Raw genomic sequence first — 112,194 nt, 5'->3', positions numbered from 1 at the left:
ACACCGGCAAGCTGCGGATGATCAAGGCGTGGATGGCGGCGGAGGCGATCGACCGGACGCAGGCGCATATCCGCGCCTATTCCGACCATGTGTCGGACGCGCCGATGCTGGAGTTCGCCGACATCGCCATTGCCGCAAACCCGCACAAGCCGCTGGCGAAGCTGGCGGCTGCGCGCGGCTGGACGCGGGTGGACTGGCCCTAGCCGATCGCTCTCAGGGCTTGCGCGAAGTCCGCGATCAGGTCGTCGGCATCCTCGCAGCCGATCGAAATGCGCACCATATTGTCGTTGATGTCGAGCGCTCGCCTGCGTTCGGGCGCGACGGACAGGTGCGTCATCGCCGCAGGGTGGCTCGCCAACGTTTCCGTGCCGCCCAGACTGACCGCGAGCTTGGCGATCTTGAGCGCATCGAGAAAGGCGAAGGCCTCCGCCTCACCGCCGTTCAGATAGAGCGAGAAGGTCGATCCCGCGCCGGTGCAGTGGCGTTCGAATATGTCGCGCTGCCGTTCGGTCTGCGGGAAGCCGAGATAGACGATCCGTTCGACTTGCGGCTGGTCTCGCAACCAGGCGCAAACCTTGGCCGCATTCTCGCCGGCCCGGCTCATGCGCAATTCCAGCGTTTCCAGCGAGCGCAACAACATCCAGGCGCTGTGCGGATCGAGGATCGTGCCGATCGTGTTGCGCATCAGGCGGATGCTGTTGATGAGCGCATTGGACCCGAGCACGCCGCCCGCCACCAGATCGCTATGGCCGCCCGCATATTTGGTAAGGCTGTAGATGACGAGGTCCGCGCCATGGGCGAGCGGGCGCAGCCATAACGGCCCCAGAAACGTATTGTCGATCGCGATCGGCGGCATATGGGCGTCACCCGCGAACAGGGCGTCGCGCCGTGCCGCAACGGCTTCGATGTCGACCAGTATATTGGTCGGATTGGCGGGGCTTTCGAGATAGAGCAGCGCGACCCGGCCCATGCCGCGCGCCCGCTCCATCACCGCGCCGATCTCCTCCTCGCTCGCGCCGGCGGGGAAATCGAGCCATTGAACGCCGAAACGACCGAGGATATGCGCGATCAGCGATTCAGTCGCGGCATAGAGCGGCGCGCTATGGACGATGACGTCGCCCGGCTGGACGAGCGCCAGCAGGGTGGTGGCGATCGCCGACATGCCGCTCGAAAACAGCAGCGCGTCCTCGGCCTCCTCCCACACCGATAGGCGGTCCTCCGCGATTTCCTGATTGGGCCCGTTGAAGCGCGAATAGATGAGTCCCTCCGCACCGCCGGGGCGCAGGCCGGTCACGCCCTCGAAATGCCGCTTGCCCGCCGCCGCACTTTCGAAAGCGAAGGTGGAGGTCAGGAAAATCGGCGGCTTGAGCGATCCTTCGGACAGCGAGGGATCATAGCCATGGCCCATCATCAGCGTCGCGGGTTTGAGCTTGCGGCCGTCAATTTCCATGATCGGCGGCTTGGGACGGCGGCGGTTACGGGTCGGCTCGGCGCCGGTCAGGTCCGCTTCGGTTTCGCCGGTCATGACAATCTCCCTGCCTGAAGCCTGTGTAGGATGCGGTGTAAACGCGCTGGCTGAAAGATGGCACCATGGTCCTTGAACGTTAGGATGCCTACATGATTTCCATGGACGCGAATCTTCCCGCCAGTCTGGAGCAATGGTTCAATGCGCGCGGCTGGCGACCCCGCCGGCACCAGATCGACATGCTGGCGGCGGCGCAACGTGGCGACCATGCGCTGCTGGTCGCGCCGACCGGGGCGGGCAAGACGCTCGCCGGGTTTCTGCCGACGCTGACCGATCTGATCGATGCCCTGACCGAAGGGCTGCACACCCTTTACGTCTCGCCGCTCAAGGCGCTGGCGGTCGATGTGCAGCGCAACCTGCTGACGCCGATCGCGGACATGGGCCTCGACATCCGGGTCGAGACGCGCACCGGTGACACACCGTCCGATCGTAAGGCGAGGCAGCGCGCGCGGCCGCCGCAGATATTGCTGACGACGCCCGAATCCCTGTCGCTGCTGCTGAGCTACCCCGACAGTTTTCTGCTGTTCGAAAGCCTGCGGACCATCATCGTCGATGAGGTGCATGCTTTCGCCACCCAGAAGCGCGGCGACCTGCTCAGCCTGTCGATGGCGCGGTTGCAGGCGATCAATCCGGCGCTGCGGCGGGTGGCGCTGTCCGCCACGGTGGCAGATGTCGACGCCTATCGCGCCTGGCTCGCGCCCGATGGCGATATCGACATGGTGACCCCGGTGCTGGGCGAGGAAGGGGCCGAACCGAATGTCGCGATCCTGATCCCGCAGGGGCGCATCCCCTGGTCGGGTCATTCGGGCAAATATGCCGCGCCCCAAGTCATGGAAGAAATCGAGCGGCGCGGCACGACGCTGGTGTTCTGCAACACGCGCGGCCTTGCCGAACTCATCTTTCAGGAACTCTGGTCGGCCAATGATGCGAACCTGCCGATTGCGATCCACCATGGCAGCCTGTCCACCGAAGCCCGGCGCAAGGTAGAGAACGCGATGGCGCAGGGGCGGTTGCGCGCTCTGGTTGCGACCGCGTCACTCGACCTCGGCGTCGACTGGGGCAATGTCGATTGCGTGATCCAGATGGGCGCGCCCAAGGGATCGTCACGGCTGCTCCAGCGGATCGGCCGTGCCAATCACCGGCTCGATCAGGCGAGCGAGGCGATCATCATCCCCGGCAACCGCTTCGAATATCTCGAAGCGCGCGCGGCACTTGACGCAGTCGAGGCGGGAGAACGCGACAGCGACGATTTTCGGGCGGGCAGCCTCGACGTGCTCGCGCAGCATGTCATGGCGCTCGCCTGCGCCGCGCCGTTTCGCGAGGAAGAGCTGCTCGCCGAAATCCGGTCCGCGACACCCTATAGCGCGCTCACCGACGAAGCGTTCGCCAATGTGCTGGGGTTTATCGAGGGCGGCGGCTACGCGCTGCGCGCCTATGACCGGTTCAAGCGGCTGGCGCGCGATGCGGACGGCACCTGGCGGGTCAGCCATCCGCGCTTCATCCAGCAGCACCGGATGAACGCCGGCATCATCGTCGATCAACCGGTGCTGGCGGTGCGCTTCGCCAATGGCCGCAAACTCGGCACGGTGGAGGAGGGGTTTGCGGCCCAGCTTGCGCCGGGCGACTGTTTCTTTTTTTCAGGGATGGCACTGGAAGTCGTGCGGATGGACGCCGCCGATCTGTTCGTTCGCGGCACGGCGAAACAGGCGCGCATGCCGAGCTGGGGCGGCACGCGAATGGCGATGTCCACGCGGCTGGCGGATCGCGTACGGCATTTTCTGGCCGAACCGGAGGAATGGCCGCGCTTTCCGCAGGATGTGCGCGAATGGCTGGAGATGCAGAAGCTGCGCTCGGCATTGCCCGAGCCGGGGCAATTGCTGATCGAAACCTTCCCGCATGAAGGGCGGCATTATCTCGTCTGTTACAGTTTCGAAGGATGGAATGCGCATCAGTCGCTGGGCATGCTGCTCACCCGGCGGATGGAGGCGCAGGGGCTGATGCCGATGGGCTTCGTGTCCAACGATTACGCGCTGGCGGTCTATGGCCTCAAGCCGATCACCGATCCGCAGAGCCTGTTTTCCGCCGACATTCTCGATCATGAATTCATCGAATGGGTGGAGCAGTCGAGCCTGCTCAAACGCGCCTTTCGCGACGTCGCGGTCATCAGCGGCCTGATCGAGCGGCAGCATCCCGGCACGCGCAAGACCGGGCGACAGGTGACCTTTTCGACCGACCTCATCTACGATGTGCTGCGCAAATATCAGCCGGACCATCTGCTGCTGAAAGCCGCCTGGGCCGACGCGCGGGCGCGGATGACTGATGTCGGGCGGCTGGGCGACCTTATCGACCGGGCGGCGGAGACGATGCTGCATGTCACGCTGGACCGGGTCAGCCCGCTTGCCGTGCCGGTGCTCATTCTGATCGGCCGCGAACAAGTGGCGCAGAACGCGGCAGAGGACGCCTTGCTGATCGAGGCGGAAGCGCTGGTGGCGGAGGCGATGCGGGCCGGTTAGCCGGCTGCATCGCGCAGCCCCGTGCAATTCGCTGGACGGAATTGGTATGTATGATTATCATATTCCTGCTATGCAAAATCCAGCAGTGGTCGGAGCAAAGATTCGCGCGTCGAAAGAGGTTGCCTATGGGGCGTTCGACCTGCCGGACCTGGCTTCCGCGCTGGACATGGACAATTTTCCGATCTCACACGCGGTCATGCAGAGCCGGGACGCCATCGAAGGCAAACGCGCCTTCCTCGAACGACGCGCGCCATGCTGGACCGGAACATAAGGGAGGCAGCGCCTGTGGCAGAGAATATCGAGATCGTACGAGACTTCATCGCGCTGTGGGGCACGCGCGATCTCGAAGCGATCCTGGCGGCGTTGGCACCCGATTGCGTCTATCACAACATGCCCTGGGAGCCGCTGGTCGGCCATGACGCGATCCGGCAGGGGCTGGCAATATTTATCGGCGACGCGGCCGAGATCGACTGGCGGGTTTATCATAGCGCGCAGGGCGTGGACGGCGCGGTCATGACCGAGAGGCTGGACCGTTTCCTCATCAAGGGGAAATGGCTGGAATTTCCCGTCATGGGGATATTCGAACTGCGTGACGGACTGATCACCCACTGGCGGGACTATTTCGATTCGGCGCAGGTTCAGGCGGCGATGGCGACGGTCGCCTGATCGGCGCTTGAGGATGAAGCAGAAGGAGGATTGCGGAACATCATAAATCAATATAGTACGCTTACGGATCAAATGGTAGCGGACTAATGGAGTCGATTGGATGGTGACGGGCGTGGGGATTATCGGTGTCGCGCCGGGCCGCAGTTGGGCGGCGATCGCGCATATTCCGGCCCTTCGTGCGCTTCCCGCTTATGAGATCGTCGCGCTCAGCACGACGCGGCAGGAAAGCGCGTCCGCCGCCGCCGCGCAATTCGGCGTTCCCAAAGCCTATGACAATCATCAGGCGCTGGTGAATGACCCCGCCGTCGATCTGGTCGTCGTCACGGTCAAGGTGCCCCATCATTTCGAACTGGTCACAGCGGCGCTGAACGCGGGCAAGCATGTCTATTGCGAATGGCCGCTCGGCAACTCGCTGGCGCAGGCCGAACAGATGGCGGCGCTGGCGAAGGAAAAGGGCGTGATCGGCGCGGTCGGCATGCAGGCGAGCGCCGCGCCCGCCTTCAATTATGTGCGCGATCTGATCGCCGAGGGTTATGTGGGCGAGGTCCTGTCCACCACGCTGGTCGGGTCGGGCATGAACTGGGGCGCGGTCATCGACCAGCCCAACGCCTATACCGCCGACATCGCCAATGGCGCGACCCTGCTGACCATCCCGTTTGGCCACACCATCGATGCGGTGACGATGTGCCTGGGCGAATTTACGAGCGTGAGCGCCCTGCTGGCCAACCGCCGCACCAGTTTCACCCTGATCCCCGACGGCGTCGAAAAGCCGATGACCGCGCATGACCAGCTGGCGGTGACCGGCCTGCTGGAAGGCGGCGCGGTCGCGGCGATCCATTATCGCGGCGGCGAGTCGCGCGGCACCAATTTCCGCTGGGAGATCAACGGGACCGATGGCGATCTCATCGCCACCGCCGATGGCGGGCATGGCCAGATCTACCCCCTGACGCTGGCAGGCGCTCGCGGGACAGAACAGGCGCTGGCGCCTCTGCCGGTTCCCGACCGCTATCGCTGGGCGCCGGAAGTATCGCCCCCCGCCGAAAATGTTGCGCAGGCCTATGCCTGGCTGGCCGACGACCTGCGCGACGGCACCCATAAATGCCGCACGTTCGACGATGCGGTTCGCCGCCACAGGCTGATCGACGCGATCGAGCGATCGGCCGCAACCGGCCAGCGCATCGCGCTCTGACCAGAGCCCAACCCCATTCCCAAGACGCAATGAAGGAAGACATGCATGAGTTTACTGAAAGGCAGGGTGGCCATCGTCACCGGCGGCGGGCGCGGCGTTGGCCGCACCTATGCGCTCAAGCTTGCCGAATATGGCGCGAAGGTTGTCGTGAATGATCTGGGCGGTGATTCCGCCGGTGGCGGCACCGACCTGACGCCTGCGCAGGAAGTGGTGAACGAGATCCGGTCCGGTGGCGGCGAAGCCATCGTCAATGGCGGCGATGTGTCCGACTGGAACAGCGCCAGCGACATGGTGCAACAGGCGATCGATACGTTCGGCGGGCTGGATATCCTCATCAACAATGCGGGCATCCTGCGCGACCGCATGCTGGTCAACATGACCGAGGATGAGTGGGACGTGGTCATCAAGGTCCACCTGAAGGGCACATTCGCGCCGACCCATCATGCCGCGAACTTCTGGCGCATGGAGAGCAAGGCCGGACGCCAGCCCGATGCGCGCGTCATCAACACGACATCGCATTCGGCGCTCTACGCCAATATCGGCCAGGCCAATTATGCCGCCGCCAAGGGTGGCATCGCCAGCTTCAGCCAGGTGGCCGCGCGCGAGCTTCAGCGCATCGGCGTGACCGTGAACGCGATCGCGCCTCGCGCCGAAACCCGCATGACCGCGGGCCTGCGCGAATGGACACCCGAACAGCTCGAACGCCGCGACCCCGAATGGATCGCGGGCTTCGTCGCCTGGCTCGCCAGCCCCGAAGCGAAGGACGTCAGCGGCCGCGTGTTCGAAGTCTGGGGCTATGGCATCACCGTCGCCGAAAGCTGGCAGCATGGCCCAAGCTGTGAAGCGTCGAAGGACCCGACCGAACTGGGCGAGCGCGTCAGAAAAATCCTGAAGTTCGCCCGCAGCAACGCCGGTATCAATCCGGGCGAATGGCTCGACCCCTGACAAGATGTTCACGTGCGACGGCGTTACATCATTTTAACGCCGTTCGTGCCTGAGTAGCGGCCGAGCTTGTCGAAGTTGCGCACCGAAATATCTCGCATTGCGCTTGATGACCGACATGCAATTTCGACTTCGCCCAACGGCCACGCAATAGCCCTTTCATCTTGCTCCAGCCCCGCAGGAAGCGCCCGCCATGTCCGTCGATGCCCTGTTCCAGCCCATCTCCATCGGTTCGCTCGATGCGCCGAACCGCATCGTCATGGCGCCGCTGACCCGCGCGCGGGCGACGGCCGACAATGTGCCGACAGCGATGCAGGCGACCTATTATGCGCAGCGTGCCGATGCGGGCCTGATTATATCGGAAGCCATGGCGGTCGATCCGGGCGGCATGGGCTGGTATCGCGCGCCGGGCATCTGGTCGGACGCGATGGTGCGCGGGTGGCAGGGCGTTACCGACGCCGTGCATGGCGCGGGCGGGCGCATCTATGCGCAATTATGGCATATGGGCCGGCTGGTCCTGCCCGATTATCTGGGCGGGAATCAGCCGATCGGCCCCTCTGCGATCGCCGGGGAAGGCGAAACCATGGCCCCGCCGCCAGACGATTATGACGGCGGCTTCCTGCCGATGAAACCCTATGTCGTGCCCCGCGAAATGACGCAGGGAGATATCGACGCGGTCGTCGCCGCCTATGGCAAAGGTGCGGCCAATGCGCAGGCCGCCGGTTTCGACGGCGCGGAAATCCACGGCGCGAACGGCTATATCATCGACCAGTTCCTGCAATCGAAGACCAACCGCCGGCAGGATGGTTATGGCGGCGGCATCGACAATCGCATCCGCCTGCTGCGGGAAATCATCGAGGCGGTCACCGCGCACATCGACCCTGCCCGCATCGGTCTGCGCCTCAGCCCGACCAGCGAGCGCAAAGGCATGGGCGATGCCGATCCCGCCGCGCTGACGCAGGCGGTCGGCCGGCTGGCGCAGGACCACGGCCTCGCCTATATCCACCTCATCGAACCGATCGCGTCGGGTTTCATGGAAAGGCCCGATTATCCGGTGATGGACAAGCTCCGCGAGGTGTTCGGCGGCGTCATCATCCAGAATGGCAGTTTCGACGCAGAAAGCGGCGCGGCCACTATCGCGGATGGCAAGGCGGACGCGATTTCCTTCGGTCGCCCCTATATCGCCAATCCCGATCTGGTGTCGCGATTCCGCAATGGGTGGGATCTGGCCGCACCCGATTTCGACTATGCCTATGTCGGGGAGCATAAGGGCTATACCGATTATCCCGTCTATGGCGGGATATGAGACTTCGACAAGCTCGGTCTCACCCTAGCACGAACGGGTTCAGTTGATCCCAAGTCACCAGACTTTAGCGGAAATCCCGCATAAACCCGGTCGTCCAGCGCCACGCGCGCGCCTCGACCAGCCTTCCTTCGCGCGTGGGATGCACGACTTCCGCGCGGAGAGGCGCGCCATCAGCGGCCTGTAACAGGCGACCCGCGCGACACTGTCGCGACACTGTTCATGTTCGGCGGAGAATATCCCCCGACCGCCATCGTTTCGCAGACCGGCTTCAGCCATTGCGCGCCTCGTGTATGGCGAGCGTCTTTTGCGCCTGCTTGAGATGGGGGATGTCGAGCATCTTGCCGTCGAGGCCCAATGTGCCCGAATCCGGGTTGGCCGCGAACAGATCCACCACGCGCCGGGCGAAGGCGACTTCGTCATCGGAAGGCGAGAAGCTTTCGTTGATGATGTCCACCTGCGCCGGGTGGATCGCGACGCGGCCCGAAAAGCCCTCGGCGCGCGCCGCCTTGCACGATGCGCGCAGGCCCTCGGGATCGCGGAAGTCGACGAACAGCGTATCGACCGCTTCACCGCCGGCGGCATGCGCGCCGAGCAGGCAGAGCGAGCGCACCATCTTGTAGGTGTGCGTCCATTGCCCGGATGCATCGGTATTGCCGCTCGCGCCGATCGCGCTGCTCAGATCTTCCGCGCCCCAGGTCAGGCCGTAGAGGCGATCGAGGCCAGCACCGGCATAATCGCCCAGGCGAAAGGGCGAGACGGCGGTTTCGGTCGCCACGGGAAGGATCTTGATCGACCCAGGCTCGATGCCAGATGCGGTTTCCAGCGCGTCCAGATAGTGGCTGACCTGCGCCACATCCTGCGGTCCGTTCACCTTGGGCAGCATGATGCCATCGGGCGCGGCGGGCACGATGGCGGCCAGATCCTCCAGCGTCCAGGGCGTATCGAGCGGATTGACCCGCACCCAAAGCTGCGACTTGCGTGCGCTACGCGGGCGATCCTTGATGAAGGCCGGCACCATCTGCCGCGCGACCGGCTTGCGCGCGGGCGCGACCGCATCCTCCAGGTCGAAGATGAACGCGTCGGCATCGACGCCGTCCACCTTGCCCAGCTTCTTTTCGCTGTCGCCCGGAATGAACAGGAAGGAGCGCAGGGGCAAGCTCATGCTGCCGGCCTTTTGAGCTGAAGACCCGAGCGCTTGCACGACGCCACAAGCTCATCCTTCTGATTATAGGCCGTGTGCCGGAAGGTGACGATGCCCGCTTCCGGCCGCGATTTCGATTCACGCAGTTCGATCACTTCCGTCACGACATGGATCGTGTCGCCCGCGAACAGCGGATTGGGGAAGCGCACCTCGTCCCACCCCAGATTGGCGACGGCCGTGCCGAGCGTCGTGTCGCCCACCGAAATGCCGACCATCAACCCCAGGGTGAAGGCCGAATTCATGAGCGGGCGGCCAAAGGGCGTGCCCTTCATATATTCCGCGTCGAGATGAAGCTGCGCCGGATTATGCGTCAGCGTCGACATCAGCAGATTGTCGGTTTCCGTAAGCGTACGGCGGATCGGGTGGTTGAACACCTGCCCGACCTCAAGGTCGTCAAACCACAGTCCAGCCATTATGCAAGCCCCAGGATAGAGATAGCCGCGACCCCCTGATAGGGTACGCCGCCAAGATTGTGCGTCAGACCAATGGATGGGCTGGACAGCTGACGCGCCCCGGCACGGCCCAGCAACTGGCTGTAGACTTCATAAGCCATGCGCAGGCCGGACGCGCCGATGGGATGGCCGAAACATTTAAGCCCGCCGTCGATCTGGCAGGGCATCGCGCCATCGCGGTCGTACCGCCCGTCAAGCACGTCGAACACGGCGCGGCCATCTTCGGAAAAGCCCAGATCCTCCATCGTCACCAGTTCGGTGATCGAAAAACAGTCATGGACTTCGGACAGGTTCACCTGCGTCCTGGGATCGGTGATGCCCGCTTCCTTATACGCCCGCGCCGCCGCGTTGCGCGTGGTCGCGACATAGCTGCCGTCCCAATCGTTCATCTGCGTCTCGCGCCCGGAGCTGGTGGATAGCTGCAACGCCTTGACGGTGACGAGATCGGTCTTGCCCAGCGCGCGGGCGATTTCCGGCGTTGCCACGATGGCGCAGGCAGACCCGTCGGATACGCCCGAACAATCGAACAGGCCCAGCGGATCGGAGATCATCGGCGCATTCATGATCGTTTCCATCGAAACGGCCTTCTGGAAATGCGCCTTGGGGCTGTGGACGCCATTCTGGTGGCTCTTCCACGACACATGGCTGATCGCGCGCTTCAGATCCTCTTTGGTCGTGCCATATTTGGCGCGATAATAGGGCGCTAGCTGCGCGAAGCCGGCAGGCGCGGAGCCCATCGGCATCCACATATCGTTGAACGTGCCCTTGAATGGCGGCGGCAGCCCGCCAAAGCCCGTATCCTTGAGCTTTTCCGAACCGATCGCGAGCGCGATATCGACCGCGCCCGACGCGACGGCATAGACCGCGCTGCGCAACGCCTCGGTGCCGGTCGCGCACATATTTTCGACGCGGCTGACCGGAATGCCCTCAAGGCGCAGCGCCATCGCCGCCGGAATGGAGGAGTTGCCGACATTGATGCTGTCGCCCCAGCAGCCAAACCATGCCGCCTCGATCCGTTCGCGCTCGATGCCGGCGTCGGCCAGCGCCTCTTCGAACGATTCCTTCATCAATTCGGGCGAGCCGGCGTCCCACCGCTCCCCGAATTTGGAACAGCCCATGCCGATGATGGCGACCTTGTCCTTGATGCCCGATGCCATGGTACAGACTCCTCAAGCCGGGCTAAGCGGCGTTGCTTTCCAGAAATAACGATTATAGCCGCGCTGCCGGTCTTTCTCCTTGATGCGGTAGACCATGCGCAGCTTCGCGCCGGTATCGACACCGTCCTTGCCGATATCGACCATCTCCATCAGCACGCGCGCACCCGAATCGAACCGGACGAAGCCGACCCAGAGCGGCGGCGCGGGATAATAGGACAGCCAGTCGGCGGTGGAGGTCAGCACCTGCGCCTGCTCGTCGCGCAATGGCAGATCCTCGAACGCCTCGCTCGATGCCTGGCAATTCACGCAATATTGGAGCTGCGGGAACTGTACGGTGCCGCACCGCCCGCACTTGCCGGCATTGAAGCCTTCGAGCTGAGCGGCGGAGCGATATTGTTCGGTGAGCGCGGTCTTGGCGCTCTTTTCCGATCGCATGCCCCATTCGGCGTCGAATCTGTTGTAGAAGGACAGCATGCGCAGATAATTATTGGTCGGCACGGCGTCGGCGATCGACCCGGCGACACCGCGCGCCGGTCGGGCCGAGGCGATCGCGTCGGTCACCTGCAGGACGAGCACGTCCGCACCCTGACCAAAGCCGATGAGCAGGATGCGCTCGCCCGGCTGCGCCTTTTCCAGCGTCGCCGCCAGCATCAACAGCGCATGGGCAGCGCCCGCATAGCCGACCCCGTCCTCCAGCCCGCTGGCGATCGCCCCTGCGAATTTGAGTGTCCTGGCCACCGCATCCGCCGCGCCCTTGAGGTAGGAGGGCATGACGAAATGCGCGATGTCGCCGATGGCGAGCTGCGCATCGGCCAGCGCCGCATTCACGGCGGCGGGCACGATCTTAGCATAGCCCTCGTCACGGACCCAGCGTTCTTCCCAGACATAGTCGCTGGCTGCATCGGCGGACCGGAAGTGATCGACAAACACATTGGAAACGCTGGCCGAACCGACCAGCCGGGCCACAATATCCTCGCTGGACACGACGAACGCCGCTGCGCCCGCGCCAAAGCTCATTTCCTGCGCGCTGACGGGTTTGGCGAATGGGTTGTCGGAGGCGATCACGAGGCTGGCCTCATTGCCCTTGAGCGCCTGAAGCAGGGCCGAGGTGCCGGCGCGCTGCGATCCGGCGGCATCCGACGTCGCGACATCCCCCGCCGCACCGATGGCGCGCGCGACGATGGCCGCATTCTGAAGATCGGCATAGGGCAGGTTGGTCGAGGCGAGGCGCACCGAGCGCACTTTGTCCGCGCGCCCGCCAAGAGCGTCGCGCGCCGCTTCCACCGCCATGGTGATCGCGTCCTCATCCCAGCTCGTGAAGGCGCGGCTTCCCTTTGCCTGACCGCGAAGCGAAGGCGCCATCCACTCATGCGCGGCGGCGATGGCCGATCGGTCCAGTCGCAGCCGGGGAACATAGGCGCCAAAGCGCGAAATACCGAGATCCGTCATGTCCGTCACCTGATGGAGGCTGGAAAACCAGCAATATCGCGAAACTTAACCGTCCTGATCGCGCGGAAGCATGCTGGACCCGCTCGCCGCGCCGGGCGCTTCCACGCCCGATCTAGTGCGCTATAGTATCTTATGCAAGATACTTATCGTGCGTTCACCCGTGGAGGATGGCGTGAGCGCGCAAATGTGCATCGACACTGCCCGACCATAGCCCAGGCTCGCGCCTGTTCCTGAAAATCGATGGCCTCAGACGAAGGATCAGGGCCTTGTCCGCCTCAGGCAATGGCTGGCGCTCCAGTGCCCCAGCGGATCGCGCGGCGCAGCAATTCGCGATAGGCCGGATTGGCCCAGGGTCCGGGATGGGCGGGCAGTTCGTCGATGAAGGGTCGCAGATCATAGGGACCGATACAATGTCCGGGCGCGAGATATAGCGTCTCGCCCAGCCCCCGCCGGTGCAGCAACGCCTGCGGTCGCGGCACATCCTCCAGCCAAGGCCCTTCGACATAGCCGGGCGCTTCGCCGGTGTAGCGGGAGGACAAAAGCACTTCGCAATCGCCCCGGATTTCCAGGATATAGGGTTCGTCGACCACGGCGAAGGGACGAAGCCCGCGCACGATCTCATGGTCCGAAACGCTTTCGATGGCGATTTCCTGCGGCGCGAGATGCGAGACGAAGCGGCAGCCGAGCAGGTCCATATAGTCAGGTTGCCTGTCCGGCGTGTCGGTCAGCCCCGGCAGCGTTATGCCGCCGATCTCGACCTGTGGCCCCTTGAACTCGATATAGGCGGCCGCGCCATGGATCGCGAGCCAGCGGCCGCCCCGGTCGAGAAAGCGGCGCAACGCCGCCAGCCCGTCCGCATCCGGAAAGATGCCGGTCGTGTAGGCGATGACCATATCCGCCTGATCGAGCGCGGCGATGTCGCGCCAGTCATGGGTGCAGGTCGTGCGGATGCGCGGATTTTCGCGCAGCAGCGTCAGCAATTCCAGCCGCACCAGATCGAAATCGTGAAAGCCGCCGCCCACGATCAGCAGCACATGGAGGACGCGGTTCTCCGCCATCGTCAGGTCTCCGCCATGTCTTGGACACAAGCCGTCACCACCACCGGCACGCCGTCGAGGATCGTCGTCGCCGACGGCATGTCGAGGTCGCTTTCATCGATGATCGCATTGGCGTTGACCCCGATCATGGCGGCCTCCTTCATCTCGCCCTCTTCCATCCTACAGGCCCAGCAATCCGTAGCTGTCATGATCCAGCGCGCCCGTCGCCGCGCGCACGGCATTGGCGGTGTTGATCGCCTCGGGCTGCCACACGCCGCTATTGTTGAGCCAGGTCACCACCGGGTAGAAAGCGGCGCAGCGATAGAAGAACCAGGCGTCCTCGAACGACGGCACATCGGCGGCGCCATAGACCTTCAACCGGGTGAGATAGTGCGACAACAGCGCCCGCTCCCATGTCCGCCGGTCGGCGATGTCGAGCGCGCAGAGCATGAAATAGGCAATGCCGACGGGCCAGTGCTCGGGTCGCGCGACCCAGTCGATCAGGCCCGGCTGGCCGGACGCCGTGACATAGAGATTGCCCAGATGCTCGTCGCCATGGATCACCGTCATCGCCGTTTGCGGCAACAGCGCCCACAGGCGGCCCCAGGCGTCCTGCGCCTTGTCCAGATCCTGGAACCGCGCGGGCATGGCCCGGCCACGGGGCAGTTCGACATAGCTTTGCCAATGGTCGGGCGCGAAAAAGGTCGGGAAATAGACGTCGTTCACCAGCCGCCGGTTCTCATGCGCCAGCGACCCCGGCCCCATCGCGCCGCCCTCATCGAACATCGCATGGTTCCACGCGCTGGCATGCATCCGGGCAAAGGCGTCCACGAACGCCATCGCCTGCCCCAGCGACAGCGTATGAAAGGCGTGGAAGAAGGTCGCGCCCAGCGGCGTCAGATCTTCCATGAGGATGGCCGATGCGTCTTGGGTAATGTCGATATGGTGCCATTGCGGCCCGGCGGGCGCGGCAACCAGCGGCGCCACGTCGCGGAACGATCGCAGCTCGTTCGCCATCGCCCAAGCGGAGCCGGTCGACGGATCATTTTCGCCCGGAAAATTGCCCTTGACGCTAAAGCTGCGCGGCTTGCCATCGCCGCCAGCGGCATAGTCGACGGTGATACGAAATTTATTCTGCTTGTAACCGAACACCGGGCCGCGCTCGACCCGCGACACGGTCACGTCCGGCCAGCGGTCATGCAACGCCGCCGTCACCCAGCCGGAATCGACATCGGCATAACGCAGGGGCACGGTCGTCGCGTCGGGCATGTCTCTCTCCTCGTGAGCGTCCTGGCCTTGTCGGCCTCTCTGGCGCAGCCGCTATTTGTATGGCAGCATATGATACGCAAACAAAGGGCTTTGGAAAATGAGAACAGCGATTTTCGTCGCGGCCGGACAACCCCTCGTCATCGAGGATCGCCCGGTGCCCGTCCCCGGCCCCCATCGCGCACTGATCCGCGTGCACCGCTGTGGCATTTGCGGGTCGGACCTGCACATGACCAGCGGCAGCGCCTTTGACGTCGCCTGCGGCACCGCGCTCGGCCATGAATATGCGGGCGAAGTGGTGGAGGTCGGCCCCGGCGTCGAGACGATCGCGGTCGGCGACCGGGTGACGGCGCTGCCCATGGCGGGATGCGGCCAATGCGCCGCCTGCATCGCGGACATGCCGCTCCATTGCGTCGCGCTCGAATCGATGGCGGGCGGCTATGGCGAATATACTTTGATCGACGCGCGGCGCGCGATCCGGCTGCCGCAGGCGCTGACATTCGAGGACGGCGCACTGGTCGAGCCGTTGGCATCGGCGCTGCGCGGTGTGCGACGGCTGCAAGGTCTGGGGCCGCAAATGCGCGTCGCGGTACTGGGCGCGGGGGCGATCGGAGCGTCGGCGGCCTGGTGGGCGCGGCGGCTGAACGCCGGGCCGATCGCGATGATCGCGCGGACGGCGCGCAATCAGGATCTGGCCGCCGCGATGGGCGCGGATGCCTTTCTGACGGTCGGCGACGATCTCCCCGAGCAACTGGACAAGGCGCTGGGCGGCCCGCCCGACGTGGTGATCGAGGCGGCGGGATCGGCCGGGGCGATCCAGCAGTCGATCAACCTCGTCCGCAATGGCGGCACGGTGCTGACGCTCGGCGGCTGCATCCGCCCCGATTCGATCATGCCCGCCATCGCGATGTACAAGGACATCACCCTGCAATTCAGCGTCGCCTATGGCCTCGCCGATTTCATGCAGTGCGTCGCGACGCTCGATTCGGGCGCGGTCGAACCCCGCGCGCTGGTGGGCGAGACGATCCCGCTCGCCGCGCTGCCCGAGACGTTCGAGGCGCTGCGCCAGGGGTCGCATGCCGCCAAGATCATGGTCGACCCCTGGGCAGGCTAGGCCGGTTCCTTACTGCGCCGCCATCATGTCCCGGATCGGCTTTAGAAAACCCGCCATCATCGAATGGCCGACATGGCCGAGCTTCAATTCGTCCAGTCGCCCGGTTTCGAACTTGTTGGTGGTGAGCTGGCTCGCGGTCAGGTTGCGGACATGGCCCCATATCTGGAAGAAGCGCACCCGCTCTTCGGACAGGTCCGGGCCGCCCGCCGCGCGATAGGCCGTCATGAAATCGCCCCAGTCGAGCGATCCGCCCACCGTGTTGCGGACATAGCCGACATCGTCGGCGGGATCGCCGATATGGGCGAACTCCCAGTCGACGACGGCGCTCAGCCGTCCTGCGTCAATGATGAAATTATGAAAGCCGATGTCGCCATGCAGCAGCACGGGGCGACCGGGCGCGTCGGGCACATGATCCAGCAGCCAGCCATAAAGCGCCAGCACGGCGGGCGAAGGCATCACCATTTCCGCCAGATACAGGTCGCGGATCGACGCGATGTAGCGGCGGCTGACCTCCCGCAAGGGCAGGTCCCAAAGCTGCGTCGATATGCCGTTGGTCAGATCGCCCAGTTCGCGCATCGCGGGCAACTGGTGCAACCGGGCGACGCTGCCCGCGAGCAGGTCGGTCAGCGCGCCGTCCACCGCGCCCGACGCGCCATGGACATTGCCGCCCGCTTCGCCCGGCGCGCGCGCCATGATGAGGAAATCGCCGCCCGGCAGCAGCTTATGGTCGGTATCGACCCACACCGCTTCCGGCGCGGGAAAGCCCTTGTCCCAAGCGGCGCGGATCACCGGAAATTCGGCGCTCACCCGGTGACAGTCATTGTCCATCGTCGGCTCGTCGCGATCGCGCCGCATGACGAATGCGCCGGCGAGCGCCTTCCCCTCGACCTCGAACAATGTCGTTTCCTTGCCATAGCCGCCGGGCAACGGGCGAAAAGCGGTGACGCGGATGCTCTCGTCGGCGAAGCGGTCGATCAGATAGCGTTCCAGCCGGGGGGCAGTGACGGAGATGTCCACCGCATCGCCCGTCGGCAGCAGGCCGCCGCACAGTTCCGCGATCCGGGTCAGTTCGGCGTCGGCCGTATCGAACACGATCCGCGTGCGCTCGGCCGCGGGGATGCGGGGGTCGGCGGCGAGTTTCTCGACCAGCAGGGACCAGTCGCGCATCGTGCGCTGCTGGAACGCTTCTGCGGCCTCGCTGTCGGCGGTAGCCTCCGCCAGGGTGGCACGCAGGGTCTCGATCGCCGCGAACAGGTCCGGCGCGACGTCCTCAAGCGCCAGGCGTTTGACCAGCCCCGACAACTGGGCCGCAAGCCGGTCGCGCCATCCCGTAAACAGCCGGTCGGCATAAACGTCCCGCGATTCCAGTATTTTGAGCGATGCCTGAATGGCTTCCTCATCGGAGGCATAGGTAGGCGTTTCGCCGTAAAGGATTGTCGCCGTCCGGTTGAGCGAACGCAGCAGACGGGCGGAAATGGACATTATTCTACTCTCCGATTTTCTTATGCATAAGCGATGTCGAGCGGCCGATCGCCGACGATAGTCGCATCATTTTTCCCCGTCGATCAGGATCACGGCCATGCGGCGTCGCCCGTCTCCCCGCTCTTGCATCAGCGCGCCTTGCGAAACGCGCGGATCGGCAGGTCGCTCAGCGCATGGAAGGCGAAGACGGGATCATAGCGGATCTCTTCCACCGGCACCGCCAGTTCGACCCGTTCCAGATCCTGCGTCCAGCGACGGACCGCAGCGGTCAGTTCGGCGCGCGCCAGGAAGCTGCCGACGCAATGATGGACGCCCATGCCGAACGTGATGTGGCCGCGCTTGTTCTTGCGATCCATGTCGAACGCCATCGGGGCCTCGAACGTGGCTTCATCCTGCCCGGCGGACGCCCACATGACGAACAGGCTCGATCCCCTGGGCAGATCGACGCCATGCATCTGCGTATCTTTCATCACGGTGCGCGGCGTGGTGGCGGCGGGCGCGTGGACGCGCAGCACCTCCTCGACAAAGTCCGGGATGCGCTCCGGGTTCGCCGCAATCACCGCCCATATGTCCGGCCGGGTGGCGAGCACGAACATGGCGGACGACAGCGCGTTGCGGGTCGTCTCATTGCCCGCGATGATAAGGACATGGACCATCGACAGCCGCTCTTCCATCGTCAGCGGCCTGCCATCGATCTCCGCATTGGCGATCGCGCTCGTCAGATTATCCTCCGGCGTGCGTTGCAGCCGCTCGATCATCTGCGCGAAATATTTATAGCCTTTGACGATGGTTTTCGTCGCCTCCAGCGCGCGGGACAAGGGATGCACCGGGTCCACCAGATGGGTGAACTCGTCGGAATAGAATTTGAGGAAGGCCGCATCTTCATAAGGCATGCCCAGGATCAGGCAGATCACCTCCAGCGGCAGCGGCACGGAAAAGGCATCGACGAAATTGACGCGCTCGCCATCGGGCAGCGCCGCCATCAGCCGGTCGATGATCGCACTGATCTCCGGCTCCATTGCGATCACTTTTTTGCGGTTGAGCGCCTGCTCGACAATGCCGCGATAGGCGAGCGATACCGGCGGGTCGGTCGCCTGCAGGGTCTGTACGACCTTGTAGCCAGCCTCCTTGAAGATGTCCGCGATTTCCGGGTCGAACTCGCCCCAGCGCCATACCGACGGCACCGGGTGGCTCGAAAAAGTCCCGGTATCGCGGGCGATCGCCTCAATGTCCTTCTTGCGCGTGGCGATGAACACGGGCGACGGGCCTGGCAGGGGGAGGCGAAAGATCGGCGCTTCCTGACGCATCAGCGCATAGCCTTCCGCCGGCGCGGACAGATGATCCGGCTCGAACGGGTTGAAACTGCTTATATCGTCGGTCCGCATCGCACTCTCCGCATGTCGCGCCATTTAGGCTGCATACATACGATATGCCTAATAACGACATTCGGCAAGCCGTCGCTGTCATCCCGCCTGAAAAGGGGAGCCGGAGCGGATGAAGCGCGCCCTCAGCCGGCGTCAGCCCTTTTTATCGTCGAGATAGAGGTCGAGTTCGGCGAGGAAATGCTGGATGCGCCGTTCCTGTTCCGAATAGACGATGGTGCCAGCGAGGCCGCGCGAATGCATGCCGCGTTGCAGGGTGATCATGTTGGCGATGTCCTGCTCGACGACTTCGCCGCCCTGCGGGTCGTCATGCGTGGTGTGGCGACGCGGCGGCCGAACCTTGCCAGACACGTCGACATGGTCCTCCACCCCCATATAGGCGGGCGGGCGGCGGCCCGGTGCCAGCTTGGCGGACAGCACGAACACGTCGTGATAGCCCTTTTCCGGGTCGGTCGGATGCGGGCGGAAGCGTTGCAGCAATATCCCCTCGGGATGCATGTTGAGCGTCACGTTGGGGAACAGCGACGGATTCCAGTCGTCGGTCAGCTGGTTGTCGGTGAAGCCCGAAAAATCCATGCCATAGACATTGTCGGCCTTGCGCTTGGCCTGCTGGATCGCGCGGCGGACATGGCGGGCGTCGCCCTTGAACCCGACCGCCTTGAGGCCCGCTTCCTGCATGAAGAAGGCGAGGCCCGCATTGATGAACCGCCCGTCGGGCCAGCGCGCGCTGACCTGCGCGACCGGGAACAGGTTGCGGTTATGCCCGTGGCGATAGAAGTCATATTGAATGAAATAATCGTCGACATAGGGTTTGATCTGCGGGTGCGTGGCATGCGCATGGTAATTTTCGTTGAAGACCGAATACATCGTCTTCCAGTTCGCCGGCACCTCGATCGTCAGGTCCTTGACGAGGAACATCTCGTCCATCCGATAGGACCCGAGCATATCGAGCACGTCGGCGAAATATTCCTCGAACGGGATCGGGTCGGCATCCATATTGACGAACACCAGCCCGCCCCAGACCTTTACATGGACCGGAGTCAGATTCAAATTCTGGCACAGCGCCTCTTCGCGAAAGGTTTCGCGATCGGTGACGCGGACATTCTTGCCTCTCAGATCATAGCGCCAGCTATGCATGATGCAGGTAAAGGAAGTCGCGCCATGGCCGAATTCCTCCTGCACCAGCTCGTTCCCGCGATGCTTGCACGCATTATAATAAGCGTGGACTTCATCTTCTTTCGCGCGGGCGACGATGATCGATTGCGGGCCGATATCGAATTTGAACCAGTCGCCGACATGAGCGACGTCGCTGGCGATGCCCGCCACCAGCCAGACCTTGCTCCACATCTTCTCCTCTTCCGCCAGCTTGGCGGCGGGATCGAGGAAGCACCGGGTCGATACGGCGCGATAGCTGGCGATATCGGGATGGAGTTCGTCCAGCCGATAGGGCGACTTGGCTTCGAAATCCGCGGTGACCTCGCCCGGCTCCAGCAGCAGGGATTCAGGGTCCACCATGGGCTGCTTGATCGGCCGGTCGTTGAACCGGATTTCCGCATATCGCGCCGTCGTCGCCATATCGGTGCCTTTCAGAACTGGACGCGCTTGGTGAAGCCGCCGTCGATGACCAGATTGGTCCCGGTGATATAGGAGGCCGCCGGGCTGGCGAGGAACACGACCGCCTTGGCCACTTCCTCGGGCGACCCCATGCGGCCCGCCGGGATTTGCCCGACGATGCCCGCATAGAGATCGGGCGCCAGCGCCTTGGCCCCTTCCCAGTTGCCGCCGGGATAGGTGATCGGCCCCGGCGACACCATGTTGACGCGGATTTTCTTGGCCGCCCATGCCTGGCTCAGCTGCTTGCCATAGGTGATGACCGCCGCCTTGATGGCGTTGAAGGCCTGGGGCACGAGGAAGGTTTCGAACGCCGCCGTGCTCGACATCAGGATGACGGAACCGTCGCCGGACTTTTCCAGATAAGGCTCCAGCGTCTCGGTGCCGTCGACCGCGCCCAGCATATCAAGCTGATAGCTCGCGTCCCAGTCGCCCGATCCTTGCGCGCCCGACGAGCTGATCGAGTGGATGAAGATGTCGCAGCCGCCCAGTTCCCCGGCGAGGCCCGAAAGCATGGACTTATAGCCCTCGCGGTCTTCCCAGACGAACTCGCGGGTGACGATCTTGTCGCCCAGTTCTTCCTTCATATCGTCGAGCGCGTCGCCGTTGCGCGAGAATAGCCCAAGCTGAGCGCCTTCGTCGGCGAACAGCTTCGCCGTGGCCCGGCTGATGCCGCGCGTCGCGCCGCCGATGATGACCTTCTTGCCAGCGAGTTCCAGATCCATTTTACTCTCCTGTTATGATGGTTACGCGCCGGTCGTCAGGCGGCGTGCCAATATACCGCGTCCATGCTCTCGCCCGCGTCGAAGCGCGCCTGAATCGCCTTCATGCTGGCTACGCTGTCGGGGTTGACGAACAGCGACTGGCTGATCGTCTGGTCGTTGGCGATGCCGTCGGTCTGGTTCAGATCCTCGTCCTCGCCCAGCATCTTCTTCATGCCCGCGACCGAATGCGGCGGCAGCGTCGCGATGTGCCGGGCGATGTCGAGCGCCTGCGCCACCGCTTCGCCCTTGCCCACCAGCCGATTGACGCCGCCCAGTTCGTAAAGCCGCTTTGCGGTAAGCGGCAGGCCGGTCAGCACGACCTCCGCCGTCACGGTGCGGCCGATCAGGCGCATCAGGCGCGATGTGCCGCCGATGCCAGTGCCCGCGCCGATAATGACTTCCGGCTGGCTGAAGCGCGCCTGCTCCTCCGCCACGCGCAGGTCGCACGCCCATCCCAGTTCGCAGCCGCCGCCCGACGTGTCGCCGTTGATCGCCGCGATCGTGACCGCCGTCCCGCGATTGAGCGTCTGGAGACTGCGGAACCAGCCCGCCGGATCGCCCGACGCCGCCTGCCCCGACACCAGCTGCACGATATCGTCGAGATAGGCATGTTCGAGCCAGTGGCCCTCGACCGAGGATGCCAGCACGATGGCGCGCGCACCGCCGCCGATCGCTTCGTCCAGCACATCGGCCAGGAACGAGACCGTGGCCGCCGTCACCGTGTGATTGGACGCCCCGCCATCGCCGACCGTGATCAGCGCGACGCCTTCGCGGTCCCATTGCAGCGAAACATTGCCGGCCATCCATCGCTCTCCTTTTTTTACCGAGGACTCGGCGGTCCAGGGGCGTTTGTATATTCGCCCACCCCTAGCAAAAGTCAATGTCGTATGGTAGCACATTATATGCTCGCGCATCTGCGTGGCGGTGTGGCACCAAATTCGGAGAGAGTAGCAGCATGATCCCCGAGCAAACGGAAAAATCGCGCGCAATGGCGGCGCGCGTACAGGCTTTCATGGACGCGCATATCTATCCCAATGAGGCGTTGTACGAGCAGCAGCTCCATGCCGGGCCGGAACAGTTTCGCGTGCCCGAGATCATGGTCGACCTGAAGGCGCGCGCAAAGGCGGAAGGACTGTGGAACCTGTTCCTGCCGCATTCGGACAATGGCGCGGGCCTCACCAATCTCGACTATGCGCCGCTGTCGGAAATCATGGGCCGGGTCCATTTCGCGTCCGAGGTGTTCAACTGTTCCGCCCCCGATACCGGCAATATCGAAGTGCTCGACCGCTACGGGACGGACGCGCAGAAGGAACAATGGCTCGAACCCCTGCTGGCCGGGGATATCCGATCATCCTATTGCATGACCGAACCGGCGGTCGCGTCATCCGATGCCACCAACATCGAAACGCGGATCGAGCGCGACGGCGATGAATATGTAATCAACGGCCGCAAATGGTGGATTACCAACGCCTATCACCCCAACACCCGCATCTTCATCCTGATGGGCAAGACCGACGTCACCGCGCCGCGCCACCTGCAACAGTCGCAGATATTGATTCCCACCGATACGCCGGGGATCACATGGGTGCGCCCGCTGCCCGTGATGGGCTTTTTCGACGAACCAAAGGGGCAGGCGGAACTGTTGTTCGAAAATGTCCGCGTGCCGGTCGCAAACATCATATTGGGGGAAGGGCGCGGGTTCGAGATTTCGCAGGGGCGACTGGGGCCGGGCCGCATCCATCATTGCATGCGGATATTGGGTCAGTGCGAGCGGCTGCTGGAAATGACCTGTCGCCGGCTGCTGTCGCGCGTGGCGTTCGGCAAGACACTGGCCAGCCAGTCGGTCTGGAGGGAACGGATCGCCGAAGCGCGGATCAACATCAACATGGCGCGCCTGCTGACGCAGCGCGCCGCGCATCTGATGGATACGGTCGGCAACAAGGAAGCCCGCAGCGAAATTTCCCAGATCAAGGTCGCCGCCACGCGCATCGGCCGGGCGGTGGCGGAGGTCGCGGTCCAGGCGCATGGCGCGGCGGGGCTGAGCGACGATTTCGGCCTCGGTTATTCTTTCACGCGGATGCAGATGCTGCGCATGGGCGACGGACCGGACGAAGTGCATAACAGCGTGATTTCGCGCATCGAACTGGATAAATATCGTCCCGCCCGTGCGCAAGAAGCTGCCGGATGACCGGGCGGCAGGACCAGAAGAAGCGCCCCCGCTTGCGGCGAGGAAAGCTTTGCCTAAACGTCGCCCCTATATCTCCCCACGGCCTGACGCGGCTGCGGCTGGCGTTCGGCAAGCGGTGATCGGCATACGGGCAGGGACGAGGCATCGCCCCCGCCCGGCCGTTCAGGCGCCCGGTGCGCCGGGGAGGAACGGGGTATAGACGCCCATCGTCATACCGCCATCGACGGCGATTTCCGCGCCGCAGACATAGGATGCATCGTCGCTCGCCAGGAACAGGCTGGTCCGCGCCACTTCTTCCGGCTCGCCGATCCGGGCGATCGGCTGGCCGACATAATATTTGTTCAGCTCCGACGCGTCCTCATTGGTAACATTGCCCATGGCGGTGTTGATGCCGCCGGGGAAGACCGCGTTCACGCGCACGCCTTTGGGTCCGAATTCCATCGCCGCCGTCTTGGTGATGCCGCGCAGCGCCCATTTGCTGGCGGAATAGGCGGTCAGGCCATTCATGCCCCACAGCCCGGAGGACGACACGATATTGACGATCGAACCCTTGCCTTTGGCGATCATGCCCGCGCCCAGCACTTTCATGCCGAGCCACGCGCCGATCAGGTTGATGCGCAGCACGCGTTCGAAATCATCCTTGGTCAGGTCGAGCATCGCTGCGGGATGGACGATCCCGGCATTGTTGACCAATATGTCGACCGACGCGCCCCAACGGTCGGTGATCGCCTTGTCCAGCGCCACCCATTGCTGTTCGTCCGACACGTCCAGCTTCACGAACAGGGCGTTCTCGCCGATGCTTGCGGCCACGGCCTGCCCTTCGCTTTCCAGCATGTCGGCCACCACGATTCGCGCACCTTCGGCTGCGAAAATCCTGGCGGTCGCCTCACCTTGCCCGCGCGCGCCGCCCGTTATCACCGCGATGCGGCCGTCCAGTCTTCCTGCCATGTAATCCTCTCCCTTGACTATCCTTACCGTCGCGCATCTATAATAGGATGGCAGCGGACTGTATATATGCTAACTACATGCCGTACGACAAGCATAGGAGCAGGATATGAGGCTGGCTGGCAAGGTGGCGCTGGTTTTCGGCGCGGCAGGCAAGGACAATATGGCGCAGATCATCGCGCGCCGCCTGACCGCCGAGGGCGCGAAGATAGTCGTGGCAGGACGCCATGAAAAGGCGTTGAGCGATTTTGCCGACGAACTGGGCGGCGCCTATGCGATCGCCGACATCAGCGACAAGGTGCAGGTCGACGCCGCCGCCGACGTCGCGGTCGAACGGTTCGGCAAGCTCGACATCGGCATCAACGCCACCGGCTGGGGCCTGCTCAAGCCAACCGAGGAAACGACCGAAGCCGATCTCGACAAGATGCTGGCGATCCAGTTCAAGGGGCCGTTCTTCTTCATTCAGGCGATGCTGCGTACCATGGGCGCGGGCGGATCGATCATCCAGATTTCGTCGGCGACCGCGACCATCATGCTCGACAATCACGCCGCCTATATGGGCACCAAGGCGGGCATCGATCATGTCATTCGCACCGTCGCCAATGAATATGGCGTTCGCGGCATCCGCGCCAACTCGATCTCGCCGGGCATCACCGAGACGCCAATGGCGGGCGTGACGTTCCAGATTCCCGAACTTGTCGAAGCCTTCCAGCGCGAATATCCGCTCGGGCGGGTGGGTACGAAGGAGGATATCGCCGCCGCCGCCATCTGGCTGGCGTCGGACGAATGTTTCATGACCGGGCAGAATTTGCAGGTGAATGGTGGCCTGACGCTGCGTCGCAACCCAAGCCTCACCGAACTGGGCGATATCGCGGCCAGAGCGACAGCGCATCTGCATGGCTGATCGCTGGAGGGACTTGGCATTTCCATGAATATCTGGTTACGCATGGGCGACGGTCAGCGATACACAATTGGGGGATTTAACAGTGGGCGCACCACGTTCTAAGAGTCGCAAGGATGATCCGCGCCCGGTGGACGACGACGCCTCTTTCCCGCTGTTCAAGGAAAGCCTCGCCTATCAGGCGCAATTGCTGTCCCGGCTGACCCAGAATGATTATATGGCGCGGATCAGCGGCTCGGGCATCGCGCCGGCGCAAGCCTATGTGCTGGGCGAATTGTGGTTCAACGAACCGCTCTCCCAGGTCGATCTGGCCCGCCGGCTCGAGATCGGCAAGGCCACGGTCGGCCAGACGCTGGCGCGGCTTGAGCGGGCGGGCGTCGTCGAACGCCGCCGCACCCAGGCCGATCGGCGCGTGGTCATGGTGCATCTGACCGAAAAGGGCCGGCAACTGCGTCGCCCGCTGGCGGACGCGACCACCGATCAGATCGCCTTGCTGGAAACCCGCCTTGGCAAGAAGCGTGCCGATGAACTGACCGCGCTGTTGACATACGCCAACCAGCAACTGGGGAACGCCTATCCCAGCGCGGTCGATATCGACGAGGATTGAGGGTGCCGACGCGGCTCAGTTGACCGCGAAATAGCGGATCGGGTCGCTGCCGTCGAAATCCTGCGCCGCGGACCGGACGAGATCGTAGACCGCCAGCAATGGCGGCGTCGGCTCATATAATTCGACGAAATGGCCCAGCGACTCGACGCAATCCATCATGGCGAATCCGACGCCCGGCGCGACCTCGGCATACAGGCCGGTGGCATGACCGGCCGCCTCATAGCGCTGCATCGCCGCCTTCATATCGTCGACGATCAGCGCGACATGATGCAGGCCCTGCCCGCCGTCCGGGTACATGTCGCGGAATACCGAGGGTCCCTCATTATTCTGCTGCACGAATTCCACCATCACATCACCCCACTGGCCATAGGCGGACGAATGATCGAGTTCGGCTGGCTGCCCGCGATAGAGGCTCAGCGTCAGCGCAATATGTTCGGCGACGTAAAAGGGGCCTGATCCGAACGTCGCCATATGCTCCCGCGCCGCAGCGACGACATCCGGCACGAAATAGGCGATCTGACGGACGGGCGTGTTTTCAGCGGGCATATCGATCTCTCTCCGGTCGCGCATGACAGTTGCATAGCCTATCATATGCATACATACCTATTGCCGGCGCGGGCCGTCAATGCCCGGTCGCGAATATCGGGAGGATGGACATGAAGGCAGCATTCGCCGGCTGGCATATGGTGGGCATCTGTTTCCTCATCATGAACTGTGCGCTCGGTGTCAATTTCGCCGCCTATGGCGCGATGATGGAAACGATCGAGCGGGATTTCGGCACGAGCCGCGCCGTGGCGTCCATGGGCCTGAGCATGGTGACGCTGACCCTGGGTCTCCTCGCGCCGCTGGTCGGGGGGCTGTTGCGCCGGATATCGGCGAGGACGCTGATCCTGATCGGGCTGGCGCTCAACGCCGGCGGCTATCTGCTGCTTAGCCAGGTGCATGACATCCGGCTATTTCTTGGCATCTACGCGCTGATGATCGGTCCGGGCTTCACGCTCGCCGGGGTCGTTCCCTGCACGGCGATCGTGTCGAACTGGTTCGTGGCCGGGCGCGGCAAGGCGCTCGGCATCATCAACATGCCCCTCGGCAATGCGCTGATGCCGCTGTTCGCCGCCGCGCTGCTGATCCGCTTCGGCCTCACCGGAACGCTGGTCGGCAACGGCCTCATCCTCGCCGCGCTGATTCCGCTCGCCTGGCTGCTGGTCGACGATCCGGCGCGGATCGGGCAGCAGCCCATGGGCGGCAAGGCGCAGGACGGCGCGGAACCGGAAGCCCCGCTATCGGCGGCGCGAATCCTGCGTCAGCCCCGCTTCCTCATCCTCAGCCTCGGGGTCGCGCTGCTCAGCGCGGCCGGCCTCGCCATCATGACCCATATGGTCGCACTCGCCACCGGGCGAGGCGTGCCGCTCACCTCGGCATCGCTGATGCTGGCGATCTTCGGGCTGGCGGGGCTGGTCGGCGCGCCGCTGTTCGGCTGGCTGGCCGACAGGATCGGCGGCGGACCAAGCTTTGCCGTGCTGGCTCTGGCGCAATGCCTGCCCTGGCTCGGCTTGATCGTAGCCGGCGCGCAACTGCCGATATTGCTCGGCCTCGCCTTTACCATCGGCCTGTGCTGCAACGGCATATTGACGCTGTTCGGCGTGACGATGGGCGAATGGCTGGGACAGGCCAATATCGGCCTGGGCATGGGGCTTTGCTATCTGATCCAGCTACCGTTCCTGTTCGCGGCGGCCCCGCTGGCGGGCGCGATGTTCGACCGTTTCGGCAGCTATACGCCCACCATCCTGCTCCACGTCGGCAGCTTCGTGGCGATCGGGCTTGCCTTCCTGCTCTATCGCCCGAAGCGTTCGCCCGGTACGATTACGTCATCTCAACCATCAGCCGCGTGATCTTCAACGAAGCGATGCGCCATTGGCCATCAACGCGGCTATAGCGTTCATGATAATGGCCATGGCCCCGGAACAGGGTGAATGGCCCGCCTGCCGGCGGCCGTAATATGTCATCAAGCGCCCAGATGCCGGTCGCTTCGTCGTCCGACAGGATGTCGATTTCGGGCATATGACCATAATGCGCGCTGGTGATCAGCGCCATGCCGCTGCTCGCATAATCGACGAACGCTGCGCGCCCGCGAATGAGTGGCTTTGCGGCGGCGGGGTCGGGGCGTTCCTCCAGTGCGTCATGAACGTCGAACAGCGCATCTTCAGTGAAAATCTCCGCGAAACCCACCCAGTCCTTTGTATCCATCAACCGGAAATAGCGCGCCTTGAGCCGCTTGATCTCCTCGATAGCCAACAATGTCTCCAATGTGCCGGTCATGGCGCTCCTCCCGCATTGATCTTTGCGCTAGCGTATCATATGGTAGCGTCCTTCTTTGGTAGGAAAAGTTTGGAAGACGCGCAATGACGAAGCAGGATAATATAGGTAGCCTGGCATCGGCGGATGTCCAGATGTGCCCCTTCCCCTTTCTGGACCGCCTGCTGGCCGAAGCGCCGGTGTACAAGGATCCGCTGACGGGCATGTATGTCGTCACCCGCTATGACGATATCGGTCATATATCGGCGCATCCCGAAATCTATTCCAACAAGACGACGGTGGTCGTCGGCCGCCACGACTCGCCCGTCGCGGAAGAGGTCGCCCGCCGTTTTGCCGAGCGCGGTTTCCCCGAGATGCACACGCTCGTCACCAACGACCCGCCGGAGCATACATCCTATCGCGCCCTGGTCGAAAAAGCGTTCACGCCGAGCTACGTCAAGTCGCTCGAACCCTATATCGAGGCGCTGGTCGATGAGCTGATCGACGGCATCCTGCCTGCCGGCGAGGCCAATCTTCTGCCTGAATTCGCCATCAAGGTGCCGATGTATATCATCGCCGACCAGCTTGGCGTCGACCGCGCCGACTATGACAGGTTCAAGCTTTGGTCGGATGTCACGGTGGAGCGCAACAATCCCTTGCTCGATCCCGATCGCGAGCTGGAGATCACCGACCATCTGATCGACATGCAGAATTACCTGCACGCGCGCGCGGTCGATTATCGCGCCAATCCGACCGAAAACCTCCTGAGCCGTCTCGTCCATGCCGAGATCGATGGTGAGAAATTGAGCGATCCCGCACTGATCGCGATCGCACACCAGCTACTGGTCGCCGGTAATGAAACCACCACGACCGGCATCGTCACGGCGCTGTGGTTGCTGCTGACCAAGGCGGAATTGCGCCGCGCGATCGAGGCCGACCCCAGTCGCGTGCCCAGCTTCGTCGAGGAAGTGCTGCGCTCGCACTCGCCGGTGCCGCATATGTGGCGCGTCGCCACGCAGGCCAGCCGGATCGGCGACACCGACATTCCCGAAGGCGCGGTGCTGATGCTCAGCTATCTGGCGGGCAATCGCGACCCTAAGCAATGGGCCTGCCCGCACGAGGTGCAGATCGGGCGGCAAGGGGTGCGCAATCATCTGGCGTTCGGACGCGGCATCCATTTCTGCATCGGCAATCAACTGGGGCGGGGCGAGATGCGCATCGCGATCCGCCGCATCCTGGAACGGCTGCCCGGCCTGCGTCTGTCGCCCGATCATCCCGAGCCGCAATTCATCCCCCATTTCGCGATCCATGCGCTCGATCATCTGAACGTGCTGTTCTAATCATAGCAAAAGACGGTGGTCGCCGAGGAGGGCACATGAATTTCGATCATTACAAGCTGCTGGACTTCACCCGCGACGGTCGCGTGCTGACCATCACCATGAACCGGCCCGAGCTGCTGAACGCGGTCAATCACGAGCTGCACCAGGAAATGGCAAAGGCTTTTTTCGATGCAGCGGACGATATGGACAGCGACATCATCGTCCTGACCGGCGCGGGCCGCGCCTTTTCCGCCGGTGGCGATTTCGAATGGCTGGAAAAGCAGGTCAAGGGTGATCGCGCGCCGTTCGTGCATGAAGCCAAGACCATGCGCCGCATCGTCATGGGCCTGCTCGACTGCCCCAAGCCGATCATCGCCAAGGTCAATGGCGACGCGATGGGCTTTGGCGCGTCGGTGGCGTTGCTATGCGACATCGTGATCGCGGCGGACCACGCCAATTTCGCGGATCCCCATGTGCGGCTGGGGCTGGTAGCGGGCGATGGCGGCGCGATGATCTGGCCGCAACTGATCGGCTTTGCCAAGGCCAAACATTATCTGCTGACCGGCGACGCGATCAATGCGGTCGACGCGGAGCGCATGAACCTGATCAGCTTCGTCGTCCCGGCGGGCGAACTGGACGCCTATGTCGACACATATGCGCAAAAGCTGGCGCGCGGTGCCCAATCGGCGATCCGCTACACCAAATCAGTCACGAACATCGCCCTGCGCCAGCTGTTCAGTTCGGTGTTCGAAGCGGGCGTCGCCTATGAAGGGCTGACCCTCGCCACCGCCGATTTCGGCGAAGCCGTAAACGCCGTCATGGAAAAGCGCCGACCGCAATTTACGGGCGAATGAACGCAGCGGCGCGTTGACTCGCCGGTCCTCCCCCGCCATTATGGTATGTAGACTTATCATAGGGGCGTGAACCTTTGGAGTCGGCTATAAGCCGATGCTGTTTTCGCGAGGGGAAGCGCCCCGATCTTGCGCTCCTCCTCAATCCTTCTCGACCTGGGCCACGTCGCGCACCGCGCCGCGCGCGGCGTTGGTGGTGAGCGCGGCATAGGCGCGCAGGGCGGGGGAGACGGCGCGCTTGCGGCCGAACGGCTTCCACGCCTGCTTGCCGCGCTCGACCATCGCTTCGTGCCGGTGGGCCAGTTCCGCATCGTCCACGTCGAGGCGGATGACGCGATTGGGGATGTCGATGACGATCGCGTCGCCAGTGTTGACCAGCGCGATCAGGCCGCCCTCCGCGGCTTCGGGGGAGACATGGCCGATGGAGAGGCCCGATGTACCGCCGGAAAAACGTCCGTCGGTGATGAGCGCGCAGGCTTTGCCCAGCCCCTTCGACTTCAGATAGCTGGTGGGATAGAGCATTTCCTGCATGCCGGGGCCGCCCTTTGGCCCTTCATAGCGAATGACGACGACGTCGCCTTCCTTCACTTCATTGCCGAGAATGCCCGCGACCGCCGCGTCCTGGCTTTCATAGACGCGCGCGGTGCCGTGGAAGGTGAGGATGCTGTCATCCACGCCCGCCGTCTTGACGATGCAGCCTTCGGGCGCGAGATTACCGAACAGCACGGCCAGCCCGCCATCTTTCGAGAAGGGCGTCTGCGCGCTGCGGATCACGCCGGTCTCGCGATCGAGATCCAGTTCCTTCCAGCGGTTGGACGTGCTGAACGCCACGGTGGTACGCACGCCGCCCGGCGCGGCCTTGAAAAATTCGCGCACGCTTTCGCTATTCGTGCGCCTGATGTCCCAGCGGTCGAGCGCCTCGCCCAGCGTCGCGGAGTGGACCGTGGGCAGGCTGGCGTCGATCAGGCCCGCTTTGTCGAGCTGGCCCAGGATCGCCATGATGCCGCCCGCGCGGTGGACATCCTCCATATGCACATCCTGCTTGGCGGGGGCGACCTTGCACAGGCAGGGGACGCGGCGCGACAGCCGGTCGATATCGGCCATGGTGAAATGCACCTCGCCCTCATAGGCGGCGGCGAGCAGATGGAGCACCGTGTTGGTCGATCCGCCCATGGCGATGTCGAGGCTCATCGCATTTTCGAACGCGGCGAAGCTGGCGATGCTGCGTGGCAGGGCGGTCGCGTCATCCTGCTCATACCAGCGCTTGGCGAGATCGACGATCGTGTGGCCCGCCTCACGGAACAGTTTCTCGCGATCGGCATGGGTGGCGAGCACGGAGCCATTGCCGGGCAGCGAAAGACCGAGTGCTTCGGTGAGGCAATTCATGCTGTTCGCGGTGAACATGCCCGAACAACTGCCGCAGGTCGGGCAGGCGGAGCGTTCGATGACCGCCACTTCCTCGTCGGTATATTTGTCGTCGGCAGCGACCACCATGGCGTCGACCAGATCGAGCGCGACGGTCTGACCCCTGATGTCGGCCTTGCCCGCCTCCATCGGCCCGCCCGACACGAAGATCGCGGGAATGTTGAGGCGCATCGCCGCCATCAGCATGCCCGGCGTGATCTTGTCGCAGTTGGAGATGCACACCAGCGCGTCGGCGCAATGGGCATTGGCCATATATTCGACGCTGTCGGCGATCAGGTCGCGGCTGGGCAGCGAATAGAGCATGCCGCCATGGCCCATGGCGATGCCGTCATCCACGGCGATGGTGTTGAATTCCTTGGCGACGCCGCCCGCCGCTTCGATCTCGCGCGCGACCAGTTGTCCGAGATCCTTCAAATGGACATGGCCGGGCACGAACTGGGTGAAGCTGTTGACGACGGCGATGATCGGCTTGCCGAAATCCGCGTCGGTCATGCCGGTGGCGCGCCACAGGCCACGCGCGCCCGCCATGTTGCGGCCATGGGTGCTGGTGCGGGAGCGATAATGAGGCATGGCGGCGGTCCTTGCAGGCGGATGAGTCTCGGTATCCGTTTAGGCCCTCGTCCAAAGGTTGTGAAATATATTATTGGAACGGTATAAGGTCGTCCGGAGACTTGATGCCATGATCGACCTGCGCCAGCTTCGCCATTTCGTCGCGGTCGCCGATGCGCTGCATTTCGGGCGGGCGGCGGAGCGGCTGGGCATGACGCAGCCACCGCTCAGCCAGTCGATTCAGACGCTCGAACGGCAATTGGGTGCGCCGCTGTTCGAACGGTCGAAGCGCAGCGTGACGCTGACCCTGTTCGGCCGTCAGTGGCTGGACCATGTCCGTCCGGCGGTGGCGGCAGTCATGGCGCTGCCTGCCGTCGCGGAACGATTGCGCACCGGCGCGGCGGGGCGGCTGTCGCTCGCCTTCGTCAGTACCGCAGATTACAGCGTGCTGCCCCGGCTGGTGCAGCGCTACTCCGCCGCCTTTCCCGATGTCGCCCTCGACCTCACCGAAGCGACCAGCGATGTGCAGGTCGAAGCGTTGCTCGACGGACGGATCAGTGCCGCGATTCTGATCGCCGCCCGCGCCGCGCTGCCGCCCGCGCTCGCCTATCGCCCGCTCGTCACCGAGCCGCTGGTGGCGGCGGTGCCGCAGGCGTGGATCGAGGAGGGCAAGCTGCTGCCTGCCGGAAGCATGTTGCCGGACGATGGATGGATGGCGCATCCGCTCATCATCTTCCCGGCGCGCGTCTCGCCCGATTTCCACGAACTGGTCATGGGCTATTATCGCGCCAAGGGCCACCAGCCCCGGATTCAGCAGGAGGCGATCCAGATGCAGACGATCATCAGCCTCGTATCTGCGGGCCTTGGCATGGCGCTGGTCCCGGCGTCGCTGCGCCATCTCGCGCGGACCGGGGTGGCCTATCTGTCGCTGGCGGGCGATGCGCCCATTCTGGAAACGGGACTGGCATGGCGCGCGGCGGATGAAGCGCCGACACTGGCGGCGCTGATCGACATCGCCGGGACGCTCGGCACGGCATGAAACTACGCCCTGCATCAGTGGTGCGGTTCCACTTGAAGTGGGTAGGACAAGGGATGCGAACCGCAGCAAGACAGGCTAGACAGGGCTTGATGGTGCAATGGTGACGGGGCAGGATATGACGAACGGAGAGGCCCCAAGGCCGCTTTCCACCAAGGAGGCGATGATCGTGGCGGGGGAGCGTCGTTTCGCGCTTCATGGCATGGAAGGGACGTCGCTGCGACAGATCGCGATGGATTCCGGCCAGCGCAACGAATCCGCCGCGCATTATCATTTCGGATCCCGCGAAGGACTGATCCGGGCCATATTGCGCTACCGCATATCGGCGATCAATGTGCGGCGCGAACGATTGCTGGATGCAGCGAAGCGCCGTGATGGAGGTGCGATATCGCCGGTGTCGATTGCATCGGTTATGATCCGGCCCATGGCGGACGAAATTTTCGCCGACTGGCGCAACTGTTATTGGGTTCGCTTCATGTCCCAGTTGTTTGCCATCGAGAAATTTCGATATCTTGCGGATGAATTCGAATTGATGTCGCCTGCGCTGGTCGAAACCTATGGCCTGATGAGCACAATACCGGGCGTCGATCCGTCGATACTGGAAGTCCGCCGGATGATTTTAAGTCGCGACGTCATATGGGGCCTGTTCCGGGTGGAGGCGATGTCCTTCCATGAAAGCCGTGAAATATGCGAACTGCACGTCGCCAATCTGGTGGACATGATCGCGGCGGGCATCGCGGCGCCGCCGTCCCAGGATACGCTGGTGCTGGCGCAGACGCTTCTGGGGCATCGCTCTGACCCGGCTGCGAACAGGTCCGCCGACGCAGCCGGATAGGGTGGCGGGTGCCCGTCCGGCGCGTCCGCGCCGATCGCGGATCGGCGCCCGTGATCGTCAGATGACGACAAATCCATGCGAGCCATCGCGTCGCAACTGATCGACCAGCCCATATTCCCAGTCCAGATAGGCCTGCATGGCGGCCGCCGCATTGTCAGTGCCGACATAGGGACGTTTATAGATATCGTCGGGCGGGGTCAGCGCATCGTCGAAACCGGGCGTCAGGGGACGGTCGGTGGCGACCCAGGCGGCGGTGCCTCCTTCGACACTTCGCACCTTTCGGTCGCTAGCGACATCGGCGGCGGCGAAGGCGGCGAGCGCGCCGTCCGGCGAGGTCAGCACGACATTCGCATCGTCGCCCAGCGTCGCCAGCACCGCGTCGAGCCGCGCCCGGATCGCGAAGCGGGCGCCGGGAATATGACCAGCGCGGTGAACGGGTGACGGCGCGAGATCGATCAGCACGATCTGTCCCGCCTCCAGTCCCCGCGCGAGTTCCTCGACCGACAGCCGGTCGGTAGCAGGCAGCGGCGGCAGGGTGGGCGTCCAGCGACCGCTTTCCACGGCGTCGCCGATATCGCCTTCGACCACATAGACGTCCCAGCCCATCTGGGCGAGCCAGGAGGCGCTCATATGCGCGCGAACGCCGCGATCGTCCCACAGCACGATACGCGCGCCGCGCACCGGCGCGACCATGTCAGTTTCCTGCACCAGCTGGCCACCGGGCATGCTGCGGAAGCCCGGAACATGGCCCGCCGCATAGTCTTCGGGCGAACGCACGTCGAAGCGATAGAGGGTGCGGGTCGCATCGATCGCGAGCTGCGCGACCTGCGCGCCGGTCAGCAGCCGCACGCCCGCGCGATAGGAAACGGCGCGCGCCCGCTCCAGCGCCACCTGCTGCGCCTCGTCACCCACATCGGGCGCGCGATCGCTCTTGCCGCGGTCCAGCTCCAGCCCGGCCAGAGTCCAGCCGATGGTGCCGTTACGCAGCGCATAGACGGGGTTGGGCAGTCCGGCATTGATGAGCGACTGAGCGCCGATGATGCTGCGGGTTCGTCCGGCGCAATTGACGACGATGGTGGTCTTGGGATCGGGGGCCAGCGCCTGCGCGCGCAGGACGAGTTCGGCGCCGGGCACGCTGGTGCCGCCGGGGATGCTCATCGCCGCATATTCGTCGTAGCGCCTGGCGTCGAGCACCGCCACGTCCGCCTTGTCGCGTTGCAACGCATCAAGGTCCGGCGCGGGCAGGGCCGGGGTGTGCCGCCGGTCCTCCACCAGTTCGCCGAATGCTTTGGAATAGGAATTGACGTCCTGAAACAGTTCGCCGCCAGCCGCCTCCCACCCCTTCAGACCACCTTCGAGAGCGAATATATTGCTATAGCCGAGCGCCGCCAGCCGACGCGCGGCATCCGCGACCAATCCTTCGCCATCGTCATAGAGGACGATCGTCACATCCTTGCGCGGCAGGCGGTCGAGCGCCTCGATCTCGATCAGCCCCGCCGACATTTGCGATGCGAACAGCGGGTGCGACAGCGCGAACGGCGCTTCCTCGCGCACATCGAGCAGCGCGATCTCCTGCCGGGTCAGCAGATGGAACCGGACATCGGCCGGGGTCATGATTCTCGTCACATCTTCTCTTTCGACAGGTCCCACAGATTGGGAAGCGTTGCACTGGAATAGCCGGATATGAACGGCTTGGCCGTACCGTCTTCGCCATAGGCGGCGCGCGTCACCGCGCCGATATTGGCGCCATAGACGTGAATGCTGATCGATGGCCGGTCCTGATGGTAATTCCAGACGCGGTGAATGTCGCCGATCGCAGGAGACACCATCTCGACCACGCCGGGTTCCAGCCGGGCGGCGGGACCGACCGGCCGGAGCAGGCCCGCCTGATCGCGCTCGTAGCGCTGGCTGACCTCCGACCCGCGCAGCATGCCGATCAGCCCCCAGGTGCCGTGATTGTGGATCGGCGTGGCCTGTCCCGGCCCCCAGACGAAGCTGACCACCGAAAAGCGCTGCCTGCTGTCGCAATGGAGCAGATATTGCTGATAGGTGCGCGGATCGGGCGCCGCGCAATCGGCGGGCAGCCAGTCGTCCTGCGCCACGAGATCGGCCAGCAGGGGATGAGCCGCCGCCAGAAGCGCGCTTTCCTCACCATGCTGCTCGACCGCCTGTGCAAGCGCGCCGACGAAGGCGCGCAAGCGGGCGATGTTGGGAATGTCGGTCATCTCCGCGCCTTAAAACAGCATCACGGCAGCCGCCAGGGATAAGAACAGCGCGACCAGTGATGCGCCGATAATGACGAGCAGGGGTTTCAGGCCCGTGGTCAACAGCGACGCCAGGGGCGAGCTGATCCCGGCGGCCGTGATGGCTGCGGCGATCAGCGCGCTGGCAAGGCCGCTCAGCGCCGACCCGATGGCCGGCGGAATGGCGATGGTCGAATTGACGATGACCAGCAGCAGGAAGCCGACCAGGAACCACGGCACCTTGCCGACCATGCGCCGTTCGCCCGCGCTTTTGGCCACGGCATAGGCGACGATCGCCAGCACGGGCATCAGCAGGGCGACGCGGCTGAGCTTCACGATGGTCGCGGTTTCGCCGGCCCGCTCGGAATAGGAATAGCCCGCGCCGAGCGCCTGCGCGACGTCGTGGATCGACGCCCCCAGAAAGAAGCCGGCCTGCTGATCGTTGAGATGGAGAACATGCGCCAGCATCGGGTAGAGCGACATGCCGATCGCACTGACGGCGGCGATGCCGACCAGCACGATCGACAGGTGCGCCGGATTCTGGCGGCGGGTGTCGAGCACCACCGCCAGCGCCGCTGCCGCTGACGCCCCGCAAATCGCGACCGCCCCGCCCGCAAGCGTCCCGAAGCTGTTGCCAAAGCCCAGCATGCGCGCGAAGACGATGCCCGAAACCAGAGTGGTCGCGGTGATGATCGCCGCGGCGCACAGCGCGGCGGGGCCAAGATCGGCGATCTGCGACGCGGTAATGCGCAGGCCGACCAGCATGATGCCGACCCGCAGAAGCGTATGCGATGCCACGCCCAGCCCCTTGCGCAGCCGCACGTCCTGATTGAGAAAACTGAGCGAAAGGCCGATCAACAGCCCCATCAGCGCGAGCGGCGCACCATAATGGCCAGCCAGGAAGCTGGCGGCCAGCAAAGCCGCGCCTGTGACCGCAAGGCCGGGCCAATAGTCCCGAAGCGAGCGGGATCCGGTGGTTTCCGGCTCATAGAGTTCGCAATAGAGATCCGCCGCCGTCACCATGGTCAGGTCGCCACGGGGCGAGATCGTCGTCGTTTGAACCGGGCGCATCGCCAGCCTATTCCCCCTCTGCCTTGACATGGCTTGTGGACGGGCGGCGAAGGCGGGGCAATCGAGTTTCCTTAAGATCGGATGTTGGAGACACTCAAGCGCTGTCGAGGGCGTCATCCTTCTGCCCGGATCGCATGCCCGATTGCAGGATTGAGCAATACTCATGACCGATCTGACGATTATTCGTTTGAGCTTGGTCCGGCTAATTCTCATCAGCACCATATGTGGGCAATGTGCTGCCCGCTGACCGTGGCCGATAGCGGCGGCTGCGTCAGGCTTGATATTTGAGGGGTCCAGGGAATGTCCTTGAAACTTTACGGCGCGTCGGGAAGCTGCGCGCTGGTCGCGCTCTGGGCGCTGGAGCAGACGGGTGCCGATTATGACCGTTTTTCGCTCAACCTTATGGCTGGCGAACAGCGTCACGAGGCCTATCTCGCCATCAACCCGCATGGCCGGGTTCCCGCCATCACGGCGGACGGTGTCGCCATTACCGAACTGAACGCCATTTTGACTTACCTCGCAGCGCGTTTTCCCGGCTCGGGGATTCTGCCGACGGACGACCCGTTGCTGCTGGGCCGGACGATGGAATTGATGTGCTGGTTCTCATCGTCCGTCCATGCCCATATCGCGCAATGTTTTCGGGGTGAACGCTATACCGACGACGCAGAGGTCAAGGAGAAGCTGAAAGCGCCGGGCAAGGCCCGCGTCGCGGCCGCGCTCGCCGAGCTGGACGAGAGGATCGGGCAGTCGGGCGACTATCTCAATGGCGTATCGTTCAGCGCGGCCGATCTTTTCAACATCGTCCTGTGGCGCTGGGCGCAAAGGCTGGAAATCGACTTTGCGCCATTGGGTCGGTGGACGGCCAAGGTGCAGCGTGATCTGGCCCGTCCCGACGTTGCGCGGGCGCTCGAACTCGAAGCTGCCCCCGCCCCGGTAAGCTGGGCTGCCCCGGTCGCGGCGCATTGATTCCGCGCTCGACCTTGTTCACGCTGCTTTGACTCTATAAAAAGAAAGGCGCCATATACGACTTCGTGAATGATGATCGGTTTCCGAGGAAAGGTCCCGCAGAGGGCCGCCTCGGCGGGCGCGGCGCAAAGGGGCGAGGCCCCGGCGCCCGGAATGGGAGGAATGCGTGCAAGTTAACCTGCCGACCAATTTATTGCGGAGTTTCGTGGCGATCGCGGACACCGGGTCGATCGTGCGCGCCACCGAAAAGATTTTCCTGACCCAGTCGGCGCTCAGCCTTCAGATGAAGCGCCTGTCCGAGATTGTGCAGGTTCCCCTGTTCCGGCGAGAACAGGGCACGCTGGTCCTGACATCGTCGGGAGAGCGATTGCTCGACCTCGCGCGCCGCATCCTGGAACTGAACGACCAGGCGGTCGAGAGCCTCGACAGCGCCGGACTGAACGGTCCCGTCCGCGTCGGCGTCGTGCAGGATTTCGGGGATGAAATCCTCTCCGGCGTGCTGGCCCGCTTCGTTCAGCTCAATCCGGGGGCGGAACTTCAGATTCGGGTCGGCCATTCGCGCGAGATCAGGGAATTGTTCGCGACCAACCTGATCGACATAGCGGTCTATCATTCGGTCGAACGGGATGAATTCTCGGTCGCCCCGGCCCGCATGGTGTGGCTCGGCGATCCGAGGCTGGCGGAGCGGGAAACCCTTCCGCTTGCCTTTATGACCAAGCCCTGTCTTGCGCGCGATTGCGCGGTCGCCGCGCTGGACGCGGCGGGGCGGCCCCACCAGCTTATCGTGGAAACATCGAACATCTCCGCCCTGCGCGTCGCGGTGGAAGCGGGACTGGCGCTAACCTGCCGCTCATCGGCCTTTACCGGGCACCGCCTGCCGGCCATGGAACTGGAAAACGTGTCTTTGCCCACCTATTTTATCGGTGTTATGACATTGCCGTCCGCGCATGAGGCGATTGCCGGGCTGGCCGGTCTGATCAGGCAGGCCATCGAAAATATCGTGCGTCCGCCCTTTGATCTGACCGAGGTTTGCCCCGCCCTTGAAACCGAGGACGCCTGATCGAAAGTCGAGCGCGAGTCGCCATAGTGCCTTTCTTCGATGCTACGATCAGGTGAAGCGAGGCGGGCGTTTTTCGAAGAAGGCGGCGGCGGCTTCGGCAAATTCCGCGCCTTTGAGCGCTTCGGCAAAAATAGCAGCTTCATGCGCGATGACCGCCTCGATGTCCTGCAAGTCGGGCACGATCATCGCTCTGGTCCGGGCGAGGGCGCGGGGCGGCTTTTCCCTGAGCCGCCGGGCATAGTCCCGCGCACGATCGGCGACTTCGCCATCTTCGACCACTTCGGACACAAGGCCGAAGCCAAGCGCGGTATCCGCGTCGAAGGGATCACCCAGCAGCAGGTGGCGCGCCGCCCGCTGACGGCCCATGATGGCGGGCAGCAGGCGGGAGCTGGCAAATTCGGGCACCAGCCCCAGACTGACGAACGGCAGCATGAAGGTCGCGCTCCGGCCCGCGACGATCAGGTCGCAGTGCAACAGCAAGGTCGTGCCGATGCCGACGGCCGGTCCCACGACCCCGGCTACGATGACTTTGGTCGAACGCGCCATAGCCCGCATGAAGATGAAGGGCGGACTGTCGTCGGACGAGGGCGGGTTGGTCTGAAAATCGAGCAGGTCATTCCCCGCCGTGAAGATGCTTTCGCTCCCCAGGATCACGACCACGCCGATGGCCTCGTCCCGCTCGGCATTTTCGAAAGCATGGGCGAGCGCCAGATACATGTCGGCCGTGATGGCGTTTTTGCGATCCGGTCGCGTTAGGACGATTTCCAGAATCCCGCCTTTGACGGCCGTCTTGATGAATTCGGACATCACCTCTCCCATGGCGCGTATATGGAAAGCGTGGCGCTTTCCTGCCGGCTGACGCGGCTGGGGCACCGCGCTCCCGAAAATGACGCCTTTGCCCCGCGGATGCAACCAGCTGATCCCGATCCTATCGGATCATCGGTCGCGGCCGGGCCATGATCGCTTACATATCCGGCAGACTGCCCGGCTCGAACAGCCATGCCATCGCGGCGTCGCGGTCGGTGAAAACCTTCACGTGGGATTGTGGTATCACGCGCTGCACCTGCATCTTGTTCAGCGTGCTGCCGGCGATAATAGCGTAATGCCCCTTATTCTCGTTCATCAGCGTATTAAAAAAGCCCGCAAACGCTTCGACGACCTCGTTCGATTGCACGGGATAATCCGTACAATCCGCAAACACCCGATAATGGCGGCGCCGGGTTCGGATCCTTTCATGTACCGCGAGAAATTCCTGTTTGTAGCGAAGGAAGGTCTCCAGTGACCAATAGTGGCTCTGGGTTATCATGAGCAAAATCCGCTGCTCATCATAGGAGAAAGAAAAGTCCACATGCCCCCCTTGATCCGCTATGGGCGCTGCCGCGTGTCAGACCGCAATATTATCGTTCCTCATCTGTCACGGGGGGTAGGGGGCGTCAACTTCCAGCGCACCTGTAAGCCCTGCCGAGCCGGAACATGCCGCGCGTTTTCACGCCGCCAGTCGTCGCTTTCGTGATCTCGAAACGGTAATCGGGTATTTGCTCCGGCGATTCCGCATGCCCATTATGTCGTCTTCGCCGATAGCGGCCATATGGCTCTCATGGAGGCGGCGGAAGCCGTCACCGAGGCGCTGCGGCAATGTTGGGCGAGTCCTTCTAGCGGCTTGCGCCTGGCCATCATGAATCCTGCTCAAGTCAGAATGTGCAAAACTCATTTGAGCACGGCTCTTGCTTATATTAGCAGCGATTGAATATTAATAATCGTCATTAATCGCGTCCGGTGTGGGTTTCAGGCCGGTGAATATGTTCGAAAGGAGGGCGGGTAACGGCTTAGGGAGAGGCCGGGTTTTCCAACATCCGGCACCATTCATAAACTACGCCGTTTGGCAGGCCATGCCCGCCTATTCTGGGTTGCCCATCCTAATCGAGCGGATGTTGGCGCACAATTGGGTTTTCGGCATGCGCCACCCGGATGGCTGACCGCTTTTCGTCATTACATTTAACGGTTCGGCGTGGCGCATAGGACGCCTCGCCGCCGATAGGGGAGAGACTATGAACAGAGCATCCATGATGAGGTCGTCGACTCTGGTCGGCGCGGGCATCGCCTTGTCGATCGGCCTGCACGCCTTGCCGGCACTTGCGCAGGCACCGGCCGAAGGCGCGACGCAGGGCGTAGGCGTTAGCGATATCGTCGTGACGGCGCAGAAGCGAGCGCAGAACATTCAGGACGTTCCTGCCAGCATCGCGGCTTTCTCGCAGGAAGCGCTGGAAAACCGGCAGATCCGTGGGCTTGGCGACCTGACTACCCGTGTGCCGTCGTTGCAGGTGGGCTATACCTATGGCAGCAATACCGTCACGATCCGTGGCATCAGCACCAACCTGACTGGCGGTTTCGAGGATCCGTCGGTCGCGGTTCATGTCAATGGCGTGTATCAGGCGCGCGCGCGCAGCCTGAACCTCGCGCTGATGGATCTGGAGCGGATCGAAGTGCTGTCGGGTCCCCAGGGCACCTTGTACGGACGCAATGCGACCGGCGGCGTCATCAACTATATTCTGCGCGGGCCGACCGAAAAGACCGAAGCACAAATCACCGGCCGCGTCGGAAATTTCGACAGCTACGCGCTTCAGGGCTATATTTCCGGTCCGATCAGCGACACGGTGGGATTCCGCATATCCGGCATGCTCGACAATCGCGACAAGGGTTTCGTCAAAAACCTGCTGCCCGGCGCGCCCAAGAGCCGCTTTTTCGAAAACAAATTTACCGGCGTTCGCGGCATCCTCGCGTTCAAGCCGAGCGACACGGTGCAGTTCGACCTTGAGGGGTCTTATGGCAACACCCGCAGCTCCTTCAATCCGGGTGTTCTTGCGCCATCGCTCAATCCCGCCATGCAGGCCTTGCTTGGCCCCCAATCCTTCCGTCCGCGGGAGGTCTATGCTGATTTCCCGAGCGAAAATAATAGCAAGGAATATGCGGCGACGGCGACATTGACCTGGGACATCAGCGACGATGTGCAACTCAAGTCGATATCGGCCTATCAGAAATACAAAAATTACATGCCTGTCGATCTGGATGGCAGCGGGTTCACGGCGCAAACCGTCTACAACAGGTTCCAGTCCGACACCTATACGCAGGAACTGAACCTGAATGCGGACAGCTTCGACGGACGATTGAAATCGATATTCGGGGTCTATTATTTCAATGATAACGTAAAATCAGCGTCGCAGGTCTACAGCGCGCTTCGCAACCCCACGGCTCCAGCCATTTCGACATATGCGACGGTCAATCGCTTGAAGGCGCATTCCATCGCCTTTTTTACCGACCAGACGTTCAGCGTCACCGACTCCCTGCGCCTGATCGGCGGCGTGCGCTATAATATCGACAAGAAGGATACGGTTCAGAGCATCCTCAACACCGCCTGCCTCGACAAGAAAACCAACCAGAAATTCACCGCCTGGACACCTAAGGCGGGCATCCAGTTCGACGTCACCGACAAGATCATGGCCTATGCGACCTATCAGAAGGGCTTCAAGGCCGGCGGCGTTTCGGCGGGGACATGCGGCAATGCCTATGAGCCCGAAACCATCAAGGGCGGCGAGGTCGGCCTCAAGACCCAGTTTGCCGACAATCGGATTCGCCTGAACATTGCCGGCTACTGGTATGATTATGGCAATCTTCAGGTGCAAAAGACCTTGGGCACGATTGGCGGCTTTTCCGTGGTCAATGCGGCGCAATCGCGGATCAAGGGGATCGAGGCCAATCTGGACGCTGTCATCACCCCGCAGTTGAAGCTGGACGCCGCCGCCATGGTGCAGAGTGCGAAATATACCGATTTCGTCAACTGCAACCAGACCGTACAGCTCCCCCCGGTCGGCGGTGTGGCCCAGGCCGCCTGCGCCGCTTCGGATCAACGTCCTACGACCGATCCGGCACGCAACCAGCAGGTAGCGGGCAACTGGCTCAATCGCGCCGCGCCCTACAGCCTCACCATCGGTCTGCAATATGATGCCGAGGTGGGGGCTGGCAAGCTGTCCTTCCGCGGCGAATCCTACTGGAGCGGCAGAATTCATTTCAATGAGTTCAACACGGCGGCGCTCGACCAGCCCGCCTATAATATCCAGAACGCCTATGTGACCTTCACGCCGGCCAGCGACAAATACAGCCTGCGCGCCTTCGTCAAGAATATCCGCAATGTCGATTACAAGGCCAGCGGCTATTTCAATGGCCTGACCGCGCAATATACGGTGGTCTGGAATCCGCCGCGCACTTACGGCCTCGAAGCAAGCTATAAATTCTGAATCCCGGTTCGCCCAATTGAAGACGGAGGGCGTCATGCTTAACTGGTATGACGCCCTCCGGCGGCGTATTAATAATGGTCAGATGCGACATGAGGACCATTTGTTTGACGCTGGAAATGCCAGCCGTCTAAAGTTGCCGCCGGGAGAAAAAAATCAGGATGCTGCCGGCGGTGTCCGCACCATCGGACGGACGACGCCGAACATCCGGCGGGGCATCGCCTGATCCTTTCCTCCAGGGGCGGTCGGCGCTTGTAAGGATCATGATGAAGGGTAGCGAAACACAAGCCATGGCAAAGCCCTTCATCGACGAAGAATCCCCCGATCGGCCATCGCATGCGCTCCCGCCAGAATCCTCGCGCGTCACTGCGGCCTGGTATGCACTGGCCGTGCTTTGCATCGTCACGCTCCTGTCGCAGCTGGATCGGCACATCACGACGATCATCGTCGCGCCGCTGAAAAAGGAGTTCGCGATCAGCGATACGCTGTTCGGCCTGCTTCACGGCTATGGTTTTGCCATTACCTACGCTATTTTCGGCATTCCCTTCGGTCGCCTCGTCGATCGCAAGAACCGGCGGAACATCATCCTGTTCGGGCTGCTCGGCTGGAGCCTCCTTACCTCGCTGTCTGCCTTTGCGGGCAGCTATACGCAGTTGCTGATCCTGCGGACGGGCGTCGGCATTGGCGAAGCCGTACTCGGCCCTGCCGCCTATTCGCTACTCATCGACTTTTTCGAGCCGCATAAACGCGGCCGCGCGACGGGCGTTTATTATATGGCGATGTCGGTGGGGAGTGGCGCATCCCTGCTGCTGGGCGGGTTGTTATTGAGCCAGATACCGGCCGCCGGGCTGAACCTGGGTGGCTTCCTCGCCTTGGAGCCATGGCGGCTGCTGTTCCTGTTCGCGGGGTTGCCCGGACTTTTCGCCTGCCTGCTGATGCTGACCATGCGCGAGCCGCCGCGACGGGGCGTAGCGGCCAGTGATGCGGCGTCGGTTCGCGATTTTCTGGGCTACGTCTGGCAGCATAAGGGATTGTTGATCCGGATTTCCGCGTCGGGTACGCTGGCGGCGACGGCGGGCTATGGGGCTGGGGCCTGGGCGCCGACCCTGCTGCAACGCAATTTCGGCATGTCCGCTGCCGAAACCGGATGGCCGATCGGGGTGGCGATGATCGTCGGTTCGATCGCGGGGACGCTGGTGAGCGGCGCACTTTCCGATCGCGCGATCAAGCAGGGCGTGCTGAGCGGGCGGACGCGGCCGATGCTGTTCGGTTTCATTACTTATGTACCGGCCGCCTTTTTCGGCGTGATGGGATCGCCCCTGCTGGTGGTGCTGGGCTTTGTACTGCTGCTGTTCAGTGTCGCCATGGTGCAGAGCGCGACGCCGCTCGCGCTTCAGGAAGCGGTGCCAGCCAATATGCGCGGCCAGATCATCGCCCTGCAATATCTGATCTTGGCGCTGGCCGGGATCGGCCTGGGGCCGACGCTGGTCGGACTCATCACGGACTCGATATTCGGATCGGGCGCCATGGTCGGCTGGTCATTGCTGACCCTGGCGCTGCCGGTGGCGCTGATCGGCATCACGATATGCGGTCTTGGCCTGACCGAGAACAGCTATCGCAAGGCGGGCGCGCTGCTTCGGGAGTAAGGCCCGCGATCACCATTTTATAGCAAGGACCATGCGAATGGACGGCATATTCAACACCAACGACCTGATTGATTCCACCATATCCGACCCCTGCGTGCTGGACCCCGATTTTCCGTTCGAGCAGTTCGTCACCCACTTCATCAGCCAGGGTTCCGTCGTTCACGCCACGGTCTGGATCGCGCAGGGACAGGCGCTCAGGGGCACCGTCATCCTCAGCCCCCAATGGTATGGCGGCGACCGGCTGGAAAGCGTCATCATCCCGCTGATGACGGCCGGGATCAACGTCATGACTTTTCACCCACGCGGCATGTGGGACAATCAGCACCGCTATACGCTGACGGGCGCGGTCGATGATCTGCTCGCCGCCGCCGCCTATGTCCGCTCGACGGTCGCGGAGGATATCCGCACGCCGCAGGGTCGTGGATGGCGCGTCGATCCCTCGCGGATCGCGGTCATGGGGTTGAGCGGCGGGGGCGGCAATGTCGGCATTTCCGCTTGTGCGGAGGATCCTGGCATTCAGTCCGTCATCGCGGTCGCGTCCAACACCATGGCGCCCGCGCCCAGCCCCGAAGCCGCGGAACAGGCGAAGGCCAGCCTTGAACGAACGAAGCGGGTGACGGCCGGCCGGGTCGATGTGGAGGGTGTTCTGGCCTCTATGACCCAGGCGGACTATGACCGGATGCGCCCGACCGTCCGTGCGCGCGATCTGGTCGACAAGCATGTGCTGCTTGTCGGCGCGATGCGCGATACGGTCGCGCCACTGGAAACCTGTCATAAGCCGATCGCGCAGGCGATGCGGGACGCGGGGGTGCGGATATTCGACGATGTCATCCTCGATTCCGATCACGGCTTCCTGACGAAGCGCATCGCCCTGGCGCGACTGATCATTCAGTGGCTGCGGCAAAGGTCCGGCTTCTGAAGCAAAAAATCGTTTAGGCTTAAAGCGATAGGATGTACCATGGCTCTTGATATCGACGTCGATCCGGCAATCACCAGCGACTCTGAGCCTGTCGAGCGGGTGCGAGCCTTGCAGGCCCTGATCGCCCGTCATGCGGGTGAAGCGGAAGCCTTAGGCGCCATCGCGCCGCCGGTATTCGACGCGCTCAAGGCCGCCGGCCTTTTTCGCATCATGGTCGCGCGGCGCACCGGCGGCGAAGGCGCGTCGATGCGGACTTTCGTGGAAACGGTCGCGCAAATCGGGCGCTCCTGCCCCGGTTCCGCCTGGGCTTTTGGCCTGCTGGCGGGCACGACCGGCATGGTGGGTTCGTTGCCGGACGCGCAGCGCGCGATGCTGTTCAAACGGGGTGACGAACTGAGCTGTTTCGTCGGTGCCAAGGGCGGGGTCGCGGTCCGGTCCGGCGACGGCTATCTCGTGTCCGGACAATGGCCCTACGGGTCGGGCTGCCTTCACGCTGACTGGGCGTTGTGCGGGGTGATAGTGCGCGACGAGAATGGTGCGCAGATCGATTCCGGCAATCTGTTCATCGATATGTCGGCCGACGATGTCGAAATCATCCGCGACTGGAACGTCGCGGGCATGTCCGCATCGGGCAGCAACCGGGTGAAAGCGGACGGGCATTTCGTCCCTGCGGCCCTGTTCGTCCAGGATAGCGACCTCGGGAACATGATTGGCCTTGTCGGCGAAGAGCGGGCGGAGGCTCGCGACCGCTGGCCCACCGAGCCGCAATTCGGTCTGACCGTCCTGCCCTCGATGATGGGGGCGGCGGGCGGCATGCTGGAAGCGGTGCGTCAGAAGATGAACGATCGCCCGATTCTGGGCTGGAACTATGATCGCCAGTCCGCGTCCGAACAATTGCTGGCACGGCTGGGCGAAGCCGCGATCAAGATCGATTCCGCCTGGATGCATGTGTATCGCGCCTGCGATGTCGTCGATCGCATCGCGCAGGAGCGTGCGGTCTCCACCATGGAAAAGGTTCAGACCCAGGCCGATTGCGGTTACGCCATGCGCCTGCTGCGCGAAGCGGCGGATATCCTGCTCGACATTGCGGGGCCGGGGGCCTTCGTGCAGACGAACCCGATCCAGCGCTACTGGCGCGACCTGAGCGTGGGTTCACGCCACAATGCGCTCAATGCCGGCCTGTCGCTGGAACTGCTGGGTCGGGCGCTGACCGGGGGAACGTCCAATATCAAGAACATGCCGGTGATCTGAACCGGCCAATCCAGCGCGGGCGATTTCCGCGCAGGATTGGCCGGGTCTCAGGCGTTCACCCCATCGACGAAGTCCCGGACAAAGGGCGCGAGGTCGTCGCCCGCGAACGCGCAATAATAGCTGCCATAGCCTTCGCGCTCGACAACCTTGGCATGGGGCAGGGCCTTCTTCGCTCGCTCGTGCCAGAAAAAGATGATGTCGCGCGTGCCGCACACCAGCAGGATCGGGCAGGATACGAGTCCCAGCAGTCTTTGCATGTCGTGCTTGAACACCGCGCGATAGCCCCAATGCCATTCGGTTCCAGCCGTCAGCGTGTCGATCAGCTCGCTATGATAGATGTCCGCCGGCACAGGGTAAAAGGGCGTATCGGGTTCGATCGGCGCGGAACTGTCGCAATCCTTCACTACGCGGGTCCACGCGGTGATGGCCTGCGATCCCCGGATGTCGGGCGGATTGTCGTAGATGAAGGCGCTGTTGCGCGCGCTTTCCTCCATCGTCGGATAGGTCACGCCCGCCAGCATGATGCTCGCCACGCGGTCGGGATGCGTCACCGCCATCTGGGTGGAGACATTGGTGCCGCCATGATGGCCGAAACAGTGGAATTTCCCGATCCCCAGATTGTCGATCGCTTCCATCAGCACGTCCGCGATATAATCATAGGATGGCTCGGCGGTAGGCATGAAGCTTTGCCCATAATGGGGCAGGTCGAAAGCATACATCGGGCAATAGCCGTCGAGCGCGGTCATCAGGCTTTCATAACAGGCGGACGAACTGGCGGTCATGTGGAAGAACAGGATCGGCAGCCCCGCGCCACCTTCGCTATATCGATAGTGAATCTGGCCGTCTCTGGTGTCCACATAAGCTTTTTTAATCGGCACGCGGCATCTCCTCTTCTCTTCCGCTCGAACGGAATGTCGCGTTTATCGTACCTATCAATCGGACCCTGTCACCTCCCTCGCGCTCAGATAGTTCACGATCCGGGGAATATCCTGCTCCTGCACCGGGGCATGATAGATATCGCGCATCTTGACGACGATCGCCTTCCATTGATCCTGGGACAGCGCGGGCTGGGTCAGCACCATGCTCGCCGAATGGCAGGCAGTGCAACTGGCGTTGACGAGCGCGGCGTCGGGACCGTCGGGGAATGCCTTGTCATCAATGGGAAGATCGACCGCCACCGATGTCAGCTTGAAATCCCGCCCCACCGTCGCTGCGCCGGGGGCCTTGGCGGCCGGCAACGACGAGGATGGTTGGCGATCGGACCAGGGGCCAAGGACGATCAGCGCCATGGCGCCGATCATCGCGATTGCCATGATGAATATGCCTTTCATGCCCATGGTCAGCCCACCCTGACATGAGTGGTTTCGATATTGCCCCGCATATAGCCGCCAGGATTCCAGATCGGCCGCATCGGCTGGGCGACACCGGCGCTGTTCCAGCAGCGGGACATCAGATTAACCGGCCCCGGACCGGGCAGCGGAATGCGCGCGTCCCAGCGGCGGAAACTATATTTGCCATGATCTGGTCCGAGGTCGGCGGCGTACCAGCTATGTCCGCCATCCGCAGAGACGCTGACCCGGGTGACGCCATGATCCCCGCCCATCGCGATGCCGCCAACGGGCAGGACAGGCCGGAAGGCGACGGACTGCCCTTCCTCCAGACTGGTCACCCAGCTTCTGGGGATCATCCGGTTGACGGGAGTGGTCGGGAAATCCTTGGATCCGGGCGCGACATTGGCGCCGGCCGCCGTCGGGATCCGGTAGGCCTTCGCCATCCAGTAATCATCGTCTGCCTGGGGCAAGACCTCGATCGAATCGAGCATCTTGATCCAGTAGGTCGAATAATAGCCGGGCACGACCAGTCGACAGGGAAAGCCGTTGAGCAGCGGCAATTGCTGTCCGTTCATGGCGAAGGCGATCATGACCTCCCCATCGCGGGCATGATCGATGTCGAGCGCCTTGCGAAAGTCGGGTGCGCCGGCGATCAACGGCTGGTCGCCGCCGCTGAAACGGACCTGCACGGCGCCCGGCTTCACCCCGGCCTTGTCCAGCACATGGCGCAGCCGCACGCCCACCCATTTCGCATTGCCCATCGCGCCATGGCCCCATTGCGCACCGGGCACGCGCGGCTGGAACAATCCCCGCGAATTGCCGGCGCATTGATTGACGGCGGCCAGTTCGATGCGGGGCATGCGCAGCAATTCCGCGATGCTGATCGACAGCGGCCGATCGACATGGCCGCCAATACGGATGCGGTAGCGCGCGACGTCGATCGACGCGGGAATATCCCCCCAATGCCACCGTACGAAAAACTGGTCGTTGGGCGTGAAGACATCGCCGTTGAAAACGCGCATGGGCGTTTCCAGCAGCGGAGGGTGCATCCGCTGGAGGATCATCGACCCTTTTTGGGGGAAGGCGGTCGTCAACGGACGACGGGCATTGCCACCGGGCAGGTGCAGGTCCACCAGGGATTGCGCGATCGATGGCGTGGCGGCGAGACCGGCCGCGCTGGCGGTGGCGCCGGCGAGCAGGCGACGACGGCTGATGCGGTCATCCGCCCGGTTGAAGCTCTCCATTCACCACTCCTCTGGCGATCGAAACCGTAATTCCGTGGAAGCCTTGTCGGGAACCGCGCTATGCGCGCCCCGACCTGAAGCCAAGTGTGATCCTCTTGCGCCACGATCGCAAGAGCCTTGCCAGCGCCCTAAGCGCGAGGAAAGGACGGTCGTTGCAGGCCGAGATGCTCGCGTAGCGTCGTCCCTTCATATTCGGTGCGGAACAGCCCGCGGCGCTGCAATTCCGGGACGACCTTGGTGCCGAAATCGCGCATGCCGCTCTCCAGCGGGAAGAACATCATGAACCCGTCGACCACGCCGGCGCGGAACCATTCCTCCATCAAATCCGCCACCTCCATCGCGGTGCCGTGGATGGTGCTGGCCGAGCGGCTCTGCGAAAACTTCCGGTAGAGTTCGCGCACGGTCATGGGCCGTTCGGACAACCATTCGCGCAGCACCGCGTCGGCGGATTTGCTGGAATTGGCTTCCTTGGGCAGGCGGTCGATCGTCACGAGATCGTCCACTCCCAGATCCGACAGATCGGCTTCCAGATCGACCGAAACCATGTGTCTGATAACCTCGGGATGGAGCTTGTCCTGCATCGCCTCATAGGCGGCGACCGCCTCCTCCTTGCTGTCCGCGACGATGACGTTGAGGGCGTTGAGGATGCGCATTTCATCGGGCTGGCGGCCATGTTTCGCCATGCGCTGCTTCATATCGTCGTAAAATTCGCGCGACTTTTCCATGGTGCCGTTGATTGAGAAGATGACTTCGCCATATTTCGAGCCGAAGTCCCGCCCGTCCTCCGATGCGCCGGCCTGTACCAGCACCGGGCGCCCCTGCGGCGGCCGCGCGAGATTCAGCGGGCCGCGCACGTCGTAAAATTTGCCCTTGTGGTTCTGGACGTGGATCTTGGCGGGATCGACATAGAAGCCCGATTCCACGTCGCGGCAGAAGGCATCGTCTTCATAACTGTCCCACAGGCCGAGCACGGTGTCGGTGAATTCGCGGCCACGTTCATAACGATCGGCATGGGCGATGCCGTCCGAATGACCGAAATTGAGCGCCGCCAGCGGATGCCGTCCGGTCACGATGTTCCACCCGGCGCGGCCTTCGCTGATATGATCGAGCGAGGCGACGATGCGCGCCATATTATAGGGTTCGTAATAGCTGGTGCATCCGGTCGCGACCAGGCCGATCCGCGAGGTCAGCTGGGACAGGGCGGCCATCTGCGTGAACGGCTCCAGCAGGTTGGTATAGATGCTGTTGCGGGCGACCACGTCGAGCGGGCCGGGCCGGATCGAGGGCGAATCATATTGGAAGATGAAGTCGAGTTTGGCAGCTTCGGCCTCCTGCGCCATCTGTGCGAAGAAGCGGATATTGTTGACCGGGTCGCGCTGATCCGCGAAATTCTGCCAGCCGGCGGCATGGGTGCCGGCCGGTTCCATCATCCACCCGAGCGCCATATGTTTCGATGCTGGCACGGCATTCCTCCTCCACTCAGGCTGACCGGGGACGGGCAACTCCGAATGGCATTAATGTATATCCATTAACTCTGGAAGCAAGGAGAAATAGCGGGCCAGAGACGGCCCTGTGCGTCGGTGGTCAATTCTCTCCCGCCATGCCGACCGGGTCCTGATCGGGCGACCCGGCCTGCCAGCGGACCGAACCAAAGGGCCGTTCCAGCCAGCGTTCGATCGCCGTCTGCATCTCTCCATCCAGATAGGCGAACGCCTGCTGCTGGACCTCGATCTCCTCCACGGTCGAGCGATTGCGCTGGCGCAGATAATCGTGCCACGTCGGGCTGCGATAGCGTTCGACCCAGCGTTCGGGATCGTTGATATTGCGGCTGAGCGACCATCCATAAGCGCCGTTGCGGGTGCGGATGCGCTGCACATGCCGCATCAGATCGTAAAATCCGCGCGCTTCGTCCATCGGCACGCGATATCGCAGCTCGATGATGATCGGGCCGCTGCGGCCGGTGATGCCGAGCCTGATTTCGGGGTCGGCCAGCGGCTCGTCGAGCGTGCGGGCGGCATCTTCCCGATCGGCGATCGGCAGGAGCAGCCCCACCAGCGGCGCCAGCGCATGACAGCCAGCGGCAACGAACAGGGCGGTCTGCGTGCCATATCCCTGCGCCGCCATGCCCCATAGAACCGCGCCGATGGCGATGCCGCCCGCGATCGTCGCGTTCAGGCATGCCACCGCTCGCCCCGTCACCCAGCGAGGCACGAACAGCTGCACGGCGATGTTGACGGTCGTCATCTGGATCATCCAGGCCGCGCCCGCCATCAGCAAGGCGACGGACGAGACGGCGAGCGTGTGGCTGAACGCCAACGCCGCGACTGCGCCCGCCATCGCGATGCTGCATCCGGCCGCGACCTTTTCATTCCCCCGTCGGCGAACGGGCTGGAGAATGAAGATCGCGCCGACCGCGCCAAGTCCGAAGAAGCCCAGCATCATGCCGAATGCGCGCGCGCCGCCGCCCAGCATGTCGCGGGCGATGAGCGGCATCAGCGAGAGGAGCGCGGCCCCGAGCGCCCCTGTGATGAAGGAGCGGGCGACCGCGGTGCGCACGGGCTGCATGTGCATGATATAGCGCAGGCCGCCCATCATCGCCCGGCCCAGCCGCTCGGGCGGCAGGCGGGAAGGCGGCGGGGTGCGTCGCCACAGGAGCAGGGCGAGCAGGATCGGGAGGTAGCAGAGCGCGCTCACCGCGAAGGCCGCGCTTGCTCCCGCCGCCGCGACGATCGCGCCGCCGGCCGCCGGGCCGAAGCTGCGCGCGATATTATAGCTGATGCCGTTCAGTGCGACGGCCTGCGGCAGCAACGGTGGCGGCACCTGCTCGCCGGGGGAGGATTGCCAGGCGGGCGAATAGATCGCCACGCCGCAGCCGACCAGAAAGCACATGGCGAGCAACGTCCATGGCACGATCCAGCCCGCGAACGCCAGCGCCGTCAGGAAAAGCCCGCCCGCCATGCTGAAGCCGAGCGCCGCCATCTGCGCCTTGCGGCGGTCATACATGTCGGCGATCGCCCCCGCCGGGACGGCGAGCAGCGCGATCGGCAGGAAGGTGGCCGTCTGCACCATCGCGACCATGCCGGGCGAGCCGATGTCCGTCATCACCCAGGCCGCCGCGACGCCCTGGATCAGCGCGCCCGTATTCGAGACGAGACTGCCGAGCCAGATGTTGCGGAAGGTGGAGACGGCGAGCGGTGCGAAGACGCCGGCCCTGACCGGTGGTTCCGGGCTATCCATACTCATCTCCCCTTCGTGCGTCGCCCATCGCTACGCGGATGCGGCGGGATTGAGAAGGCCCGGCCCGTCGCCCGGTGGCGTTTTATCGCCACCGCCGCCCGCCAGCATCGCTTCGAGGCGTGTGGGCAGAGGCGTCTGCTCGTGCAGCAGATAACCGCTCTTGCGGGCGAACAGGAAGCCGATGGAACGGGTCAGGGTAAAGCCCGCTAGGCGCGGCCGCACCACGCCCGGATGCGCATAGCCCGCCGGCATGACGGTCAGGCCAAGTCCCGCCGCGACCATCTGCAACACGCGCTCGTCATTGGTGGAGCGCAGGGCGAAGGGTGGGCGGACGCCGCGTTCGGTGAAATGGCGGCTGGTGTCGGCCAGCGCCTCGCAATGGCGGCGCACGATCATCGTTTCGTCCGCGATCTCCTCCGCCGCGATTTCCGCGCGATGCGCCAGCGGATGCCCGGCCGCCAGCGCGATGGCATAGCCTTCCTGCGTGATGGGCTTTTCCACGAAACGCCCGCCGCCTCTGTGCGTCAGCGAAAGGGCGAGGTCGATCCGGTCGCGATCGAGGTTGCCGATCAGGTCGCGCTCCGATCCATAGACGATCTCGACACCGCGCTTTTCTTCCGGCGTCAGCGCCGCCACGGCGTCGGCGATCAGCGCGCCGGGCATGCTGTGCAGCACGCCCAGCCGCAGCCTTGGCCCCGGCGCATCGCCCTCTTCGGCGATGGCGCGTTGCGCAGCGTTGAATTCGGCCTCGATCCGCCGGGCATAGTCCAGCAGCCGGGTACCCGCCTGCGTCAGTTGCATGCGCTGGCTGGAGCGGGCGAACAGTTGCGCGCCCAGCGTCTTTTCCAGCTTGGCGATGCCGACCGACAGCGTCGGTTGCGACACGTTGCAATGCGCGGCGGCGCGTGAAAAACTGCCGCGGTCGACCACCGCCAGGAAATAGCGCAGCAAATAGCGTTCCATTATAGATGGTATCTATAGTCGGGTGAAGGAAAGTTTCAATTTCAATATCGCCTAGCGCTTGGTAGGCGTGCGGTTGAGGAGAGTTTCCATGACCGATTTCGATTTCGCGCTTGGCGATAACGCCGACATGATCCGCGAGAGCACGGCCCGCTTTTCCGCCGACAAGATCGCGCCGCTCGCCGCCGAAATCGACGAGAAGGACTGGTTTCCCCGCGAACAGCTCTGGCCCGCCATGGGCGAACTCGGCCTGCACGGCATCACCGTGGCACAGGAGGATGGTGGCCTCGGCCTTGGCTATCTGGAGCATGTCGTCGCGCAGGAGGAAGTGGCGCGCGCGTCAGCCTCCATCGGCCTGTCCTACGGCGCGCATTCCAATCTGTGCGTCAACCAGATCAGGCGCTGGGGCACTCCGGCGCAAAAGGCCCGCTATCTCCCCAAGCTGATTTCCGGCGCGCATGTCGGTTCGCTCGCCATGTCGGAGGCGGGGGCCGGATCGGACGTCGTGTCTATGAAGCTGAAGGCGCAGAAGCGCGGCGATCGCTATGTCCTCAACGGCACCAAGTTCTGGATCACCAACGCGGCCTATGCCGACACGCTGGTCGTCTATGCGCGGACCGATCCGGATGCGGGATCGCGCGGGATCACCACCTTCCTCATCGAAAAGGGGATGAAGGGCTTTTCCATCGGCCAGAAGATCGCGAAAATGGGCATGCGGGGCAGCCCGACCTCCGAACTGCTGTTCGAGGATTGCGAGGTGCCGGAAGAGAATATCATGGGGCCGCTCAATGGCGGCGTCGGCGTGCTGATGTCGGGTCTCGATTATGAACGGACGGTGCTGGCGGGCATCCAGCTTGGCGTCATGCAGGCATGTCTCGACGTGGTCCTGCCGTATGTCCGTGAGCGCACGCAGTTCGGCAAGCCGATCGGCGCGTTCCAGCTGATGCAGGCCAAGATCGCCGACATGTATGTCGCGCTCAATTCCGCCCGTGCCTATGTCTATGCCGTGGCGAAGGCGTGCGACGCGGGCAAGACGACGCGCTTCGACGCTGCTGGCGCCATCCTGCTGGCGTCGGAAAACGCGATGAAGGTCGCGCTGGAGGCGGTGCAGGCGCTGGGCGGCGCGGGCTATACGAAAGACTGGCCGGTCGAACGCTATATGCGCGACGCCAAGCTGCTCGACATCGGAGCGGGCACCAACGAGATCCGGCGGATGCTGATCGGCCGGGAGTTGATCGGGGTATGAGCGCGCCGGTTCTCGACAGCAAGCTCGTGCCGGACAGCGAGGGCTTTCGCGCCAATGCCGCGCATAACCGCGCGCTCGCCGCGCAGTTGCGCGACAAGGCCGCCGCCGCCGCCCTGGGCGGGCCGGATCATGCCCGAGACAAGCATAACGCCCGTGGCAAGCTGCTCCCGCGTGACCGGGTCGAGCAATTGCTGGATGCCGGATCGCCCTTTCTGGAAATCGGCCAGCTTGCCGCCAACGGTCTCTATGGCGACGAGGTGCCCGGCGCCGGCATCATCGCTGGCATCGGGCGGGTGTCCGGTCGGCAGGTGATGATCGCCTGTAACGACGCCACGGTGAAGGGCGGCACCTATTATCCGCTGACCGTGAAGAAGCATCTGCGCGCGCAGGAGATCGCGCTCGAAAACCATCTACCCTGCCTGTATCTGGTCGATTCCGGCGGCGCGAACCTGCCCAATCAGGCGGAGGTGTTCCCCGACCGAGAGCATTTCGGCCGCATCTTCTACAATCAGGCGCAAATGTCGGCGCGCGGCATCCCCCAGATCGCCTGCGTGATGGGCAGCTGCACCGCGGGCGGCGCCTATGTCCCCGCCATGTCGGATGAAACCGTGATCGTGCGCAACCAGGGCACGATCTTCCTCGCCGGTCCGCCGCTGGTGCAGGCGGCGACGGGTGAGGTCATCACGGCCGAGGAATTGGGCGGCGGCGACCTGCATGGCCGCCGGTCGGGCGTGGTCGATCATGTCGCGGAGAGCGACGATCATGCGCTCACCATTGTCCGCGACATCGTTTCGACTTTCGCGCCCGACCGCGCGGCCGACGTCAACCTGCGCGATCCGCAGCCGCCCCGGTTCGATCCGGCGGAGCTATATGGCGTCATCCCGCAGGATGTGCGCGCGCCCTATGATGTGCGGGAAGTGATCGCGCGGCTGGTCGACGGGTCGCAATTCCATGAATTCAAGGCGCTCTATGGCACGACGCTGGTCTGCGGCTTTGCCCATATCGGTGGCATGCCGGTCGCGATCATCGCCAATAATGGCGTGCTGTTCAGCGAAAGCGCGCTCAAGGGCGCGCATTTCATCGAGCTGGCCTGCCAGCGCCGCATCCCGCTGCTGTTCCTCCAGAATATTTCCGGCTTCATGGTCGGCGGCAAATATGAGGCGGAAGGCATCGCCAAAAATGGCGCAAAGCTGGTGACGGCGGTCGCGACGGCGCAGGTGCCCAAGATCACGCTGCTGATCGGCGGCAGCTTCGGCGCGGGCAATTATGGCATGTGCGGCCGCGCCTATGGCCCGCGCTTCCTGTTCAGCTGGCCCAATGCCCGCATTTCGGTGATGGGCGGCGAGCAGGCGGCGTCGGTGCTCGCCACCGTGCATCGCGACGCGGCGCGGTGGACGCCGGAGGAAGCGGAAGCGTTCAAGGCCCCGGTGCGCGCCAAATATGAGGAAGAGGGCAATCCCTATTACGCCACCGCGCGGCTGTGGGACGATGGCGTCATCGACCCGGCGCAGACGCGCGACGTCCTCACCCTCGCCCTCGCCGCTACGCTGAACGCGCCGATCGCCGATCGCGCGCAGTTCGGCCTGTTCCGGATGTAAATCGATGATCCAGTCCCTCCTCATCGCCAATCGCGGCGAAATCGCCTGCCGGATCATCCGCACGGCCCGCCGCCTGGGCATTCGCACGGTGGCGGTCTATTCCGACGCCGATGCCGATGCGCTGCATGTCCGCTTGGCCGACCAGGCGGTGCATATCGGGCCGTCGCCGGTCGGCCAGTCCTACCTGCTGGGCGACACCATCATCGCCGCCGCGCTGGCGGCCGGGGCGGAGGCGATCCATCCGGGCTATGGCTTCCTGTCGGAAAATGCCGCCTTCGCGCAGGCGGTGATCGACGCCGGGCTGATCTGGGTCGGTCCCCATCCGTCCAGCATCACCGCGATGGGTCTCAAGGACGCGGCCAAGACGCTGATGCAGGCCGCCGGGGTTCCCACTACGCCCGGCTATCTGGGCGAGGATCAGTCGCCCGATCGTCTGCGGGCGGAGGCGGACGCGATCGGCTATCCCGTCCTTATCAAGGCCGTAGCCGGTGGCGGTGGCAAGGGCATGCGCAAGGTGGACAGCGCGGGCGACTTCGCCGACGCGCTGCTGTCCTGTCAGCGCGAGGCGGCGTCCAGCTTCGGCAATGATTCCGTACTGCTGGAAAAATGGGTGACGAACCCCCGCCATATCGAAGTGCAGATCTTCGGCGACGCCCATGGCGAGGTCGTCCATCTGTTCGAACGCGATTGTTCGCTCCAGCGCCGCCATCAGAAGGTGATCGAGGAAGCGCCCGCGCCGGGCATGGACGCCGCCACGCGCGAAGCGGTGTGCCGGGCGGCGGTCAACGCGGCGAAGGCGGTCGATTATGTCGGCGCCGGGACGATCGAGTTCATCGCCGACGGGTCGGAAGGGCTGCGCGCCGACCGCATCTGGTTCATGGAGATGAACACGCGGCTCCAGGTCGAACATCCGGTGACGGAAGCGATCACCGGGCAGGATCTGGTCGAATGGCAGTTGCGCGTGGCGAGCGGGGAGTCGCTGCCGCTGGCGCAGGATCAGTTGTCGATCACCGGCTGGGCGATGGAGGCGCGTCTTTATGCCGAGGACCCGGCCAAGGGCTTCCTGCCCTCGATCGGCCGGCTCGACCGCTTCGATCTGGGCGATGGCGTGCGCATCGACACCGGCGTCGGGCAGGGCGCGGAGATTTCGCCCTTCTACGATCCGATGATCGCCAAGCTCATCGCCCATGGTCCGACCCGCGACGCCGCCCGCGAGGATCTGGCGCGGGCGCTGGACGACAGCGCCGTCTGGCCGCTCAAGACCAATGCGGGATTTCTGGTGAAGGCGCTGCGCCATCCCGATTTCGCCGCCGCACGGCTCGACACCGGCCTGATCGCGCGGGAAGGCGATGCGCTGATGCCGCCAACCCGGCCCGACGCCGCCGCGCTGGCCGATGCCGCCGCCGCCCTGTCGCTGGGCGGCACGGTGGCGGGCTTCCGCCTGAACGCGCCGCGACGGGGACAAGGCCACTTCCTGATCGATGGCGAGGCGATCACGATCGCCTATGATCCGCGCGAGGAGGATGCCGCGCCGCGCGACGATATGCTGGTGGCGCAGGGCGGGCAGGTCTGGCGGCTCTCGCCCTTCCGGGCGGGCGGTGCCGGCGGGGCGGACGCGTCCGATGGCGCGATCCTGTCGCCCATGCCGGGCCGGATCATCGCCGTCATGGTCACCGCCGGTGACACCGTGACGAAGGGGCAGAAGCTCCTCACGCTGGAAGCGATGAAGATGGAGCATAGCCTCGTCGCGCCCTTTGACGGGATCATCGCGACGCTCAACGCCAGCGAGGGCGGGCAGGTGAGCGAAGGCGCGCTGCTGGCCAAGATCGACAAGGCCGAATAAGGGAACATCCGCGCGGCAGGCTCGTAATGAGGGAGCGGGGCGGCGCATCTTCGCCCGCCTGCTTCGAGGATCGCCGATCATGACCCACGCCGATTTCCTGCGCGAACAATGCTATATCGACGGTCAATGGTGCGACGCCGACAGTGGCGAAACCGTCGATGTCACCGATCCGGGCAAGGGCGTCAGGCTGGGCTGCGTGCCCGCCATGGGGCAGGCGGAAACGGCGCGGGCCATCGCGGCGGCGCAGGCGGCGCTGCCCGGCTGGCGCGCCCGCACCGCCGCCGACCGCGCGACGCTGCTGCGGCGGCTGTTCGATCTGATGATGGCGAATCAGGATGCGCTGGGCGAATTGCTGACCCGCGAGCAGGGCAAGCCCTTAGCCGAGGCGAAGGGCGAGATCGCCTATGCCGCGGGCTTTGTCGAATGGTTCGCCGAAGAAGGCAAGCGCGCCTATGGCGAGGTCGTGCCCTCCCACGCCGCCGACAAGCGCATCGTCGTGCTGAAACAGGGCGTCGGCGTCGTCGGCGCGATCACGCCCTGGAATTTTCCGACCGCGATGGTCACGCGCAAACTGGCCCCGGCGCTCGCGGCGGGATGCACGATCGTCATCAAGCCTGCGTCCGCGACCCCCTTTTCCGCGCTGGCGCTGGGCGTGCTGGCGCAGCAGGCGGGCATTCCGGCGGGCGTCATCAACATCGTCACCGGCTCCGCGCGCGCAATCGGCGGCGAATTGACCACGAACCCGCTCGTGCGCAAGATCAGCTTCACCGGATCGACCGAGACCGGCCGGGCGCTGCTGCGCGCCTGCGCCGACACGGTGAAGAAAGCCAGCATGGAACTGGGCGGTAACGCGCCCTTCCTCGTATTCGACGATGCCGATATCGACGCGGCGGTCGAAGGAGCGATGGCGTCGAAATTCCGCAACAACGGCCAGACCTGCATCTGCACCAATCGATTTTACGTGCAGGACGGTGTCTATGACGCCTTCGTCGCGAAACTGGTCGGGAAGGTGAAGGCGCTCAAGGTCGGCTATGGCCTGGATGAAGGCACAGCGGTCGGCCCGCTGATCGACGGCAAGGCTGTCGAAAAGGTGGAGGAGCATGTCGCCGACGCGATCAAAGGCGGTGGCGCGCTGCTGACGGGCGGGCGGCGCAGCAGCCTTGGCGGCTTCTATTATGAACCGACCGTCATCGCCGATGTCGCGCCGGACATGAAGCTGGCGCGCGAAGAGACGTTCGGACCGCTCGCCGGGGTCATCCGCTTTTCTGACGAGGCGCAGGCGATCCGCCTCGCCAATGACAGCGAGTTCGGCCTCGCCAGCTATTTCTACGCAAGCGACCTTGGCCGCGTCTGGCGTGTCGCCGAAGCGCTGGAAGCGGGCATGGTCGGCATCAATACCGGCCTCATCTCCACCGAGGTCGCCCCCTTTGGCGGGGTGAAACAATCGGGCCTTGGTCGCGAAGGCTCCCGCCACGGCCTCGACGATTATATGGAGCTGAAATATCTCTGCATGGGCATCGGCGCTCCGGGCTGACCCGGCGGGTTGGCAAAACAGCATTGGCTTGGGGCCGGTTTTGATCTAGGGCGAGCGCGCAAGGACCGGGTAAAGCCGGACCTCGCATGATCGCGCCGGTGCCCCCTTTCGGGGCTTAATCGGGAATGCGGTGCGGGCGCCCCAAAGCGCCCAAATCCGCGGCTGTCCCTGCAACTGTAAGCGGATAGCGCGATGCACAGGCTCCCCATCAAGGGAGCGGTCACTGGACGGCGCATCGGCGCCACGTTCGGGAAGGCGTGCATCAAGCTGTGACCCGCGAGCCAGGAGACCTGCCGGCGCTCCGGTCGCTCTTGCCTTGGTCCAGGGGATGGTCATGGCACGGTAACTCTCCGTCTGAGCGACGAACTGTGCGGCTGGGGCTGCACGGTCGCGTGGCTATGGGCGATGTGTCGCGCCCGCCCGTCGTTGCGCGCCGACCGGACCTGTCCGGCAAGCCCCGCTCTGTCTCGCTCCGGCGCGCGGAGAGTTATCCATGTCCGACCTGTCCAAGGTGCCGGTCACCATCGTCACCGGCTTTCTGGGCGCCGGCAAGACCACGCTCATCAGCCACCTGATCCGCAATGCGGGCGGGCGGCGGCTGGCGGTGGTCGTCAACGAGTTCGGTTCGCTCGGCGTCGATGGCGACATATTGGCGTCGTGCGCCATTCCCGATTGCCCGGCGGAAAATATCGTTGAACTGGCCAATGGCTGCATCTGCTGCACCGTGGCCGATGATTTCATCCCCACCGTCGAAACGCTGCTCGCGCTCGATCCGCGCCCCGACCATATCCTCATCGAAACATCCGGACTGGCCTTGCCCAAGCCGTTGCTCAAGGCGTTCGACTGGCCCGCGATCCGCAGCCGCATCACCGTGGACGGCGTGCTGGCGCTGGCCGATGCCGAAGCGGTCGCGGCGGGCCGGTTCGCGCCCGATGTCGCCGCGCTCGACGCGCAGCGCGCCGCCGATCCCGGCATCGACCATGAAACGCCGCTGTCCGAAGTGTTCGAGGACCAGCTTGCCTGCGCCGACATGGTGCTGCTGACCAAGGTCGATCTCGCCGGGGCGGAGGGCGTCGCCGCCGCCCGCGCCGTCATCGCGGCGGAATCGCCCCGGCCCGTGCCGGTGATCGAACTGACCGAAGGCGTGGTCGATCCGCACCTGATCCTGGGTCTTTCCGCTGCCGCCGAGGATGATATCGCCGCGCGCCCGTCGCATCATGATGGCGAGGACGATCACGAGCATGAGGATTTCGACAGCATCGTGGTCGAATGGGGCGAAATCGCCGATCCCGCTTTGCTCGCCACCCGGATCGAGGCGCTCGCGCGCGACCAGAATATCCTGCGGGTGAAGGGATATGCCGCCGTCGCGGGCAAGCCGATGCGGCTGCTGGTGCAGGCGGTCGGCGCGCGGGTGCGGCACCAATATGACCGGCCATGGCGGCCGGACGAAGCACGGCGGACGACGATGGTCGTCATCGCCGAGCATGACCATATCGACGCCGACGCGATCCGCGCGACACTGCTGGGATAAAAGCGCGCGATGCACGTCATCTTCCGCGAAACGCACGGGATGGAGGAAAATGCCGTCCCGCAGGATCTCGGGCAGTCGCCCGCGGATCTCGTGGTCCTGTCCTTTTCGGACAGCGACCTTGGCGCGTTCGCGGCGGCATGGCATCAGGCGCGCGGCTTCAATGCTGGCTTTCCGACGCTCCGGCTCGCCAGTCTGGCGACGCTGATGCACCCGTTGTCGGTCGACACCTATGTCGAGCGGACGCTGGCGGGCGCGAAGGCGATCCTGATCCGGCTGATCGGTGGCACCCCCTATTGGAGCTATGGGCTGCAACAGGTCGAGGCGCTGGCACGTTCGCGCGGCGTCGCGCTGGCGGTGCTGCCCGCCGACGGCTTTGAAGACGGGCGGCTCGATGCCGCGTCGACCGTGCCCGTGCCCGTTTTGCGCGACCTGGCGCGGCTGTGTGACGCGGGCGGGGCGGAATCGGCGCAGGCCGCGCTGGCCATGCTTGCACAGGCGGCCGGGTTGATCGACGAGTCGGCGCAGCATAGCGCGCCGCTGCCGCTGGTCGGCGGCTGGCATCCCGCGCTGGGCGTTGTCGATCCCGAAGCCTTCCCGCGCGATCCCGAGCGGCCGCTGGTGCTCATCATCTTCTACCGCTCCTATCTGACCGCGTATGATCTCGATCCCTTCGCGTCACTGACTGCCGCGTTCGAAAGGCGCGGCTTCGCGGCGCTGTCGATCTTCGCGCCGTCGCTCAAAAGTCCCGAAGCCCGCGACCGGATCGACCGATGGGTGCGTGGCCTCGCGCCAGCCGCGATCGTCAACGCCACCGCCTTTTCCGCGCGCGGCGAGAGCGGCGACACCCCGCTCGACGGCGCGGGCGTGCCGGTGTTCCAGCTCGCGCTCGCCACCGCGAGCCGGGCGGGCTGGGCGGACACATCGCGCGGCTTGTCACCGGCCGACCTTGCCATGCATGTCGTTTTGCCGGAGATTGACGGACGCATCTTTGCCGGTGTCGCAAGCTTCAAGGAAGCGGGCGAGCGCGATCCCGACCTCGGTTTCGCCCGCACTATCCACCGCGCCGACGCTAACCGGATCGAGGCGATCGCGGCAAAGGTCGCGGGCTGGATCGCGCTCGCTCGCAAGCCTGCCGCCGACCGGCGGATGGCGCTGATCCTGTCCACCTATCCCGGCAAATCCTATCAGATGGCGCATGCTGTCGGGCTGGATGTGCTGGCTTCGGTCGAGGCGATACTCGCCGATCTGGCGGCGGCGGGCTATGACGCACGGGCCGTGGCGGACCTCGCCGCTCGTCTGGGGCAGGACCATCTGCACTGGCCGCTGGCAGAGTATCGCGCGGCGCTGGCGGAGTTGCCCGACGCGCTGCGCATCGATCTGGCCGCGAACTGGGGCGAGCCGGAGGCGGACAGCGCGGTCGTCGATGGCGCGTTCCGTTTCACGGCCCTGCGCGCGGGCGAAATGCTCATCGCCCTCCAGCCCGAACGCGGCGAGCGCGCCAGCCGCGACGATGAGTATCACGACCTGTCCCGCTGCCCGCGCCATGCCTATGTCGCCTTCTATCTGTGGCTGCGCGATCAGGGCGTCGACGCGCTCGTGCATATCGGCGCGCACGGGACGCTGGAATGGCTGCCGGGCAAGTCGGTGGCGCTGTCGGGCGATTGCTGGCCCGAGGCGCTGATCGGCGCGACGCCGCTCGTCTATCCTTTCATCGTCAACGATCCGGGCGAGGCGGCGCAGGCCAAGCGGCGCATCGGCGCGGTGACGATCGGCCATGTGCCGCCGCCGCTGGTGCAGAGCGCGAGCGGCGCGGGGCTGGCGCGGATCGAGGCGCTGCTCGATGAATTTTCCAACGCCGAAGGGCTGGACCGGGGTCGACGCGCCCGCTTGCAGGACGCCATTCAGGCCGAAGCGCGCGTGCTGGGGCTGGAGGCGGAACTCGGCCTCGACGCCGCCGCCACCCCGGTTGAGGCGATCACCCGGATCGACCGCTTCGTCTGCGACGTCAAGGAAAGCCAGTTCGGCGACGGGCTGCATATATTCGGGCGGGGCGATCAGGGCGCGGCGGAGCGGGCCGGGCTGCTGGCGGCGCTCGATGGCCGGCGCGTGCCCGCCGGCCCGTCCGGCTCGCCGTGGCGCGGGCGCGGCGACGTGCTGCCGACCGGGCGCAACCTGTATGCCATCGATCCGCGCGCCGTGCCCTCGCGCGCTGCCCATGCGCAGGGGGTTCGACTCGCCGAAGAGCTGATCCGGCGGCATTTGCAGGATCAGGGCGATTACCCGCGCGGGCTGGTGGTCGATCTGTGGGGATCGGCGACGATGCGCACGGCGGGCGAGGAGTTCGCCATGGCGCTGCACCTGCTCGGCGCCAAGCCGCTATGGGACCTGACGTCCGAGCGGGTGTCGGGCATCGAGATCGTGCCGCTGGCGTTGCTCGACCGCCCGCGCATCGACGTGACGCTGCGGGTGTCGGGCCTGTTCCGCGACGCCTTCCCGATGCTGCCGCAACTGTTCGGGCAGGCGGTGCGCGCGCTATGCGGGCGGGACGAGCCGGCCGACTGGAACCCCTTCGCCGGGCAGGCCCCCAGCCCGCGCGTTTATGGCCCGGCAGCGGGCAGCTATGGCTTGGGCCTTGGCGACGCCGCCGAAGTCTATAGCGACGAGAGCCGGCGCACGGCGGGCGAGGCATGGCTGGCGGCGTCCGCCCATATCCTCGACGCGAGCGGGGACGCGACTGACCCGCGGGCCGATCCCGATGGCCTGCGCCTGCGCGTGGCGGGGGCGGACGCCTTCGTCCATCTTCAGGATCTGCCCGAAACCGATCTACTGCTGGCCGCCGACTATGCCGCGCACGAGGGTGGTTTCGCCGCCGCCAAAGCGCTGTCGGGCGGCACGGCGTCACTCTATCATCTGGACAATCGCGATCCGGCGCAGCCCGTGGCGCGCACGCTGACCGAGGAGATCGCCCGCGTCGTGCGCGCCCGCGCCGCGCATCCCGGCTGGGTCGCGGGGATGATGCGCCACGGTTTTCGGGGCGCGGCGGAACTGGCGGCGACGCTCGATCATATGGGTGCGTTCGCCCATCTTTCGGGCAGCGTGCCGCCGCATCTGTTCGACCTTTATCATGACGCGACGCTCGGGCGGGACGATGTCCGCGCCTTCATGGCGCAGGCCAATCCGCAAGCGCTGGCGGCGATGGAACAGCGCTTCGCCGCGCTCCATGCCGCAGGATTGTGGCAGACGCGGCGCAATTCCATCCTCGCCAGCTTGCCAGTCGAGGGCGGAGCATGAGCGGCTTTGCGGTCAAGGGCTGGTGCCCCGACGCCTGGCGACCGATGCAGGCGGGCGACGGGCTGCTGGTGCGGGTTAAGCCGCGCCTCGGGCGATTGACCCGCGCGCAACTGCTTGGTCTGTGCGACGCCGCCATGACCCACGGCAACGGCCTGATCGACATGACGCGCCGCGCCAATCTCCAGCTGCGCGGGCTGCGCGAGGAAGGCTGGCGGCCGCTGCTCGACCGGCTGATCGCGCTCGATCTGGTGGACGCCGATCCGGCGCGAGAGCAGCGGCGCAATATCCTCGTCGCGCCCGACTGGCGGACCGGGGACGACAATCACCGTATCGCCACGGACCTGCTGGCGCGGCTGGACGACCTGCCCAACCTGCCGGGCAAGACAGGGTTCGTCATCGACGCCGGTCACGCCTGCCTGCTGTCGGGCGAGCCGGGCGATTTCCGCATCGAACGCGGCGCGGATGGCGGGCTGATCCTGCGCGCCGATAGCCGGGCCGCCGGCGTGCCGGTCGCGTTCGGCCAGGAGGTCGATGGCCTGATCGCGCTCGCCCACTGGTTCGCGTGGAGCGGCGGGATCGAGGCCGGACGCATGGCGCGGCATCGCGCGCCGCTGCCTTCATGGGCGGCGGGCGACTCTCTTCCGGCACCCGCCGCCGCGCCGATCACGCCGGGGCCAAACGATCTGGGCATGGCCTATGGCCTGCCGTTCGGGCGGGTCGAGGCGCAGCGTCTGATGCAGGCGATGCAGGGCGAAGCCGCCCGGATTACCCCCTGGCGCGTGCTGTTGCTCGAAGGGGCGGCTGACGCGCCCCTGCCGGGCCTGATCGCCGATCCCGCCGATCCGCTGCTCCATGTCGATGCCTGCCCCGGCGCGCCCGCCTGTCCGCAATCGACGGTGGAGACGCGCGCCCTTGCGCAGCGTCTCGCCCCGCACATCGACGGTCGGCTGCATGTGTCGGGCTGCGCCAAGGGCTGCGCGCATGCCGGTGCGGCCAGTGTGACGCTTACGGGACGCGACGGCCTGTTCGACCTCGGTTTCGATGCGCCCGCCGGCGCGCCCGCCCCTCACGTCGGCCTTGGCCCGGCGCAGATTCTCGCTCATTTCGGACTTTCCTGATGCTCCATAGTTATGAAACCGATGGCGCGGCCATCTATCGCCAGTCCTTCTCCACGATCCGCGCCGAAGCCGATCTCACCGCCTTCTCGCCCGATGAGGAACAGGTCGCGGTGCGCATGATCCACGCCGCCGGCATGGTCGGACTGGCGGCGCATATCCGCTTTTCGGTCGGTTTCGCGGTAGCCGCCCGCGCGGCGCTGGCGGCAGGCGCGCCGATCCTGTGCGACGCCCGCATGGTGTCCGAAGGCATTACCCGCGCGCGCCTGCCCGCCGCCAATGCGATCGTGTGCACGCTGAACGATATTCAGGTGCCGGACATGGCGCGGGCGATGGGCAACACCCGCTCCGCCGCCGCGCTGGAGTTGTGGCGGCCGCATCTGGCGGGGGCGGTGGTGGCGATCGGCAACGCGCCGACCGCCCTGTTCCACCTGCTCAACATGCTGGAGGACCCCCATTGTCCGCGCCCCGCCGCGATCATCGGCTGTCCGGTGGGGTTTGTGGGCGCAGTCGAATCCAAGGCCGCCCTGTGGGCCGCGCCGCCGGTCCCCTGCTGCATCGTCGAAGGACGCCTCGGCGGTAGCGCGATCACGGTGGCGGCGGTCAACGCGCTCGCGAGCCGCGCCGAATGAGCGCGGTCGGAACGGTCCATGGCGTCGGCCTTGGCCCCGGCGCGCCCGACCTGCTCAGCGTGCGGGCGGACCGGCTGGTGCGTGGCGCGCGCCATGTCGCCTATTTCCGCAAGGCCGGGCGGCCGGGGCAGGCAAGGCGCATCGCCGAGGGGATGCTGCGCGCCGATGTCATCGAAATCGCCATGGAATATCCGGTGACGACCGAAATTCCGCTCGCCGATCCGCGCTACAATGCCTGTCTTTCGGCTTTCTACGCCGAATGCACGAACACACTCTCCACGCTGGCGCTGGCGGGCGAGGAGATCGTCGTGCTGTGCGAGGGCGACCCGTTTTTCTACGGGTCCTTCATGCATCTGCACAGCAGGCTGGCGGGGATCGTGCCGGTGCAGGTGGTGCCGGGCATCACCGGCATGGCGGGCGCGTGGAACGCGACCGGGGTGCCGATCACCTGGGGCGACGATGTGCTGACCGTGGCGATGGCGACCCTGCCCGAAGAGGAGCTGGTCCGGCGCATCCGTGACACCGATGCGCTGGTGGTGATGAAGATCGGGCGCAACCTGCCCAAGCTGCGCCGGGCCGTGGCGGCGGCGGGGCGCGAGGAAGCGGCGTGGCTGGTCGAACATGCCGCCATGCCCGGCCAGCGCGTCACCCGCCTTGGCGACGCGACTAGCGTCACCCCCTATTTCTCGATCCTGCTGATCCACGGCCAAGGACGCCGGCCATGAACGCGACGCAGGCCGTGACGGCTGGCTGGATTGCTGTCGCGGGCCTTGGGCCGGGCGACGAGGCGCTGGTGACGCCGCAGGTCAGCGCCGCGCTCGACGCCGCCAGCGACATCGTCGGTTACATCCCCTATGTCGCGCGCATCGCGCCGCGCGCGGGGCTGGTGCTGCACGCCACGGATAACCGCGTCGAACTGGATCGCGCCGCGCACGCGCTGGAAATGGCGGCGGCGGGCAAGCGCGTGGTGGTGGTGTCGTCCGGCGACCCCGGCGTGTTCGCCATGGCGGCCGCTCTGTTCGAGGCGCTGGAGGCAGGTCCCGCCCACTGGCGCGATCTGGACATTCAGGTGCTGCCCGGCATCACCGCCATGCTCGCCGCCAGCGCGCGGGCGGGCGCGCCACTTGGCCATGATTTCTGCGCCATCAACCTGTCCGACAATCTGAAACCCTGGCCGCTGATCGAAAAGCGGTTGCGGCTGGCGGCGGAGGCGGATTTCGCCATGGCCTTTTACAACCCCCGGTCGAAGGCCCGGCCCGAAGGCTTCGCGCGCGTGCTGGAGGTGCTGCGGGAGGCCTGCGGCGACGATCGCCCGATCCTGTTCGCCCGCGCGGTCTCGACCCCGCAGGAAGAATTGCGCATCGTGCCGCTGGGGCAAGCGCGTGCCGACATGGCCGACATGCGCACGATGGTGATCGTCGGGTCGAGCCAGACGCGGATCATCGACCGGCCGGCGGGACCGATTCTCTACACGCCCCGGTCGGCCGCATGATCGATCCAGGCGATCACGTCCTCGGGGCGCATCACTTCCATCCGTTCCGGCAATATGGGGCGGTCGATCATCAGCACGGGCAGGCCGAGCGCGCGCGCGGCGGCCAGCTTGGCGTCCGCACCCGTGCCGCCCGCATTTTTGGCGACCACCAGATCGACGCCATGCGCCTGCATCAGCGCGATGTCGCCTTCCGGGGTGAACGGCCCCCGATCGACGGTCAGGCTGTGGCGCGGCAAAGCGGGTGGCCGATCCGGCGCATCGACGAAACGCAGGAGATAATGATGTTGCGGCTGCGCGGCGAAGGCATCGACATGCATCCGCCCGAGCGCCAGCATAATATGGCGGGCAGGTCCGGCGAGCGCCGCCACCGCCGCCGCTATGTCGGGCACATGGCGCCAGCTGTCCCCGGCGACGGGGTGCCATGGGGGACGGGTCAGCGCGATATGGGGCACGCCCGCCAGCCGCGCCGCCGCGACCGCATGGGCGCTCATCTGCGCGGCGAAGGGATGGGTGGCGTCCACCAGATGAGTCACGCGCTTTTCGCGCAGATAGTCCGCCAGTCCAGCGATCCCGCCGAAGCCGCCGATGCGCACCGGCACCGGCTGCGCGCGGGGATGCGCCGTCCGGCCGGCATAGCTGAGCGTCGTTCCGATGCCGCGCGCGGCCAGCAGGCGGGCGAGCGCGCTCGCTTCGGTCGTGCCGCCCAGCAGCAGGATATTCGGCATGGCTGAGGCGGCTTTCGACCCATGGTTGACGATCGTCGGCATCGGCGAGGACGGACCGGATGGCCTGTCCGCCGCGAGCCGGGCGGCGCTGCGCGAGGCCGAGCTGGTCATGGGATCGGCCCGCCACCTGTCGCTGCTGCCAGCGCTTAGCTGCCCCGCGATCCCATGGCCAGTGCCCTTTGCCGATGGCATCGCGCCCCTGCTGGCGCATCGCGGGCGGCGGGTCGTGATGCTGGCGTCGGGGGATCCCTTCTGGTTCGGCGCGGGGAGCAGCGTGACGCGTCTGCTCGACGATCATGAATGGGTCGCGCATCCCGCGCCCTCGACCTTCGCTTTGGCAGCCGCTCGGCTCGGCTGGCCGCTGGAGCATGTCGCCTGCCTCGGCCTGCACGCCGCGCCGCTCGAACGGCTGCGGCCGCATCTCGGGCCGGGCCGCCGCATCATCGCTTTGCTGCGCGATGGCGAGGCCGTGGCGGCGCTGGCGGCGTATCTGACGGAGCAGGGTTTCGGCGCGTCGTTGCTGTATGTGATGGAGGCGCTGGGCGGGCCGCGCGAGCGCGTGCGCCGCGTTCCTGCCGAAGCGATGACACTGACAGATATCACTCATCCGGTCGCGGTCGGAATCGATGGTGCCGGGCCGGGCGCGGCCTTGCCGGTCGCCAGCGGCCTCGCCGACGAATGGTTCGCGTCCGATGGCCAGATCACCAAGCGGCCTGCGCGCGCGCTCACCCTGTCGGCGTTGGCCCCGCGCGCGGGCGAGTTGCTCTGGGATATCGGCGCGGGATCGGGATCGATCGGCATCGAATGGCTGCTCGCTCATCCCGCCAACCGCGCCATAGCGATCGAGGCGAACCCGGTGCGCGCCGCTCGCGCCCGCGACAACGCGCTGGCTTTGGGCGTAGACCGGCTGGACATATTGGAGGGCGCCGCGCCTGATACACTCCCATCCTCTTCGCCCGACGCTGTGTTCATCGGCGGGGGATTGTCGGACGCGTTGCTGACGGCGCTGTGGGCGCGACTATCGGCTGGCACGCGGCTGGTCGCCAATGCGGTGACGCTGGAATCCGAAGCATTGCTGGCGCGCTGGCATGGCAAAAAGGGTGGGGGCCTGCTGCGCATCGAACTGGCTGACGCCGCGCCGCTCGGTAATCGCCATGGCTGGCGCGCGCGCTATCCGGTGGTGCAATGGAGCGTGACGCTATGATCGTCGCGGGTTTCGGCTTCCGGTCGGGCGTGGGTCTCGACTCCCTGCACGCTGCTTTCGCGCTGGCGCAACAGGGGCAATTGCGGGTCACGCATCTGGCCACCGCGCATGACAAGGTCGCGGCGCTGGTCCCGCTCGCGCAGGCGCTGGGCCTGCCGCTGACTGGCGTTGCGGCCGATAGTCTTGCCGCCGCGCCGACCCGAACCCGGTCCCTCGCCAGCCAGTCGGCGCGCGGCACCGGCAGCGTCGCGGAAGCCTCCGCTCTCGCCGCCGCCGGTGCGGGCGCGCATTTGCTCACCCCTCGTCATATCTCCCCCGATCGCATGGCGACCTGCGCCATCGCCCAAGGAACCACGCCATGACCGTTCATTTCATCGGCGCAGGGCCGGGCGCGCCCGACCTTTTGACCCTGCGCGGGCGCGACCTGATCGCCGCCAGCCCGGTCTGCCTCTACGCCGGATCGCTGATCCCCGCCGCCATGCTCGCCCATTGTCCGCCGGGTGCGCGGATCGTCAACACCGCGCCGATGGCACTCAATGAGATCATCGCGCAGATCGAAGCCGCCCATCATGCGGGACAGGACGTGGCGCGGCTTCATTCGGGCGACCTGTCGATCTGGTCGGCGATGGGCGAGCAGTTGCGGCGGCTGCGCGCGATGGACATTCCCTTCACCGTGACGCCCGGCGTCCCCGCCTTCGCCGCCGCCGCCGCCGCGCTGGAGGCGGAACTGACCCTGCCCGAACTCGCGCAATCGCTGGTGCTGACCCGCACGCCGGGCCGGGCGAGCGCCATGCCGCCCGCTGAAAGCCTGACCAATTTCGCCGCGACGGGCGCGACGCTCGCCATTCACCTGTCGATCCACAATCTCGCGCAGGTGGTGGCCGATCTGATCCCGGCCTATGGCGCGGATTGCCCGGTCGCCGTGGTGTGGCGCGCGAGCTGGCCCGAACAGCGCATCGTCCGTGCGACGCTCGCCACCATCGCCGATGCCGTGGCGGGCAGCATGGAGCGCACCGCCCTGATCCTCGTCGGCCGGGTGCTGGGTGCGGAGGATTTCGCGCAAAGCAGCCTCTACGCGCCCGGTTATGACCGACGGTTCCGCCCGCAGGACGCGAACTCTCCCTTCCTTGGAGCATCGGAATGACCGTCCCCGGCCTGATGATCGCCGCCCCTGCATCGGGCACCGGCAAGACCACGGTCATGCTCGGCCTGCTACGCGCACTGCATGAGGATGGCCTCACGGTGCAGCCGTTCAAGAGCGGGCCGGACTATATCGATCCCGCCTTCCACCGCGCCGCCTGCGGCCGGGCGTCGTTCAATCTCGATAGCTGGGCGATGGAAAGCGACCTGATCGCCGCCATCGCGGGCGAGGCGGCGGGCGCGGACATGGTGATCGCCGAAGGATCGATGGGCCTGTTCGATGGCGTCGCCAGCCGGGGCGCGAGCGGTCATGGCGCGAGCGCAGAGATTGCGCGGCGGATGGGCTGGCCGGTCATATTGGTCGTCGACGTGTCGGGTCAGGCGCAATCCGCCGCGGCTACGGCGCTGGGGTTCAAGAGCCTCGATCCCGCGCTGCCCTTCGCCGGGGTGATCCTCAACCGCGTCGCCAGCCCGCGCCATGAACGGCTGGTGCGCCGGGGCATGGAGCTGGCGGGGATCACGGTGTTGGGCGCGCTGCCGCGCCGGGGCGACCTGACCCTGCCCGAGCGCCATCTGGGGCTGGTGCAAGCCGTCGAACATCCCGATCTCGACCGCGCCATCGCCGACTATGCGGCCTTCCTGCGCACCCATGCCGATCTCGACGCCATCCGGAACGCCGCGCGCGGCGGCGGCACGGTCTCGGGCGAGACGGGGCTACCCGCGCCCCCGGCGCAACGCATCGCCATCGCCCGCGACGCCGCTTTCTCCTTCATCTATCCGCATCTGCTGGAAGGCTGGCGGCGGGCTGGCGCGGAAATCCTGCCTTTCTCTCCGCTCGCCGATGAAGCGCCCGCGCCACAGGCCGATCTCGTCTGGCTGCCCGGCGGCTATCCCGAGCTTCATGCCGGAACCATCGCCGCTGCCGACACCTTCCTGTCGGGCCTGCGCCACCATGCGCGGACTCGCCCGGTCCATGGCGAATGCGGCGGCTATATGGTGTTGGGCGAGGCGCTGATCGACAAAAGCGGCGAAAGACACCGGATGGCTGGCCTGCTCGGCCTCGTCACCAGCCACGCGCAGCGGCGGATGCACCTGGGCTATCGTCATGCGGAACTGCGCGTGCCGGTAGCGGGGATGGCCGCCGGCACGCGATTGCGCGGCCATGAATTCCACTATTCCACCATCGTCGAACAAAGCGACGCCCCGCTCGCGCATGTGACGGACGCCGATGGCGCGGCGGTCGCCGAAACCGGATCGCATCGCGGTCGCGTGACCGGCACCTATTTCCACATGATCGCGCCCGCCAAATGATTGATCTCCATCTGATCGGCATCGGCACCGGCAATGTCGATCATCTGACCGCGCAGGCGGTTGCGGCGATGAACGGAGCCGATCTCATCTTGCTGCCGCGCAAGGGTCGCGGCAAATCGGACCTCATCGACCTGCGCCGCGAGATTTGCGCGCGCGTGCTGACCGCGCCGGTGCGGGTGGTGGAATTCGACTTGCCCGTGCGCGATGAGGGCGGCGCTTATCTGGACGAGGTGCATAGCTGGCATGACGCCATCGCCGATGCGTGGGAACGGCAGATCGCCGAACATCTGCCCGATGGCGGGCGGCTGGCGCTGCTCGTCTGGGGCGACCCCTCGCTTTACGACAGCAGCCTGCGGATCGCGCAGCGGCTGCGCGGGGGCGGCATGGACCTGACCGTGCGGGTCGTGCCCGGCATCACCAGCATTCAGGCGTTGACCGCTGCCCACGCCATGCCGCTGAACCCGCTGGCCGGGCCGGTGACGATCACCACGGGCCGGATACTGCGCGCCCATGGCTGGCCCGATGGCGCGGATACGGTCGTGGTCATGCTCGACGGCGGTTGCGCGTTCGAGGTGCTGGACCCGCAGGGCGTGACGATCTGGTGGGGCGCCTATCTCGGCATGGCGCATGAAGCGCTGGAGCAAGGCCCGCTGGCCGACGCCGGTCCCCGTATCGTCGCGCGCCGGGCGGAATTGCGCGAACGCCACGGCTGGATCATGGACGTCTATCTCCTACGAAGGGAACAAGCGGATGGAAGCTGACAGCAACGCGCAGGCCGCGCCGGACGAGGCCCGCCACGCCGAAAAAATGCGCAAGAAGCAGGTGGCGCAGGCGAAGATCATGGCCAACAAGACCCGCGAACAGGGCCTGCTGATCGTCCACACCGGCAAGGGCAAGGGCAAGACCAGCGCGGCGCTCGGCATGGTCGTGCGCGCGATCGGCCATGGCATGAAGGTGGGCGTCGTCCAGTTCGTCAAGGGCGCGATGCTCACCGGCGAGAAAGCGGTATTCGACGCCTTCCCCGACAATGTCGAGTTCAAGCCGATGGGCGAAGGCTTCACCTGGGACACGCAGGACCGCTCGCGCGACATCGCGGCGGCGCGCGCGGCGTGGGACGAAGTGAAGCGCATGATCGCCGACCCCGCCTATCATATGGTGCTGGCCGATGAGTTGAACATCGTCCTGCGCTATGACTATCTGCCAGTCGAGGAGGTGATGGCGGTGCTGACAGCGCGCGACGCGATGAAGCATGTCATCGTCACCGGCCGCAACGCGCCCGACGCGCTGATCGAGGCCGCCGACCTCGTGACCGACATGACGATGGTGAAGCATCCCTTCCGGTCCGGGGTAAAGGCGCAGGCGGGGATCGAATATTGAGCGAGCCGCCGCCCCGGTTCGACGCGGCCTTCGCCGCGCAGTTCGTGGATTTGCTGCGCTGGCGGCGCGATGTCCGGCATTTCGATGGCCGCGCCATTGCGGAGGAGGAGATGCTGGCACTGCTGGATTGCGCCGCCTTCGCCCCGTCGGTCGGCAACGCCCAGCCCTGGCGTTTCGTTCGCCTGCGCTCGCTCGCGATCCGTGAGGCGCTCGCCGATCATGTGGATGCGGAAAATGCGCGGGCGGCGGCGCGCTATGCCGGGCAGGACCGTCACGACCACTATCTGTCGCTGAAACTGCACGGGCTTCGCGAAGCGCCCGAGTTGATGGCGGTATTCTGTGATGAACAGGCGGCGGCGGGCCATGGCCTCGGCATCGCCACCATGCCCGAAATGCTGCGCTATTCCTGCGTGCTGGCCGTCCATACGCTGTGGCTGGCGGCGCGGGTGCGCGGGATCGGCCTTGGCTGGGTCTCGATCCTCGATCCGGCGGCCGTCCATGCGATGCTGGAGGTGCCCGCCCACTGGTCGCTCACCGCGCTGCTGTGCATCGGCTATCCGGCGGAGGACGCCGACTCGCCCGAACTCGAACGGCGCGGCTGGCAATCGCGCGAACCGCTCCGCGATCGCCTGTTCGAACGGTGAATGGATCGCTCAGCGCGCTTTGCGCTCCAGCCGGATCTCGAACAGCTTGTCCCAATATTTGCCGGTCACGAAAATCCGGTCCCTGCCCGCATCATAGGCGATGCCGTTGGCCACCGCTTCGCTGTCGCGCGCGCCGCTTTTCTTCACGAGCGCGCCGATGTCGATCCAGTCGATGACCGCGCCACTCGCCGGATCGATCCGGGCGATATGGCTGTCATACCAGATGTTCGCCCAGATTTCCCCGCGCACATATTCCAGCTCGTTGAGCCGGTCGACCGGGCGCCCGTTCCAGCGTACGGTGACGCGGCGCTGTTCGGTAAGACTGTCGGGGTCGAGGAAGCGCAGTTGCGCGCTGCCGTCGCTCATGATGAGGCTCTTGCCGTCCTGCGTCAGGCCCCAGCCTTCGCCTTCATAACGAAAGGTGGAGAGCGGCGCGAAATCGCCGAGCCTCCAGACGAAGCCCTGCCTGTGCCGCCAGGTCAGGCTGACGAGCCGGTCCTTCCAGTTGACGATCCCCTCGCCAAAATAGGCACGGTCGAGGGCCTGGCGTTGCAGGACCTTGCCATCCTTCAGCCGGACCTTGCGGATGTCCGACCGCCCTTCGAGACCCGTGCTCTCGTAAAGCGCGCCATCATGAAAGAAGAGTCCTTCGGTGAAAGCGGCCGGATCATGCGGATAGGCCTTCACCAGCGTCCAGGGCGTATTCGCCAGTGCCGGCGCCACCGACATGAGCGCCGCCAGCAGCGCGGCAAGGATGCGCCTCATTCCGCCTGCGCCGCGATCGCATCGGCCAGCCAGCCGGGCAGGGCGGCAGGATCGAGATCCTCCACCCGCCGCAGCTCGATGGACAGGTCCATGTCGGGCAGGGCCGCGCGCTGGCGCTTGTCGTCCGCTCGCGCCAGCGGCACGGCGACGAGGCGGCGGTTCACCTTGTTGCGATAATGCATCCGCGCGGTATTTTCCTGACCGATATAACAGCCCTTGTCATAATCGACCCCGCCCAGTTCCTCCGCATTGGTTTCAAGCCAGAGAATCTGATCCTGCCCCAATTCCTCCGCCCCTTCGAATATGCCGAGCGACAGCCGATGGGCGCGAAAGGCGGAGGTCGCGTCGCCATCATCGGCGGGCGCGATCCAGCGGTGCCCCAGCGCGGCCAGACGCGGGTCGAGGGGATGCTCGGCCGCATCGAGCGCCCAATGCGCCGCCAGCCCCTCGTCGCGCGCGATCACCACCTTGCGGCGGAGGCGGTAGAGGGTGAGTCGCTTCGCCAGCGCATCGGCCTGCGCCGACTCGCAATCGATCAGCACATCGTCGCCATCGCTCCACAGGATAAAATCGAACAGCGCCTTCCCCTGCGGCGTCAGCAGCGCGGTCCAGCGCGGCGCGTCCGGCGCCAGCGTCAACACGTCGCGGGTCAACAGCCCTTGCAGGAAGGGCCGCGCCTCCTCGCCGGAAATTCTCAGGATCGCGCGGTCGGTGAGGGTGGTGCCGGTCATCGGCTTTAGGTAGGACAGGGCGCATCCTTATCCAAGTCTTTCACAAGGCGCGCGCTCCCATGTCCGACATTTTCGACCTGATCCTCAAAAACGGCACGGTCCATTCGCCCGGCGGCGCGGACGTGGTCGATGTTGGCGTGCGCGGCGGCAGGATCGTCGCGATCGGAACGTCGCTGGGGGATGCGGGCGAGGTGATCGACTGCACCGGCCTCGACATCCTGCCCGGCTGCATCGACAGCCAGGTCCATTTCCGCGAGCCGGGCCTAGAACATAAGGAAGACCTCGAATCGGGCAGCCGCGCGGCGGTGATGGGCGGCATTACCGCCGTATTCGAAATGCCCAACACCAATCCCAATACCGACACCGCCGATCGGGTGCATGACAAGCTGGCCCGCGCGCATCATCGCATGTGGTGCGACCATGCCTTCTATGTCGGCGCGACGGCGGACAATGCCGAAAGCCTCAGGGAACTGGAGCGCATTCCCGGCACGGCGGGGGTGAAGATCTTCATGGGCGCGTCGACCGGCAGCCTGCTGGTCGATGATGATGGCGCCTTGTCGCGGGTGCTCGCGTCGGGCACGCGGCGCGTTGCCATTCATGCCGAGGACGAGGCGCGGATGAACGCGCGCAAGCCCTACGCGCTGGAGGGCGATCCTTCCTCTCACCCGGTCTGGCGCGACGATGAAAGCGCGATGATCGCGACGAAGCGGATTATCGCGCTCGCCCGCGCCGCGCGCCGGCGCATTCATATCCTGCACATCACTACGCCTGCCGAACTCGACTATATCGCCCGGAACAAGGACATCGCGACCTGCGAAGTAACGCCGCAGCACCTGACGCTGGCAGGTGAGGATGCCTATCCGCGCCTTGGCACCTATGCGCAGATGAACCCGCCGATCCGCTCGGGCGCGCATCGCGACGGATTGTGGCGCTTTTTGAACCAGGGTGTGCCTGATGTTCTGGGCAGCGACCATGCGCCGCACACGATCGAGGAAAAGGCGAAGACCTATCCCGCCTCGCCCAGCGGCATGCCCGGCGTGCAGACGCTGGTGCCGCTGCTGCTCAACCATGTGGCGGAGGGGCGGCTGTCGCTGCGCCGCTTCATCGAACTGACCTCGTCCGGGCCGCAGCGGGTATTCGGGCTGGTGGGCAAGGGGCGGATCGCGCTCGGCTATGATGCGGACTTCACCATCGTGGATCTGAAAAAGCGCTGGACGGTGGGCCGCGACTGGCTCGCTTCCCGCTGCGACTGGTCGCCGTTCGACGGCATGGACCTGACCGGCAAGGCGGTGGGCACGATCATACGCGGCCATCGCGTGATGTGGGAAGATTCGCTCGCGGACGCCGCCATCGGCGAGGCGATCCGCTTCGAGGCGACGGAATTTTCCTAAACTACCGCTAGCCGGTTCCGCCGCGCCGACATATAGCTGTCCAGCGCGAACAGCAGCAGTCCCGCCCAGATCAGGCCGAAGCTGACGATCTGGCCATGGCTGAGCGTTTCGCCGAACAGCAGCACCCCGCTGAGAAATTGCAGCGTCGGCGCGATATATTGCAACAGGCCGAGCGTCGCCATCGGCAGGTGGCGCGCGGCGGTGGCGAACAGGACGAGCGGCGCCATCGTCACCGCGCCCAGGCAGATCAGCAGCGCGCTCGTCGGAATATCCCGTCCGAAGGCGAGGCCCCCGGTCGCCGACAGCCAGCCGAGATAGGCGAAGGCCATCGGCGACAGCACCAGCGTTTCCGCACCCAGTCCCGCCATCGGCGCGACCGGCGTCAGCTTGCGAACCAGCCCGTAAAAGCCGAAGGTCAGCGCCAGCGCGACGCTGATCCACAGCGTTGAAAGCGCGGTGGCCGCCATCAGCGCCACACCAAGCGCGGCGACGGCGATCGCCACGATCTGCCCGCGCCGCAGTTTTTCCTTCAGCACCAGCACGCCCAGCAGCACGTTGACGAGCGGATTGAGGAAATAGCCAAGGCTCGCCGCCAGCACATGCGCGCTGTTGATGGCCCAGACATAGGTCACCCAGTTGACCCCGATCAGCGTCGCCGACAATGCGAGCGGGCGCATCAGTTGCCGGTCGCGTACCACGGCGACCAGCGCGCCGGTCGCCCCGCGCGCGGCGAGGATCAGGACGATCAGCAGCAGCGACCAGATGATCCGCTGCGCCACGATCTCCAGCGATCCCACAGTGTCGACCAGCTTGACGAAGATCGGCAGCAGGCCCCAGATGCCATAGGCGACGGACGCCGCCAGCAACCCGGCGCGCTGGTCCGGCCGATCCTGCGCTTGGGTCAGATCAACCCCCCGCCGATGAACAGCCGCAGCGCGCCGAAGCCTGCGACGATCAGGCAGAAGTTACGCCCGCCATTTTTCGACGACACCATGCCGATCAGCGCCCCGAACAGCGCCATAGGCACTAGCAGCCAGTTGAGCGCGCCGAGCAGTGGAATGACCGCCGGGATCATTAGGATTAGGGTGACAAGGCCGATCAGGCCCGACAATATATCGAGCATGCGGGCAAGATGGCGCTTTTACAGGCGCACGACAAGGCCCGGCAAGGCCAGTTACGGCAAGCTGGATCGGGCAACGGATCATAAAATGATGTGATTCACCAAAAGTACTAACGGAAAATTAACCTCTGCTCTTCATGGCTTGTTTACGAAGGAGTGCCGCGCATGAAGGGTTTCAGGTCGGTTTGTACCAGGTCGGTCTGGTTTGCCGTCGCGCTGGCGCTGCCGCTTGGCGCTTGCGGCAAGAAGGGCAAGGACCAGAGCCTGGCCGCGCTCGACGCCCAACTCACCAATAATGCGGTCGATCCCGCGCTGAAGGGGGCGCTTGCCGATCAGATCGTGGTCGATCCCAAACTGGCCGGACAGTCCAACCGCAACGCCGTCCGCGCGCCCGACCGGCCCGCCAGCGCGGCGCTGCCGGTGCTGGATGGCGACGCCGGCAAGGCACAGGCGGAGGCGCAACGTATCGCCGGCGGCAAGCTGCTGAACGCGCCTGCCCCGATCCAGGGTGAAGCGATGGCGTCCACCGTGACGCTCGGCGCGCTGGCGCGCGAACAGGCCGGGCGCGGTGGCGGCGCTTCCGGTTGCAATTCCAAGCTCGTTTATGCGATGCAATGGGCCAACCGCCTTCCTGAACCCTTCACGCTTTATCCCGGCGCGCAGTTGATGGAGGCGGCGGGCGCCGATCGCGACGGCTGCACGCTGCGCGCGGCCAGCTTCGTGACCCCCGCATCCAAACAAAGCGTCATCGACTATTATTATACGATGGCGAAGCGCGCGGGGTTCGCGGCCGAACATCGGATATTGGGTGGCGACCATGTGCTCGGCGGCAGCCGTCAGAATGACGGTAGCGCCTATTTCATCGTCTTCACCGATGCACCGGGCGGCAAGACGAGCGTCGACATCCTCGCCGATCACGGGCGGTAGGGAGAGCCTTCTCGGGAATGGGCTTTTGGCGCATCCGCACCAGCCCTCACCCCCGCCATTTCCTTCGCCGCCATTTGCCTGTAGGCGGGCGGCATGAGGAATATCTTGCTAGTCATGTCCGGCGGCGCGGCCGGTTCCGCGCTGCGCTACCTGCTCGGGCGCTGGTCCACCCATATGGCGCCCGGCGCGCCGTGGCCCTGGGGCACGTTCGCGGCCAATCTGCTCGGCGGCTTCGCCATGGGCCTGCTGGCCGGATGGCTGGCGCGGGGCAGCATGGTTCCGGGTGAGCCGATACGGCTGTTGCTGGGCGTAGGCCTGCTCGGCGGCTTCACCACCTTTTCCTCCTTCAGTCTGGAAACCCTGCTGATGATCGAGCGTGGACAGGCGGGCATGGCAATCGGCTATGCGCTGCTGTCGGTCATCGGTGCGGTCGTCGCGCTGGCGTTGGGCCTCTTCGCCATGCGGAGCGTCGCATGAAGGGCCGTCCGCCGGGGAAAACCGGGCCGGGGAAAACGGGACCCGACAGGTCCGGCCCGCCGCAGGGCCGCAAGCCGGACTCTGCGAAGGCGGGTGCGCCCGGCCGCGCCCGTGGCGGACCCAAGGCAGCCGCCGCGCGCAAGCCCGATGGCGCGAAGCCGCCATTCAAGCCGCGCGCGAAACCCGCCGCCAAACCGGCCATCGCCACAGCGCCACCGGCAGCGACCCCCGCCAAGCCATCGGCCCCCAAGGGCGTATCGCTTGACGTGCGGCAGTTTCGGGTAGCGGCGGACGATGACGGCATCCGGCTTGACCGCTGGTTCCAGAGGCATCTGCCCGATGTCGGCTTCAACATCGTGTCGCGCTGGTCGCGCACCGGGCAGTTGCGCGTCGATGGCGCGCGCGCCGCGCCGGGCGACCGGATCGCGGAAGGGCAGATGATCCGCGTGCCCCCCGCCGAAGCCAAGGCGCCCGCCGCCGAACGGCCCAAGCGCGTCCGCGTCATCGACCTGACGCCCGACGAGATCGCCTATGTGCAGGCCATGGTGATCCACCGCGATGCGCAGGCGATCGTCATCAACAAACCCCCCGGCCTCGCGACGCAGGGCGGCACCAAGACCGACGAGCATGTCGACAGGCTGCTCGACGGGCTGCTGTTCGACATGGAATCGCGGCCCAAGCTGGTTCACCGGCTGGACAAGGATACGTCCGGCGCGCTGCTGCTCGCCCGCAACGCCCGCGCGGCGGGTCATTTCGCCAAGGCTTTTTCCAGCCGCACCGCGCGCAAGGTCTATTGGGCGCTGGTCATCGGCGTGCCCAGCATCAACGACGGCATGATCGAACTGCCGCTCGCCAAGCAGCCGGGCACGGGCGGCGAAAAAATGCATGTGGACGAGGCGGAGGGGCTGCCCGCGCGCACCCGCTATCGCGTGATCGAACGGGCAGGCAACCGCGCCGCGTGGGTCGAACTGCAACCCTATACCGGCCGCACCCACCAGTTGCGCGTCCACCTCGCGGCGATCGGCCATCCCATCGTCGGCGACGGCAAATATGGCGGCAAGGATGCGTTCCTGTCCGGCACGATCAGCCGCAAGATGCATCTTCATGCGCGCCGCATCCGGGTCGATCATCCCGATGGCGGGCGCGTCGACGTGATGGCGGAACTGCCATCGCATTTCGCGTCGAGCCTCGCCGATCTGGGGTTCGACGCCGCGATTGGGGATATGCCGCTGGACGACGAGATCGACCGGACGCCGACGCGCGAGGATGAAAAGAAGTTTGCGCGGGCGCACGCCAAGCAGGTCCGCAAGGGCCGTCGCGGCGAACGTCGCGGGCGCGGCGAGGCGTAGTCGCATGGCTAACCGGCTGGCGGTGTTCGATTGCGACGGGACGCTGGTGGACAGTCAGCACAGCATCTGCGCCGCGATGATCCGCGCGTTCGAAGGCGCGAAGCTGCCTCCGCCGAACCGGCAGGCGATCCTGTCGGTCGTCGGCCTGTCGCTGCCCTATGCGATCGCCCGGCTGTTGCCGGATGCCGAGCCGGACTTTCACGATCATCTGTCGGATGCCTATAAACGGGCCTTCCATGATCTGCGCCGCGAGCAGGCGGTGTCGGAACCGCTTTATCCCGGCATCGCGGACCTGATCGCGACGCTTGATGCGGAAGGCTGGCTGCTGGGCGTCGCGACCGGCAAGTCGGATCGCGGTCTGGAACTATGCCTCGCCCATCACGGCCTGCGCGATCGGTTCGTGACGCTCCAGACGGCGGATCGCCACCCCTCAAAGCCGCATCCCTCGATGCTGATTGAAGCGATGGCCGAGGCGGGTGCGGCACCGGAGACTACGGTCATGATCGGCGACACGGTGTTCGACATCGACATGGGGATCGCCGCCGATGTGCGCCCGATCGGCGTCGGCTGGGGCTATCATGCCCCCGAAGCGCTGTGGGCGGCGGGCGCGAAGGCCGTCGCGATGGACAGCGCGGCGCTCCATCGCCATATCGGCGCGCCATGACCGAATTTCCGCCTCCGCCCCCCGTCGACCCCGAAAAAATCGCGCGCCAGCGTCATTTCGCCATCAGCCTGTTCCGCCTCTCCGGCGCGATCGTCGTGATGTTCGGTTTCCTCGCCCTGATGCAGCGCCTGTCCTGGGTGCACGGAAACAAGGCGAAGGCGTTCGGCGCGATCATGGTTCTTGTCGGCCTGTTTCAATTCGTGATCGTACCGCGCCTGATGCTCGCCCTGTTCAGGCGGACCGGCTCGTGAAGCGATTCTATAAGGATGTTGCGATCGTACCGGGCGAGGCGGGTTTCGAAATCCGCCTTGACGGGCGACCCGTGCGCACCCCGGCCCGCGCCCTGCTGGCGCTGCCGAACTCGGTGCTGGCGGAGGCGATCGCGCAGGAATGGCGCGAGCAGGGTGACAGCATCGACCCTGCCTCCATGCCGTTCACCGGCCTTGCCAATGCCGCGATCGATCATGTTGCCTCCAATCATGCGCGGTTCGCCGCCGATATCGCGCGCTATGGCGAGAGCGATCTTCTCTGCTACCGCGCCGATGGCCCGGCGGAACTGGTCGAGCGGCAGGCGGCCGCTTGGGACCCGCTGCTCGACTGGGCGCGGGCGCGCTACGATATCGCCTTTTGCGTAACGCAGGGCATCCTCCCCGTGCCGCAACCGCCCGAAACACTGGAGCGGCTGGGGCAGATCGTTGCGGCAATGGATGCCTTCACCCTCGCAGGGCTTGCGAGTGTCGTCGCCTTGTCAGGATCGTTGGTGGCGGGTCTCGCTCTGGTCGAGGGCGCGCGGGACGAGCAAGCGATCTGGCGCGCGGCGGAAATCGATGAAGCCTGGCAGGTCGAGCGTTGGGGCGAAGATGCCGAGGCATTAGCCCGCGCGGCGAAACGGACAAAGGATTTTGCCACGAGTTGCGCCTTTTGCGCGATGGCGCGGGGCTAGGATCGCGGAACCTCCCCCGATTTCGCTCATTGGATGACTGGAATGGCGTGCCGCCGATCCATCGTCTTGAACGTTCAGGGAGACCCCGACCTTGCCATCCCATGCCCGACTGACCGCCCTTCTCTGCATCGCCGCGCCCATCGCGGCAGCATCCGCCCCGGCCCTGGCTCAACAACCGTCCGCCCATGCCGGGCATCAGGCTGCGCCCGCCGCGACCGCGATGACCCCGGCGCAGATCACTGCCTTTAACAAGGCCGTGACCGACTTTTCCGCTGGCCAGACCGCGCAGCAGGCCGGCGACAATGCCGCTGCCGCCGCGAAATATGACGCGGCCCTGCCTGCTATCAGGACGGCGGTGCAATCCGACCCTGCCAAGATCGACAATGTCGCCTTTCTCGCCAACGTCCTCTATGCCGACGCTGCGGCGCAGGCAGGCCTTGGCAAGGTCGATCAGGCCATGACCCTGTTCAGCGAATCCGCGCCGCACTGGCGCAAGGTTGTCGAGGCCAAGCCGACCGATGCCGCCAGCCGCAACGTGCTGGCGGGCATCCTCGTCCAGCTCGGCAACCAGAAGCTGACCGCCAAGGACGCGGCGGGCGCCGCCCCCTATTATCAGGAAGCCGTCACGCTCGCGCGCAAGTCGGTCGCGGAAAACGCGGCGGACAAGGTCAACAAGAACCTCCTGCTTTCCGCCCTGATCGGCGCCAGCCAGACCGGCAGCGATCCGGCCGTCAAGACCGAAGCGGTGACGCTGGGCAAGGCGATGGTGGCGGACAATTCGATCGACGCGGTCAACAAGCCTTCCGTGCTCGCGATGACGGGGCAGGCTGGCTGAACCGGACGGGCGGGCAGGGTCTGCCCCGTCCGCCCGTTATCAGGTGACGATACCGTCTAGCTTGTTCGCGTAGAGCATCCGGCCGGGACCAAGCAGGCCGAGCAATTGCGGCAGCATGTGCCGGGCGACGGCGAAGCATCCCTCGCTCCGGCCGCATTTGCCCCATGTGGCGATATGGTCCTCGCTCACATAATCCGCGCCATGGATGACGATGGCGCGCGGCTCGGCATTATTATTCTGTGGATCGAGTCCAGTAAGCCGCATCGCACGGCCATGCTGGCCTTCATAGATGTCGCCGGTGCGGAATGCGCCCGAACTGCTTGCCAGCGAGTTTGGCTCATTGGAAAAGCTCTGCAACCAGCCGGAGTGGGACGGATCCGATCCCCGGCCATGGGCGACGAGGTAGGAACTGGTCTGCCCGCCGATCAGATCGACGATATGGAAGCGCAATTCCCGCGACGGCGCGTTGAAATCCGCGAGCGCGACACGGTCGCGCAACTGAAACGCCGCGCTATGCTGGTCGAGCGCCGCTCTGGCGCGTTCCAGCAACGGTGCGTAGGGTTTGAGCGCCAGCGAGGCGGGGCCGGGCGCAGGCGGTATCGACGGAACCAGCCCCCCGGTCGCGGGCAAAGCGGCCCGGCCAACACTGTCCGACAAAAATGACAAGGCGAGTCCGCTTAAAGCGAACTTCGTAAATTTGCGGCGATCCATAACCTGTATATAGCAAATATGCAGCCCCGGTCCAAGGCCGGGGGCAATCGCTTCATCCGCCGCTATTGCCCGCCTCGTCGGAACCCGCCGCGCTATCGTCGCTCGACTGACGCAGGCGGGACGTCATGCCGGTGGCTTCGGCATCGTCCTGGATCTGCTGCTGTTCGGAAACGGTCGGCGCGGGGGCCGCAGGAGCCGCGACATTATTGCTGACGGGCGGCGGCGGCGGTGTGGCGTCCGGTTCGTTGACGATCACATTTTCGACCGGCGGTTCGACCAGATTGTTCGTCACCGATTCGGTTTCATCCTTCTTGCCGCAGGCCGACAGGGCCAGCGCTCCGGCGAGGGTGAGCAGGGCGATCTTGCGCATGGGATCAATCCTTGGCTGCGATGGTGGTGGTTTTGGGCGCGGCGGGATCGGCGCGTCGGCTCGACGCCTCGATCTTCTGTGCGAGCAACTTGTCCCAGCCATAGGGATCGCTGCGGAAGTTCATCGTGCCGTTCGCGCTGGCAAAGGCGGTCCAGTAGAGAAGATAGACCGCAACCTGTTTGGGCAGCGATACGCGCTGCGTCTTGCCCGCGTCGATCAGCGTCTGGACCTGACCGGCCAGGGTGGGATCGCCCGCGACCATCAGCTCCGCCAGCGAGACCGGCTTTTCGAGCCGCACGCAGCCATGGCTGGCCAGCCGGTCGTAGCTCGAAAATTTCGCGCGCGACGGGGTGTCGTGCAGATAAACGGCGAACGGGTTGGAAAAGTCGAATTTCAGGCGACCGAGTGCGCTGCCGGGGCCGGCGGGCTGGACGATCCGCTCGCCGGTTTCCGGTGTGCCGACGATCTTGTAGCCCTGCCGAATCAGCGCCGCTCGCCCCTTGGGCCATAATTCCCGCTTGGCGATCGACGCTGGCACGTTCCACGGCGGGTTGACCACGATCGAATGAATGCTGGACGACAGCATCGGCGTCGCATTGTCCGGGCTGCCGGTGACGGCGCGCATCGACGTGACCGGCTGATCGCCCTCGAACACGGTGAGCACGGCCGCGGCGATGTTCACCTGCACCCGGTTGACCGGCAGTTCGCGCGGCATCCAGCGCCACCGCTCCATATTGGCCATGATCGCGGCGACGCGATCGTCGACCGGCACGTTCAGTTCCTTCAGCGTCCGGGCGTCGAGCAGCCCGGTTGGATTGAGACCATAGCGCCGCTGCGCGCGCTGAAGCACATCGACCAGCTTCTCACCCGGCTTGACGCTCTTGTCCTCGATGGCGAGGCGCGCGCGCACGCTGTCGGGCGAGGATTGCGCGCCGAGCGCCGGCCAGCCGCCGCTATCGCGAATCTTCTCATAGGTGACGAGACCCTTGCGCAGCCCGTCATAGCCCGCATAGGGCGGGGTCAGATCGGCGGTCCATTGCGCCAGCCGATTCTCCGCAATCGCTCGCGCGAACGAAATGCGCGGATCGAACGGCGCCGGACGAAGCGCCCAGATGTCGAGGAAATCGGCGGTATCGACCCGGCCGGTGCCGAGCGCACGCGCGCGATCCAGCACGGCGGCGGACAGCGCGTCTCCCTTCAGCGGCGTATAGCTTTTGGCCCGCGCCATCAGGCCCTGCGCCGCGCCGTTCGCCAGCCAGTCGTTCAACAGGGCTTCCTGTGCCGGGGACAAAGGCGGCAGGGGAATGGGTGGCAGCGTCGCGATCGCCGGTGGCGTCGGGGCGATGGCGGGAGCGGGCAGGGTCGGCGCGACGGGAGGGGGCTGCGCGATTGCCGGCAGCGCAGTGGCGGCCAGCAGGGGAATGCCGATAAAGCGGATCAGTTTGGGACGGTTCATGCTGGACCAGATAGCGCAAAGCGGCGATCGTTCAAATCGGTTAGCGGGAAAAGATCATGCTGCACGTCGTTCACCATCCCGCTTACGTCTTTCCCGCAACGCCCGGCAGCCGTTTCCGTTTCGACAAATATGGGCTGGTGATGGAGGCTTTGCGGGAAAGCGGCGTCGCGTTCACCCAATATCAGCCCGATCCCATGCCGCGCGCATGGATCGAGGCGGTGCATGATCCCGCCTATGTCGAGGAGGTCGCGAGCCTCGCCGTGCCGCGCGACAAGGAACGGCGGATCGGCTTTCCGGTGAGCGACCGCGTGCGGTTGCGCTCGATGCTCTCGCCGGGCGGCACTTGGGCGGCGGCGCGGCTGGCGATTGCTCATGGTTATGCGGCGAACAGCGCCGGGGGCAGCCATCATGCGCTGTATGATACGGGCGCTGGCTATTGCGTGTTCAACGATCTCGCCATCGCCGCGCACCGGCTGATCGCGGAGGGCGATGCGCGGCGCATCCTCATCCTCGATCTCGATGTGCATCAGGGCGATGGCACGGCGGCCTTGCTGGCGGGGCGACCGGAGATTTTCACGCTGTCGCTCCATGCGGAAAAGAATTTCCCGGTGCGCAAGGCGCATTCCACACTCGATATCGCCCTGCCGGACGGCACCGGCGACGATGCCTATATGGTCGCGCTGATGGAGGTTCTCCCTGATACGCTGGATCGATTCGCGCCTGACCTCATCCTCTATCAGGCTGGGGTCGATGTGCATGGCGACGACCGGCTCGGGCGACTGGCATTGACGGACGGCGGGATCGATGCCCGTGACCGCGCGGTGATGCGCGCGGCGCAGGTCCGGGGGGTGCCACTCGCCAGCACGGTCGGTGGCGGCTATGGCGAGGATCGCATGGCGGTCGCCCGCCGCCACGTCGCCTGCATGATCGCGCTCGCCGAGGAGGCGGGGCTATTGCGTCAATAGCTGCCGGGCGGCGTTTGCTGCACCGGCTGCGCGGGTCGCTCGCCCATCAACCGCGCGGCGATCAGCCCGGCGGCGACCAGCCCGACGAAATCGGAAAAGGCGAGATACAGAATATAACCCCATGGCGCGTGGTTGAACACCGCCTGGCCGACCTGAAGCCACAGCACCGCGACAGCCGAGAACAGGATCGTTGCCCGCGCCCGCGTCCCGAAATCCGCCGCTATCAGGCGCAGCGCGAAGGCGATCAGCAGCCCCACGAGCAGCGCCAGGATCAGCCCGCCGATCAGGCTGGCGCTGTCCGTCACCGGAAAACCGGCGCTATTGTAGAAGATCTGCCCGATCGGTCCCTTGCCATACAGGATCGTTCCGTCCGCCGTCGCGGGATCGGGGACGATGTAGACGCCCGTCCCCGAAGGCCCGAGCGCCTGCGCCATCGCCGCCTGAAGATTGGCGCTGGCCTGTCCATCCGTCCGGCTAAAGGCGATGGCGCTGAGCGGCGTGCCCCAAAAGAGGAAGCCGACGACATACAGGACGAAACCGCCAAGCAGACCGCCAAGGACCGTTCTTATCATGCTGTGCCCTCCACTTCCCGGTATCGGGGTCGGGGCGGAAACGCGGCGCGCGCGATTTCTTTCCGCCGCCGTCACGATAAGGGATTTCAGTCCTGCGAGCGAGCGGCCTTTTCCGCCAGACCCGACACGCCCTCGCGCCGGTCCAGTTCGTCACAGATATCGGCGAGCGAAATGTCGAGATCGGCGAGCAGGAGGAGCAGGTGGAACAGCAGGTCGGCGCTTTCCCCGACCACGCCCGCTTTGTCGTCGGCCATCGCCGCGATCACGGTTTCGACCGCTTCCTCGCCGACCTTCTGCGCGATCTTGGCCCGGCCCCGGCCCGACAGCTTCGCCACATAGGAGGAGGACGGGTCCGCCGCCCGCCGCTGGCGGATGGTCCGTTCGAGCTGAAAAAGAGTGTCGCGCATCGCCGCCATCAAGCGCCCCGCGCGCGCCCAGTCAACCGCAAAGCGTCAGGCGAGGCTCACCGGCGTTCGCACCGCAATGCCGGCAGCGGCCAGCGCCTGATGCGCCTGCGCGATGCTGTGCTGGCCGAAATGGAAAATGGAGGCGGCGAGCACGGCGCTGGCATGACCCTCAATCACGCCTTCGACAAGATGATCGAGCGTTCCCACGCCGCCGCTGGCGATCACCGGCACGGACACGGCGTCGGCGATCGTCCGGGTCAGCGCAAGGTCATAGCCCGCCTTGGTCCCGTCGCCGTCCATCGAGGTAACGAGCAATTCCCCAGCGCCCAGCTCCGCCAGCCGAACCGCGTGCGCCAGCGCGTCGATGCCGGTCGGTTTGCGACCGCCATGGGTGAAAATTTCCCAGCGGCCCTCACCCACTTTACGCGCATCCACCGATCCGACGATGCACTGGCTGCCGAAGCGATCGGCGATGTCGGCGACCAGTTCGGGGCGCTGCACGGCGGCGCTGTTGACCGCAACCTTGTCCGCTCCCGCCAGCAGCAGCGCGCGCGCATCCTCGGCGCTGCGCACGCCGCCGCCGACCGTCACCGGCATGAAGCAGACCTCGGCGGTGCGGCGCACCACATCGAGAATCGTGCCGCGCGCCTCATGCGTGGCGGTGATGTCGAGGAAGCACAGCTCGTCCGCGCCCGCCGCGTCATACAGCTTCGCCTGCTCGACCGGATCACCGGCATCGCGCAAATCGACGAAGTTGACGCCCTTGACGACCCGGCCATTGGCGACGTCGAGGCAGGGAATGACGCGGGTGCGGACGGTCATCGGCTCTGGTTTCCGGTCGCTTCGCTCACGCCGCCGCCTGCGCCACCGCCAGCGCGGCCTTGAGGTCGAGCCGCCCGTCATAGAGCGCGCGGCCGGTGATGACGCCCTCGATCCCCTCATCGGCGTGCAAGCTGAGGATGCGGATATCGGAGATGCCAGCAACCCCGCCACTGGCGATCACCGGAATGTCGGTAGCGCGGGCGAGATCGACGGTCGCCTCGATATTACAGCCCTTGAGCATGCCGTCGCGGCCGACATCGGTGAACAGCAGGCTGGCGACGCCCGCATCCTCGAACCGGCGGGCGAGGTCGATGACCGGCATGTCGCTCTTCTCGGCCCAGCCGTCGGTTGCGACGAAGCCATCGCGCGCATCGACCGCGACGACGATCCCGCCGGGAAAATCGCGCGCCGCCGCCTTGACGAAGGCCGGGTCCTTGAGCGCGGCGGTGCCGATGACGATGCGCGATACGCCAAGGTCGAACCAGCGCTCGACCGACTCGCGATTGCGGATGCCACCGCCCAGCTGGACATGGCCGGGAAAGGCCGCGACGATCTTTTCCACCGCATCCGCATTGACGGCATGGCCGGCAAAACTGCCGTCGAGATCGACGACATGCAGATGCCCGGCGCCCGCCTGAGCAAACAAAACCGCCTGCGCGGCCGGATCGTCGCCATAGACGGTGGCGCGGTCCATATCGCCTTCGGCGAGGCGGACGACCTGACCGCCCTTAAGGTCGATGGCGGGAAAAACGATCAGGCTCATGGCTTCCACTCCAGAAAGCGGGACAGGAAGGAAAGGCCATAGGCCTGGCTTTTTTCCGGGTGGAACTGGCACCCGATCACCGTGCCGCGCGCGACGGCGGCGACGAGCGGGCCGCCATGGTCGGTCGTGGCGGCGACATCGGCTGGATCCGCTACATCGAAATGATAGCTGTGCAGGAAATAAGCCTCGCCCGGCTCCAGCAGCGGCGACGTCGCGGCGAGCGTCACATCGTTCCACCCCATATGCGGCACCTTGATCGCCGGGTCGGCCCGCTCGATCCGGCGCACCGTGCCGCCGATCCAGCCCAGTCCCTCATGCCGGCCGAATTCCTCGCCAGCATCGGCGAGCAACTGCATCCCCACGCAAACGCCCAGAAAGGGCACGCCGCGCCGTTGCACCGCTGCGTTCATCGCCTCCACCATGCCGGGGATCGCCACCAGCGCGTCGCGACAGGCGCGGAATGCGCCGACGCCGGGCAGGACGATGCGGTCGGCTTTGGCCACGACATCGGCGTCGGCGGTGACGATCACATCGCCCGCGCCCGCCTTGCGCAGCGCATTATCGACCGAATGGAGATTGCCCGCGCCATAATCGATGAGCGCGAGGGTCACAGGATTCCTTTGGTGGAAGGAATCGCATCCGCCTTGCGCGGGTCGATCTCGATCGCCTGCCGCAGCGCGCGGGCCAGCCCCTTGAAGCAGCTTTCGACGACATGATGATTATTGCTGCCGTAGAGATTTTCGACATGCAGCGTGATGCCCGCAGCCTGCGCGAAGCTGTGAAACCAATGCTCGATCAGCTCGGTGTCCCATTCGCCCAGCTTCGCCACGGTAAAGGGCGCCTTGAACACCAGCCATGGCCGACCGGAAATGTCGAGCGACACGCGGGTCAGCGTCTCGTCCATCGGCGCATAGGCGGTGCCGTAGCGGCTGATGCCGCGCTTGTCGCCCAGCGCCTTGGCCACCGCCTCGCCGATGGCGATCGCCGTATCTTCGGTCGTGTGATGCTGGTCGACATGCAGATCGCCGACGGTCCTGATGTTCATGTCGATCAGCGAATGGCGCGACAGCTGCTCCAGCATATGATCGAGAAAGCCGATGCCGGTCGAAACCGTATAGACGCCGGTGCCGTCCAGGTTGACGGCGACGTCGATCGAAGTTTCCGCGGTTCCGCGGTGAATGTCGGCCGTGCGCATGGCTTGGCCCTATAGCGAGTCGCGCGCGCCATGCAATGCGCCGCTGATGCCGGGCTTCGCGCACTTGACCCGCCGCTGGCGCGCGTTAGGACATTGCGCCATGAGCGATGACCTGCCCGACAGCCTGATTCCCTATGACGAGATCGTGCAGGAGGCCCTGCGCGCGGTCGTCGGCCGCGTATTGGGCGAAGTGCAACGCTCCGGCGGACTGCCGGGCGCGCATCATTTCTACATCACCTTCAAGACGCAGGGCGCGGGCGTGGATATTCCGCGCCATCTGGTCGAGCGCTTCCCCGACGAGATGACGATCGTCCTCCAGAATAAATATTGGGACCTCAAGGTCAGCGACCATCATTTCGAGGTCAGCCTGACTTTCAACCAGATCGGCGCGCATCTCGTGATCCCGTTCGGCGCGATCACCGCCTTCGTCGATCCGGCGGTCAATTTCGCCCTGCAGTTCCAGGCGCAGGCCGACGCGCTGCCCGAACCGCATGACATGCCGGAAAACGACGTGCCCGCGACGGTTATCGACGACGGCTCCAATGTCGTCACGGTGGATTTCGGCAAGAAAAAATAAGTCTGGCGGTCGGGCGACCGGCTCCCCAGATGGTCGGGACAGCATCCTGCGCCGACAAGGAGCCTATCTTGGCCGAAACCCGCATCGAAACCGATAGCATCGGCGCGATCGCCGTGCCCGCCGACGCCTATTGGGGCGCGCAGACGCAGCGCAGCATCGAGAATTTCCCGTTTGGCGACACCGAGCGGATGCCCATCGGCATCGTTCACGCGCTCGCCATCGTCAAGCAGGCGGCGGCGCGGGTCAATCGCGCGCACGGGCTGGACGCGGGCCTTGCCGACGCGATCGAGGCGGCCGCCGCCGAAGTGGCCGCCGGTCGCCATGACGACCAGTTCCCGCTGGTCATCTGGCAGACCGGCAGCGGCACCCAGTCGAACATGAACGTCAATGAAGTGATCGCCGGCCGCGCCAACGAGATGCTCACCGGCACGCGCGGCGGCAAGGCGCCGGTGCATCCCAACGACGGTGTGAACTTCGGCCAGTCGTCCAACGACAGTTTCCCCACGGCGCTGCATATCGCGGCCGCGCGCGCGGTGACGGAGCAGCTTTTCCCTGCGCTCGACCGGCTGCACGACGCACTCGATGCCAAGGCAAAGGCGTGGGCGTCCATTGTCAAGATCGGCCGCACCCATTTGCAGGATGCGACCCCGCTGACGTTGGGGCAGGAATTTTCGGGCTATGTCCACCAGCTCTACCGCGCTCGCAAACGGATCGAGCCGGCGGCGATGCACGGCATGATGGCGCTGGCGCAGGGCGGGACTGCGGTCGGCACCGGTCTGAACGCGCCTGCGGGCTTTGACGTTGCCGTCGCAGCGGAAATCGCTGCGCTGACCGGCCTGCCCTTCCGCACCGCCGACAACAAGTTCGAGGCGCTGGCGTCGAACGATCCGCTCGTCCATCTGTCCTCCACGCTGGCGACACTGGCGTTGGCGCTCACCAAGATCGCCAACGATATCCGTCTGCTCGGTTCCGGTCCGCGATCGGGCTTTGGCGAACTGGATCTGCCCGCCAACGAGCCGGGCAGTTCGATCATGCCGGGCAAGGTCAATCCGACCCAGTGCGAGATGCTGACGATGGTCGCGGCGCAGGTGATCGGCAATCATCAGGCGGTGACGATCGGCGGCTTGCAGGGGCATCTGGAACTCAATGTGTTCAAGCCGATGATCGGCGCGGCGGTTCTGCGGTCGATCCATTTGCTCAGTGTCGGCATGGACAGTTTCGCCGAACGCTGCGTCGACGGGCTGGAGGCTAATGAACAGCGGATCGCGGAACTGGTCGATCGCTCGCTGATGCTGGTGACGGCCCTCGCCCCCGAAATTGGCTACGACAATGCGGCGAAGATCGCTAAACATGCCCATGCGCACGGATTGACCCTGCGGGAAGCAGGCGCGGCGCTGGGGCTGGCCGATGCCGCGATGTTCGACCGGCTGGTGCGGCCTGAAAATATGGTCTGATCCAGATCAACATGGCGGAACCGGCGGCTTTGCGATACATTGAGCAAGCCAGAAGGATGCCCGATGCCCAAGAAATCCGTCACCACCCAGCCCCTCGTCACCATCCGCCCACCGCGCAAGGCCGGCTTGTTGCGCAAGGCCGCGCGGGTGGCCGCGACGGTCATCGCTGCGCGAGTCGCCGCCGATACGGGCAAGAAAGGGATAGTCGGTCTGGTCGCCGGAGTCGGCGCGAAGCGGCTCATCATGCGCTATCCGGCGGGGGCGCTGTTCGTCACCGGCGCCTACATGGCCGGCAAGCTGTTCGAGGCGAAGCGCGAGATCGATCGCAAGCGCGACCAGAAATTGCTGCCCGACAGAAGCGCCGAGCCTGTTCAGCTTGAGGAGGCGCGTAAGGCGCGGCAGGGCTAAAGCCCCGGCAGGCTGCGTGCTGCGGTCGCCACCGACCCCCTTGCAAAATTGCGCCTTCGGCGGCACTAGCGGCCATGGCCGACAGCATCCCCCCCGAAACGCCCGACTTCAAGCGCCGTGGCGTGCTCTTCGTCCTTTCTTCTCCTTCCGGCGCGGGAAAATCCACGATCGCGCGCAAGCTGCTGGCCGCCGAGCCGGACCTGTCGATGTCGGTTTCCGCGACGACCAGACCGATCCGCCCCGGCGAGGTTGACGGCAAGGATTACAACTTCGTCGATCTCGAAGAATTTCGCCGCATGACCGCCGATCATGAATTTCTCGAATGGGCGCATGTGTTCGGCCAGCGTTACGGCACCCCGCGCGCGCCGGTGGAGGCGATGCTCAAGAGCGGCCAGGATGTGTTGTTCGATATCGACTGGCAGGGCGCGCAGCAGTTGCACCAGATTGCGGGCGGCGACGTCGTGCGCGTGTTCATTCTGCCGCCGTCGATGGAGGAACTGGAAAAGCGTCTTCGCGGCCGGGCGACCGACAGCGACGAGGTAATTTCCGGCCGCATGGCGCGCGCGGCGGGCGAAATCGCGCATTGGGACGGCTATGACTATGTGCTGTGCAATGTCGATGCGCAGGATTGTTTCGAGCGGGTGCAGACGATCCTGCATGCCGAGCGCATGAAGCGCAGCCGCCAGACGGGCCTGATCGGCTTCATCCGCAAACTCAACCGTTCCCATGCGGACGACTGAGATTTAATCGGCGAAGCCCGCCGAGTCCGCCCAGTCGGGATGGACCCAGGCCATCGCCCTGAACAGGCTGCCCATCGCATCGTCATCGGTCAGGCGGCGGCGGGCGGCCTCCACCTCCTGCGCGCGGTCGGGGCTGGTCGTGGCGAGCTGCGCGGCGCGGGCGTCGATGCCGAGCCGCCGGAGGAAAGCGCCTTGCCCGACCGGGCCGGACACCCGAAGTCCCGCTTGCCGCGCCATATTGCCGATGACGGTGAAATCGACATGGGTGGTCAGGTCGACCTCGCCCGGATCGGCGAACGGATCGGCAAAGCCATGGTCGCGCACCGCCTGAAGCGTGTCGCCGAGCGCCGGTCCCTCATAACCATAATCGATGATGATCGCCGCGCCGCCCTGCCGTGCGATGCGGTTGGCGAGCGCGAAGGCGATGGTGGCGCCGGCGACGGGACTTTCGAAGATAGTGCCGTCAGGGGCATCGGCCGCCATAGGCGGAAGGCCGGATTCGATGCGTCTGTATCCGGGCACGGGCATGAACCGGCCCTCGCTCTCGCGCCGGATCACCACACGCTCGCGCCAGCCGTCCTGAACCCGCACGATCTGATGGACGGGCAGGGCATCGAAAAACTCATTTGCGACGACGAGCAATGGCCCTGTTTCAGGCAAGGTCTCGACCGAATCGTGATGAATGACATGCGGCAGCAGCGCCCGCTGGCGGTTTCGCAAACTGGCGCTGGTCTCGACGAAATGGACGCGCGGGGCGAGCGCGGCGCTCTCCATCGCGCGCAACGCGTCGCTGGCCAATGTGCCGCGCCCTGGCCCCAGTTCGGCGTAGAGCGCGCCGGTGCGGCGGCCCGACCGCATCCAGATATCGGCGAGACACAGCCCCACCAGCTCGCCGAACATCTGGCTGATTTCCGGCGCGGTGGTGAAGTCGCCATCCGCTCCCAACGGGTCGCGCGTGCCGTAATAATGCTGGTTCGCCTCCGCCATATAATGGGCGACGGAAATCGGCCCGCCGGCGTCGATCTGCCGCGCGAGCCGTTGGCTGAGCGTCAGCGGTTCAGCTGACACTCGCGCCGCCCGCGATCGGCTCCACCCGCACGCGCCGCCCCTTGGCGGTGAGGAACAGATAAAGGCCGCCCAGGATCATCGGCACGCACAGCCACTGGCCCATATGCAGGCCGGTACGCGCGGCAAATTCTATCAGTTGCGCGTCCGGCTCGCGGATATATTCGACGCCGAAGCGGAAGATGCCGTAGCAGAACAGGAAAAGACCGACGAGCCGGCCGGGTTGGTAGCGCGCCTTCGTTCGCCAGAAGGCGAAGGCGAGGATCGCGAACAGCAGGATGCCCTCCAGCACGGCTTCGTACAACTGGCTCGGATGGCGGGGGAACGGGCCGCCGGTCGGGAAGATGACGCCCCAAGGCACATCGGTTTCGCGCCCCCATAGTTCGCCGTTCACGAAATTGGCGAGCCGGCCGAAGAACAGGCCGAAGGGGACGCAGCAGGCGACAAAATCATGCACGCGCAGCCACGACAGCCCTTCCTTGCGGGCCAGATAGAGGATGCCGAGCGACACGCCGACCACGCCGCCATGGAAGGACATGCCGCCATTCCATAATTTGAAGATGTCGAGCGGATGGGCCAGGATTTCGGGCTGGTAGAACAGGACATAGGCCGCCCGGCCGCCGATAATGATACCCAGCGTCGCATAGAAGATCATGTCGTCGGCGTGGCGACGGGCCATGGGCGACCCCGGCTGCGCGATCAGCTTGAGCAGATACCAATAGCCGATCAATATGCCCGCGAGATAAGCGAGGCTGTACCATTTCAGCGTGAAGAAGCCGAGATCGAGCGCGACCGGGCTAAGCCCCAGATCTTCAAATCGGATGGCGCCTGAAGCGGCGGCGGCTAGGTCCAGGATCAAATCACAAATTCCCTCGGAAGCAGGCGACCGCCATAGAACAAGCGCCGCGCAAGATGAAGGGGCGATGCTGCGTGGAGAAACGTTGTTTCAGGCTTCTTCGCGCTCGATCGCCCGCCGCACGCCGGCGCGCCCGCCCTGCGCCAAGGCGCGCTTCAACTGGTCGGGCTTTGGCGCGACCAGAAAGCCGAAGCTGACGCAATCCGCCTTCGTTTCGACCGCATGATGGAGGCGATGGGCCTGGACGATGCGCTTCATATAACGCCCGCGCGGCACATAGCGATGGCTGACCCGGCGATGGACGATGATGTCGTGGAAGCCGAGATAGATCGCGCCATAGGCGGCAATGCCCGCCCCCGTCGCCGTCGCCCAGCCGCCCCATCCCCATTGGACGCCGCCGAGGAGCAGCAGGATGGAGGGCAGGGCGAAGATGACGAAGTAAAGATCATTCGCCTCCCACCGGCCAGCACGAGGGCGATGATGGCTGGCATGCAGGATCCAGCCCGGCCCATGCATTACCCAGCGGTGCATGACATAGGCGAACCCCTCCATCGCCGCGATGGTGACTAGAAACAGCAGCACAAGCAAGAAGGGCGAAACCATGGGACCTTTATAGCGCCCCATGTGCGTCAGGCAAAGAAAAGGCCGCGGCCCCGGTGAGGGTCACGGCCTTTTCCCTAGATTTTAGCGATTAGAACGACGCGGTGATCGAACCGACGACGCCAGCCTTGCTGACGTTGCGGCCGCTCGGCGAATAGAGATCCTTGTTGGTGTCGACATAGCTGACACCGAAGGTCAGGTGCGTCCAGGTGTAGGTCGCGCCGACGCTCCAGTCGGTATAGCCCTTGCCGATGGTCAGGTAGCTCGGACCATAGCTGTGGCCCAGATGCGCCGACACGCCCACCGGGGTGTTGGGGATGGAGGCCGACAGGTCGCCTGCGACGTAGAGATTGTCTTCCTTGCCATTGCCGACCGACAGGGCTTTCGCCTTGGGCGCATAGTTGACGGTCAGCTTGGCAGTCGCGGGGCCGAACGTGCCCTTGATCGAGGCATAGGGTTCCACGAAGTCGGTCGGCACGCCGCCCGAACCGGGATAATAGTAGTAGAGTACGCCGACATCGACGGTGGCCGCACCGAAGGTCTTGGTGTAGCCGCCGATCAGGTCGAGTTCCTGGTCGCCGCCATTGGCGACATAATCGTCAATCGACGAACCCCAGACCGAGGCATAGAAGCCCGAGGCGTGCGAAACGGTGATACCGCCCTGAAGCGCGAAACGCTTGTCGGTCTGCGAAATACCACGGAAACGATAGTCGGACACCACTGCGGCATTGCCGGTGACGGTGAGCGAAGAAGTCGGTGCGTCCTGGGCGAGAGCCGGCGCGGACAGCGCGACAAGAGCTACAGCCGAGAGGCCGAGAATGGACTTACGCATTATATTCCCCTTAATGGACCAGCGATCGTCCCGCCTGCATCAAGCTGCCGCCTCTGTACCCCTGGGGGCCGGGCCGCATTGCCTTGACGGTGAGGGCATGCCTCCACTCATTGCGGCGCACAAGATTTTATTGCTGTTCGATGTCATTTGCTGCCCTATTGTTGCTGGTGTGCAACAAAAGAGACTATTGCGGTCGCGAGAGGATATCGGCGCCATGGATGACGCGCTGCGGATAGGGGATGGTGACGCCATGCTCGCGGAATAGAATCCACAGGCGGTTGAGCACGTCGGAACGCACGCTGCCGACACCGCTTTCCGGATCGCTGATCCACACCAATATATCATGTTCGACGCGGCTGTCGCCAAAGCTCGTCAGCCAGACATTAGGCTTGGGATTGCTCAGAACGCGCGGACTTTCCTGCGCCGCGCGGAGCATCAGTTGCTGGGCGAGCGCGAGATCGCTGTCGTAACCCACGCCCACCGGAATGCGGACGCGGACGTTCCGGTCCGAATAGGACCAGTTCTCCACCTCCTGCGTCATCAGATTCTCGTTGGGAATCAGATGCTCCTTGCCATCGCGGGTGATGATGCTGACCGCGCGCACGCCGATCTTGTTCACCCAGCCGAAGCTGTCGCCCACAACGATCACGTCACCCGGCTTGATCGAGCGGTCCATCAGCAGGATGATGCCGGCGATCAGATTGCCGAACGTCTTTTGCAGGCCGAAACCGACCGCCAGACCGAGCGCGCCCGAAAAGACGGCAAAGGCGGTCAGATCGATCCCGAGCATGTCGATGCCGATGAAGAAGGCCGCGATCAGCACCACGATCGCCGCGAGCTTTTGCGCCAGCAGCTTCTGCGTCGCGTCAAAACCGTCCGCGCGCGCGATGCTGCGGCTGACCAGCCGGTTGGCCAGGCGAATGAGGGCGAAGAGGAGGATGCAGGTCGCCACGATCTGCGTCACCCCGAGCAGCGTGACGCGCCGCTTGCCGAGATCGATGCCGATGGCGTCCAGCATCTGACCCACCGGCGCCAGCCCGCCGCTGGTGCCCGACAGGATCATGAGGAACAGGATCAGCGCCAGCGGCAGCGCGGCCCAACGCGGCATGGTGAGCGCGCGCATCGCCTGATCGGCGAACAGCGCGACCGACAGGCCAAGGCCAGCGCCCAGCACGAGATGCGCGGTGGTGCCATTCGGCCAGAGCGCGGCGACAAGGCCGATCAGCAACGCCGAAAAAGCGTGACGCAGCGCTGGCCGCAGGCGCTCGGCCAGCGCCGGGTCCAGCGCGGGCGAATGCCGGGTCAGGCGCGGCGCGAGAAAGCGGGCGAGGGCGGCGGCGACCAGATGGAGTAGCAGCGCGGTCGCGAGCGCAATCAGCGGGTGAACGATGCCTGCATCGCCCGGTGTCAGGGCGAGCAGCCGGTTCAGTCCCGTCGTCACCGCCGCGCCGCGTGGAAGCGGGCAAGTCCCGCATGGAGATCGGCGATGAGGTCGGCGGGATCTTCGAGGCCAATGTTAAGCCGCACCATCGGGCCGTCCGCCTGCCAGGATGTCGCGCTGCGATAGCGGGCGGGATCGATGGGCAACGCAAGGCTTTCGAACCCGCCCCAGCTATAGCCGATGCCGAAATGCGCCAGGCCATCGATCAGCGCGGCGCGTGCCCCCTCGTCGCCGCCTTTCAGTACGAAACTGAACAGGCCGCTGGAGCCGCTGAAATCCCGTCGCCACAGGGCATGGCCGGGGCAACCGGGAAGCGCCGGGTGCAGCACGCGCGCGACATCGGGCTGATCCTCCAGCCAGCGGGCGATTTGCAGCGCGCTGTCCTGATGCTGTTTCAGGCGGATGCCGAGCGTCCGCAGGCCGCGCGCTGCGAGCCAGGCGTCGTCGGGGCTGGTCATCTGGCCAAAGCTCCAGGCGGTCTGGCGAATCTTCGGGAACAGCGCGTCGTTAGCCGTAACCGAGCCCATCATCACATCGCTATGGCCGACGATATATTTGGTGCAGGCGAGGATCGAGATATCGACGCCCAGCGACAACGCCGGCAGAAACAGCGGCGTCGCCCAAGTGTTATCGATCAGGGTGACGATGCCCCGTTCTTTCGCCGCCTCAACGATGGCGGGAATATCCTGCACCTCGAAGGTCAGGCTGCCGGGGCTTTCCAGAAAGATCGCGCGGACATCGTCGGTCAGCAGCGCGGCGATGCCTGCGCCGATCGTCGGATCATAATAGACGGTCTCGACGCCGAAGGGTTTGAGCACCTGTTCGCAGAAATTGCGGGTCGGGTCATAGGCGCTGTCGACCATCAGCAGCCGGTCGCCGGGCCGCAGCACCGCCATCAGCGCGCACGCGATCGCCGCCACGCCCGAGGGAAAGAGCATCGTCCCCGCCGCGCCCGGCTCCATTTCGGTGAGCGCATCGGCCAGGCTCCAGGCGGTCGGCGTGCCCTTGCGGCCGTAGAACAAGCGCTCATGCGTGTTGGTGGTCGCCGCGCGCAGATGCGCGACATCGTCATAGAGGATAGTCGATGCGCGCCACACCGGCGGATTGACGATGCCGCCCGGCTGCCCCGGAAGCCCGGTCCATTCCGGCCGCCGTCCGGCCTGCGCCAGCCTGGTCAGCGGCCGGCGCGCATCCTCGCTCTCGCTCTCGCTCATGCGGGGCCGGTCGCCTTGGGCGTGGCGGGGTCGATACCCCAGTCGGACCAGCTGCCGTCATATAGGGACACGTCGCGCTTGCCGAGCGTCTCCAGCCCGGCCAGCAGGATCGCGGCGGTCACGCCGCTGCCGCAGGTGGTGGCGACCGGCCGGTCGAAATCGACCCCGGCCTTGATAAACAGCTGGCGCAGTTCCTCGCCCGACTTCATGCTGTTGTCGGGGTTGAACAGGGCGGATGACGGCAGGTTCATGGAGCCGGGAATATGCCCCGAGGCCATACCCGGACGCGGTTCCTTTTCCTCGCCGGTGAAACGGCCTGCGCCGCGCGCGTCGAGCACCTGTTCGGCGCCGCTCTCCACATTGGCGAGCATGTCCGCCTTGTTGCGCACCGGACCATGGTCGCGCCGGGCGACGGCATTACCGGGCGGCGGCGACACGGCGCCGCTTTCCGTCGGCCGTCCTTCCGCGATCCATTTGGGCAAGCCGCCGTCAAGGATCGCAGCGCCAGCGCCGATGTTGAACAGGCGCATCATCCACCATCCGCGCGCGGCGCTGTGCACCGGGCTGTTGTCATAGACGATGACGCGGCTGTCGGCATCGATGCCCAGCGCCTGCACCCGTTGCGTCATCCATTCATCGGTTGGCAACTGGCCCGGCACCGGATCGGCGGGATCGGACAGGGTCGGCAGATCGAGAAACGCCGCACCCGGAATATGCGCCGCTTCATATTCGGCGCGCGGGTCGCGCGGCGTGCCGGGCAGGAACAGCGTGGCGTCGACGATCCGGAGGTCGGGCTTGCCCAGTTCGGCGGCGAGCCATTCGGTGGAAACCACTATGTCCATGCGGGAAACCCTCTGCGTTGTTCTGTCCAGCTTGTAGAAGGCGGCATCGGCGCTGGAAAGGGGCCTTTGACCTGTGCTCGTTCTACCGGACGAGGATGTCGCCGACCGCGCGCGCGGCGGGATTGCGGAACTGGCGCGGACCCATGTCCATGCGCAGCGGCGCGAGCCGCGCGTCCGCCGATGCTGGCGCTTGTCCGATAAGAAAACTGCGTGCGAGCCGGCCCGTGCTGCCGTCCGGCAGCGGATAGTGCAGGTCGAACAGGGCGAGCGGCACGAGCAGCGCCCGCTCGCCGGCTTGAAGCGGGACGATCTCCTCGGGCGGCAGTCGCAGTTCCCCGCTCAACCAGTGCCCTTCGCCGGGCGCGAGCGCGACGATGGAATGGCACGCCAGCCCGAGCGACCCGTCGAGAAACCGATCGAGCGTGTCCTGCTGCGCCGTTCCCGCATTGGCGAGCAGGACGCGGATCAATATATCCTCCGCCGCCCGATCGCCCCGATTATGCACTGCCAGCCGGTAAGCGATGGTCGCGCCCATCAGCGAATAGCGCGCCGCCGTCACCTCCAGCGAACAATCGAGCCGGGGGCGTTCCTCCTCCGACGCGGCAGGTTCGGTAGCGGGTTCCTTGACTTGCTCGGGGGCAGTCGGGGGCGTGATGATGGCCGTATCGGTCTCATCGGCGACGGGCGGCGAGGGTTCGACTTCGATCTCGGCCACCACATCCGCACGGCGGCGACGCAACAGCAGGACGGCGGCGATCAACACCACGACTGCGCCGACGATCCAGCCCCATGGCGTCGATCGTGTCGGCCCCGTATCGGCCGCCGAAACAGGCACGGGTATCTTTGTCGGTGCCACAACCATCGGCGCGGGCGGCGAAGGCGCGACGGCGGGTGCTTCCGGTGCAGGCGTGGCCGGTGGGCGGTCGGTTGAGGGACGCGCGGCTTCTTCCGATGGGGCGACAGGTGCCGTCGCCGCGCGGCTTGGCCTTTCCGGGCGCGCTGCTGCCTGCGGAGGTTTCGAGTCAACGGGCGTTACAGGCACCGGCGGCGCCTCAATGGTCGGCAACACCACGGGCGGCGCGACCAATGGGGTCGCCGGGGCGCGATAGACGTTGATCTCCGGTCCCTGCTGGCGCGTGGGCGCTGGCTGGGTCCCATTGCCCTGGGGCAGATTGAAGATGGGCGACGCGCCCTCATTCTGCTGGGCAAGCGCGGGACTCGCCAGCAGGAGTGGCATCAGCAGGATCGAAAAGCGGAACCCCATGCCGCTTCCAAGGCAGCCCGGCGGCTGAACGCCAGATGAACGGGGCGGGGCGGTGACATCGGCCGTGTATTCGCATAGATAACCGGCCATGACCGATACCTTCCCTCCCGCCAACGCCACCCCCCTGCACCTTGGCCGCACCAGCAGTCTTCCCAGTCATCCTGATGAGGCGATCCTCGATTATGTCGCCAATCCGCGCCCGGGTCGCCCCTATCTGGTGCGTTTCACCGCGCCCGAGTTCACGTCGCTCTGCCCCGTCACCGGCCAGCCCGACTTCGCTCATCTGGTGATCGATTATGCGCCCGCCGCGACGATCGTCGAATCGAAGTCGCTGAAGCTGTTTCTCGGCAGCTTTCGCAACCATGCCGCATTCCATGAGGATTGCACCGTCGGCATCGCCGAACGGCTGTTCGACGAGATGAAGCCGCTATGGCTGCGCATTGGCGGCTACTGGTATCCGCGTGGCGGCATCCCGATCGACATATTCTGGCAATCGGGCGCGCCGCCGCAGGATCTGTGGCTGCCGCCGCAGGATGTTCCGGGCTATCGCGGCCGGGGATAAAGCCGTTCGCGCCGACGAACGGCGCGTGCAGTTCGACCGGCGACATGGGCGCATGCAAGGAACAGTTGGAAGGGCAGCGGGATTGTGACAATCCGTGCTGTATAGCGGGCGGATCGTTGCCCGCCGATCAGACTTGTCGGAGTCACCATTCCCATGACCATCTCCAGATTTCTTCCGCTCCTGTGCGCCGCCGCCCCGCTGGCGCTCGCTACGCCGCTCGATGCCCAGACCGGCGCGCAAACCGGCGCTCCGGCCGGTCCCGCGCCGGGCATCACGACGCAATTGCCGCGCGGCGCGGCGCCAAGCCATTATGCCATCGAGGTGACGCCGGATGCGGCCAACCTGCGCTTCACCGGCAAGGTGACGATCGACCTGACGGTCAGCGCGGCGATGCCCACCCTGGTGCTGAACGCCGCCGACCTGACCTTTGGCGATGTCCTGCTGACGCCCGCCAGGGGCAAGGCCGCGAAGGGCGCGGCAAAAGTCGATGCCGCCGCGCAGACGGTGACGCTTGATTTCGGCAAGCCGGTCGCGCCTGGCAGCTACAGGCTGACCATCGCCTATAGCGGTGTCATCGCGACGCAGGCGAACGGCCTGTTCGCGCTCGACTATACCGACAATGCGGGCAAGGCGAAGCGCGCGCTTTTCACCCAGTTCGAAGCGCCCGATGCGCGCCGTTTCGTGCCGAGCTTCGATGAACCCAGCTACAAGGCGACGTTCGACCTCAGCGCGATCGTCCCCACGGGCCAGATGGCGGTCGGCAACATGCCGGTGAAGGCGCAGAAAAATCTGGGCGGCGGGCGCACGCGGGTGGCGTTTGGCACCACGCCCAAAATGTCGTCCTACCTGCTGTTTTTCGGCCTTGGCGAACTTGATCGCGCCACCAAGATGGCCGGCGCGACCGAAGTGGGCGTCATCACCGGCAAGGGCAATACCGGCAAGGCGCAACTGGCGCTCGACGCGTCGGCGGCGATCCTGCCCTGGTATAATGACTATTTCGGCGTACCCTTCCCGCTGCCCAAGCTCGATAATGTCGCCGGCCCCGGCCAGAGCCAGTTTTTCAGCGCGATGGAAAATTGGGGCGCGATCTTCACCTTCGAACGGGCGCTGCTGGTCGACCCCAAATTCACGTCGGAGGGCACGCGCCGCACCATCTATGAAATCGTCGCGCATGAAATGGCGCATCAATGGTTCGGCGATCTCGTCACCATGGCCTGGTGGGACGATCTGTGGCTGAACGAAGGATTTGCGAGCTGGATGGCGACCAAAGTCACCGACAAGCTGCAACCCGACTGGGAAGCGCTGCTCGGCCGGGTCGACGGGCGCGAACGGGCGATGAACCTCGATTCGCTCGGCACCACCCATCCGATCGTTCAGAAAATCCGCACGGTCGATGAAACCAGCCAGGCGTTCGACGACATCACCTATCAGAAGGGCGAGGCCGTCATCACCATGCTCGAAGGATTCGCCGGCGAGGATGTGTGGCGCAACGGCATCCGGGCGTATGTGAAGGCCCATGCCTATGGCAATACGGTGACCGACGATCTGTGGAACGCGGTCGAGGGCGCGGGGGCCAAAGGCCTGTCGGGCATCGCCCGCGACTTCACCAGCCAGCCGGGCATCCCGCTGGTCAGGGTCGACAGCGCGACCTGCAAGGGCGGCAACACTGTCCTGACGCTCAGCCAGGGCGAATATAGCCGCGACCGCAAGGACAAGACGCCGCTCAGCTGGCATGTGCCCGTGATGGCGCAGACCGTGGGTGGCGCGCCGCAGCGGCTGATCCTGGAGGGCAAGGGCCAGGTCACGCTGCCGGGCTGCGGTGCCTATGTCGTCAATGCCGGGCAGACGGGCTATTATCGCTCGCTCTATCCCGCGGCCAATGTGCAGGCGCTGGCGAAGGACTTCACGAAACTGGCGTCGATCGACCAGAACGGTCTGCTCGCCGACAATTGGGCGCTCGGCCTTGGCGGATACCAGCCGATCGGCCTGTCGCTGGACCTGATCGACGCTGTGCCGGCGAGCGCCAGCCCGGCCGTCCTCTCCGAAGTGCCCGCCTATCTGCTCGGCGCTTACCAGATGTTCGAGGGCGATGCGGCACAGCGGGCGAAGATCGCCGCCTATGCCTCGGCCAAGCTTTCGCCGACGCTCGCCGCGCTCGGCTATGAAGCGAAGGCGGGCGAAGGGCCGCAGGTGCCGGTGTTGCGCGCGACGCTCGTCAGCACTTTGGGCGCGATGGGCGACAAGATGGTGGTGACGGAGGCGAACCGCCGCTTCGCCGCGCTCGCCACCGATCCCACCGCGCTGGATGGGCCGCTCAAGACAAGCTGGCTGGCGATCGTCGCCGCCAATGCCGATCAGGCGACATGGAGCCGTTTGCGCACGCTGGCGAACGGCGCGAAGTCCGACCTCGAAAAGAGCCAGCTCTTCTCGCTGCTCGGCGCGGCCAAGGACGAGGCGCTGGCGAAGCAGGCGCTCGACCTTGCCATGACCGATGAGCCGGGCAAGACCACCAGCGCCGCGATCATCAGCGCGGTCGGGCGGGAGCATAGCATGCTCGCGGTCGATTATGTGCTGGCGCACCGCCAGCAATATGAAGCGATGATCGATGTGTCCGCCCGCAGCCAGGCGATCGCCCGCCTCGGCGGCAGTTCGGCCGATCCGGCGATGGTGACGAAGCTGGATGCCTATGCGACCCAATATCTGACGCCGGAATCGCGCAAGGTGGTCGACCGCTCGATTTCGGCAATCAGGACGCGGATCGAAACCCGCGCCCGTCTGAAACCGTCACTCGCCGCCTGGTTCGCGCGGAAGTAAAAAGGGGTCGTCCCCCTTCCTTTCGGGGAAGGGGGATGCTCGCTCAACCATCGAGCGGCATCGAAGCCTGCCGCCGCAGTCTGGCATAGAGCGCGGCGACGACGCCGAAGAACAGGATGACGGAAAGCGCCGCGCCCCAGCGGTTTTCCGCCACCAGCGCGAACGGCGCGTCGCTGTCGCTCGCCGCGACGATCCCGGCGAAGGCGACGCCGAACAGGCTTTCGCCGACGATGAAGCCCGTCGCCATCAACACGCCCATGCGCTCGGCAAATTCGGGATGGGACTGGCGCAGCGCCCAGCGATTATAGAGGTGGCCGATCACCGCTCCGACCGGGATCAGCAGGGTCAGCGCCATCGGCAGGTAAATGCCCATGCCCACTGCAAGCGGCGGCAGGCGCAGCTTGCCCGCCCGCCCCAGCGCCTCGTCGATGGCGACCACCACCGCACCGATGCCCGCGCCGATGCCGATCAGGCTCCAGTCGAGATCCCCGCCCAGCACCCCCTTGGCCAACGCCGAAATCAGCGCGGCCTGAGGCGCGGGCAGGGCGTTCGGCCCCGCGCCCGGCGCGCCGGCAAAGCCGAATGCGCTACCCAGCAGGTCCAGCACCGGCGGGATGACCAGCGCGCCGAAAATCACGCCCAGCACCAGCGCGATCTGCTGTTTCCATGGCGTCGCGCCGACCAGTTGCCCGGTCTTGAGGTCCTGAAGATTGTCGTTGGAAATCGTCGCCACGCCAAAGATGATCGCGGTGGTGAACAGCGCGTAGGCGATCAGCGCCTGGCTTTGCGACGGGTCGCCGCCCGAGCCGTAGATCGCCGCAAGGATCAGCGAAGCGCCCAGTACGGCAAGAATGCCGACGCCCGAAATCGGACTGTTCGACGCGCCGATCAGCCCCGCCATATAGCCGCAGACCGATGCGATGACGATGCCAGCGACAAGGATATAGGCGAGCGTCAGCGCGATGATCGGCACGGGATTGAGCGCGATCGGGCCACCCTGCGCGAATATCCACAGCAGCAGCGCGATCGGCGCGAGGCTGGCGAGAATCGTGCCGCCGACGATGCCGATCGGCAGGTCGCGCTCGGTCAGTTCAAGCAGGCCGCCATCGCCGGCCTTGCGGACTTTCGCCGCCGCCATCGCCGACCGGATGCCGCTGACGATCGGACCCAATATCTTGAGCAGGGTCCAGATCGCGGCGACGCCGATCGTCCCGGCACCGATGAAACGCGCCTTCATGCGGAACGTGGTCCCGACCAGATCCGCGAGGTCCGCGCCCGTGGGTAAGGGTGACGTCAGGTAGGGGACGATGCCGAGCCAACTGATCAGCAGCCCGACGAACATCGCCACTCCCACCGACAGGCCGACGAGATGGCCCACGCCGATCAGCGCCATCGAAAAGCTGGTCGATACCGATGTCGCGCCCGCGCCCAGCTTGAAGAAGGTCGCGGCTTCCTCCGCGATCAGGCGGGTTTTGGCCAAGATCGAAAATCCGGCGGCTGCGATCGTGCTCATGGCGATGGCGGCGAGGCCCCGCTGATTTTCCGCCGCGCCCTCGCGCGATCCGGCGCCCACCTTCAACACTTCGGCGGCGGCGACGCCTTCGGGATAGGGGAGGTCGGAACCCGTCACGAGCGCGCGGCGCAACGGCACCGAATACATGACGCCCATGATGCCGCCGAGCGCGATGGTACAGGCGGACAGCCAATAGGGAAAACCCTGCCACCAGCCGATGATGACAAGGCCGGGCAGGACGAAGATGATCGCGGAGAGCGTACCGGCGGCGGACGCGATCGTCTGGACGATATTGTTTTCCAGGATCGTGCCGCTTCTGAAAAAGCGCAGCACCGCCATGGAGATCACGGCGGCCGGGATCGATGTTGCAAAGGTCAGGCCGATCTTGAGGCCGAGATAGACATTGGCGGCCGTGAAGATCACCGTGATGAGCGCGCCCAGGATCACGCCCCGCAACGTGAGTTCCGCCATCGGCGCTGCCCTGGTTGAATCGCTGGTCAATGTCGCATCCTCTCGCCCGCGCCGGTTGGTGGCCGCTCTGTAATAATATTGCTCTGTGTTGGATCAATCACAAAGTTGGCGGCTCAGGATGCTTGCTCACGCCCCACGTCGGCCAGTATAGCGCGATCCAGCCACGCATCGATCAGCCCGGTCCAGCGACGATAGCCGATGGCGTTCATATGCAGCCCGTCGGGGCGGAACAGAGACGCGTCCGGCAGGCCATCGGACGCGAGCAACACCTTACCCACATCAAGATACTCGAACCCCGCTGCCCGCGCGCGCGCAGCGATCGTCATGTTCACCGCCGCGAGCTTGGGCCATAAGGTCCAGCGGATCGGGCTGGGCTTGAGCGACAGGCACAAAATATGCGCACGCGGATAATCGCCGCGCAGCCGCGCCAGCAGGGTCAATATGTTGCGCGTCACCTCCGGCGGCGTCGCGCCGCCGGCCAGATCATTTTCGCCCACGTAAACGATGATGGAACGGGGTGCGGCGCGCGGCAGCAGGCGGCGATAATAATGGAGCACATCGCGCGTCGTCGCGCCGCCGAACCCGCGATTGACCGTCGCGATATCGGGAAAGCTGCCGGCGACATCCCACAGGCGGATGCTGGAGCTGCCGATGAACAGCGTAGCGTCGGCAACGGTCGGGCCGCTGTCATTGGCCTTCGCGAATGCCGCAATTTCGTTCGAAAACGGAAAGCTGGGGTCGGCGTTGGGATTGTCGGCGCGCAGTGGTGCGAGATCGCCTGCTCCGGTCGCGGGACCCGGCACTAGCATGAGCGCCGCGCCGGATAGGCACGCGAGCGACCATGCTCCGCTCCTCACGGCGCGCCTACCGGCTGGTCAGTGACGATGAAGCGGGCGCAGCCGATATTTGCCGTTCGCATAGGTGCTGAACATGTCGGAAATCGCGGGATGATCGACCGGCTCGCCGCTATCGTCTCCAACCAGATTCTGCTGGCTGACATAGGCGACATAGCTGGATTCGCCATTTTCGGCGAGCAAGTGATAAAAGGGCTGGTGCTTGTCCGGGCGAGCGGACTCCGGAATCGATTCATACCATTCCTCGCTGTTCGCAAAGACCGGATCGATATCGAACACGACACCGCGGAACGAGAACATGCGATGCTTCACCACATCGCCGATGCTGAAACGGGCATGGACGATGGGTGGTGCGGTCACGCCCGCGCCGAAAATCTGAATCGCGTCTTTCATATGGCCAATGTAGGACTGTTGCGCCCGCGCACAAGAAAAATAGCCGCAAGCCCGCTTGGCAAGCCCCCTATCATTCGCTATTGGCGCCGCTCGACCGGGACTGCCACGCCAACGGCGCAGCGGACCTTCTGCGGAGAGGTGGCAGAGTGGTCGAATGCACCGCACTCGAAATGCGGCGTGCCGGTGACGGTACCCAGGGTTCGAATCCCTGCCTCTCCGCCATATTAAAATTTCCGGGTTTTCTTGCCTCCAAGAAGCTGAAAACCTTGAAGCCTTTCTGGGTTCGAAACCGTATATATGAAGTGTCAACGCTGATCGTTTCGCGGGATAATCGACCTGCTGCCGATTGTCGCGCACGAAACGATATCCGTAAAATCGGGTGGGACGATGACGAACCAGTGTCAGATGTGCAGGCGGCCGCTTAATGTCAGGAGCGATCCTCTGAGTGAGGATTGCGTTGGGACTGTTGGGGCTGCATCGGAATGATCGGGGCTGAGGGGCGATATCAGCCGTCTGTGGAAGCGGTGAGGGAGAGATCGAACGGGGGCTGCGGGATGAGGATGAGGGAAAGCGGACGGGAGGGTGACGACCAAAGATTGCCACTCGAAGCTTCCACTGGCATCTCGAAAGCTGACATGCGTGATCGGGTCTTGCCGTAACCTGCATCTTGCCACATCATTCGCAGATGAAACTTAATATCATCCGCCTTCGATTGGTTTCCTTTTTGTCGCTCTTGCCCGTCTTATTTCTCGCCAGCTTGCCTGCGCACGCATGCTCCTTCCCTCATATCGAAACATCCCCTGCGAAAATCAAACATGCTGCCCAAATCGCATTTTCCCAAAGTGATTCGGTAATCGACGCTGAAGTGCTTTCGCCAATGGTTCTTGGCTCGGCATGGAAAGATGGCCTCACGCCAATGGCAGTATTGATAGTGTTAAATTCATGGAAGGGGCCACATAAGAAGGCAGACTTCGTGTTCGTAATCTTTCTTAGCTCTTGCGATATCGCGCTTCAGACAAAAGGAGAGAAAATAAGAATACTCCTCACTGGTAGCCATGAAATGTATCGAGCAGAGCAATCGTTCAATGGATACGGAACTGCACGAAGGCCATACAACATCGAAATAGACCGTTTAGTTAGGCGCGTGCGCCCCGCATATATATCAGCCGATCCCGGCATGTGGAAACAGCCATCCTTCTCGAAATGAGGTCCGCTTTGTGTTGTCTGCGGCCACCTTGCGCGCGAGCGTGTCGCTCCGCCTCTCGGCGGCGGGGTCGAGCCCGGCGACGATCGGCTCCCTTGCTGCGGCGCGCTGCTGGCGCGCCATAGCTATCCCTACCTCGGGCCACGCGCCGAAATAGAGCGTATTCTGTCGACCGAGGTATCGGTAGTTCATGCGCCAGAGTTTCGTACCGTTCGTCTGGACGGCGAGATACAACCCATCGGCGTCGGCCAGTTTATAGGCCTTGTCCCGAGGTTTGGCGTTGGTGATCTGGATGTGATTCAGTGCCATGATGGTGCCAGCTCCAAAGGGGCTCTCCGGCACCATCAAAAACACCATCATTCTGATGGTGCTGCCAATGGATTCGGGTGGATGAGCCCGGATTTCATTTGGCGATTTTCACTGAAAAAATGCTGTAAAACCAGCTGCTTGCCGGACCTTCCCGGACGTCGCCGGAAAGGTCTGTGGTGCCAGAAGAGCTTGATCGCTGGGCAGCTAAGCAATTGATTTCTCAGTCAAATCATAGACTTACGAACGCGCCAAGAGCATCATTAGCATGCTTTCAGTTCGTGGAAAAGGCTGGACGCGGGTGGAACGTGGGTTTGCGTAAGCTCGAAATGGGCGGTGACACAAGACAGCGCAATGGAAATTGGCCGTTCATTGTTTGGCTGGACTTCTGAAAGCTAGGGGTTCGAATGGCAGTAGTTTGAGGAGCAAAGTTTGTGAGGATCACCAGCTATGGCGTGTTCTGGAGAGCCGACGAGATTGAATGGGCGCCCGGCTCTGGAGCGCGAGACAGTTTCAGGTTGCTTGGCCGTACCGGTCGAAACAAAGGGACCATCAAGGTCGCCGACTTTCGATACCAACACGGCATCTACATTCTCTACGATAACTACGGTGCGAATTATGTCGGCCTTTCCCGCGCAGGTCTCGGTAAACGTCTGAAGGATCACACTGAAGACGAGCATGCTGGTAAGTGGGACCGCTTCTCCTGGTTCGGCTTTCGGCCGATCGCCGATGCCGATAAACTTGGCATATTGCAGCTGGGCAAACCAAACGAAGAAGTCACGGAGAATGCCCACGCCACGATCGGCGATCTCGAAGCCCTGCTGATCAAGGCGATGGGAACGCGAAACAATTCAGTGTCGATGAAGTTTAAGGATGCCGTCGAATGGAAGCAAATTGATTGGGATGAGATCGAGGGTTGTCTTGCCAAGGTCGCACCGGACGCCGCTCCGCGGCCGCTTATTGGGAACCGCGCCTATATCACAGGCTGATCGACCGCAGGTCCATTGACGCCGCGCAAAGTGGCAACTGCACGGATCTGAGAATTTGCCTCTGCGCTTGGCGGGTCGTGCGGGATGTATCCCGCGATAGGCGACTTAAGGAGGGATTCATCCCGCAACCATGAAAAGGGTCGAGGCCGGCTCCGTCGGTGACGGCGCCGGCCTCAGTTTTTAGGCGACGGTTTCGGTCGTCGATTCCTCTGCTGCCATGACCTCCTCCAGCATCTTACGCATCGCGATCTCTTCCTGGAGCTTCACGAGTGCCTTGCGCTTAGGCAGCCCCAATTTGAACCGGATCATATCGCCGATGTGGCGGATGATGTCGTTGTGCTTGGGACCGAAGCGCATGAGACCGCTGGTCTGTTGATTGCCGTTGAGAAGTGACCCGGGGAGGCCAGTAATTTCCACTGAGAAGT

The 112,194-nt window shown here is 65.0% G+C and carries 110 protein-coding genes, 1 tRNA gene, 2 pseudogenes and 1 riboswitch (1 of these 114 only partly in view); of the genes and pseudogenes, 57 read left to right on the top strand and 56 right to left on the bottom strand.

Features of this window, described 5'->3' with window-relative positions; all coding sequences use genetic code 11:
* A protein-coding gene (locus tag ACODSN_RS03540) for an HAD family hydrolase (RefSeq protein WP_489053207.1) crosses the window boundary here: on the top strand, positions 1–203 show its final stretch. It extends 472 nt beyond the left edge of the window; the window shows 203 of its 675 coding nt (coding positions 473–675); the start codon falls outside the window, past its left edge; the stop codon is at positions 201–203.
* Here the strand turns inward: ACODSN_RS03540 and ACODSN_RS03535 are convergent.
* On the bottom strand, positions 200–1,525 hold the full coding sequence (locus ACODSN_RS03535) for a cystathionine gamma-synthase family protein (RefSeq protein WP_489053205.1): 1,326 nt from the start codon (positions 1,523–1,525) through the stop codon (positions 200–202). The genes ACODSN_RS03540 and ACODSN_RS03535 overlap by 4 nt on opposite strands.
* Before the next feature lie 101 nt (positions 1,526–1,626).
* Between ACODSN_RS03535 and ACODSN_RS03530 the strand changes: the two genes are divergently transcribed.
* The 6 genes from ACODSN_RS03530 (at position 1,627) to ACODSN_RS03505 (ending at position 8,141) form a co-directional block, all read left to right on the top strand.
* The gene (locus tag ACODSN_RS03530; protein ID WP_489053405.1) at positions 1,627–4,038 is read left to right on the top strand and encodes a ligase-associated DNA damage response DEXH box helicase; all 2,412 of its coding nucleotides are present in this window, start codon (positions 1,627–1,629) and stop codon (positions 4,036–4,038) included.
* A gap of 46 nt (positions 4,039–4,084) precedes the next feature.
* Positions 4,085–4,309 carry a hypothetical protein gene (locus tag ACODSN_RS03525; RefSeq protein ID WP_489053203.1) on the top strand — a complete coding sequence of 75 codons (225 nt, stop codon included), beginning with the start codon at positions 4,085–4,087 and terminating at the stop codon, positions 4,307–4,309.
* 14 nt (positions 4,310–4,323) lie between these two features.
* Entirely contained in the window at positions 4,324–4,704 is a 381-nt protein-coding gene (locus tag ACODSN_RS03520; protein ID WP_489053201.1) for a limonene-1,2-epoxide hydrolase family protein, read from the top strand.
* 100 nt (positions 4,705–4,804) lie between these two features.
* A complete protein-coding gene (locus ACODSN_RS03515) occupies positions 4,805–5,893 on the top strand; it encodes a Gfo/Idh/MocA family protein (RefSeq protein ID WP_489053200.1) in 1,089 nt (362 codons plus the stop codon).
* A 45-nt stretch (positions 5,894–5,938) separates the two neighbouring features.
* Entirely contained in the window at positions 5,939–6,838 is a 900-nt protein-coding gene (locus ACODSN_RS03510; RefSeq protein WP_489053199.1) for an SDR family NAD(P)-dependent oxidoreductase, read from the top strand.
* Positions 6,839–7,028: 190 nt separating this feature from the next.
* On the top strand, positions 7,029–8,141 hold the full coding sequence (locus ACODSN_RS03505) for an alkene reductase (protein ID WP_489053198.1): 1,113 nt from the start codon (positions 7,029–7,031) through the stop codon (positions 8,139–8,141).
* Between the two features lie 268 nt (positions 8,142–8,409).
* On the opposite strand, the gene ACODSN_RS03500 is transcribed toward ACODSN_RS03505, so the two are convergent.
* From ACODSN_RS03500 to ACODSN_RS03470, 7 genes are all read right to left on the bottom strand, one after another.
* Complete coding sequence (locus ACODSN_RS03500; RefSeq protein ID WP_489053197.1) at positions 8,410–9,303, bottom strand: HpcH/HpaI aldolase/citrate lyase family protein; 894 nt, start codon at positions 9,301–9,303, stop codon at positions 8,410–8,412.
* Positions 9,300–9,755, bottom strand: a complete 456-nt coding sequence (locus ACODSN_RS03495) for a MaoC family dehydratase (protein WP_489053196.1) — start codon at positions 9,753–9,755, stop codon at positions 9,300–9,302. The genes ACODSN_RS03500 and ACODSN_RS03495 overlap by 4 nt, the downstream gene beginning before the upstream one ends.
* Positions 9,755–10,951 (bottom strand): acetyl-CoA acetyltransferase, encoded by a 1,197-nt coding sequence (locus ACODSN_RS03490; RefSeq protein WP_489053194.1) that lies wholly within the window; start codon positions 10,949–10,951, stop codon positions 9,755–9,757. Before ACODSN_RS03490 ends, ACODSN_RS03495 begins: the two co-directional genes overlap by 1 nt.
* Positions 10,952–10,963: 12 nt before the next feature.
* Positions 10,964–12,400, bottom strand: a complete 1,437-nt coding sequence (locus tag ACODSN_RS03485; RefSeq protein WP_489053192.1) for a 3-oxoacyl-[acyl-carrier-protein] synthase III C-terminal domain-containing protein — start codon at positions 12,398–12,400, stop codon at positions 10,964–10,966.
* A 275-nt stretch (positions 12,401–12,675) separates the two neighbouring features.
* The gene (locus ACODSN_RS03480) at positions 12,676–13,458 is read right to left on the bottom strand and encodes a ThuA domain-containing protein (protein ID WP_489053191.1); all 783 of its coding nucleotides are present in this window, start codon (positions 13,456–13,458) and stop codon (positions 12,676–12,678) included.
* A 2-nt stretch (positions 13,459–13,460) separates the two neighbouring features.
* Positions 13,461–13,601: a hypothetical protein gene (locus ACODSN_RS03475; RefSeq protein WP_489053190.1), complete on the bottom strand. Its 141-nt coding sequence runs from the start codon at positions 13,599–13,601 to the stop codon at positions 13,461–13,463.
* A gap of 16 nt (positions 13,602–13,617) precedes the next feature.
* Positions 13,618–14,706: a phosphotransferase gene (locus ACODSN_RS03470; RefSeq protein WP_489053188.1), complete on the bottom strand. Its 1,089-nt coding sequence runs from the start codon at positions 14,704–14,706 to the stop codon at positions 13,618–13,620.
* A gap of 97 nt (positions 14,707–14,803) precedes the next feature.
* Between ACODSN_RS03470 and ACODSN_RS03465 the strand changes: the two genes are divergently transcribed.
* Positions 14,804–15,817: an alcohol dehydrogenase catalytic domain-containing protein gene (locus ACODSN_RS03465; RefSeq protein ID WP_489053186.1), complete on the top strand. Its 1,014-nt coding sequence runs from the start codon at positions 14,804–14,806 to the stop codon at positions 15,815–15,817.
* Between the two features lie 9 nt (positions 15,818–15,826).
* Here the strand turns inward: ACODSN_RS03465 and ACODSN_RS03460 are convergent, their stop codons facing one another.
* The 5 genes from ACODSN_RS03460 to ACODSN_RS03440 all read right to left on the bottom strand — a co-directional run bounded on the left by ACODSN_RS03460 (position 15,827) and on the right by ACODSN_RS03440 (position 21,859).
* Positions 15,827–17,299, bottom strand: coding sequence for a phosphotransferase family protein (locus tag ACODSN_RS03460; RefSeq protein WP_489053185.1), 1,473 nt, complete (start codon positions 17,297–17,299; stop codon positions 15,827–15,829).
* 128 nt (positions 17,300–17,427) lie between these two features.
* Positions 17,428–18,684, bottom strand: a complete 1,257-nt coding sequence (locus ACODSN_RS03455) for a cytochrome P450 (RefSeq protein WP_489053183.1) — start codon at positions 18,682–18,684, stop codon at positions 17,428–17,430.
* A 132-nt stretch (positions 18,685–18,816) separates the two neighbouring features.
* Positions 18,817–20,256 carry an aromatic ring-hydroxylating oxygenase subunit alpha gene (locus ACODSN_RS03450; protein ID WP_489053181.1) on the bottom strand — a complete coding sequence of 480 codons (1,440 nt, stop codon included), beginning with the start codon at positions 20,254–20,256 and terminating at the stop codon, positions 18,817–18,819.
* 11 nt (positions 20,257–20,267) lie between these two features.
* On the bottom strand, positions 20,268–21,017 hold the full coding sequence (locus ACODSN_RS03445) for an SDR family NAD(P)-dependent oxidoreductase (RefSeq protein WP_489053180.1): 750 nt from the start codon (positions 21,015–21,017) through the stop codon (positions 20,268–20,270).
* A gap of 35 nt (positions 21,018–21,052) precedes the next feature.
* A complete protein-coding gene (locus ACODSN_RS03440; RefSeq protein WP_489053178.1) occupies positions 21,053–21,859 on the bottom strand; it encodes an enoyl-CoA hydratase/isomerase family protein in 807 nt (268 codons plus the stop codon).
* 152 nt (positions 21,860–22,011) lie between these two features.
* Here ACODSN_RS03440 and ACODSN_RS03435 point away from each other — a divergent pair, with 152 nt between their 5' ends.
* Positions 22,012–23,244 (top strand): acyl-CoA dehydrogenase family protein, encoded by a 1,233-nt coding sequence (locus tag ACODSN_RS03435; RefSeq protein ID WP_489053176.1) that lies wholly within the window; start codon positions 22,012–22,014, stop codon positions 23,242–23,244.
* Positions 23,245–23,406: 162 nt separating this feature from the next.
* On the opposite strand, the gene ACODSN_RS03430 is transcribed toward ACODSN_RS03435, so the two are convergent.
* Positions 23,407–24,192, bottom strand: coding sequence for an SDR family NAD(P)-dependent oxidoreductase (locus ACODSN_RS03430; protein WP_489053175.1), 786 nt, complete (start codon positions 24,190–24,192; stop codon positions 23,407–23,409).
* A gap of 106 nt (positions 24,193–24,298) precedes the next feature.
* Between ACODSN_RS03430 and ACODSN_RS03425 the strand changes: the two genes are divergently transcribed.
* Positions 24,299–25,093 carry an SDR family oxidoreductase gene (locus tag ACODSN_RS03425; RefSeq protein ID WP_489053173.1) on the top strand — a complete coding sequence of 265 codons (795 nt, stop codon included), beginning with the start codon at positions 24,299–24,301 and terminating at the stop codon, positions 25,091–25,093.
* A gap of 127 nt (positions 25,094–25,220) precedes the next feature.
* Entirely contained in the window at positions 25,221–25,697 is a 477-nt protein-coding gene (locus ACODSN_RS03420) for a MarR family winged helix-turn-helix transcriptional regulator (RefSeq protein WP_489053172.1), read from the top strand.
* 15 nt (positions 25,698–25,712) lie between these two features.
* Here the strand turns inward: ACODSN_RS03420 and ACODSN_RS03415 are convergent, their stop codons facing one another.
* A complete protein-coding gene (locus ACODSN_RS03415; RefSeq protein ID WP_489053170.1) occupies positions 25,713–26,243 on the bottom strand; it encodes a VOC family protein in 531 nt (176 codons plus the stop codon).
* Between the two features lie 110 nt (positions 26,244–26,353).
* Here ACODSN_RS03415 and ACODSN_RS03410 point away from each other — a divergent pair, with 110 nt between their 5' ends.
* Positions 26,354–27,589, top strand: coding sequence for an MFS transporter (locus ACODSN_RS03410; protein WP_489053169.1), 1,236 nt, complete (start codon positions 26,354–26,356; stop codon positions 27,587–27,589).
* On the opposite strand, the gene ACODSN_RS03405 is transcribed toward ACODSN_RS03410, so the two are convergent.
* Positions 27,561–28,016 carry a nuclear transport factor 2 family protein gene (locus ACODSN_RS03405; protein ID WP_489053167.1) on the bottom strand — a complete coding sequence of 152 codons (456 nt, stop codon included), beginning with the start codon at positions 28,014–28,016 and terminating at the stop codon, positions 27,561–27,563. The genes ACODSN_RS03410 and ACODSN_RS03405 overlap by 29 nt on opposite strands.
* An 83-nt stretch (positions 28,017–28,099) precedes the next feature.
* Between ACODSN_RS03405 and ACODSN_RS03400 the strand changes: the two genes are divergently transcribed.
* Positions 28,100–29,332, top strand: a complete 1,233-nt coding sequence (locus tag ACODSN_RS03400; RefSeq protein WP_489053165.1) for a cytochrome P450 — start codon at positions 28,100–28,102, stop codon at positions 29,330–29,332.
* A 35-nt stretch (positions 29,333–29,367) separates the two neighbouring features.
* Positions 29,368–30,165: an enoyl-CoA hydratase-related protein gene (locus ACODSN_RS03395; protein WP_489053164.1), complete on the top strand. Its 798-nt coding sequence runs from the start codon at positions 29,368–29,370 to the stop codon at positions 30,163–30,165.
* 138 nt (positions 30,166–30,303) lie between these two features.
* On the opposite strand, the gene ilvD is transcribed toward ACODSN_RS03395, so the two are convergent.
* Positions 30,304–32,157 carry a dihydroxy-acid dehydratase gene (gene ilvD / locus ACODSN_RS03390; protein ID WP_489053162.1) on the bottom strand — a complete coding sequence of 618 codons (1,854 nt, stop codon included), beginning with the start codon at positions 32,155–32,157 and terminating at the stop codon, positions 30,304–30,306.
* A gap of 112 nt (positions 32,158–32,269) precedes the next feature.
* Here ilvD and ACODSN_RS03385 point away from each other — a divergent pair, with 112 nt between their 5' ends.
* Both ACODSN_RS03385 and ACODSN_RS03380 read left to right on the top strand, forming a co-directional pair.
* Positions 32,270–33,175 carry a LysR family transcriptional regulator gene (locus ACODSN_RS03385; protein WP_489053404.1) on the top strand — a complete coding sequence of 302 codons (906 nt, stop codon included), beginning with the start codon at positions 32,270–32,272 and terminating at the stop codon, positions 33,173–33,175.
* 115 nt (positions 33,176–33,290) lie between these two features.
* On the top strand, positions 33,291–34,007 hold the full coding sequence (locus ACODSN_RS03380) for a TetR/AcrR family transcriptional regulator (protein WP_489053161.1): 717 nt from the start codon (positions 33,291–33,293) through the stop codon (positions 34,005–34,007).
* A 57-nt stretch (positions 34,008–34,064) separates the two neighbouring features.
* Here the strand turns inward: ACODSN_RS03380 and ACODSN_RS03375 are convergent.
* The 4 genes and pseudogenes from ACODSN_RS03375 to ACODSN_RS03360 form a co-directional block, all read right to left on the bottom strand.
* Positions 34,065–34,499: pseudogene (locus ACODSN_RS03375) on the bottom strand (rhodanese-like domain-containing protein); the annotation flags it as partial.
* Positions 34,500–34,580: 81 nt separating this feature from the next.
* Positions 34,581–35,621, bottom strand: a pseudogene (locus ACODSN_RS03370) (rhodanese-like domain-containing protein); the annotation flags it as partial.
* 8 nt (positions 35,622–35,629) lie between these two features.
* Positions 35,630–36,232: a cysteine dioxygenase family protein gene (locus ACODSN_RS03365; RefSeq protein WP_489053160.1), complete on the bottom strand. Its 603-nt coding sequence runs from the start codon at positions 36,230–36,232 to the stop codon at positions 35,630–35,632.
* 9 nt (positions 36,233–36,241) lie between these two features.
* Complete coding sequence (locus ACODSN_RS03360; RefSeq protein ID WP_489053159.1) at positions 36,242–37,321, bottom strand: YeiH family protein; 1,080 nt, start codon at positions 37,319–37,321, stop codon at positions 36,242–36,244.
* Positions 37,322–37,621: 300 nt separating this feature from the next.
* On the opposite strand from ACODSN_RS03360, the gene ACODSN_RS03355 reads away from it, so the two are divergent.
* Positions 37,622–38,287 (top strand): glutathione S-transferase family protein, encoded by a 666-nt coding sequence (locus ACODSN_RS03355; protein ID WP_489053157.1) that lies wholly within the window; start codon positions 37,622–37,624, stop codon positions 38,285–38,287.
* A 166-nt stretch (positions 38,288–38,453) separates the two neighbouring features.
* Positions 38,454–39,347 (top strand): LysR substrate-binding domain-containing protein, encoded by an 894-nt coding sequence (locus tag ACODSN_RS03350; protein ID WP_489053155.1) that lies wholly within the window; start codon positions 38,454–38,456, stop codon positions 39,345–39,347.
* A 48-nt stretch (positions 39,348–39,395) separates the two neighbouring features.
* On the opposite strand, the gene ACODSN_RS03345 is transcribed toward ACODSN_RS03350, so the two are convergent.
* Positions 39,396–40,154, bottom strand: a complete 759-nt coding sequence (locus ACODSN_RS03345; protein ID WP_489053154.1) for an enoyl-CoA hydratase-related protein — start codon at positions 40,152–40,154, stop codon at positions 39,396–39,398.
* A gap of 157 nt (positions 40,155–40,311) precedes the next feature.
* Positions 40,312–40,695: a hypothetical protein gene (locus ACODSN_RS03340; RefSeq protein WP_489053153.1), complete on the bottom strand. Its 384-nt coding sequence runs from the start codon at positions 40,693–40,695 to the stop codon at positions 40,312–40,314.
* Between the two features lie 715 nt (positions 40,696–41,410).
* On the opposite strand from ACODSN_RS03340, the gene ACODSN_RS03335 reads away from it, so the two are divergent.
* Genes ACODSN_RS03335 through ACODSN_RS03315 form a run of 5 tightly spaced genes read left to right on the top strand, consistent with a single transcriptional unit; the run spans position 41,411 to position 47,452 of the window.
* Positions 41,411–43,639, top strand: coding sequence for a TonB-dependent receptor (locus ACODSN_RS03335; protein ID WP_489053152.1), 2,229 nt, complete (start codon positions 41,411–41,413; stop codon positions 43,637–43,639).
* Positions 43,640–43,673: 34 nt separating this feature from the next.
* The gene (locus tag ACODSN_RS03330; RefSeq protein WP_489053150.1) at positions 43,674–43,862 is read left to right on the top strand and encodes a hypothetical protein; all 189 of its coding nucleotides are present in this window, start codon (positions 43,674–43,676) and stop codon (positions 43,860–43,862) included.
* Positions 43,863–43,899: 37 nt separating this feature from the next.
* Positions 43,900–45,282 carry an MFS transporter gene (locus ACODSN_RS03325; protein ID WP_489053149.1) on the top strand — a complete coding sequence of 461 codons (1,383 nt, stop codon included), beginning with the start codon at positions 43,900–43,902 and terminating at the stop codon, positions 45,280–45,282.
* A 37-nt stretch (positions 45,283–45,319) separates the two neighbouring features.
* Complete coding sequence (locus tag ACODSN_RS03320) at positions 45,320–46,201, top strand: hypothetical protein (RefSeq protein ID WP_489053148.1); 882 nt, start codon at positions 45,320–45,322, stop codon at positions 46,199–46,201.
* A 39-nt stretch (positions 46,202–46,240) separates the two neighbouring features.
* Positions 46,241–47,452: an acyl-CoA dehydrogenase family protein gene (locus ACODSN_RS03315; RefSeq protein WP_489053147.1), complete on the top strand. Its 1,212-nt coding sequence runs from the start codon at positions 46,241–46,243 to the stop codon at positions 47,450–47,452.
* Between the two features lie 47 nt (positions 47,453–47,499).
* On the opposite strand, the gene ACODSN_RS03310 is transcribed toward ACODSN_RS03315, so the two are convergent.
* The 6 genes from ACODSN_RS03310 to ACODSN_RS03285 form a co-directional block, all read right to left on the bottom strand.
* Positions 47,500–48,330: an alpha/beta fold hydrolase gene (locus tag ACODSN_RS03310; protein ID WP_489053146.1), complete on the bottom strand. Its 831-nt coding sequence runs from the start codon at positions 48,328–48,330 to the stop codon at positions 47,500–47,502.
* Positions 48,331–48,384: 54 nt separating this feature from the next.
* Positions 48,385–48,765: a hypothetical protein gene (locus ACODSN_RS03305; RefSeq protein ID WP_489053145.1), complete on the bottom strand. Its 381-nt coding sequence runs from the start codon at positions 48,763–48,765 to the stop codon at positions 48,385–48,387.
* A 26-nt stretch (positions 48,766–48,791) separates the two neighbouring features.
* Complete coding sequence (locus ACODSN_RS03300; RefSeq protein WP_489053144.1) at positions 48,792–50,027, bottom strand: molybdopterin-dependent oxidoreductase; 1,236 nt, start codon at positions 50,025–50,027, stop codon at positions 48,792–48,794.
* 128 nt (positions 50,028–50,155) lie between these two features.
* Positions 50,156–51,490 carry an NtaA/DmoA family FMN-dependent monooxygenase gene (locus ACODSN_RS03295; RefSeq protein ID WP_489053143.1) on the bottom strand — a complete coding sequence of 445 codons (1,335 nt, stop codon included), beginning with the start codon at positions 51,488–51,490 and terminating at the stop codon, positions 50,156–50,158.
* Between the two features lie 121 nt (positions 51,491–51,611).
* Positions 51,612–53,264, bottom strand: coding sequence for an MFS transporter (locus tag ACODSN_RS03290; RefSeq protein WP_489053142.1), 1,653 nt, complete (start codon positions 53,262–53,264; stop codon positions 51,612–51,614).
* A 30-nt stretch (positions 53,265–53,294) separates the two neighbouring features.
* A complete protein-coding gene (locus ACODSN_RS03285; RefSeq protein ID WP_489053402.1) occupies positions 53,295–54,230 on the bottom strand; it encodes a LysR family transcriptional regulator in 936 nt (311 codons plus the stop codon).
* A gap of 85 nt (positions 54,231–54,315) precedes the next feature.
* Here ACODSN_RS03285 and ACODSN_RS03280 point away from each other — a divergent pair, with 85 nt between their 5' ends.
* From ACODSN_RS03280 to cobJ, 10 genes are all read left to right on the top strand, one after another.
* Positions 54,316–55,470, top strand: a complete 1,155-nt coding sequence (locus ACODSN_RS03280) for an isovaleryl-CoA dehydrogenase (RefSeq protein WP_489053140.1) — start codon at positions 54,316–54,318, stop codon at positions 55,468–55,470.
* Positions 55,467–57,068 (top strand): carboxyl transferase domain-containing protein, encoded by a 1,602-nt coding sequence (locus tag ACODSN_RS03275; RefSeq protein ID WP_489053138.1) that lies wholly within the window; start codon positions 55,467–55,469, stop codon positions 57,066–57,068. The genes ACODSN_RS03280 and ACODSN_RS03275 overlap by 4 nt, the downstream gene beginning before the upstream one ends.
* Positions 57,069–57,072: 4 nt before the next feature.
* Positions 57,073–58,911 (top strand): acetyl/propionyl/methylcrotonyl-CoA carboxylase subunit alpha, encoded by a 1,839-nt coding sequence (locus ACODSN_RS03270; protein ID WP_489053137.1) that lies wholly within the window; start codon positions 57,073–57,075, stop codon positions 58,909–58,911.
* 79 nt (positions 58,912–58,990) lie between these two features.
* On the top strand, positions 58,991–60,445 hold the full coding sequence (locus tag ACODSN_RS03265) for an NAD-dependent succinate-semialdehyde dehydrogenase (RefSeq protein WP_489053135.1): 1,455 nt from the start codon (positions 58,991–58,993) through the stop codon (positions 60,443–60,445).
* A gap of 79 nt (positions 60,446–60,524) precedes the next feature.
* A riboswitch (cobalamin riboswitch) is annotated at positions 60,525–60,757 on the top strand.
* A gap of 181 nt (positions 60,758–60,938) precedes the next feature.
* Positions 60,939–61,976 (top strand): cobalamin biosynthesis protein CobW, encoded by a 1,038-nt coding sequence (gene cobW / locus ACODSN_RS03260; RefSeq protein ID WP_489053133.1) that lies wholly within the window; start codon positions 60,939–60,941, stop codon positions 61,974–61,976.
* A 9-nt stretch (positions 61,977–61,985) separates the two neighbouring features.
* Positions 61,986–65,267 carry a cobaltochelatase subunit CobN gene (cobN, locus tag ACODSN_RS03255; protein WP_489053132.1) on the top strand — a complete coding sequence of 1,094 codons (3,282 nt, stop codon included), beginning with the start codon at positions 61,986–61,988 and terminating at the stop codon, positions 65,265–65,267.
* Entirely contained in the window at positions 65,264–66,385 is a 1,122-nt protein-coding gene (locus ACODSN_RS03250) for a cobalamin biosynthesis protein CobG (protein WP_489053131.1), read from the top strand. Before cobN ends, ACODSN_RS03250 begins: the two co-directional genes overlap by 4 nt.
* On the top strand, positions 66,385–67,014 hold the full coding sequence (locus ACODSN_RS03245; RefSeq protein ID WP_489053130.1) for a precorrin-8X methylmutase: 630 nt from the start codon (positions 66,385–66,387) through the stop codon (positions 67,012–67,014). The genes ACODSN_RS03250 and ACODSN_RS03245 overlap by 1 nt, the downstream gene beginning before the upstream one ends.
* Entirely contained in the window at positions 67,011–67,739 is a 729-nt protein-coding gene (cobI, locus tag ACODSN_RS03240) for a precorrin-2 C(20)-methyltransferase (RefSeq protein ID WP_489053129.1), read from the top strand. The genes ACODSN_RS03245 and cobI overlap by 4 nt, the downstream gene beginning before the upstream one ends.
* Positions 67,736–68,506, top strand: a complete 771-nt coding sequence (gene cobJ / locus ACODSN_RS03235; protein ID WP_489053127.1) for a precorrin-3B C(17)-methyltransferase — start codon at positions 67,736–67,738, stop codon at positions 68,504–68,506. The genes cobI and cobJ overlap by 4 nt, the downstream gene beginning before the upstream one ends.
* Here cobJ and ACODSN_RS03230 read toward each other — a convergent pair.
* Positions 68,482–69,231 carry a cobalt-precorrin-6A reductase gene (locus ACODSN_RS03230; RefSeq protein ID WP_489053125.1) on the bottom strand — a complete coding sequence of 250 codons (750 nt, stop codon included), beginning with the start codon at positions 69,229–69,231 and terminating at the stop codon, positions 68,482–68,484. The two genes, cobJ and ACODSN_RS03230, sit on opposite strands and share 25 nt — an antisense overlap.
* Here ACODSN_RS03230 and cbiE point away from each other — a divergent pair.
* Genes cbiE through bluB form a run of 7 tightly spaced genes read left to right on the top strand, consistent with a single transcriptional unit; the run spans position 69,230 to position 74,907 of the window.
* The gene (cbiE, locus tag ACODSN_RS03225) at positions 69,230–70,435 is read left to right on the top strand and encodes a precorrin-6y C5,15-methyltransferase (decarboxylating) subunit CbiE (RefSeq protein WP_489053124.1); all 1,206 of its coding nucleotides are present in this window, start codon (positions 69,230–69,232) and stop codon (positions 70,433–70,435) included. The genes ACODSN_RS03230 and cbiE overlap by 2 nt on opposite strands.
* Positions 70,432–70,797, top strand: coding sequence for a cobalamin biosynthesis protein (locus ACODSN_RS03220; RefSeq protein ID WP_489053123.1), 366 nt, complete (start codon positions 70,432–70,434; stop codon positions 70,795–70,797). Before cbiE ends, ACODSN_RS03220 begins: the two co-directional genes overlap by 4 nt.
* Positions 70,794–71,579, top strand: a complete 786-nt coding sequence (gene cobM / locus ACODSN_RS03215) for a precorrin-4 C(11)-methyltransferase (protein WP_489053122.1) — start codon at positions 70,794–70,796, stop codon at positions 71,577–71,579. Before ACODSN_RS03220 ends, cobM begins: the two co-directional genes overlap by 4 nt.
* Complete coding sequence (locus ACODSN_RS03210; RefSeq protein ID WP_489053121.1) at positions 71,576–72,886, top strand: cobyrinic acid a,c-diamide synthase CobB; 1,311 nt, start codon at positions 71,576–71,578, stop codon at positions 72,884–72,886. Before cobM ends, ACODSN_RS03210 begins: the two co-directional genes overlap by 4 nt.
* Positions 72,883–73,647, top strand: a complete 765-nt coding sequence (gene cobF / locus ACODSN_RS03205; protein WP_489053119.1) for a precorrin-6A synthase (deacetylating) — start codon at positions 72,883–72,885, stop codon at positions 73,645–73,647. Before ACODSN_RS03210 ends, cobF begins: the two co-directional genes overlap by 4 nt.
* Complete coding sequence (gene cobO / locus ACODSN_RS03200; protein WP_489053118.1) at positions 73,637–74,263, top strand: cob(I)yrinic acid a,c-diamide adenosyltransferase; 627 nt, start codon at positions 73,637–73,639, stop codon at positions 74,261–74,263. Before cobF ends, cobO begins: the two co-directional genes overlap by 11 nt.
* The gene (gene bluB / locus ACODSN_RS03195) at positions 74,260–74,907 is read left to right on the top strand and encodes a 5,6-dimethylbenzimidazole synthase (RefSeq protein WP_489053117.1); all 648 of its coding nucleotides are present in this window, start codon (positions 74,260–74,262) and stop codon (positions 74,905–74,907) included. Before cobO ends, bluB begins: the two co-directional genes overlap by 4 nt.
* Positions 74,908–74,916: 9 nt before the next feature.
* Here the strand turns inward: bluB and ACODSN_RS03190 are convergent, their stop codons facing one another.
* Entirely contained in the window at positions 74,917–75,672 is a 756-nt protein-coding gene (locus ACODSN_RS03190) for a glutaminyl-peptide cyclotransferase (RefSeq protein ID WP_489053116.1), read from the bottom strand.
* On the bottom strand, positions 75,669–76,403 hold the full coding sequence (ygfZ, locus tag ACODSN_RS03185; RefSeq protein ID WP_489053114.1) for a CAF17-like 4Fe-4S cluster assembly/insertion protein YgfZ: 735 nt from the start codon (positions 76,401–76,403) through the stop codon (positions 75,669–75,671). Before ygfZ ends, ACODSN_RS03190 begins: the two co-directional genes overlap by 4 nt.
* Positions 76,404–76,462: 59 nt before the next feature.
* Here ygfZ and ACODSN_RS03180 point away from each other — a divergent pair, with 59 nt between their 5' ends.
* Entirely contained in the window at positions 76,463–77,794 is a 1,332-nt protein-coding gene (locus tag ACODSN_RS03180) for a dihydroorotase (protein WP_489053113.1), read from the top strand.
* Here the strand turns inward: ACODSN_RS03180 and rarD are convergent.
* On the bottom strand, positions 77,791–78,660 hold the full coding sequence (gene rarD / locus ACODSN_RS03175) for an EamA family transporter RarD (protein ID WP_489053112.1): 870 nt from the start codon (positions 78,658–78,660) through the stop codon (positions 77,791–77,793). The two genes, ACODSN_RS03180 and rarD, sit on opposite strands and share 4 nt — an antisense overlap.
* Positions 78,661–78,695: 35 nt before the next feature.
* A complete protein-coding gene (locus tag ACODSN_RS03170) occupies positions 78,696–78,917 on the bottom strand; it encodes a hypothetical protein (protein WP_489053110.1) in 222 nt (73 codons plus the stop codon).
* 162 nt (positions 78,918–79,079) lie between these two features.
* Here ACODSN_RS03170 and ACODSN_RS03165 point away from each other — a divergent pair, with 162 nt between their 5' ends.
* The 7 genes from ACODSN_RS03165 (at position 79,080) to ACODSN_RS03135 (ending at position 84,109) form a co-directional block, all read left to right on the top strand.
* Entirely contained in the window at positions 79,080–79,841 is a 762-nt protein-coding gene (locus ACODSN_RS03165; protein WP_489053108.1) for a hypothetical protein, read from the top strand.
* Positions 79,842–79,934: 93 nt separating this feature from the next.
* A complete protein-coding gene (gene crcB, locus ACODSN_RS03160; RefSeq protein ID WP_489053107.1) occupies positions 79,935–80,318 on the top strand; it encodes a fluoride efflux transporter CrcB in 384 nt (127 codons plus the stop codon).
* A complete protein-coding gene (locus tag ACODSN_RS03155; protein WP_489053106.1) occupies positions 80,315–81,667 on the top strand; it encodes an RluA family pseudouridine synthase in 1,353 nt (450 codons plus the stop codon). The genes crcB and ACODSN_RS03155 overlap by 4 nt, the downstream gene beginning before the upstream one ends.
* Before the next feature lie 4 nt (positions 81,668–81,671).
* Positions 81,672–82,331, top strand: coding sequence for an HAD-IA family hydrolase (locus tag ACODSN_RS03150; RefSeq protein ID WP_489053104.1), 660 nt, complete (start codon positions 81,672–81,674; stop codon positions 82,329–82,331).
* Entirely contained in the window at positions 82,328–82,582 is a 255-nt protein-coding gene (locus ACODSN_RS03145) for a hypothetical protein (protein WP_489053102.1), read from the top strand. The genes ACODSN_RS03150 and ACODSN_RS03145 overlap by 4 nt, the downstream gene beginning before the upstream one ends.
* Positions 82,579–83,274: an ATP12 family chaperone protein gene (locus tag ACODSN_RS03140; protein ID WP_489053101.1), complete on the top strand. Its 696-nt coding sequence runs from the start codon at positions 82,579–82,581 to the stop codon at positions 83,272–83,274. Before ACODSN_RS03145 ends, ACODSN_RS03140 begins: the two co-directional genes overlap by 4 nt.
* 91 nt (positions 83,275–83,365) lie before the next feature.
* Positions 83,366–84,109 (top strand): hypothetical protein, encoded by a 744-nt coding sequence (locus tag ACODSN_RS03135; RefSeq protein ID WP_489053100.1) that lies wholly within the window; start codon positions 83,366–83,368, stop codon positions 84,107–84,109.
* Positions 84,110–84,148: 39 nt separating this feature from the next.
* Here the strand turns inward: ACODSN_RS03135 and ACODSN_RS03130 are convergent, their stop codons facing one another.
* Genes ACODSN_RS03130 through ACODSN_RS03120 form a run of 3 tightly spaced genes read right to left on the bottom strand, consistent with a single transcriptional unit; the run spans position 84,149 to position 86,646 of the window.
* On the bottom strand, positions 84,149–84,820 hold the full coding sequence (locus tag ACODSN_RS03130) for a murein L,D-transpeptidase catalytic domain family protein (protein WP_489053099.1): 672 nt from the start codon (positions 84,818–84,820) through the stop codon (positions 84,149–84,151).
* Between the two features lie 52 nt (positions 84,821–84,872).
* Positions 84,873–85,190: a hypothetical protein gene (locus ACODSN_RS03125; protein ID WP_489053097.1), complete on the bottom strand. Its 318-nt coding sequence runs from the start codon at positions 85,188–85,190 to the stop codon at positions 84,873–84,875.
* Positions 85,191–85,194: 4 nt separating this feature from the next.
* On the bottom strand, positions 85,195–86,646 hold the full coding sequence (locus ACODSN_RS03120; protein ID WP_489053096.1) for a L,D-transpeptidase family protein: 1,452 nt from the start codon (positions 86,644–86,646) through the stop codon (positions 85,195–85,197).
* Positions 86,647–86,702: 56 nt separating this feature from the next.
* Between ACODSN_RS03120 and ACODSN_RS03115 the strand changes: the two genes are divergently transcribed.
* Positions 86,703–87,611 (top strand): histone deacetylase family protein, encoded by a 909-nt coding sequence (locus ACODSN_RS03115; RefSeq protein WP_489053094.1) that lies wholly within the window; start codon positions 86,703–86,705, stop codon positions 87,609–87,611.
* Here ACODSN_RS03115 and ACODSN_RS03110 read toward each other — a convergent pair.
* The 6 genes from ACODSN_RS03110 to hisB all read right to left on the bottom strand — a co-directional run bounded on the left by ACODSN_RS03110 (position 87,605) and on the right by hisB (position 91,370).
* Positions 87,605–88,183 (bottom strand): hypothetical protein, encoded by a 579-nt coding sequence (locus tag ACODSN_RS03110; protein ID WP_489053092.1) that lies wholly within the window; start codon positions 88,181–88,183, stop codon positions 87,605–87,607. The two genes, ACODSN_RS03115 and ACODSN_RS03110, sit on opposite strands and share 7 nt — an antisense overlap.
* Before the next feature lie 86 nt (positions 88,184–88,269).
* A complete protein-coding gene (locus ACODSN_RS03105) occupies positions 88,270–88,590 on the bottom strand; it encodes a phosphoribosyl-ATP diphosphatase (protein ID WP_489053091.1) in 321 nt (106 codons plus the stop codon).
* A gap of 45 nt (positions 88,591–88,635) precedes the next feature.
* Positions 88,636–89,412, bottom strand: a complete 777-nt coding sequence (gene hisF, locus ACODSN_RS03100; protein ID WP_489053090.1) for an imidazole glycerol phosphate synthase subunit HisF — start codon at positions 89,410–89,412, stop codon at positions 88,636–88,638.
* Positions 89,413–89,437: 25 nt separating this feature from the next.
* A complete protein-coding gene (gene hisA / locus ACODSN_RS03095) occupies positions 89,438–90,175 on the bottom strand; it encodes a 1-(5-phosphoribosyl)-5-[(5-phosphoribosylamino)methylideneamino]imidazole-4-carboxamide isomerase (RefSeq protein ID WP_489053088.1) in 738 nt (245 codons plus the stop codon).
* On the bottom strand, positions 90,172–90,786 hold the full coding sequence (hisH, locus tag ACODSN_RS03090; RefSeq protein WP_489053086.1) for an imidazole glycerol phosphate synthase subunit HisH: 615 nt from the start codon (positions 90,784–90,786) through the stop codon (positions 90,172–90,174). Before hisH ends, hisA begins: the two co-directional genes overlap by 4 nt.
* Positions 90,783–91,370 (bottom strand): imidazoleglycerol-phosphate dehydratase HisB, encoded by a 588-nt coding sequence (gene hisB / locus ACODSN_RS03085; RefSeq protein ID WP_489053085.1) that lies wholly within the window; start codon positions 91,368–91,370, stop codon positions 90,783–90,785. The genes hisH and hisB overlap by 4 nt, the downstream gene beginning before the upstream one ends.
* A 100-nt stretch (positions 91,371–91,470) precedes the next feature.
* On the opposite strand from hisB, the gene ACODSN_RS03080 reads away from it, so the two are divergent.
* The 4 genes from ACODSN_RS03080 (at position 91,471) to gmk (ending at position 94,549) form a co-directional block, all read left to right on the top strand.
* A complete protein-coding gene (locus ACODSN_RS03080; RefSeq protein WP_489053083.1) occupies positions 91,471–91,947 on the top strand; it encodes an SspB family protein in 477 nt (158 codons plus the stop codon).
* 68 nt (positions 91,948–92,015) lie between these two features.
* Positions 92,016–93,401 (top strand): class II fumarate hydratase, encoded by a 1,386-nt coding sequence (gene fumC / locus ACODSN_RS03075; RefSeq protein ID WP_489053082.1) that lies wholly within the window; start codon positions 92,016–92,018, stop codon positions 93,399–93,401.
* Positions 93,402–93,464: 63 nt separating this feature from the next.
* The gene (locus tag ACODSN_RS03070; protein ID WP_489053080.1) at positions 93,465–93,809 is read left to right on the top strand and encodes a hypothetical protein; all 345 of its coding nucleotides are present in this window, start codon (positions 93,465–93,467) and stop codon (positions 93,807–93,809) included.
* Between the two features lie 74 nt (positions 93,810–93,883).
* Positions 93,884–94,549 (top strand): guanylate kinase, encoded by a 666-nt coding sequence (gmk, locus tag ACODSN_RS03065; protein ID WP_489053078.1) that lies wholly within the window; start codon positions 93,884–93,886, stop codon positions 94,547–94,549.
* Positions 94,550–94,552: 3 nt separating this feature from the next.
* On the opposite strand, the gene ACODSN_RS03060 is transcribed toward gmk, so the two are convergent.
* The 8 genes from ACODSN_RS03060 to ACODSN_RS03025 all read right to left on the bottom strand — a co-directional run bounded on the left by ACODSN_RS03060 (position 94,553) and on the right by ACODSN_RS03025 (position 102,753).
* Positions 94,553–95,617, bottom strand: coding sequence for a class I SAM-dependent methyltransferase (locus ACODSN_RS03060; RefSeq protein ID WP_489053077.1), 1,065 nt, complete (start codon positions 95,615–95,617; stop codon positions 94,553–94,555).
* A complete protein-coding gene (gene lgt, locus ACODSN_RS03055) occupies positions 95,607–96,473 on the bottom strand; it encodes a prolipoprotein diacylglyceryl transferase (protein WP_489053075.1) in 867 nt (288 codons plus the stop codon). The genes ACODSN_RS03060 and lgt overlap by 11 nt, the downstream gene beginning before the upstream one ends.
* A gap of 87 nt (positions 96,474–96,560) precedes the next feature.
* Positions 96,561–97,073, bottom strand: a complete 513-nt coding sequence (locus ACODSN_RS03050; RefSeq protein ID WP_489053073.1) for a sterol desaturase family protein — start codon at positions 97,071–97,073, stop codon at positions 96,561–96,563.
* 88 nt (positions 97,074–97,161) lie between these two features.
* Positions 97,162–97,902, bottom strand: coding sequence for a TorF family putative porin (locus tag ACODSN_RS03045; protein ID WP_489053071.1), 741 nt, complete (start codon positions 97,900–97,902; stop codon positions 97,162–97,164).
* A gap of 184 nt (positions 97,903–98,086) precedes the next feature.
* Positions 98,087–99,343: a mechanosensitive ion channel family protein gene (locus ACODSN_RS03040; RefSeq protein ID WP_489053069.1), complete on the bottom strand. Its 1,257-nt coding sequence runs from the start codon at positions 99,341–99,343 to the stop codon at positions 98,087–98,089.
* Positions 99,340–100,557: a cystathionine beta-lyase gene (gene metC, locus ACODSN_RS03035; protein WP_489053067.1), complete on the bottom strand. Its 1,218-nt coding sequence runs from the start codon at positions 100,555–100,557 to the stop codon at positions 99,340–99,342. The genes ACODSN_RS03040 and metC overlap by 4 nt, the downstream gene beginning before the upstream one ends.
* On the bottom strand, positions 100,554–101,399 hold the full coding sequence (gene sseA / locus ACODSN_RS03030; RefSeq protein ID WP_489053066.1) for a 3-mercaptopyruvate sulfurtransferase: 846 nt from the start codon (positions 101,397–101,399) through the stop codon (positions 100,554–100,556). Before sseA ends, metC begins: the two co-directional genes overlap by 4 nt.
* Positions 101,400–101,481: 82 nt before the next feature.
* Positions 101,482–102,753 (bottom strand): hypothetical protein, encoded by a 1,272-nt coding sequence (locus tag ACODSN_RS03025; protein WP_489053065.1) that lies wholly within the window; start codon positions 102,751–102,753, stop codon positions 101,482–101,484.
* On the opposite strand from ACODSN_RS03025, the gene queF reads away from it, so the two are divergent.
* Together queF and ACODSN_RS03015 are read left to right on the top strand one after the other, a co-directional pair.
* Positions 102,752–103,225: a preQ(1) synthase gene (gene queF / locus ACODSN_RS03020; protein ID WP_489053063.1), complete on the top strand. Its 474-nt coding sequence runs from the start codon at positions 102,752–102,754 to the stop codon at positions 103,223–103,225. The two genes, ACODSN_RS03025 and queF, sit on opposite strands and share 2 nt — an antisense overlap.
* 153 nt (positions 103,226–103,378) lie before the next feature.
* Positions 103,379–106,039, top strand: coding sequence for a M1 family metallopeptidase (locus ACODSN_RS03015; RefSeq protein WP_489053061.1), 2,661 nt, complete (start codon positions 103,379–103,381; stop codon positions 106,037–106,039).
* A 43-nt stretch (positions 106,040–106,082) separates the two neighbouring features.
* On the opposite strand, the gene ACODSN_RS03010 is transcribed toward ACODSN_RS03015, so the two are convergent.
* The 3 genes from ACODSN_RS03010 to hspQ form a co-directional block, all read right to left on the bottom strand.
* Positions 106,083–108,053 (bottom strand): OPT family oligopeptide transporter, encoded by a 1,971-nt coding sequence (locus tag ACODSN_RS03010; RefSeq protein WP_489053059.1) that lies wholly within the window; start codon positions 108,051–108,053, stop codon positions 106,083–106,085.
* Between the two features lie 83 nt (positions 108,054–108,136).
* Positions 108,137–108,832, bottom strand: a complete 696-nt coding sequence (locus ACODSN_RS03005; protein ID WP_489053057.1) for a GDSL-type esterase/lipase family protein — start codon at positions 108,830–108,832, stop codon at positions 108,137–108,139.
* A gap of 66 nt (positions 108,833–108,898) precedes the next feature.
* Positions 108,899–109,270 carry a heat shock protein HspQ gene (gene hspQ / locus ACODSN_RS03000; RefSeq protein WP_489053056.1) on the bottom strand — a complete coding sequence of 124 codons (372 nt, stop codon included), beginning with the start codon at positions 109,268–109,270 and terminating at the stop codon, positions 108,899–108,901.
* A gap of 132 nt (positions 109,271–109,402) precedes the next feature.
* Between hspQ and ACODSN_RS02995 the strand changes: the two genes are divergently transcribed.
* Positions 109,403–109,492, top strand: a tRNA-Ser gene (locus ACODSN_RS02995).
* Positions 109,493–110,432: 940 nt separating this feature from the next.
* Here ACODSN_RS02995 and ACODSN_RS02990 read toward each other — a convergent pair.
* Positions 110,433–110,834 carry an Arm DNA-binding domain-containing protein gene (locus ACODSN_RS02990; RefSeq protein ID WP_489053054.1) on the bottom strand — a complete coding sequence of 134 codons (402 nt, stop codon included), beginning with the start codon at positions 110,832–110,834 and terminating at the stop codon, positions 110,433–110,435.
* Positions 110,835–111,214: 380 nt separating this feature from the next.
* On the opposite strand from ACODSN_RS02990, the gene ACODSN_RS02985 reads away from it, so the two are divergent.
* Entirely contained in the window at positions 111,215–111,769 is a 555-nt protein-coding gene (locus tag ACODSN_RS02985) for a GIY-YIG nuclease family protein (RefSeq protein ID WP_489053052.1), read from the top strand.
* Positions 111,770–111,949: 180 nt separating this feature from the next.
* On the opposite strand, the gene ACODSN_RS02980 is transcribed toward ACODSN_RS02985, so the two are convergent.
* Positions 111,950–112,194 (bottom strand): hypothetical protein (locus ACODSN_RS02980; RefSeq protein ID WP_489053050.1); only part of this gene is annotated, 245 nt, incomplete at its 5' end.

The sequence above is a fragment of the Sphingobium sp. FG11 genome (assembly GCF_057809915.1).
Note: the sequence above shows the minus strand (reverse complement) of the source record. Positions and strands in the feature narration are given on the sequence as shown.

What these genes read in the sequence shown, in the direction of transcription:
- cbiE (WP_489053124.1), top strand. Translation starts at nt 69,230, where the DNA reads ATGGCTGAGGCGGCTTTCGACCCATGGTTGACGATCGTCGGCATCGGC.
- ACODSN_RS03050 (WP_489053073.1), bottom strand. Translation starts at nt 97,073, where the DNA reads ATGGTTTCGCCCTTCTTGCTTGTGCTGCTGTTTCTAGTCACCATCGCG.
- cobI (WP_489053129.1), top strand. Translation starts at nt 67,011, where the DNA reads ATGAGCGCGGTCGGAACGGTCCATGGCGTCGGCCTTGGCCCCGGCGCG.
- ACODSN_RS03245 (WP_489053130.1), top strand. Translation starts at nt 66,385, where the DNA reads ATGCTCCATAGTTATGAAACCGATGGCGCGGCCATCTATCGCCAGTCC.
- ACODSN_RS03395 (WP_489053164.1), top strand. Translation starts at nt 29,368, where the DNA reads ATGAATTTCGATCATTACAAGCTGCTGGACTTCACCCGCGACGGTCGC.
- cobJ (WP_489053127.1), top strand. Translation starts at nt 67,736, where the DNA reads ATGAACGCGACGCAGGCCGTGACGGCTGGCTGGATTGCTGTCGCGGGC.
- hspQ (WP_489053056.1), bottom strand. Translation starts at nt 109,270, where the DNA reads ATGAAAGACGCGATTCAGATTTTCGGCGCGGGCGTGACCGCACCACCC.
- ACODSN_RS03155 (WP_489053106.1), top strand. Translation starts at nt 80,315, where the DNA reads ATGAAGGGCCGTCCGCCGGGGAAAACCGGGCCGGGGAAAACGGGACCC.
- ACODSN_RS03435 (WP_489053176.1), top strand. Translation starts at nt 22,012, where the DNA reads ATGATCCCCGAGCAAACGGAAAAATCGCGCGCAATGGCGGCGCGCGTA.
- ACODSN_RS03120 (WP_489053096.1), bottom strand. Translation starts at nt 86,646, where the DNA reads ATGAACCGTCCCAAACTGATCCGCTTTATCGGCATTCCCCTGCTGGCC.
- ACODSN_RS03315 (WP_489053147.1), top strand. Translation starts at nt 46,241, where the DNA reads ATGGCTCTTGATATCGACGTCGATCCGGCAATCACCAGCGACTCTGAG.
- metC (WP_489053067.1), bottom strand. Translation starts at nt 100,557, where the DNA reads ATGAGCGAGAGCGAGAGCGAGGATGCGCGCCGGCCGCTGACCAGGCTG.
- ACODSN_RS03405 (WP_489053167.1), bottom strand. Translation starts at nt 28,016, where the DNA reads ATGACCGGCACATTGGAGACATTGTTGGCTATCGAGGAGATCAAGCGG.
- ACODSN_RS03150 (WP_489053104.1), top strand. Translation starts at nt 81,672, where the DNA reads ATGGCTAACCGGCTGGCGGTGTTCGATTGCGACGGGACGCTGGTGGAC.
- ygfZ (WP_489053114.1), bottom strand. Translation starts at nt 76,403, where the DNA reads ATGACCGGCACCACCCTCACCGACCGCGCGATCCTGAGAATTTCCGGC.
- ACODSN_RS03170 (WP_489053110.1), bottom strand. Translation starts at nt 78,917, where the DNA reads ATGCTCGATATATTGTCGGGCCTGATCGGCCTTGTCACCCTAATCCTA.
- ACODSN_RS03470 (WP_489053188.1), bottom strand. Translation starts at nt 14,706, where the DNA reads ATGCCCGACGCGACGACCGTGCCCCTGCGTTATGCCGATGTCGATTCC.
- crcB (WP_489053107.1), top strand. Translation starts at nt 79,935, where the DNA reads ATGAGGAATATCTTGCTAGTCATGTCCGGCGGCGCGGCCGGTTCCGCG.
- ACODSN_RS03495 (WP_489053196.1), bottom strand. Translation starts at nt 9,755, where the DNA reads ATGGCTGGACTGTGGTTTGACGACCTTGAGGTCGGGCAGGTGTTCAAC.
- ACODSN_RS03445 (WP_489053180.1), bottom strand. Translation starts at nt 21,017, where the DNA reads ATGGATCTGGAACTCGCTGGCAAGAAGGTCATCATCGGCGGCGCGACG.
- ACODSN_RS03275 (WP_489053138.1), top strand. Translation starts at nt 55,467, where the DNA reads ATGAGCGCGCCGGTTCTCGACAGCAAGCTCGTGCCGGACAGCGAGGGC.
- queF (WP_489053063.1), top strand. Translation starts at nt 102,752, where the DNA reads ATGACCGATACCTTCCCTCCCGCCAACGCCACCCCCCTGCACCTTGGC.
- ACODSN_RS03465 (WP_489053186.1), top strand. Translation starts at nt 14,804, where the DNA reads ATGAGAACAGCGATTTTCGTCGCGGCCGGACAACCCCTCGTCATCGAG.
- ACODSN_RS03400 (WP_489053165.1), top strand. Translation starts at nt 28,100, where the DNA reads ATGACGAAGCAGGATAATATAGGTAGCCTGGCATCGGCGGATGTCCAG.
- ACODSN_RS03525 (WP_489053203.1), top strand. Translation starts at nt 4,085, where the DNA reads ATGTATGATTATCATATTCCTGCTATGCAAAATCCAGCAGTGGTCGGA.
- ACODSN_RS03535 (WP_489053205.1), bottom strand. Translation starts at nt 1,525, where the DNA reads ATGACCGGCGAAACCGAAGCGGACCTGACCGGCGCCGAGCCGACCCGT.
- sseA (WP_489053066.1), bottom strand. Translation starts at nt 101,399, where the DNA reads ATGGACATAGTGGTTTCCACCGAATGGCTCGCCGCCGAACTGGGCAAG.
- ACODSN_RS03460 (WP_489053185.1), bottom strand. Translation starts at nt 17,299, where the DNA reads ATGTCCATTTCCGCCCGTCTGCTGCGTTCGCTCAACCGGACGGCGACA.
- ACODSN_RS03190 (WP_489053116.1), bottom strand. Translation starts at nt 75,672, where the DNA reads ATGAGGCGCATCCTTGCCGCGCTGCTGGCGGCGCTCATGTCGGTGGCG.
- ACODSN_RS03500 (WP_489053197.1), bottom strand. Translation starts at nt 9,303, where the DNA reads ATGAGCTTGCCCCTGCGCTCCTTCCTGTTCATTCCGGGCGACAGCGAA.
- ACODSN_RS03455 (WP_489053183.1), bottom strand. Translation starts at nt 18,684, where the DNA reads ATGCGGACCGACGATATAAGCAGTTTCAACCCGTTCGAGCCGGATCAT.
- cobF (WP_489053119.1), top strand. Translation starts at nt 72,883, where the DNA reads ATGATTGATCTCCATCTGATCGGCATCGGCACCGGCAATGTCGATCAT.
- cobW (WP_489053133.1), top strand. Translation starts at nt 60,939, where the DNA reads ATGTCCGACCTGTCCAAGGTGCCGGTCACCATCGTCACCGGCTTTCTG.
- ACODSN_RS03365 (WP_489053160.1), bottom strand. Translation starts at nt 36,232, where the DNA reads ATGACCGACATTCCCAACATCGCCCGCTTGCGCGCCTTCGTCGGCGCG.
- ACODSN_RS03145 (WP_489053102.1), top strand. Translation starts at nt 82,328, where the DNA reads ATGACCGAATTTCCGCCTCCGCCCCCCGTCGACCCCGAAAAAATCGCG.
- ACODSN_RS03325 (WP_489053149.1), top strand. Translation starts at nt 43,900, where the DNA reads ATGATGAAGGGTAGCGAAACACAAGCCATGGCAAAGCCCTTCATCGAC.
- ACODSN_RS03270 (WP_489053137.1), top strand. Translation starts at nt 57,073, where the DNA reads ATGATCCAGTCCCTCCTCATCGCCAATCGCGGCGAAATCGCCTGCCGG.
- ACODSN_RS03410 (WP_489053169.1), top strand. Translation starts at nt 26,354, where the DNA reads ATGAAGGCAGCATTCGCCGGCTGGCATATGGTGGGCATCTGTTTCCTC.
- gmk (WP_489053078.1), top strand. Translation starts at nt 93,884, where the DNA reads ATGGCCGACAGCATCCCCCCCGAAACGCCCGACTTCAAGCGCCGTGGC.
- ACODSN_RS03450 (WP_489053181.1), bottom strand. Translation starts at nt 20,256, where the DNA reads ATGGCGACGACGGCGCGATATGCGGAAATCCGGTTCAACGACCGGCCG.
- ACODSN_RS03305 (WP_489053145.1), bottom strand. Translation starts at nt 48,765, where the DNA reads ATGGCAATCGCGATGATCGGCGCCATGGCGCTGATCGTCCTTGGCCCC.
- hisF (WP_489053090.1), bottom strand. Translation starts at nt 89,412, where the DNA reads ATGACCGTCCGCACCCGCGTCATTCCCTGCCTCGACGTCGCCAATGGC.
- ACODSN_RS03280 (WP_489053140.1), top strand. Translation starts at nt 54,316, where the DNA reads ATGACCGATTTCGATTTCGCGCTTGGCGATAACGCCGACATGATCCGC.
- ACODSN_RS03415 (WP_489053170.1), bottom strand. Translation starts at nt 26,243, where the DNA reads ATGCCCGCTGAAAACACGCCCGTCCGTCAGATCGCCTATTTCGTGCCG.
- ACODSN_RS03005 (WP_489053057.1), bottom strand. Translation starts at nt 108,832, where the DNA reads ATGCTAGTGCCGGGTCCCGCGACCGGAGCAGGCGATCTCGCACCACTG.
- ACODSN_RS03330 (WP_489053150.1), top strand. Translation starts at nt 43,674, where the DNA reads ATGCTTAACTGGTATGACGCCCTCCGGCGGCGTATTAATAATGGTCAG.
- ACODSN_RS03105 (WP_489053091.1), bottom strand. Translation starts at nt 88,590, where the DNA reads ATGCGCGACACTCTTTTTCAGCTCGAACGGACCATCCGCCAGCGGCGG.
- ACODSN_RS03165 (WP_489053108.1), top strand. Translation starts at nt 79,080, where the DNA reads ATGAAGGGTTTCAGGTCGGTTTGTACCAGGTCGGTCTGGTTTGCCGTC.
- ACODSN_RS03530 (WP_489053405.1), top strand. Translation starts at nt 1,627, where the DNA reads ATGGACGCGAATCTTCCCGCCAGTCTGGAGCAATGGTTCAATGCGCGC.
- ACODSN_RS03025 (WP_489053065.1), bottom strand. Translation starts at nt 102,753, where the DNA reads ATGGCCGGTTATCTATGCGAATACACGGCCGATGTCACCGCCCCGCCC.
- ACODSN_RS03360 (WP_489053159.1), bottom strand. Translation starts at nt 37,321, where the DNA reads ATGCGCCCGGTTCAAACGACGACGATCTCGCCCCGTGGCGACCTGACC.
- ACODSN_RS02990 (WP_489053054.1), bottom strand. Translation starts at nt 110,834, where the DNA reads ATGATGGTGTTTTTGATGGTGCCGGAGAGCCCCTTTGGAGCTGGCACC.
- ACODSN_RS03300 (WP_489053144.1), bottom strand. Translation starts at nt 50,027, where the DNA reads ATGGAGAGCTTCAACCGGGCGGATGACCGCATCAGCCGTCGTCGCCTG.
- ACODSN_RS03080 (WP_489053083.1), top strand. Translation starts at nt 91,471, where the DNA reads ATGAGCGATGACCTGCCCGACAGCCTGATTCCCTATGACGAGATCGTG.
- ACODSN_RS03130 (WP_489053099.1), bottom strand. Translation starts at nt 84,820, where the DNA reads ATGGATCGCCGCAAATTTACGAAGTTCGCTTTAAGCGGACTCGCCTTG.
- ACODSN_RS03015 (WP_489053061.1), top strand. Translation starts at nt 103,379, where the DNA reads ATGACCATCTCCAGATTTCTTCCGCTCCTGTGCGCCGCCGCCCCGCTG.
- ACODSN_RS03290 (WP_489053142.1), bottom strand. Translation starts at nt 53,264, where the DNA reads ATGGATAGCCCGGAACCACCGGTCAGGGCCGGCGTCTTCGCACCGCTC.
- ACODSN_RS03510 (WP_489053199.1), top strand. Translation starts at nt 5,939, where the DNA reads ATGAGTTTACTGAAAGGCAGGGTGGCCATCGTCACCGGCGGCGGGCGC.
- ilvD (WP_489053162.1), bottom strand. Translation starts at nt 32,157, where the DNA reads ATGCCTCATTATCGCTCCCGCACCAGCACCCATGGCCGCAACATGGCG.
- ACODSN_RS03480 (WP_489053191.1), bottom strand. Translation starts at nt 13,458, where the DNA reads ATGGCGGAGAACCGCGTCCTCCATGTGCTGCTGATCGTGGGCGGCGGC.
- ACODSN_RS03070 (WP_489053080.1), top strand. Translation starts at nt 93,465, where the DNA reads ATGCCCAAGAAATCCGTCACCACCCAGCCCCTCGTCACCATCCGCCCA.
- hisA (WP_489053088.1), bottom strand. Translation starts at nt 90,175, where the DNA reads ATGAGCCTGATCGTTTTTCCCGCCATCGACCTTAAGGGCGGTCAGGTC.
- ACODSN_RS03485 (WP_489053192.1), bottom strand. Translation starts at nt 12,400, where the DNA reads ATGACGGATCTCGGTATTTCGCGCTTTGGCGCCTATGTTCCCCGGCTG.
- cobN (WP_489053132.1), top strand. Translation starts at nt 61,986, where the DNA reads ATGCACGTCATCTTCCGCGAAACGCACGGGATGGAGGAAAATGCCGTC.
- ACODSN_RS03180 (WP_489053113.1), top strand. Translation starts at nt 76,463, where the DNA reads ATGTCCGACATTTTCGACCTGATCCTCAAAAACGGCACGGTCCATTCG.
- ACODSN_RS03490 (WP_489053194.1), bottom strand. Translation starts at nt 10,951, where the DNA reads ATGGCATCGGGCATCAAGGACAAGGTCGCCATCATCGGCATGGGCTGT.
- ACODSN_RS03475 (WP_489053190.1), bottom strand. Translation starts at nt 13,601, where the DNA reads ATGAAGGAGGCCGCCATGATCGGGGTCAACGCCAATGCGATCATCGAT.
- ACODSN_RS03125 (WP_489053097.1), bottom strand. Translation starts at nt 85,190, where the DNA reads ATGCGCAAGATCGCCCTGCTCACCCTCGCCGGAGCGCTGGCCCTGTCG.
- ACODSN_RS03430 (WP_489053175.1), bottom strand. Translation starts at nt 24,192, where the DNA reads ATGGCAGGAAGACTGGACGGCCGCATCGCGGTGATAACGGGCGGCGCG.
- ACODSN_RS03110 (WP_489053092.1), bottom strand. Translation starts at nt 88,183, where the DNA reads ATGATAAGAACGGTCCTTGGCGGTCTGCTTGGCGGTTTCGTCCTGTAT.
- cobM (WP_489053122.1), top strand. Translation starts at nt 70,794, where the DNA reads ATGACCGTTCATTTCATCGGCGCAGGGCCGGGCGCGCCCGACCTTTTG.
- ACODSN_RS03230 (WP_489053125.1), bottom strand. Translation starts at nt 69,231, where the DNA reads ATGCCGAATATCCTGCTGCTGGGCGGCACGACCGAAGCGAGCGCGCTC.
- ACODSN_RS03335 (WP_489053152.1), top strand. Translation starts at nt 41,411, where the DNA reads ATGATGAGGTCGTCGACTCTGGTCGGCGCGGGCATCGCCTTGTCGATC.
- ACODSN_RS03115 (WP_489053094.1), top strand. Translation starts at nt 86,703, where the DNA reads ATGCTGCACGTCGTTCACCATCCCGCTTACGTCTTTCCCGCAACGCCC.
- ACODSN_RS03355 (WP_489053157.1), top strand. Translation starts at nt 37,622, where the DNA reads ATGTCCTTGAAACTTTACGGCGCGTCGGGAAGCTGCGCGCTGGTCGCG.
- ACODSN_RS03210 (WP_489053121.1), top strand. Translation starts at nt 71,576, where the DNA reads ATGACCGTCCCCGGCCTGATGATCGCCGCCCCTGCATCGGGCACCGGC.
- ACODSN_RS03220 (WP_489053123.1), top strand. Translation starts at nt 70,432, where the DNA reads ATGATCGTCGCGGGTTTCGGCTTCCGGTCGGGCGTGGGTCTCGACTCC.
- ACODSN_RS03265 (WP_489053135.1), top strand. Translation starts at nt 58,991, where the DNA reads ATGACCCACGCCGATTTCCTGCGCGAACAATGCTATATCGACGGTCAA.
- ACODSN_RS03250 (WP_489053131.1), top strand. Translation starts at nt 65,264, where the DNA reads ATGAGCGGCTTTGCGGTCAAGGGCTGGTGCCCCGACGCCTGGCGACCG.
- hisB (WP_489053085.1), bottom strand. Translation starts at nt 91,370, where the DNA reads ATGCGCACGGCCGACATTCACCGCGGAACCGCGGAAACTTCGATCGAC.
- ACODSN_RS03440 (WP_489053178.1), bottom strand. Translation starts at nt 21,859, where the DNA reads ATGGCCGGCAATGTTTCGCTGCAATGGGACCGCGAAGGCGTCGCGCTG.
- ACODSN_RS03045 (WP_489053071.1), bottom strand. Translation starts at nt 97,902, where the DNA reads ATGCGTAAGTCCATTCTCGGCCTCTCGGCTGTAGCTCTTGTCGCGCTG.
- ACODSN_RS03345 (WP_489053154.1), bottom strand. Translation starts at nt 40,154, where the DNA reads ATGTCCGAATTCATCAAGACGGCCGTCAAAGGCGGGATTCTGGAAATC.
- ACODSN_RS03425 (WP_489053173.1), top strand. Translation starts at nt 24,299, where the DNA reads ATGAGGCTGGCTGGCAAGGTGGCGCTGGTTTTCGGCGCGGCAGGCAAG.
- cobO (WP_489053118.1), top strand. Translation starts at nt 73,637, where the DNA reads ATGGAAGCTGACAGCAACGCGCAGGCCGCGCCGGACGAGGCCCGCCAC.
- ACODSN_RS03515 (WP_489053200.1), top strand. Translation starts at nt 4,805, where the DNA reads ATGGTGACGGGCGTGGGGATTATCGGTGTCGCGCCGGGCCGCAGTTGG.
- ACODSN_RS03320 (WP_489053148.1), top strand. Translation starts at nt 45,320, where the DNA reads ATGGACGGCATATTCAACACCAACGACCTGATTGATTCCACCATATCC.
- ACODSN_RS03505 (WP_489053198.1), top strand. Translation starts at nt 7,029, where the DNA reads ATGTCCGTCGATGCCCTGTTCCAGCCCATCTCCATCGGTTCGCTCGAT.
- ACODSN_RS03380 (WP_489053161.1), top strand. Translation starts at nt 33,291, where the DNA reads ATGACGAACGGAGAGGCCCCAAGGCCGCTTTCCACCAAGGAGGCGATG.